The sequence below is a fragment of the Kushneria phosphatilytica genome, from assembly GCF_008247605.1.
In the GTDB taxonomy this organism is placed as follows: Bacteria; Pseudomonadota; Gammaproteobacteria; order Pseudomonadales; family Halomonadaceae; genus Kushneria; species Kushneria phosphatilytica.
Genome location: NZ_CP043420.1, coordinates 114,042 through 229,384 on the forward strand (window position 1 = coordinate 114,042; position 115,343 = coordinate 229,384).

Consider the following 115,343-nt stretch of genomic DNA (forward strand, 5'->3'; position numbering starts at 1 on the left):
CCGAAGAGACGGCATAGTGAATACGCACCTTGTGCATGTCGCTGATCAATGCTGGCGAAGCCAGGGCGTAGCCTATGCGCAACCCCGCCAGTCCGTGGGCCTTGGAAAAGGTTCGCAGCCGAACGCGGCGCGGGCGCACCCGATTGTCACGACACGCGTCCGCAAGAAAGTCGTGATAGGCCTCATCGAGCAGCAGGGTGCAGCCATCGGGCAGGGCGTCCTCGAGCGCATCGAGAGTGTCGGCATCATGCCAGTGGCCACTCGGATTATCGGGATTGGCCAGATAGACCAGTTGAGCATTGTGCTGGCGGGCGGCTTCGGCCAGGGCGCCGGGGTCAGGGGCCAATACGGGCGCATGTCCTTCCGTGGCGGGCCCGCCGAGATAGGGCACTTCGACCAGCTGGCAGCCCTGGCCCTCGGCGAAGTAGCCGAAGGTGGGATAGGTGCCGGCGCTGGTAACCACCGTGGCGCCCGGATCACAGAGTGTACGCAGCGCCAGGGCGATCAGGCTGTCGGCGCCGGCATCGATGATCATTGCCTCCATGGGAATGCCGAGACGGTCCTGCAGGCGACTGCGCAGGTCGAAGGCTTCGGCATCCCCATAGGCCCGGGCCAGATGCGCGACGCCTTCTCCCAGCGCCTCGCGCAGTGCCCGGTGGGGCATGTCCAGGCCCTCGTTGGAGCCCAGCTGATGCGGGACCCGACGGCCCAGTCGGCGCTCCAGTGCGCGCAGGCCTGGGAAGGGATTGGCGGGGCCGTTGCGATCGAGATGGCGAGCGGTCATGGCAGTCGTGTCCGAAGCTTGCGAAGTGTCAGGGTGTGGCGCCATCGGCGCGTGATGCCTTGATGGACGACAGCAGAGCGTCGGCATCGAAGGCGCCGTCGATATGCTGTTCCCAGCCGGCACTGACCGCTGTTGGTGACGTCAGACTCAGGGTCAGTCGATAGGGATAGAGCGTGCGGTCGGAGAGATGCAGTGCCGGCGAAGGCGCGGTCAGCCGGGTGCTCAGGATGCGCTGATTATCAGCCAGGCTCGGTGTGCCGTCGGCGGGTTGCCAGGCCAAGATCTGAGGGCCGTCAGCGTGCGCCAGCAGTGTTCGTATCAGTGTTTCGCGCAGCCGGTCGGCTTCGATCGGCAGGCTGGCATCGACGGTGGGCGGTGCGACGAGAATGATGCGTCGGTAAGGGGGTACGGCCCAGTCGTCAGCATCGAGTACCTGTCGGGCGGCGGACTGCCCCAGACTGACGACCGGTGAGCGCGATTCGAGGGGGGCGCTGTTGCCGAACAGGGCACAGCCGGTGAGCCAGCAGGAGAGCAGCAGCAGGGCAAGCCAGCGAATCGGAGTCATGATGGGATCTCACAACGGACGGAGGCATTTTCATCGTTGCGCTGTGTTTCGAGAAAGTCGAGCAGTGTTGCGAAAAGTGGCTGACGGATCGATTCATGCTCATTGACCAGATGGTGACGCGCGAGAGCATCGCGCCAGATGCGGGCATCCGGGAACCGTCTGGTCAGCACTTCAAGATTCCAGGGCCAGTCAACGGTGGCGTCCTGTTCACCCTGCAGGATCAGTACCGGTAGCGAACGGGGCGGCAGCATGCAAAAACGAGTCATCCAGCGGCGCATGGCGCGTACCCAGACCATGGGCAGGCGCTCGGCCTGCAATGGGTCCCGGTGGCGCAGGAAATCAACGAACTCGGGGTCAGTCGAGTTGGGTCGACGATTGCGCGGAATCGAGCGTATGAAGGGGCCGGCGATATCGTGTAGCCAGCGTGCCCGGTTCCATCCTCGCGGCCGTACCAGCGGAGCCAGCAGCACCAGCGCCTGCCAGGGTGACTGGTCGCCACGGGAAAGTGCATCGGTGGCCAGGATAGCGCCGCCGGTACTCTGGCCAATACCGATCCAGGGCGCCAGCATCATGCTGCGCTGTTTTAGAGTGTCCGTCAGTGCCTGCAGGCAGTGCAGGTAGTCGCTGAAATCGTCGATGGCGGCACGCCGGCCACTGGAGAGGCCGTGCCCCGGCAGATCCCAGAGGATTACCTGCCATCCGGCCGAGAGCAGCGCCTGCAACAGATGGCGATAGAGGCCGATGTGATCGAAGTAGCCATGCACCACGACCACGGTGCCGCATGCCGGCATCGCGGGGCACCAGCGCTGCACCCAGAGTCGGTAGCCGGCGCAGTCGACATGACCGACTTCCAGCCCCAGAGCCAGTGGCAGGACTTCATCGAGTCGATAGTGGCGCAGGTAGGACGCCAGTGCCCCGTCGAGTGGTTCGGCGACAGGCGCCAGATCGCCATGCTCGAGCAGGGAAGCAAAGGGGAATTGATTAGCGGTCATGATCGGCCATGCTAGCGCTGCACCGGGACCAGCGCCAGTTCAACCATGACGCGCACGAAAACCGGCGATAGCTACCACCAGCCAGCCCAGCATCAGCGCCAGGCCGCCCAGCGGCGTGATCGGCCCCAGCCAACCCGGCGCTCCAAGCGAAAGCGCATAAAGTGAACCGGAGAACAGCAGCACGCCGATTCCCCACAGGCACAGCGCCAGCCGTTGCCCCCGCAGGGGGTGTTGAACGCGCCAGATCAGCACTGCCATGGCGGCCAGGGTATGCCAGGCCTGATAGCGTACACCGGTATGAAAGGCGTTCAGTGCCGTGGCGTTCAACCGATCGGCGAGACCATGGGCGCCGAGTGCGCCCAGAATCACGGTCAGCAGACCCGAGACTCCGACCAGTGCCCAGGCGTGACGTTGGCTCATGATGATGTACACTCCCTGCCCGGCAGCATGCCCGGTCGGCTTTGTACCGGGTACTGCATACTGAAGATTCACGACACTAGCAGGTTTCAAACACTCTAGTGCCGCCGTCCTACAACAAATGACAGGGTTCTGCTCCCGTTACCGGGCAAGGGTCGAACCCGCCGGAGTGCTGCAATGGAATGGCTTACCGCACTTGAATCGGCCATCAACGCCGTTACCGATCCGATCAGCAATTTTATCTGGTCTTTCATTCTGGTCTACCTGCTGCTGGGCGTGGGGCTGCTGTTTACCGTGATGACACGCTTCATGCAGTTCCGACTTCTCGGACACATGGCGCGTATCACCTTTACCAGCCGCGGTAGTGGCGATGGGATCAGCGCCTTTCAGGCGTTTGCGACCTCGCTGGCCGGACGAGTTGGCACCGGTAACCTGGCCGGAGTGGCACTGGCGCTGTGGGTCGGTGGCCCCGGCGCCATCTTCTGGATGTGGATCACGGCGCTGGTAGGGCTGGCAACGGCCTTTGTCGAATCCACTCTGGCGCAGGTCTACAAATCCCGTCACGAGGATGGCGCGTTTCGCGGGGGGCCGGCCTATTACATCGAGCGTGCACTTGGACAGCGCTGGCTGGGCTGTGTCTTTGCCGTCTTTCTGATCATCGCCTTCGGGCTGGCTTTCTGCGGCGCCCAGGCCAATACCATTGCACGGGCCATGGATGGTGCCTTCAGCGTGCCGACCTGGCTGACCGGCCTCATTCTGGTCGCCCTGACGGCGTTGATCATCTATGGCGGCATCCGTTCGGTCGCACGTGCCGCCGAGCGCATCGTGCCCTTCATGGCGGTGGCCTATCTGCTGGTGGCGCTCTATATCCTCGTGGTCAACATTGGTGAGGTCCCGGCACTGCTGGCCCTGATCTTCAAGAGTGCTTTCGGCTTCGGCCCTGCGGCGGGTGGTGCGGCCGGTTTCGCCATCAAGACGGCGATGGAAAATGGCGTCAAGCGCGGTCTGTTCTCCAACGAGGCGGGCATGGGGTCGGCACCCAATGTGGCGGCGGCCGCTTCGGTTCGCCATCCGGCCGCCCAGGGGCTGGTACAGTCCTTCGGTGTGGTCTGCGATACTCTGATCATCTGTACCTGCACGGCGATCGTCATCCTGCTTTCCGGGGTCTATCAGACGCTTGTCAGCGGCTCCCCCGGCGCCGAGATTCAGGGCATTCAGCTTACCCAGGATGCCATGACCGATCACCTTGGTACCTTCGGCACCTGGTTTATCGCTGTAGCGATCTGTCTGTTCGCCTTTACCTCGATTCTGGCGGATTACGCCTACTCTTCGATCAATATCGAATATCTCTTTCCCCGGCATGCCGGGATGGCCGATCAGTTGCTGAGGGTTGTGGTGCTGGCCATGGTCATGATCGGTTCCGTGGCATCGCTGGGATTCATCTGGCACTTTGCCGATCTGGCCATGGGCATGATGGCAACGGTCAACCTGCTCGCCATTGCGCTGCTGGCACCGATTGCCCTGAAGGTCCTGCGCGACTACGAGCAGCAGCGTCGCCAGGGGGTACGTGAACCGGTCTTCACACCGACTATCCTGACCCGCCCCGAACAGGTGGATCGCGAGGTCTGGCCGAGCAAAGAAGAGCGTAGCCAATAGCGTTCGCTCCGGGGCCGATACTTTTCAAACGCTGACATCAGAGTGCTGCCATGGAATTCATCCATACCATTGAAAATGCGATCCGCGTCGTGATGGAGCCGATCAGCGGCTTTATCTGGGGTTATATCCTGCTTTATCTACTGCTGGGGGCGGGGGTTCTTTTCACCATCATGACGAAATTCATGCAGTTTCGTCTGATGGGACACATGGCGCGGGTCACCTTTGGTGGTCGCGGCGCAGGTGAGGGCATCAGCGCCTTCCAGGCCTTTGCGACCTCACTGGCCTCACGGGTGGGTACCGGTAATCTGGCCGGGGTGGCGATTGCCCTCTGGGTTGGTGGCCCGGGGGCCATCTTCTGGATGTGGATGACGGCGCTGGTGGGACTGGCGACCGCCTTTGTCGAGTCCACCCTGGCGCAGGTCTACAAGGTGAAGCATGAGGATGGCGTCTTCCGGGGCGGGCCGGCCTACTATATCGAGCGTGGCCTGGGACAGCGCTGGATGAGCGTGCTGTTTGCCGTCTTTCTGCTGCTGGCCTATGGCCTGGCATTCAATGGTGCGCAGTCCAATACCATTGCTCAGGCGATGAACGGTGCCTTCAGCGTGCCCAACTGGTTGACCGGGGTGGTGCTGGTGGCCCTTACCGCGCTGATCATCTATGGCGGTATTCGTTCGGTGGCTCGCACTGCCGAGAAGATTGTACCGGTCATGGCGGTGGCCTACCTGCTGGTGGCGCTCTATATCCTGGTCGTTAATATCGGTGAAGTGCCGGCCATGCTGGCGCTGATCGTCAAGAGCGCCTTCGGGCTGGGGCCGGCAGTTGGCGGGGCAGCCGGCTATGCCATCAAGGCAGCCATGGAGAACGGCGTCAAGCGCGGCCTGTTTTCCAACGAGGCAGGCATGGGGTCGGCGCCCAATGCCGCCGCCACGGCCTCGGTGAAGCATCCTGCGGCTCAGGGCCTGGTGCAGTCCTTCGGTGTGGTATGCGATACCCTGATCATTTGCAGCTGCACTGCTGTGGTCATCCTGTTGTCGGGGGTCTATGACACGCTGATGTCCACTTCGCCCGGCCAGCATATCGAGGGCATCAAGCTGACCCAGGATGCCATGAGCGATCATCTCGGCACCTTCGGTACCTGGTTCATTGCCGTCGCCATCCTGCTGTTCGCCTTTACGTCGATCATTGGTAATTACGCTTATGGCGAGATCAACATGGGCTATCTGTTCGGCAAGCGCAGCCGTCTTGCCATTCAGGTACTGCGCCTGGCGGTACTGGCGATGGTGATGATCGGTTCGGTAGCGAAGCTGACCTTCGTCTGGGACTTTGCCGACTTCGCCATGGGCCTGATGGCGACCACCAACCTGATCGCGATCCTGTTGCTCTCACCGGTGGCCCTGCGGGCGCTGAAGGATTACGAGAAACAGCGGCGCAATGGTGTGCGCGAGCCGGTATTTGACCCCTCGGTGCTCAAGCGTCCCGAGACACTGGAACCCGGGGTCTGGGACACGCAGGCGGAACATCACTGAACGGGGATCGGCGCTGCCCCATGGGCAGCGTTATAATGAGGCGAAAGTCGACATCATGAGGAGGACGGCTCATGCAGCTTACGATCAATGGCGAAAGCCGCGCGGTCGACCGGGCAGCCACGGTGGCCGAGCTGATCGATCAGCTCGGGCTGGGGCATCGCCGTCTGGCCGTCGAGCTCAACGAAATGATCGTGCCTCGTTCGCAACATGGTGAGACGACGCTCAGTGAAGGCGATCGTGTCGAGATCGTGCACGCCATCGGTGGCGGCTGAGGCGTCAACCATCATGCATTTGCCGACACGGTGAGCTCGTTTGCGCTGGCCGTCTCGGCAATTCAACGCCCTATACCGTGGGCTCGTTTTCCAGGAGAACGCCATGAGTGCTGAAACGCGTCTCGATACGCCGCTGACGATTGCCGGGCGTACCTATGGTTCGCGGCTGCTGGTGGGGACCGGCAAGTACCGCGATTTTGATGAAACCGGACGTGCGGTTGAGGCCAGCGGGGCCGAGATCGTGACCGTCGCGGTACGTCGTTCGAACATCGGTCAGTCCCCTGATGAGCCCAGTCTGCTTGATGTCATTTCTCCCGAGCGTTACACCCTGTTGCCCAATACGGCCGGCTGTTTCAACGCACGTGATGCCGTGCGGACCTGCCAGCTGGCGCGCGAGCTGCTGGATGGGCACTCGTTGGTCAAGCTGGAAGTGCTGGGCGATGAGAGAACCCTCTATCCCAACGTTATCGAGACGGTCAGCGCCGCTCGCAGTCTGATCGATGATGGTTTCGATGTCATGGTGTACACCAGCGATGATCCCATTGTGGCGGCTGAGCTGGAGTCCATGGGCTGTTGTGCAGTGATGCCGCTTGGCTCGCTGATCGGATCCGGTCACGGTTTGCTCAATCCGCATAGCCTCTCGCTGATTGTCGAGGCTGCGAAGGTGCCGATTCTGGTGGATGCCGGTATCGGTACACCGTCGGATGCGTCGCTGGCGATGGAAATGGGCTGTGATGGTGTGCTGGTCAATTCCGCCATCGCGCATGCCCGTCAGCCGGTGATGATGGCCTCGGCGATGAGAAAAGCAGTCGAAGCGGGGCGCGAAGCCTGGCTGGCCGAGCGCATGCCGCGCAAGACCTATGCCGCTGAACCCTCTTCGCCGATGGCCGGTCGTATCAACGGCTGATTGTCTTTCAATACCCGTGCAGGTCTGCTCGCCCAAAGGTGGCCGGCCTGTCTTTATCCGGACAACACGGCATCATCATGTCCCGTAATGAGCAACAACCGATCTCCGCTGAAGCGGATCATCTCAACGACGTCGAGCAGCGTCCGAAGCGTGGTGTGCGCAGCTATGTGCTACGTGGCGGGAGAATGACCCAGGCCCAGCAGCGAGGCCTTGATGAGGTTTTCCCGCGTATGGGGCTGACTCTGGCGCAGGGGCCGATTGATCCCGTCGAAATCTTCGGTCGGCGTGCCCCGCTGGTGGTGGAGATCGGGTTCGGCATGGGCGGGTCGCTGCTGGAGCAGGCGCTGGCGCATCCACAGACCGATTTCATCGGTATCGAGGTACATCCCCCCGGTGTGGGCAAGCTGCTTGATGAAGCCGACAAGGCAGGCGTGGAGAATCTTCGCATCTATCGGGAAGATGCCATGCAGGTGCTTGATGAAGCGCTGCCGGCCGGCATGGTCGATACCCTGCAGCTGTTCTTTCCCGATCCATGGCCGAAGAAGAAGCACCACAAGCGACGCATTGTTCAGCCTGCCTTCCTGGCGCGCGTTCATCGGGTGCTGCGACCGGAAGGTCGGCTGCACATGGCGACCGATTGGGCCAATTATGCCGAGCATATGGTGGCTGTCATGCACGAAACGCCGGGCTTTGAAAATACGGCCGAGCAGGGCGATTTCGTACCGCGCCCGGCATTTCGTCCATTAACCAAGTTCGAGACGCGCGGTGAGCGGCTCGGCCATGGTGTCTGGGACCTGATTTATCGCCGGGTGTGACACTTCTGTCATGGCTGTTGGTTCGTTCAGGCAGGCCAGTAAGCCGCAGTGACTATTGGAACAGACAGTAAAAAGCCGCCCCGGTGGGGCGGCGAAAGGACCGTGACTAGCTTGATGAGGAGATGACTACAGATGGGAGGCCTGACCTCCTCCCGTTTGTAGCCATGTGGCGCATGGCAAGCACCACACCTTCAACTCTGGAGGATAGGGCTTGATGTGTCAATAATAATGAGAATAATTTTCATTGGTATTCATGACCGGAACAACTGCTTTTGGCATGCCGGGCTCACGTCCGAGCCGACAAGCAGGTATGCTGGCAAGCGATCAACGAGCCATGGGCATCGGGACTGAATGTAGCATGCGTGCTGTTCGAATCGACCGTCGTAATGAAGACCAAACCCGCCCGCCAGTACTGAATGCACTGATTCTGGTGACCCTGGTCACCATCGTCGTGGCGTGCTGGTATCTCGGCTATTACTATCTTGGCAGTGCCGGTGACAGGACTCGCTGGTTACCGCCGGCGCCCTTCTGCAACGTACTGAAAGGTTCCTGTCACACGCGTCTGGCCCAGCATGGTGCTCTGGAAACCCATGTCGCACTGCATGATCGACGGCTTGATATCACCGTGCGCACCGAAGACATGGCCGCGCAAACGGTTCAGGGGGTTCTCGGCGGGCGCAATGAATACACCAGGACATGGGATATCGAGCTGCATCAGGTGGCGTTGCACCACTATACCGGGACGATACCCGTACGCTTCTGCCAGCGCTCGTCACAAAGCTGGCGCCTGCTCATCCGGGTGATCGATCAGGAAGGGCACAGACTTGGCAGCTGGTACGATTTCGATCAGCCATGTCAATAGCCTCAAACAACCTTCAAATGAATTATCCACAAATTCAACGCGCGGCCATTTGCCGCCTGTGGGTAATTGACAGTGCTCGGAAAATTCGTTATCGCGCTTGCCGGGCATGAAATTTTTATTCTTTTATATCAGTGCGTTGCCGGAGATTTGTAAAGGCTTTTTGCTATGCTGGAACATGGCTGCCGTGCGCCTGCAACCTCTTTTCACGTCTCGCTACTGGTAGAGAATTCATGCTCCCTCACACTTGTTCCACATAATTATCCACACCCCTGTGAATCACAATGTGCAAGTGAACATGGGGTGATGGCAGCACGGAAAGGGGCAGGGAAAGGAGAAACAACAACGCCCGGGAAAGTTTCCCGGGCGTTATCGTGATTGCGCGCTGCTTCAGTTCGAGGCTGCCGAAGCCGACGCGTCGCTATCGTTGGCACTGCTGTCGTCATTGGAGCCGGTCTGCGCGGACTGGTCTGCGCTTCCCTGAGCGCTGGCAGTGCTGTCATCCGAGCTCTTGACGTCATCGCCGACTGCAATCAGATGCACCTTGAAGATGAGCGTCTGATTGGGACCGATCGGCCCGGTACCGCCCTGGCCATAGGCCAGATCGGCCGGCACGTAGATCATCCAGGTCGCGCCTTCATGCATCATCTGGAGCGCCTGCTGCCAGCCCTCGATGACCTGATTGACCTGGAAGGTGACCGGCTGACCACGCTTGTAGGAGCTGTCGAAGACCTTGCCATCGATGGTCTTGCCTTCATAGTCGACCTTGACCTGGTCATCGGCCGAGGGCTGCGGGCCGTCACCCTGGTCGACCACCTTGTACTGCAGGCCTGAGTCAGTGGTCTTTACGCCATCCTTCTCAGCGTTCTGCTTGAGAAACTTCTCGCCGGCGGCCTTGTTGTCCTGAGCCTCCTGCTTCTGTTTCTGCTGCTGCTGGGCAATCATCTTCTGCTGATACTGCTTCAGGGCCTGACTGATCTGGTCCTGGCTCAGCTTGAGTTCCTTGCCGTTGTAGCCGTCGCGAATACCCTGAGTGAAGGTATCGAGATCCAGGTCGCTCATGTCCTGACTCATGTTCTGAGCCATGGTGGCCCCGATGGCATAGCTCAGTCGGGCCTGGTCGGACTTGAACGGTCCCTTGTCGCCGTCTTTCTGCTGGTTATCGCCGTTCTCGCTACCGCTGCCGGTATTGTCGGCCTGCTGGCTGCTCTGCTGCTGATCGTTGTTCGACTGATCGGCCTGGTCGTTGTCATCCGACCCGTTGGAGCAACCGGTCAGGATCAGCAGGGCACTGAGCGTGGCGACGCTCACCAGTTTATTCATGAAGACTCCTGAGACTGAGGACTTTAAACGAATGGCTGCACGGAGAACCGCAGGATAGCCATTCGCCTGTAGTGGTTTGAGACTTTATCAGGGGGCGTCGAGTTCCGCATCCGTTGTGCATCATTGCCCGCGGGCTAACCGGTTACAGCAGCCGGGTCCCCAGGGGCACCGTAGCGTCCGGGATGCACAGGGCGACCTGTTGCTGTTCGTTGTGAAAGCCGGTGACCAAGCATTCCGACATGATCGGCCCGATCTGCCGGGGTGGCAGGTTGGTGACGGCGACCACCAGCCGGTCGACCAGCTGCTCCGGCGTATAGAGTTCAGTGATCTGCGCGCTGGATTTTTTCACCCCGAGCTTCTCACCGAAATCGATATGAAGGATCAAAGCCGGCTTGCGTGCTTCGGGGAAAGGTTCGGCACTGACGACCCGGCCTACTCTTAGCTCGACCTTCAGAAAGTCATCCCGGGTGATGGTGTCGCTCATCGATGCTTCTCCGATCGGTGATGGATCGCTGAGCTTACCCCGTCGAATGGCACAGATCATGTCGTGGCGACATCGAGTCATCCCCCGATGCTATCCGCCAGCAAAGGATGAGCGCAGCGCGAGTGATCCGAACGCCTGATTACTTCAGTGCCAGCCGATGTGCCAGCCGATGCAGGTTTCCGCTGTTCATCTGCAGGGCACGTGCCGTGGCGGCCCAGTTGTGATTGTGCGCTGCCAACGCCCGGGCAATGTGCTGGCGTTGAAAGTCATCGACCGCATCGCGCAGGGAGCGCCAGTCGGACTCGGTGTCATCAGCCCTCGGCAGGGCGCTGACAGTCGATGGCGCCGTTTCGGTTGGGGCGGATGCCGGATCCGGGTCCGGCAGCTCCAGATGTTCAGCGCGAATGCGCACGATACTCTGGCGGCGGGTTTCGGCGCTGCCGGGCACTTGCGCCCCCAGAGCGCGTAATGCAGCTCGCCCGAGGGTATGTTCGAGTTCTCGCACATTACCCGGCCAGTGCCAGTTCATCAGGGTGCGTTCGGCAGCCTCGTCGAGGCGCAGATTGGCCACTCCCAGCCGGATCCGGTTGTCCTCCAGGAAGTGACCCGCCAGCAGGGCAATATCCTCGCGGCGGTCACGCAGCGCCGGGATCTCCAGAGGGAAGACACCCAGCCGGTGGTAGAGGTCCTCGCGAAAGCGTCCGGCCGCCACTTCGGCACGCAGGTCGCGATTGGTCACCGCCACCACTCGCACATCGATTTTTACGCTCTTCTCGCTGCCCAGTGGCTGGATCTCGCCTTCCTGAAGCACTCGCAGCAGCTTGGGCTGCAGGTTCAGTGGCAGCTCGCCGATCTCGTCGAGCATCAGGGTGCCGCCATCGGCCATGGCGAAGTGTCCGCGATGGTCACGCACTGCGCCGGAAAAGGCCCCCCGGCGGTGACCGAACAGCTCGCTCTCCACCAATGCTTCGGGCAGGGTGGCGCAATTGACCCGTACCAGCGGGGCATGGCTGCGCGAGGAGAGTTCGTGCAGCCGCCGGGTGATCAACTCCTTGCCGACGCCGGTTTCACCGTGCAGCAATACGCTCATATCGGTGGGTGCTACCAGCGCCAGGCTCTCTTCGAGTCGCCGCATGGCGGGACTGAGCCATTGCGGGGTGTGGCTCGGCAGTGAGGACTCCGGTGCCAGTGCCTCATTGAGCCGCGAGCGGGTGTCACTGAGCTGCCAGGCAAGCCGCAGACAGGTGCCAAGCAGGCCGGCGGCGGCCAGCAGCTCATCATCATCGATGGTGGCGAGCCGGCCGGGTTCGAGGGCGTCAAGCGTCAACATGCCGATCAGTCGTTCGCCATCACGCAGGGCGACACCGAGGCAGTCGTGGACATGGGTCAGCGCCTCATCGAGCAGCCCATCGAAAGGATCCGGCAGTTCGCAGTCCTGCGGAAAGCGGCAAACATCGGGGTGGGCAGCAATCGCTGCCAATCGGGGATGCGCCTGCAGGGCAAAGTGGCGTCCGCGAACCTCTTCATCCAGTCCCAGCACGGCCACCGGCTGCAGACCATCGTCGACCACCATCATCAGGGTACTGGCATCGGCCGGGTAGCTGCCGACCAGCGCTGCCAGCAGCTGTGACCACTGTGTTGGCAGGGTCTCAGCTGCCTGACCGGTACTCAGACGGGCCAGCAGATCGCGCAGACTGGAGAGAAAGCGTGTCATTTCAACAATCACCTGCAAAGAGCATCGTATTGACAGTCAATCACCGTGTCATTGTGACAATAAGCAGAGCGTGACGACCACCCCCGGCTCTCGCAAGGTCCTGTTCCGACTCGCTGATGGTCTGCCAGTCGAGCCTGCCCAGTACTGTTTCATTGGGCCACGCGGCATTCATGAAGGCCGTCGAGCAGCCTCTGGCGCATTGGGCGTCTCCGCGGCCGGAACGCGCTGTTCCGGCCAGGGCGGGAGCGCCATGGCCTGCTGCGCCAGAGTGGTCAGCGCTGCTTCGAGCGAAGCAACGCTCGGGTGATAGTGAGTCGTCAGTTCGATGGCGAGCGAATGATGGGGCGCAGACGTGACGCTGTCATGAAGCTCGGCCAGCGCCTGCAGCCGGGTCAGCGCTTCCAGTTCGCTCTCCAGTTCGGCGCGCTTGAGGTGGGTGCGTAGTGTCTCCAGGCGAGGCTCATCGGTAGCTAACGACTTGAGTCGACGCCGTCGATGGCGCAGTGGCGCGGTCATCTCCCGCTGCCAGCGCCGGATGTCCGCCAGTCCGGCTTCGGTCGCAGGGCCGGGGGCCAGGCCATGATGGGCCAGCCAGCAGCGCCACAGCAGTTCGCAGACATCCAGTCCGCCCTCGTCCTGCAGGGTCAGACAGGCTGCCTCGACACCGGGGCGACCATAAAGCGTCAGTGCAAAGCGCCGAAGATCGGGCTCGAATCGGTTAGACTGGGCGGTTTCAGGCATGCTCATTATCACGTCGCGAAGCGTCGCGGCGTCCTGCCATCAATGGAGAGAGGCATGATTGCATTCCGCCAGCTCGCGCTGCAACGCGGCGGGACACCGCTGATCGAGTCCGCCGACTTTACCCTCTCCGGACCGCAGAAGGTGGGGATCGTCGGTGCCAATGGTGCCGGCAAGTCGAGCCTGTTTTCGCTGTTGCTGGGCGAGTTGACGCCCGATCAGGGCGAGGTCGATATCGATTCCGGTACTCGCATCGCCCATATGGCACAGGAGATCGAGGCACTCGATCGCGGGGTGACCGATTACGTGCTCGATGGCGATGATGAATTGCGTCGTACCGAGATTGCGCTCGCCCGGGCCCGGGCTGCCGAAGAGCACGAGCATGAAGCCCGTCTGCACGGCGAGATCGAGGCACTGGATGGGTATACGGCCCGCCCGCGCGCCGAACAGCTGCTGGTCGGGCTGGGGTTTGCCCAGTCGGATCTTGACCGACCGCTGGCAGACTTCTCCGGTGGCTGGCGGATGCGTGCCAACCTGGCGCGTACCCTGTTCATGCCATCGGATCTGATGCTGCTGGACGAGCCCACCAACCACCTCGATCTCGATGCCCTGCTGTGGCTGGAACAGTGGCTCTCCCGCTATGACGGGACCCTGATGCTGATCTCCCACGATCGCGACTTCCTCGATGCGGTCTGCGACCACATTGCTCATTTCGAGGCGCGTCGGGTTACGCTCTATCGTGGCAACTACTCCACTTTCGAGCGTACTCGGGCCGAGCGACTCGCTCAGCAACAGGCCGAATACGAGAAGCAGCAGGCAAGGCGCGCCGAGATCGAACGCTTTGTCGAACGCTTCCGGGCCAAGGCGACCAAGGCGCGCCAGGCACAGAGTCGGCTGAAGATGCTCGAACGCATGGAGGAGGTCGCGCCTCTTCGCGCCAACTCACCGTTTCAGTTCACCCTGCCGGCGGCAGAGAAAGTGTCCAATCCGTTGCTGGCGCTTGATCGTGCCGATATCGGTTATGGCGATTCGCCGCTGCTGACCGGCGTACGGCTGTCGCTGGAACCAGGCAGCCGGATCGGGTTGCTGGGACCCAACGGGGCCGGCAAGTCCACCCTGATCAAGGCGCTGACCGGCGCACTGCCGCTGCTGGCCGGCAGTCGGGTCGAGGGTGAGCACCTGGCCATCGGCTATTTCGCCCAGCATCAGCTCGACAGCCTGGACATGCAGGCCACCCCCTATACGCATGTGCAGCGGCTGTCACCGCAGGCCGGTGAGCAGGTGATTCGCAATTTCCTCGGCGGGTTCGGCTTTCGCGGCGATGATGTCTTTGCCAGCGCCGAACGCTTTTCCGGTGGCGAGAAGGCGCGCCTGGCATTGGCATTGATCGCCTGGCATCGGCCCAATCTGCTGCTGTTGGATGAACCGACCAACCACCTCGATCTGGAAATGCGCGAAGCGCTGGTAGATGCCCTGACGACCTTCGAAGGCGCCGTGGTAATTGTGTCCCACGATCGCCATCTGCTGCGCGCCAGTGTGGATGATTTCTGGTGTGTCGCCGATGGATCGGTAACGTCCTTTGATGGTGATCTCGACGATTATCGCGCCTGGCTGAAGGCGCGGGTCGATCAGGCACGCCGCCAGCCGGAAAGCGTTGAAACCACTCCTGAGAGCACCGACAGCGCTCGTGAAGGGCGTGGCGATCGCAAGGCGGCGCGTCAGGCTGCCGCCGAGCGGCGCGAGCAGCTCAAACCATTGCGCAAGCGCCGTGATCAGGCCGAAAAGGCCGTCAATGCTACCCAGCAAAAGCTGGACCGGCTCGAAGAGCAGCTGGCCGACCCGGGGTTGTACGAAGCCGAGCGCAAGGAGGAAATGACCCGGTTGTTGCGTGAACAGGGAGAGCTCAGGTCACAGCTCGATGAGCAGGAGCAGGTCTGGCTGGAGGCTGAAGAAGCGCTGGAGACCCTGGAAGCCGAATTGACGGCTTCCCAATGAAGGCTGTCTGATCGACTTCTATACTGAAGCTGCTGATTGCTCTCATGAATCGAAAGGAGTCGAGTCATGCCTTACAACAACCGTGACGATATTCCCGAAAGCGCCCGCAAGGTGCTGCCGCCACACGCGCGCACCATTTACAAGGAAGCCTTCAATGACGCCTGGGAGGAGTACAGGAATCCTTCCGATCGGCGAGGTAACAGCTCTCGCGAGGAGACCGCCCATGCCGTGGCATGGAAGGCTGTCGAGTCGAAATACAAGAAAGGGGATGATGGTAAATGGCATCCCAAGCATTGACCCGATCGCTGTCACCGGGGTGATGATCACGGTGAGAGAAAGGACTGGCAGGCTCGTCTATCCCGATACAGTGTCGGGCAGGCGAGCCGAGCCACTTCTCAGCCGAGGCGCGGTGCGGGACGGGCGCGCAGGGCAATGCCGGTGCGTGCGAGGACTTGCCCACTTTCTTCGAACAGCTGGCGTAGTGGAGGCGGAAGTGCGGCGCTGAAGGCCGTTCCTTCGTCGACCCGATGGCGTATGAAGTAGTGCAGGGTCGCCAGCAGATTCAGTTCATCATGAGAAACGAAGGGCGACTTCGGTCCCAGCAGCTCGAAGCCCTGGTGCTGATGGGTAGCGGCTCGGATCAGTGCCAGCAGTGCATTCCTGTCATCCACCGTCATGCTGATTTGCTGTGCCACAAGCACCTCGTCTGGTGTTTCGTCGTGGCCGAAGGCGCGCAACGCTTTCAACAGGCGCTGTTCGGCCCTTGAGCATTGACGCCTGAGAAGCAGAATCTCCCCTGCCATGACATGCCTCCTCCAGGGCAGGTCCCGAGCCATGTCTGCATGCTCACTGGCCAGACCCTGATAACATATTTCAGCTTGCGGAATTCTTTTTAACCAAGGTTAATTAAAGGAGTGACCTGATTGAACTGTCAAGCTGCCAATGGTGGTATGGAAAGCCGCGGATGAGGAGCCCGGGCTTATTCGGCGTAGATCATCCGGCGAGTCATGCCCCCATCGACCGGGAAGTTCTGACCGGTAATAAAGCCGGCCTCGGAGGAGGCCAGAAAGGCTACCAGTGCAGCAATGTCCCCTGGTTGACCCACTCGTCCGGCAGGATGCTGTTTACAATCAATCTCGCGGTGTTCGGGTGTATAGCGTTGACCCATCTTCTGATGCTTGCCCACCTCGATCCAGCCCGGACAGATGGCATTAACCCGAATTTCGGGGCCGAGGCTGACTGCCATGGCATGGGTCAGCGACAGCATGCCACCCTTGCTGGCGGCATAGGCTTCGCATTCGGGTTCGGACTGCAGAGCCCGGGTCGAGGCGATGTTGATGATCGACCCCTGGCTTGCGCGTAACAGCGGTATGGCACTGCGTGAGCAAAGAAAAGCGCCGGTCAGATGTGTATCGAGCCAGCTGTGCCAATCCTCGAGTGAAAGTGACTCCAGCGGGCCGCAGAAGGGATTGGCCGGCCCGGCGTTGTTGACCAGCAGCTCCAGCCTGCCATGCCAGGTCTTCAGCTGTTCAAAGGCCGAACTTACGACCTGCTCATCTCCGACGCTGCCAGTCAGTGGTAGTAATCGATCCGAATCGAATCGGCCGGCGAGCTCGGCAAGCGCTTCGTGGTCAATATCCAGCACGGCCACGCGCCAATCGCGGTCGAGGAGATATTCGCTGATGCCGCGCCCGATGCCCTGAGCACCACCAGTCACCAGTGCCGTCCGAGCGGTGGAAGAGGAATCCGTCATGAGGGCTCCGTCGATGGCTCAGGTTTCGAGCAGAAAGGTGACCGGCCCATCGTTGGTCAGCGAGATCTGCATCTCGGCACCGAAGCGGCCGGTGGCAACGTTCGACCAGCGGGCCCGGGCCTGCTCAACCAGATGGGTGAACCAGCGCTCACCGATCTCCGGCGGCGCGGCACGGGAAAAGCCGGGACGCATGCCACGTGAAGTATCCGCCACCAGGGTGAACTGTGAAACCAGTAACAGGCCACCTTCGACATCGCATACGCTTCGGTTCATGCGACCGTTATCGTCGCCGAAGATGCGGTAATTGAGCAGCTTGTGCAGCAGCTTGTCGCTGCGCTCGGCGGTATCGTCGGGCTCAATCCCGATCAGGGCCAACAGGCCCTGATCAATGGCGCCGACGGTCTCTTTGGCCACCTGAACCTCGGCGTGGGTGACGCGCTGAATCAGGGCGCGCATGGGCGTCTCCGCTATGGCTTGAGGGTGTATTACCAGGTGCGACAAAGCATGAGGTCGCAACGGGCTTCGCTCAGAAGGCGCTCCATGAGGCTGCTGGGGGCGCGCTGGCCGATACCCAGGCGGCCATGGCTGCCCAGCGCCAGCAGGTCCGGCGGTTGCTGCACCAGGCGGTTGAGCAGGACCTCGGTAGGATCGCCCTGCTCGACGACCAGTTCGATATCGGGTTCGGTATCCAGCTCGCTCATCAGGCGCTCGAGTTCTCGTTCGAGCTGCTGGCGCAGTCGGGCCCGCTCCTGTTCACGCCAGCGCCGATAGCCGCTGTCTGCCGACAGTTCGCGGGAGACCGGCATGTCCCAGGCATGCAGCAGGGTCAGGCGCACGCCCGGCAAGCGGGTCAGCACTTCCTTGAGGATGTAGCGGGAAGCCAGCGAGAAATCGATCGGCACCAGTACATCATGCCAGCGGAAGTCGGCCTTATGAGTAATGCTGAGCACCGGACAGGGCGCGCGTCGCAGCACTCTGGAAAGCGTGGTGCCATTGACCAGATCCGCCTGGCCATGCTTGCGGTGGGTGCCGAGGATGGCCAGTTGGGTGCCGCGCTCATATGCTTCACGCACGATCTCGGCGTAGGCATCTCCGGCGATGAGCTGGATCTGCAGTTCCGGTCGGGCTACACCGTGGGTCGCGCACAAGTGATCGATGGTCCCTTCGATTTCGGCTTCGATGGCGCTCCGCACGGGGGTGACGGCCGCCTCGGGCAGCCAGGGGTCAGTGACATGCAGGATGTCGAGGCGAGCGCCGCTATCGGCGGCCAGACGAATCGCCCGTGAAAAGGCGGCATGACACTCGTGGGACAGGTCGGTCGCCAGCAGCAGTGTCGGAGTCATGGCGGAGTCCTCATTGCAGCATCGCGAATAGTAACCCTGCCAGCATAGCCTGGACGGCAGGGCATTTCTTCGCTTCAGTCTCACTCCGTGAGCTGATTTACCACCAGGCGTGAAAGTGATGCAGGGGGCCCTGACCGCGACCGACGCCGAGCCGATCGGCCTGCTCCAGCGCCTGAGTCATGTATTGGCGTGCCTCGCGCACGCTCGCCAGCCAGCTCTCGTGGTGCGGACGCAGGGCGGCGATCGCCGAGGCCATGGTGCAGCCGGCACCATGCAGTGCACGGGTGGGGATGCGGCGCGCCTCGAGCCGATGCTCGCCATCCCGGTCATGAAAGAGATCATCACAACGATCCCCCGGCAGATGCCCGCCCTTGAGCAATATATTGGGGGCTCCCAGCTCGGCCAGCCTCGGCAGCATCGCACTCATGGCTTCAGGGGAGTCCGGCGTTGTGTCATCAAGCAGTACGGCGGCCTCGGGCAGGTTCGGGGTGATGACATCGCTGATCGGGATCAGCCATTCGCGAACTGCCTTGATACCATCGCTATCGACCAGAATATCGCCGCTCTTGGCGACCATCACCGGATCGAGTACCACGAACGGGGGGCGGTAGTGCTCGATGGCTTCGCAAATGGCTTGTGCGGTATCGGTATCAGCGACCATGCCGATCTTGACGCCATCGAGCGCCACATCTTCGAATACGGCAGCCAACTGGGCACGAATCATGTGCGATGGCATCGGGAGCACGTCGTGTACGCCGCAGGTGTTCTGGGCAACCACGGCAGTTACCACGCTGGTGGCATAGGCCCCCAGCGCGGAAAAGGTCTTCATGTCAGCGGATTGCCCGGCACCGCCGCTGGGGTCGGTGCCGGCAATGGTCAGCAAACGGGGGATGTGCGCACTCGCGGTCGACAAGGCTGTATCCTCGTATGGTCCAGACAAATGGGGATGCGTGTCATCCTGGCAGTCGGGCTCTGAGTATTAAATTTCGATTCAGGGAGCCTCCATGCTTGAAAAAAATCGCCAGCAGCGCGATCCTTGGGCAAGTAATATTACAGAAAAACAACGCTGTTCTACCGTGACTGGTGGTCCATTGCACTGCTTCAGGTGCTGTAACCAGAAGTTGCCGCTGATGATCAGCAAGTAAATCATCTGCGCTGATGGCGCTCGCTCTTGTATCTCGAAACGCATTTTCGGGAAGCGTCCCTCCAACCGGACAGGTATCGTTATGGTAACCGGTAGGAGGTACTGGTGGCTGCCGGTACGAATTGACTACTCTGATCCGAAAGGCATTGATCGAACAGCGAGACGGGAAGGGGTATCGCTGCGCTACCCTGACGCGGGCCGATCAGTGAACCGCTTCGCAAGATAGTCATGAGCGTTTCATGATTTTTTCAACGCTCTTCCGGTACCCTTGCCCGTGGCGGGGTAATCCGGCCAAGCCCGTGATCCGACTGTCATCCGATGAGTGAATGGCGATGGACCTGACACAACAGCTCGCCCAGCACTGGGCAACCGGCGTTTTCATTGTGGCCGCGCTCGGCCTTTGTGCCTTCATGGTCGGCGTTTCCGGCCTGCTGGGTGGCAAGGCCTGGGGGCATCGCAAGGATACTCCTTATGAGTCCGGCATCCTGCCGGCCGGCAGCGCGCATCAGCGCCTGTCGATCAAATTCTATCTGGTCGCGATGCTGTTCGTGATCTTCGATGTAGAAGCGCTCTATCTGTTCGCCTGGGCCACGGCCATTCGTCAGAGCGGCTGGGCCGGTTTTGTCGAAGTTTTCATTTTCATCGCCGTGCTGCTGGTGGGACTGATTTATATCTGTCGCATTGGTGCGCTGGACTGGGCGCCGACCGGCCGCAAGGCGAACCGACCTCGCACCTGACACATTCGAGAGGGTGTCATCGATGCAATACAAGCTGACCCGTATTGACCCCAACACGCCGGAGCAGAGCCGTTATCCGATCGGACGTGAACGCGGTGTCGAGGATCCCATGGACAAGCACGTGCATCGCAACGTGTTCATGGGCAAGCTGGCCGACATCATGAACTCCGCGGTGAACTGGGGACGCAAGAACTCGATCTGGCCGTATAACTTCGGTCTGTCGTGCTGCTACGTGGAAATGACCACGGCCTTTACCGCACCTCATGATATTGCCCGCTTCGGCTCCGAAGTGCTGCGTGCTTCCCCGCGCCAGGCCGATCTGATGGTGATCAGTGGCACCTGCTTCATCAAGATGGCGCCGATCATCCAGCAGCTCTATGACCAGATGCTCGAGCCCAAGTGGGTGATTTCGATGGGCTCCTGCTCCAACTCCGGCGGTATGTACGATATCTATTCGGTGGTGCAGGGCGTCGACAAGTTCCTGCCGGTGGATCTCTATATTCCCGGTTGTCCGCCGCGTCCCGAAGCGTTTCTGCAGGGTCTGCAACTGTTGCAGGACTCGATCCAGCACGAGCGACGCCCGCTCTCCTGGGTAATGGGCGATCAGGGCGTCTATCAGGCGGAAATGCCTTCGCAGCGTGAGCGGCATCGCGATGACCGCATTGCCGTAAAAGAATTGCGTACACCCGACGAAGTCTAGAAACAGCAGGCGGCAGGGCCTGAATGATCGGGCCCCATGCCACTCAAGCCAGGGGCCGGATCGAATTTCATGACCACTGATACTGCATTGTCGAACACCAGCCGGGCAGCCGGTGAGCACGATCCCGTCGTTGACGAGTTGCGTGCCCGGTTTGGTGCCGAAGCCTTCACCCTGCAGCCCACGCTGACCGGCATGCCGGTTATCTGGGTCGCGCGCGAGCAGCTCATCGAGGTAATGCAATTCCTGCGTTCGCTGGCTCGCCCCTACGTCATGCTGTATGACCTGCATGGCGTTGACGAGCGACTGCGGGTGCATCGCGACGGTCAGCCTCCGGCTGATTTCACGGTGTTCTATCAGCTGATGTCGTTCGAGCGGAATACCGAGCTGATGCTCAAGGTGGCGCTGCACGAGGCTGATCTGCGGGTGCCGACCGTGACCGAGCTCTTCCCCAATGCCAACTGGTATGAGCGGGAAGTATTCGACATGTTCGGTATCGACTTCCCGGGGCACCCGCACCTGACCCGGGTATTGATGCCGCCGACCTGGAACGGTCATCCGTTGCGCAAGGACTACCCCGCTCGCGCCACCGAGTTCGATCCCTACACGCTGACCATGGAAGGCCAGGACAAGGAGCAGGAGGCACTGCGCTTTGATCCGGAATCATGGGGCATGAAACGCCATTCCGAAGAAACGGATTTCATGTTCCTCAACCTTGGCCCCAACCACCCTTCGGCGCACGGGGTGTTTCGCGTGGTGCTGCAGCTCGATGGCGAGGAAGTCGTCGATTGCGTGCCGGATATCGGTTATCACCACCGCGGTGCCGAAAAAATGGCCGAGCGGCAGTCCTGGCACAGTTTCATTCCCTATACCGACCGGATCGATTATACCGGCGGGGTAATGAACAATTTCCCTTATGTGATGGCGGTCGAAAAACTGGCCGGTATTACCGTTACGCCGCGCGCCCGGATGATTCGGGTGATGATGGCGGAAATGTTCCGCATCAACTCCCACCTGCTGTTTCTCGGCACTTATCTGCAGGACCTGGGGGCAATGACCCCGGTGTTCTATACCTTTACCGATCGTCAGAAGGCGTACAACGTCATTGAGGCGATCACCGGCTTTCGCATGCACCCGGCCTGGTTTCGTATCGGCGGCGTGGCGCATGATCTACCGCGCGGCTGGGAGCGGCTGGTGCGCGAGTTTACCAACTGGATGACACCGCGGCTTGATGAGTACGAGCGGGCCATGATGGATAACTCACTGGTGCGTGAGCGTACTGTCGACGTGGCGCCTTTCAGCACGCAGAACGCCTTCGACTGGGGCGTGACCGGCCCCAATCTGCGGGCTACCGGCTACCAGTATGATCTGCGCAAGGCGAAGCCCTATTCCGGGTATGAGCAGTTTGATTTCGATGTCCCGGTGGGTACCAACGGGGATGCCTTTGACCGCGGCATGATGCGCCTCGAGGAGATGCGCCAGAGTGTCCGCATCATCAAACAGTGTCTGGAGAACATGCCCGAGGGCGATTACAAGGCGGATCATCCGCTGACGACACCGCCACCGCGCGAGAAGATGCTCCAGCACATCGAGACCCTGATCACGCACTTCCTGCAGGTTTCCTGGGGGCCGGTGCTCAAGCCCAATGAGTCGTTCCAGATGATCGAGGCGACCAAGGGGCTCAACAGCTACTACCTGACCAGCGATGGCAACACCATGAGCTATCGCACCCGTATTCGTACGCCCAGCTACCCGCATCTGCAGCACATCCCGTCGGTGATGAACGGCGGTTTCGTGCCCGATCTGATCGCGCACCTGGGCAGCATCGATTTCGTCATGGCCGACGTGGACCGTTAAGCGCATGGAACCATCAACCCGGGACGCGTCAGCGTCGACACCACACAGCCTGATTGCCACCGACCAGTACCCCGGTGATTTCGTGCTTACCGATGAAGAGCGTGAAGCCATCGAGCATGAAAAGGGGCACTTCGAAAACCCGCGTGCGGCGTCGATCGAGGCACTCAAGATCGTACAGAAGCGTCGCGGCTGGGTGCCGGATGGCGCCATCTACGCGATCAGCAATGTACTGGGCATCCCCTCGAGCGATGTCGAGGGCGTGGCTACCTTTTATAGTCTGATCTTTCGCCAGCCGGTCGGCCGGCACGTGATCCTGATCTGCGACAGCAGCTCGTGCTTTCTGACCGACTACGAACAATTGCGCGACGCCTTCACCCGTGAGCTGGGGATCGGTTTCGGTCAGACCACCGAAGATAACCGCTTCACTCTACTGCCGGTCTGCTGCCTGGGCGCGTGTGATCGTGGCCCGGCACTGATGATCGACGAGGATCTTCATGGTCCGGTGGACCCGGATGACGTCGCTTCACTGCTGGAGCAATACGCATGAGCAGTCGACTGTTTCAGACCAGCCGCAATCCCGAAACGCATCCCCTGACCTTCCGGGTACGTGATGATCGCGCGCCGGTTGGGCTTGAGGAGTATCAGGACACCCAGGGCTACGAGGGCGTGCGCCACATGCTTCGCGACCTGTCGCCGGATGACCTGATCGCGCGGATGAAGGAAGCCAATCTGCGCGGCCGTGGGGGCGGTGGTTTTTCTGCCGGCATGAAATGGAGCCTGACCATGAAGGGCGAGGGGGTGCCTCGCGGCTATATCGTCTGCAATGCCGACGAAATGGAGCCCGGCACCTTCAAGGATCGGCTGTTGATGGAAGAACTGCCCCATCTGCTGATCGAGGGCATGATCATCGCCGGTTACGCCAATAACGCCCGGCTGGGTTACATCTTTTTGCGCGGCGAGTACGTGGAAGCCGCCCATCAGATCGAGCGTGCCCTGCAGGAGGCTCGTGCTGCGGGCATTCTCGGGCCGAAGGTCTGCGGTTTTGATTTCGACTTCGATATCTATCTGCATACCGGCGCCGGCCGCTATATCTGTGGCGAAGAAACTGCATTGATCAACTCGCTGGAAGGTCGGCGCGCCAACCCGCGTTCCAAGCCGCCCTTCCCGGGTCAGAGCGGCGCTTGGGGCAAACCGACGGTCGTCAACAACGTTGAGACGCTCTGTAACGCGCCGGGTATCGTGCTGCGCGGTGCCGACTGGTATCAGTCGCTCTCCGGTGAACGCAGCAACGATGGCGGCACCAAGATCTACGGTGTTTCGGGCAAGGTGAAGAATGCCGGTCTGGTCGAGCTGCCCATGGGCGCCACTGCTCGTGAGGTCATCGATATGGCGGGGGGCATGCGTGATGGGCTGGAGCTCAAGGCATGGCTGCCGGGGGGTGGCAGTACCGGCTTTCTGTTGCCCGAGCATCTGGATCTGGCGATGGATTTTGACACCATCGGCAAGGCCGGCAGCCGCATGGGCACCGGGCTGTTGGCGGTCATCGCCGACAACCAGAGCATTGTCTCGCTGACCCGCAATCTCGAGGATTTCTTCGCCCGCGAATCCTGCGGCTGGTGTACGCCCTGCCGCGATGGTTTGCCGTGGACGGCTCGTATTCTGCGCTCGCTGGAAAAGGGTGAGGGAGAAAACGGCGATATCGAAATGCTCGAATCGCTGGCCTCCGATCTCGGGCCCGGCAAGACCTTCTGTGCTCACGCGCCAGGGGCGGCAATGCCGCTGCAGACAGCGCTGAAGCACTTTCGCGCCGAGTTCGAAGCGGGTATCTCGCATCCAAAACGCGAGGCGCACGCCGAGCCCATTCCGGTGGGTTCGGTCTGAACGACGGAGCGAGAGCTCCAGGGCTTTCGACGTGATCGATGCGTCGAAGAGGATTTTCAACGACCCGTTGCGGTTCGGGTCGTGAGTGAATGAAAGGCGACGCCGCATGGCCACGATTCATGTAGACGGCAAGGATTACGAAGTCGACGGCAGTGACAACCTGCTGCACGCCTGTCTGTCACTGGGGCTCGACATTCCCTATTTCTGCTGGCACCCGGCGATGGGCAGTGTGGGCGCCTGTCGACAGTGTGCGGTCAAGCAGTACAAGGACGCCGACGATACCCGCGGCACACTGGTGATGTCCTGCATGGCGCCGGTCAAGGATGATGCCTATATCTCGATCGAAGACGATGAGGCCAAGGATTTTCGTGCCAGCGTCATCGAGTGGCTGATGACCAACCACCCGCATGACTGCCCGGTCTGCGAAGAAGGCGGCCACTGTCACCTGCAGGACATGACCGTCATGACCGGCCACGATCGGCGCCGGTATCGTTTCGCCAAGCGGACCCACCGCAACCAGAATCTCGGGCCCTTCATCGCCCACGAGATGAACCGCTGCATTACCTGCTATCGCTGTGTGCGATTCTACAAGGACTATGCCGGCGGCGAGGATCTGGGGGCGTTCGGCGCTCATGAGAACATCTATTTTGGTCGTACCACCGATGGCACCCTGGAGAACGAGTTCTCCGGCAACCTCACCGAGGTCTGCCCGACCGGGGTGTTCACCGACCAGACCCACTCCGAGCACTACACACGCAAGTGGGACATGCAGTTTGCACCCAGTATCTGCCACGGCTGCTCCAGCGGGTGCAACATCAGCCCCGGTGAGCGCTACGGCGAGGTGCGGCGGATCGAGAATCGCTATAACGGCGAGGTCAACCACTACTTCCTGTGTGACCGTGGGCGCTTTGGCTACGGTTATGTCAATCGCCCCGATCGCCCGCGTCAGCCGGTCATGCGGGTTGAGCATAACGGGGAGCGTCGTGATGAGCTGCTCGATGTCGGCGGTGCGCTGGATCATGCTGCCGAGCGCCTGAAGAAGGCTCAGCGTGTGATCGGGATTGGCTCGCCTCGTGCCAGCCTGGAGAGCAACCACGTATTGCGTGAGCTGGTTGGGGCGGAGAATTTCTCTACCGGTATTGCCCAGCAGGAGTACGAGAACCTGCAACTGATGCTGGAGATCCAGCGGGAGGGTGCATTACCCACGCCGACGATGCGCGATATCGAGGATCACGATGCAGTGATCGTCCTCGGCGAGGACCTGATGCAGACTGCTGCGCGAGTGGCGCTGGCAGTACGCCAGTCGGCCAATAGCCGGGCGCAGGAGCTGGCTTCCGAGATCGGTATTCCGGCGTGGAACGCCAACGCGGTCAATACCCTGGCGCAGGGACGCAAGTATCCGGTGTTTCTCGCCACCCTGACCGAAACCCGAATGGATGATCTGGCACGCGATCGCTTTCATGGCAGTGCAGAGGAGATCGCAAGGCTGGGATTCGCCGTAGCGCATGCCATCGATAACAGCGCGCCTGCCGTGGAAGGTCTCGACGAGGCCACACAGACCCTGGCCAGCACCATCGCCGAAGCGCTGATGACGGCCGAGCGGCCATTGATCATCTCCGGTGGTTCGCTGGGATCACGCGAAGTGATCCAGGCAGCGGCCAATCTGGCAAGAGCACTGCGCCAGCGCGATAGCAAGGGCTCCATTACCCTGGTCAGCGGCGAAGCCAACAGCACCGGCCTGGCCATGCTCGGTGGGCACTCGCTGGACTGGGCGCTCGACTCGATCGGCGAAGGCGATGCGGTAGTGGTGCTGGAGAACGACCTCTACGCTCGCGCCGATGACGAACGGGTCGATAGGGCGCTGGATAATGCAGAGTGCGTGCTCTGCGCCGATCACCAAAGTACGCCCACCTGGCTGCGAGCCGATATCGGCCTGCCGTCAGCGACCTTCGCCGAGGGTGACGGTACCCTGGTCAGTCATGAAGGGCGGGCTCAGCGCTTCTTCCAGGTGTACGACCCGAGCTACTACCGACCCAATGACCTGACTCATGAGAGCTGGCGCTGGCTGCATGCGTTGCATACCACCATGGAATCGCGTCGGGTCGATTGGACGCAGCTCGATGAAGTCACCGAGGACTGTGCTGCCCATCATCCGCAACTGGCCGGCATCCGTGATGCGGCGCCGAGCGCTTCGTTCCGTATCAAGGGACAGAAGCTGGCACGTGAGCCGCATCGCTACAGCGGGCGTACTGCGATGCGCGCCAACATCAGTGTCAGTGAGCCGCGGGCGCCACAGGACGTTGATAGCGCCTTTACCTTTTCGATGGAAGGTTACAACGGTTACGCCGAACCACGTTCACAGGTAGCCTTCGCCTGGGCGCCGGGCTGGAATTCGCCACAGGCCTGGAACAAGTTCCAGGATGAGGTGGGGGGGCATCTGACTGGCAGTGACCCTGGTAATCGGCTGTTTGATCACCAGCCGGCCAATCGTCTGAGCTACTTCGAGGCGGTACCCGGACGGTTCGAGGCGCGTGAAGGTGCCTGGCGCGTGGCACGGCTGCCACATCTGTTCGGCAGTGACGAAATGAGTGCTCGTGCCGAGCCGATTCAGCAGCGCATGAGTGAGCCCTATGTCGCGCTTTCCGAAGCTGATGCACAAAGGCTGGGTGTGGCTGTCGGCACCGAACTGAGCCTATCCATCGGTCATCACCGCCTGACATTGCCCCTGCGCATCAGCAGTGAGCTGCGCGAGGGCATACTGGGACTGCCGGCGCTGCCGAACATGCCGGTGGCGGTCAATCACGAGTGGGCCCACCTGGGTGAGGAGACCAAGGCATGAGCTGGCTGACGCCCGACGTCATCGTTCCGATCGTTCTGGCGATTCTCAAGGCGATCGTCATCCTGCTCTGTGCGGTGCTCGGCGGTGCTATTCTGACCGTGGTCGAGCGTCGTCTGCTCGGCCTCTGGCAGGACCGCTACGGACCCAACCGAGTCGGCCCGTTCGGTTCGATGCAGCTGATTGCGGATATGCTCAAGATCTTCTTCAAGGAAGACTGGGTGCCGTATTTTGCCGATCGCAAGCTGTTCTCGCTGGCGCCGGTGATTGCCTTCAGCTCGCTTCTGCTGTCCTTCATGATCATTCCGGTGACCCCGACCTGGGGTGTGGCGGACCTGAACATCGGCATCCTGTTCTTCTTCGCCATGGCGGGGATCAACGTCTATGCCGTGCTGTTCGCGGGCTATGCCAGCGCCAACAAGTATGCCCTGCTCGGTGCCATGCGTGCCTCGGCCCAGACGCTTTCCTATGAGGTTTTCATGGGGCTGTCGGTCATGGGGTGTGTGGCGCTGGCCGGCTCTTTCGAGATGCGCGACATCGTCAATGCCCAGGAAGGCTTCTGGTTCTTCATTCCGCAGTTCTTTGGTTTCTGTACCTTCCTGGTCGCCGGTGTTGCCGTTACCCACCGCCATCCCTTCGACCAACCCGAGGCCGAGCAGGAATTGGCGGATGGCTATCACATCGAGTACTCCAGCATGAAGTTCGGGCTGTTCTTCATCGGTGAATATGTCGGTGTGGTACTGATTTCAGCGCTGATTACCACCCTGTTCTTTGGTGGCTGGCACGGCCCCTGGTTGCCCGGCATTGTCTGGTTCCTGCTCAAGACCGGGTTTTTCGTAATGCTGTTCGTGCTGGTGCGCGCCTCGATTCCGCGGCCACGCTACGACCGCGTGATGCAGTTCGGATGGAAGTTCTGCCTGCCGCTGACCCTGATCAATCTGTTGGTGACCGGTGCGCTGATCCTGCTCAACGCGCCGGCGTCATCCTGAACGAGGTAAGCCGATATGTCCGATACGTTTCTCGGCGAGGTATTCAAGGGAGTGCGCAAGGTGGTGGTCGGCACGGCGACCAACGTGCGCACCATTGGCATGGTCTTCATGCACTCGTTTCACAAGCGCGAGACCATCAACTATCCCGAAGAGAAGCCATACTTGCCGCCCCGCTACCGTGGTCGCATCGTGCTGACCCGCGATCCCGACGGCGAAGAGCGCTGCGTCGCGTGCAACCTTTGTGCCGTGGCCTGTCCGGTAGCCTGCATCTCGCTGCAGAAGGGTGAGAAGGAAGATGGCCGCTGGTATCCGGAGTTCTTCCGCATCAACTTCTCGCGCTGCATCTTCTGTGGCATGTGCGAAGAGGCTTGTCCGACCTCGGCGATCCAGCTCACGCCCGATTACGAGATGTGCGAGTACGATCGCCAGGAACTGGTGTACGAAAAGCGTGATCTGCTGATCTCCGGACCGGGCAAGGATCACAACTACAATTTCTATCGGGTCGCGGGCATGTCGATCGCAGGCAAGCCCAAGGGGGCGGCGCAGAACGAAGCGCAGCCCGTCGACGTCAAGACACTGTTGCCCTGACTGGCCGGACAAGGAGTTTCCGTGGAAATCGCGTTCTATCTGTCCGCTCTGGTGGCCATACTGTCGACCTTTCGCGTCATCACCCATACCGATGCGGTGCATGCGCTGCTTTATCTGATCGTGTCGCTACTGGCGATCGCCATGGTGTTTTTTGCACTGGGCGCACCCTTTGCCGCTGCGCTCGAAATCATCGTTTATGCCGGCGCCATCATGGTGCTCTTCGTGTTCGTGATCATGATGCTCAACGTCGGGCAGGAGTCGATCGATCGCGAGCGACGCTGGCTGAGGCCCGGTATCTGGACTGGGCCCTCGATTCTGGCCGCCATTCTGCTGGTTGTGCTCGCCATCGCGCTGTGGGGCAACAGCTCACTGGGTGGTATCAGTGGCGATACGTTGCAGGCGACCGACGTTGGCATTCGCCTGTTCGGGCCCTATCTGCTGATGGTGGAACTGGCCTCCTTCCTGCTGCTGGCAGCGCTGGTGGCGGCGGTCCACATCGGTCGTGACGAAGAGCGGCAGATCGAGCCGGATCGCACCATGAACGAGCCGGCCCAGCGCGGCCCGGATAATGACTGAATGAGGGGGCAACCATGAATGGACTACCGGTCGAGCATGGCATGGCGCTGGCCGCCATCCTGTTCGTGCTCGGGCTAGTGGGACTGCTGGTGCGGCGTAACACCCTGTTTATCCTGATGAGTCTGGAAATCATGATGAACGCCGCCGGCCTGGCTTTCATCGTGGCCGGCCAGCACTGGGGGCAGCCCGATGGTCAGATCATGTTCATCATGATCATTACCCTGGCCGCGGCCGAGGCCAGTATCGGGTTGGGTCTGCTGATCCAGCTCCAGCGGCGTTTCCGGACGCTCGATGTCGATGCAGCCAGTGAGATGAACGGATGAATCTGTTACCCCTTGTCGCCCTGTTTCCGCTGATCGGCGCCGTGGTGCTCTCATTCAGGCCACGCATGCCCGATCGTCTTGCGGCTGTTTTTGGTGTTGGCTCAGTGGGCCTGGCCGCAGCAGTTACCGCCATCCTCGACATGGTCTGGCTGTCCGGTTCGCGCGAAGGTGTGGCCCAGCAGCTCTGGCAATGGGTCTCGGTCGGTGATTTCCGGATGGGCTTTACGCTCTATCTCGATGGCCTGTCGCTGACGATGCTCAACGTCATTACCGGTGTCGGTTTTCTGATTCACCTGTTCGCTTCCTGGTACATGCGCGAAGATCTCGAGGGCGGTCCAGGCTATGGCCGCTTCTTCGCTTACATGAACCTGTTCGTGTTCAGCATGATCCTGCTGGTACTGGGCAACAATCTGCTGTTGCTCTATCTCGGCTGGGAAGGTGTCGGGCTGTGTAGCTATCTGTTGATCGGTTACTACTACAAGACCGAGGCCAATGCCTGGGCAGCCTTCAAGGCGTTCATCGTTACCCGGGTAGGGGATGTGTTCCTCGCCATTGGCATGTTCATCCTGTTCGTCACCTTTCATACCCTGGATATCCAGACGCTGCTTGAGCGCGCTCCCCAGGTATGGGCGGAAGGTGATCTGATGGTTGAGCTGGCAGCATTGATGCTGCTCGGTGGTGCGGTCGGCAAGTCGGCTCAGTTACCGTTGCAGACCTGGCTGGCTGATGCCATGGCGGGTCCGACGCCGGTGTCGGCGCTGATCCACGCAGCCACGATGGTGACTGCCGGGGTTTATCTGATCGCCCGGACCCATACCATTTTTGAACTGGCGCCCTTCGTGCTCGAGCTGGTGGGCGTTATCGGCATGCTGACGCTGCTGCTGGCCGGCTTTACCGCACTGGCTCAGACCGACATCAAGCGCGTACTGGCGTACTCCACCATGAGCCAGATCGGCTACATGTTTCTGGCACTGGGTGTACAGGCCTGGGATGCAGCGATCTTCCATCTGATGATTCACGCCTTCTTCAAGGCGCTGCTGTTCCTGGCCTCCGGGTCGGTCATCATTGCCTGCCACCATGAGCAGAATATCTTCAAAATGGGTGGCCTGTGGCGCACTCTCAAGCTCCCCTATGCCTGTTTTCTGGTCGGCGGGGCAGCACTGTCGGCGTTGCCGCTCATTACCGCGGGCTTCTACTCCAAGGACGAGATCCTGTGGCTGGCCTTTGATCACGGTCATATCTGGCTGTGGCTGGGTGGACTGATCGGCGCCTTCCTGACCTCGATCTATACCTTCCGGATGATTTTCATCGCCTTCCATGGTGAGGAGAAAACGCATCCGCATGCCGGTCATGGCATCGCGCATCATCTGCCGCTGATCGTGTTGCTGGTGCTGTCGACCTTTGTGGGCGCCATGATCTCCCAGCCGCTGGAGAATGTGCTGCCTGAAGTGGAAGGCAGCTACGGTCATGGGGTTCAGCTGACGCTCGAGGTGCTCTCCAGTCTCGTCGCCGTGGTTGGGGTCGGTATTGCCGCTGCCTTCTTCCTGGGACGGCGTCAGGCGATTGCCGCGCTGGCCGATTCGCCCAAGGGCCGTCAGACCTGGCGCTTTCTCCATAGCGCTTTCGCTTTCGACTGGCTCTACGACAAGCTGTTCGTTCGCCCCTGGTTGCTGCTGGCACGGCTCCACCGGCGCGACTGGATCAATGCGCTGGTGGACTTCTGGCCCGGTCTGGCGCTGGCTCTCAATGGCCTGCTGTCGACCACCCAGAGCGGTCGGCTGCGCTGGTACGCCGGTGTATTCATTGCCGGCGGGACACTCATGCTCGCGACCCTGATGTTGGGCTAACGAAAGGAACCGTGAACGCCATGATCCTGCCCTGGTTACTCTTTCTACCGTTCATCGGCGGCCTGCTGTGCTGGCAGGCCGAGCGCGCCGGTGTAGCGCCGCGGCCCATCCGCTGGATCGCACTGCTGACCATGGTCGCGGTGCTGGTCCTGTCCCTCTGGCTATGGGTCACCGGCGATTATCATCTGAGCACTACTGTTGGCAACGAGCCCGATTGGCAGTTGCAGTTCCGCCTGCCGTGGATCGAGCGCTTCGGTATCACCTTCCATCTGGCACTGGACGGCCTGTCACTGATCATGGTGGCACTGACCGGCTTCCTCGGCGTACTGGCCGTACTGTGCTCATGGCAGGAAATCGATACCCGCATCGGCTTTTTTCACCTCAACCTGCTGTGGATCATCGGCGGTGTGGTCGGGGTCTTCCTTGCCATCGACCTGTTTCTGTTCTTCTTCTTCTGGGAGATGATGCTGGTGCCGATGTACTTCCTGATCGCGTTGTGGGGACACAGCTCGGAAGGGAAATCACCGGTCTATGCAGCCATCAAGTTCTTCATCTATACCCAGGCATCGGGGCTATTGATGCTGGTGTCGATTCTGGGGCTGGTGTTCGTGCACTACAGTCAGACCGGCACCTTTACCTTTGACTATTCGGTGCTGCGTGAGGCGCCGATCTCCGGCACCTTCTCCTGGGTGCTGATGCTCGGTTTCTTCATTGCCTTTGCTGTCAAGCTGCCGGTGGTGCCGCTGCATGGCTGGCTGCCGGATGCCCACGCTCAGGCGCCTACTGCAGGCAGTGTCGACCTGGCCGGCATTCTGCTGAAAACGGCGGCCTATGGCATGTTGCGCTTTGCACTGCCGCTGTTCCCGGAAACCTCTCAGGCGTTTGCGCCGGTGGCCATGACACTGGGCCTGATCGGTATCTTCTATGGCGCTGTCCTGGCCTTTGCCCAGAGCGACATGAAGCGACTGATTGCCTGCTCCAGCATTTCCCACATGGGCTTTGTGCTGATCGGTATCTACTCCGGTACGGTACTGGCGCTGCAGGGTGTGATCGTGCAGATGGTCGCTCATGCCTTTTCCGCTGCCGGGCTGTTCATTCTCAGCGGCCAGATTTATGAGCGCCTCAAGACGCGTGACATGCGTGAGCTGGGCGGACTGTTTGGCCGAATGGGTTCGTTGCCCGGTTTCGCGCTGGCCTTTGTGGTGGCCTCACTGGGTATGCCCGGTACCGGCAACTTCATCGGCGAATTCCTGATCCTGTTTGGCGCCTTCAGTGTGGTGCCCTGGGTCGTGGTTATTGCCAGTGTTGGTCTGGTGCTTGCTGCGGTCTATTCGCTCTACCTCATGCACCGGGTCTACTGGGGACCGCCGAAATCGGAAACTTCACTGGGCGGCCTTGATACCCGCGAGTATCTGATGATGCTGCTGGTACTGGCTCTGACCGTACTGCTGGGCTTCTATCCGCAGCTGGTGCTCGATGTATCGCATGGTGCGATGAACGAGGTCCACCACTGGTTTATCGCCTCCACCTCTTCGCCGCTATCTTCGTAAGCTGAGCCGCCATGAATCTGACTACGTCACATCTGATCGCGCTGTTGCCGCTGCTGATCGTCTCCGCCACGATCATTGTCGTCATGCTCGGCGTCGCCTGGCAGCGGCATCACTTTCTCAGCGCCACCCTGACGGTCGTCGGGCTCAACGCGGCGCTGGTATCGCTTCTGGCCACGCTGACGGTGACGCCGATTCAGGTCACGCCGCTGCTGGCCTTTGACAACTATTCGGTGCTGTTCATGGCGCTGGCGCTGATTGCAGCGCTGGCCTGTACCACGCTGGCGCACGCTTACCTGGAAGGTTTTGACGACCGCCGCGAAGAGTACTATATGCTGCTGCTGTGCTCGGTGCTGGGGGCGATGACCCTGGTGGCCAGTCGTCATCTGACGGCGCTGTTCATCGGCCTCGAGCTGATGTCGGTACCGCTCTATGGTATGGCGGCCTATGCCTACCGCAATCGGGTGTCGCTGGAAGCCGGCCTCAAGTACATGGTGCTGTCGGCGGCAGCTTCGGCTTTCCTACTGTTCGGTATGGCCCTGTTGTATGCCGAGGCCGGCACGCTCGAGTTCGCCGGTCTGGGGCAGTCGCTCAACCAGGGCGGCCATGATCTGTGGCTGCTGACGGGCATCGGCATGATGGTGATTGCGCTTGGCTTCAAGCTCTCACTGGTGCCGTTCCATCTCTGGACCCCGGATGTCTATGAGGGTGCTCCGGCCCCGATGTCGGCCTTTCTCGCCACGGTCAGCAAGCTGGCCGTATTCGCTCTGCTGATTCGGCTGTTCGAGACGGCCCCGGTGACCGACAACGGCGTGTTGCACGTCATCATTGCCGTCATCGCCTTTGCTTCGATGATTGTCGGTAATCTGTTGGCGCTGCGTCAGAACAATATCAAGCGTCTGCTGGGCTACTCCTCGATTGCACACCTGGGCTATCTGCTGACCGCGCTCGTCGCCAGCAACGAACTGGCGGTCGAAACCGTTGGGGTTTACATGGTCACCTATGTGCTGACCACCCTGGGGGCCTTTGGCGTGGTCGCACTTGTCTCCAGCCCTTACGGTGGCGCCGATGCGGCCGACATGTCGCATTACCGGGGCCTGTTCTGGCGTCGTCCCTATCTGGCTGCGGTCATGACGGTGATGATGCTGTCGCTGGCGGGCATTCCGCTGACAGCCGGCTTCATTGGCAAATTCTACGCCATCGCCGTGGGTGTGCAGTCCGGTCTCTGGTGGCTGGTCGCCGGTATCGTGGTAGGCAGTGCGATCGGGCTCTACTACTACCTGCGCGTCATGGTCGGGCTCTATCTCCATGAAGGCGATGAAACACGCCGGGATGCGACCGATGACTGGGGACAGCGCTCCGGTGGTGTGGTGGTACTGTTACTGGCGATTGCGGTACTGGTGCTGGGCATTTATCCGCAACCGATGATTGCGCTGATTGATGCAGCGACCATGACCATCGGTTGAGCACTGCTCGCCCGCTCTCGCACAGGCCGCCCCGTTGGTAACAACGGGGCGGTTTTTCATATCCGAAAACCGGAGTGCGTGCGATTAGAGCCCGCTGCTCTGACGGCGGGTATGCCCCTGTGAGGTAATACTGATGGCCTTGGCACAGGAGGAGGGCAACTGAACGTCAACAGCCAGTGGCAGGTGATCGGAAAACATGGGCGCCAGTGCCTGAGGGTTATGCGGCGTCAGCGATGAAGAGAGCAGGATGTGATCAAGCGCTCGCGTGGGCTGCCAGGCGGGATAGCTCGGAATGGTCGGTGTATGGCGCAGGTCAAGTGCCCGACAGAAGCGCTTGTGGGCATGAAGCTGCTCGAGTGTGCAGTTGAGATCACCCATGACGACAACATGGTGCAGTGGGTCGACCAGCTCGCTCAGATAATCGAGCTGCATGTTGCGTGCGCGCATCCCGAGTGCCAGATGAGCGACGAAGATATGCAGTGCATCCGAGCCTTCACCAAAGCGAACATGCAGGGCACCACGACCGGGTGGGCCCGGCAGACGATGGTTGGTGATATGACCCGGAGGGAGCCGGCTCAGCAGGCCATTGCTGTGCTGAGCCAGTCGCCCGAGGTTGCGATTGAGTTGCTGATAGTGTGTCGGGAAACCGGCCTGCTCGGCCAGATATTCAACCTGATTGACATTACCCGAGCGAAAACTGCCTCCATCGGCTTCCTGCAGGGCCACCAGATCAAACCCCTTCAGGGTATCGCCGATCATGGTCAGCCTTGAGCCGCGGCGGCGGTGCGGCAGCAGATGCTGCCAGCTGCGGGTCAGATAGTGATGATAGGCCTGAGTATGAATCCCTACCTGAAGATTAAAGGTCAACAGGCGGATCATGCCCGGATTGTCGCTGGTCTGGCCGGTCATCCGGTCTCCCGTTTCGTACGCCTTCAGTTGGAGGACTGATCGCTCTGATGGCTGCGTTGTTCGCGAACCTTGCTGATCAGGCGGTCTGTCACGTCGAGCATGTTATCGATGCCCTGAGCGCTTTGTGGGGTCACTGTGTACTTGCCGGCCACCACAATGGTAGGCGTTCCCATCACCTGCCAGGATTTGACCTTTGACATGGCCTGATTGAGCTGGCTTTTGACACCGAAGGAATTCAGGGTATCGAGGACTTTCTGTCGATCAACGCCATAATTCGAGTAGAAATCGGCAATGGCGTCATCGCTGGTCATTCGTTTGCCCTGCTTGTGGATGGCATCGAAGAAAGCCAGATGGGTCTTGTCGAGAATGCCCAGGTCCTTTGCAGTGTAGTAGGCCGCGGCATGTTTGGCCCAGGTCTTGCCCAGTGGCGCCGGTACCCGATTGAAAGCGACATCATCAGGCAGTTGCCTTACCCATTTTTCCATCGGGCGTTCGAGATCGTAGCAGTGCGGGCAGCCATACCAGAAGACTTCGGTGACCGCGATCTTCCCATCCGGTGCTTCGGTCTGGGTTGGCTCGTCGAGCGTGGTATAGCCCGGGTCATTCGAGTCGGCGGCCATGGCCAGTCCCGAGAACAGCAGACCGGCCAGCAGGGCCAGGGGTTGCCAGCGTGACACTTTCAGCATTGCAGAATGCTCCTTGCTGCAGTCGAACATTGTAAGAAAAGGTGATCGTTTGAGTCCCTTTAGCGGGCTCCGGTTCCCTGATGGGTCGGTTCTTCGATCCTACCGCTCACGGCCAGCGCTGGCGAGCCTGCTCCGCTGTCAGTAACAGGCATGCTAGAATGGCGCGCTGATATCAATCCCTCGCCTTGCCCTGCTGGAGCTGTCATGCCGGATGACTCTCGTCTCAACTTTCATGTGACGCGCTTTATGACCAGCGCTCCCACGCTGGCCAACTGTCCGGCTGATGAGGGGCGTGAAGTCGCCTTTGCAGGCCGTTCCAATGCCGGCAAATCGAGTGCGCTCAATACCCTGACCGGCCAGAACTCACTGGCGCGAACGTCGCGCACCCCCGGACGCACCCAGCTGATCAACTTTTTCTCGGTGGGTAGCGGCAGTGAGCAGCGGCTGGTCGATCTGCCGGGCTATGGGTATGCAAAAGTGCCCGAGTCAGTTCGTCGCGAATGGCAGGCGCATCTGGCTGACTATCTACGTCGACGCCGCTCGCTCGCCGGTACCGTACTGGTCATGGATGTGCGTCATCCGTTGACTGAATTCGATCAGATGATGCTGGGTTGGGCGGATGAAAACGATATGCCGATCCATATCCTGCTGACCAAGGCCGACAAGCTGGGTCGGGGCGCTGCAGCCTCAGCCATGACCCGGGTACGCAATGCGCTGACCGAATGGGAGGATCTGGTGTCGGTACAGCTTTTTTCGGCCCACAAGCGTCAGGGTATCGATACCCTGAGCGACCAGCTCACTCACTGGCTGACACTTCCCGCAGAAGCGGACGAGATCTAAAAGCTGTAGGTGCGGGTATAGGACGGATAGTTCAGTAGTGCCGGCTGGCTCTGCTCGGGAAATTGCCACCGTTGTCCGGGAGCGTCGTCATCACCCGCCATACCACCGTTTCCCTGCCGGGGCAGGGCACCGGGAATATCGCTGTTGAGATGCCGAGTGGGATCATGGCGGGTCGCATAGCCGGCCGACTCGTGACGAGCGACGCTATCATGCGCTTCATCGTTGAGCGTCATCAGCGGCTGCTGACTGGAAGACTCCGGGTAACGTAACTGCATGTCGGTCATGACATCGGACACGATGCCACCTCCTTCGGGGCCCGGGCGGGCAATCACGATGGCGAGCGCACACAACACGATGGTCAGCGTCAAAAGGTCAAAGGGGCGCATTACGGCTCTTCCGGCGTTTCGGCAGCAATGGAATGATTCCCATCCCCGATTGTAACAACGTCGAAAGGTTTCGGCGAAGTTTCATTTTGCGGGCATGCAATCTTCAGTTTCGTTCAGGGCGAACCGGGCGCCAGAATATCATGCGTGTTCTGCAAGCCATCCCAACAGGGCGGGCAGTTCGCGTACATGGGCAAGTCGATAAACGCCTGCGGGGCAGTCGTGTCCTTCATTTTTGACATCGATCCAGGCGACCGGCATGCCGAGGTGATGCGCCGGCAGAACGTCATCACGCCATGAATCGCCAACATGCATGGCCTGACGCGGTGCGCCGATGCCCAGATGTGCCAGCGCGGCGAGAAAACAGCGCGCATCAGGCTTGGGTGCCAGCCATTCCCCGGCCGGGATGATGAGATCGAAATGCTCGGCCAGGCCCAGCCGGCGAATATCGGCATTGCCATTGGTAATGGCCGCCATCTTCAGCCCGCGTTGTCGAAACTCGGTGAGCATATCGGGGACTTCGACATGAATGTCGACCTCATGACGCAGACGCAGCATCTCTTCCATGGTGGCGTCGGTCCAGTACCGCGCTGATTCGCTCGACAAGCCGAAATCACTCAGCATGGCATAAAGCGATTCACGTCGAATCCAGGTAAAGTCTCCGCGGCGCAGTGGGTAGCGTCGGGCAAGCTCGGCACGTCGACGCTGATACTCCTCGAGTGGAAAGCATTCGGCATGACCGATATGAGCGTCCAGCCACTCATAGTGGTTCTGCTCGACCCGCGCCATCACTGTTCGGTTATCCCAGAAGGTGTCGTCGAGATCGAAGGTGAGCGCCTCAATCATGTTCGTTCTCTTCGCGACGGCGTCGTGCACGTGGATGGGCGCTGTCATAGGTCGCTGCCAGATGCTGCCAGTCAAGGCGAGTATAAACCTGGGTCGTGGAAAGGTGCACATGGCCGAGCAGCTCCTGGACGGCGCGCAGGTCCTGACTCGATTCCAGCAGGTGGCTGGCGAAACTGTGACGCAAGCGGTGTGGATGCAGGTGTTCGGGCAGGCCCCGCTGACGCGCCAGCTGCGCCATGCGCAGCTGAATGGCGCGGTGGCCCGGACGAGTGCCCCGCTGGCTGACAAACAGCGCCGGCTCCTGCGGCTGTGCCAGACTGGCGCGCACCTTCAGCCATTCGTCGAGGGCCTGGCGGGCACGTTGACCCACAGGCAACTGACGCGGTTTATCACCCTTGCCACGGACCCGCAGTCGTTGGCCATTGAGATCGACGAGATCGATGCTCACCAGCTCGGCCAGGCGCAGCCCACAGGAGTAACACAGCTCCAGCATGGCCTGGTCGCGCCAGGCCAGTGGTGAACCGTCATGCGGTGTGTCGAGAAAGTGGGTGAGCAGATCGACATCTACCGGGCGTGGTAAATGACGGGGTGTTCTGGGTGTTTCCAGCAGCCGTGCCGGGTTGTTGTCGAGCCATCCGAGCTGTACCAGTTCATCGCAGAAACGGCGCAACGCTGCCTGGCGACGTGCCAGCGAACGTGCCCCCAGGCCGCGTGAGCGTTCGCTGCCCATGAAGCGACGCATCAGCGCCGGGTTCACCTCGACCCAGTGCTCCGGTGGGTGCTGCTGCCGTTCGAGGAAAAGGGCAAAGGCCTCGAGATCCTGCTGATAGGCCGCGATTGTCGCCGGGCTATGGGAGCGCTTCAGGCCGGCCAGGTAGTCCCCGGCGATCGTTCGCCATGCCGTGGAGAGCTGATGGGTCATGCCGCCTCCCGCAGCAATAACCGGGTCATGACCTCGCCCAGATAGCCGGTCAGATGACGAAGCGGGCCGCGTTGCAGGCGATCGGCATGCGTGTCCGCCAGAATCAGGTAAGCGTAGCGCTCGCCCAGTGCCAAACGAATGGGCTGGGCGGCACCACCGTGCCCGGGTGAACGGATAGCGGGCAACCAGGATTGCCAGGCCGTCTCGCTCAGGGCGATGGGAGACGCGTCAGCACGGGCCAGGGCGGTTTCGAAGTGCGTGCGTCGCGTCTCATCAAGCAGGTGCAGAGGGGGCTGCAGCGGCGCTGCGGGCGCTGCGGGCAGCCATAACGCCATGGCGGCAATACCGAAACGTTCGCTGAGCTGAATGGCCAGGGTCTGCGCCAGGGCATCCAGACCATCTGCTTCGAGCAGGGCCAGCATCAGCTCGTGGCAGTCGCGTTCGCGCTGCTGCAGCTGCTGATGGTCGCGTTGCAGGTGCGCCAGTTGCTGTTCGTTGCGTTCGCAGCGGCGTCGCAGTGTCAGCATCTGACGTTCGATCAGTGAAATCGTGCCCGGAGCGTGCGGGTGCGGAAGACGCAGACGTTCGAGCAGTGCCTCCCGGTGATAAAAGAAATCGGGATGGGCGCTCAGCCAGCGTGCAACCTGTTCGGCATCGAATGCCTCGAATTCGGCCTTGTCACTCATGGACACTCCCGTTATTTGCTGGCTGAAAAGCGCCTAGAGTTCGATTCGACCCTCAAAGACCCGTTCGGCCGGCCCGGTCATGATTACCGCGGCTGGCGCCCCGTTGTGTTCGCCCGCCCACTCGATGGTCAGTGCTCCGCCGGGCAGCGTGATATCGACCGGCGTATCGAGCAGACCGCGCCTGATACCGCTGACAACCGCGGCGCAAGCGCCGGTGCCACAGGCCAGGGTTTCGCCAACTCCGCGCTCGAAAACACGCAACCTGGCCCGATGGCGATCAGTGACCTCCAGAAAACCGACGTTGACCCGGTGCGGAAAGCGCGGATGCGCCTCGATGGCAGGCCCCATTGTGGCCACGGGGGCGGTATCGACATTCTCGACATCGATCACGGCATGGGGATTACCCATCGACAGGGCATCCAGAGTGATCGGCTGACCGTTGAGTTCGAACTCGTAGGCCGTGGCGACCTGTGTGGCCTTCAGCGGAATGCGCTCGGGCTCGAAGCGCGGTTGGCCCATGTCGACCCGTACCCGGCCATCATCAGCCAGTGTCAGCGTGAGAGGACCGGCGGCGGTTTCCACCCGTATCTCGCGCTTGCGGGTCAGCTGCTGATCCACCACGAAACGCGCGAAGCAGCGCGCGCCGTTGCCGCAGTTCTCGACCTCACCGCCATCGGCGTTGTAGATGCGATACCGGAAGTCCATCTCCGGGCCACGGGGTGGCTCGACCGTAAGCAGCTGATCGAAACCGATACCGAAGCGGCGATCCGCCCAGCGCTGGATCAGCTCCGGGGTCAGACGGGCCCGCTGGGTGATCAGGTCGATTACCATGAAATCGTTGCCCAGCCCGTGCATCTTGGTGAAGCGCAACATCATGCCGGCGTGGCTCCCGGTAGCAGCGATTCACCTGCCCAGAGCGCATCGAGCCGCTCACGCTGGCGCACTACGTGGATCTCGCTGCCGTCGATCATTACTTCCGGCGGGCGAGGACGGGTGTTGTAATTCGAAGCCATCACGAAGCCGTAGGCGCCAGCCGAATGCACGGCCAGCAGATCGCCGGCGGCAATCGCCAGTGGTCGGTCATGACCGAGATAGTCACCCGATTCGCAGACCGGCCCGACGATCTCCCAGCGGTGAGTCTCGACATCATGTCGCTCGCAGACTGCGGTGATGCGCTGCCAGGCCTGATAGAGCGATGGGCGGATGAGATCGTTCATGGCGCCATCGACGATGGCAAAGCTGCGGTGCTCGCCGGGCTTGAGATACATGACGCGGGTTAGCATAAGCCCGGCATTGGCGGCGATCGAACGGCCAGGCTCGAGAATCAGTTCGAGGGGGCGCTCACCGATCCGCTGGCGCAGGGCCGCAATATATTCGCCCGGCGATGGCGGCGTTTCGCCCTGATAATCGACGCCCAGACCCCCACCGAGATCGAGGTGACGAATGACGATTCCCGCTGCGGCAAGACGATCATGAAGTTCGAGCAGGCGATCGAGCGCATCCATGAAAGGGGAGAGTTCGGTCAGCTGCGAACCGATGTGGCAGTCGATGCCGATCGGTTCGACGCCGGCCAGTTCCCGGGCGTAGTGATAAACCCGCTCGGCATCGGCAATGGCGATACCGAACTTGTTCTCCTTGAGCCCGGTAGAAATGTAGGGGTGGGTGCCGGCATCGACATCCGGGTTGACCCGAAGGGAGACCCGAGCCGTGCGTCCCATCGATCGAGCCGTCCGGGCGAGCTGTTCAAGCTCGGCCTCGGATTCGACATTGAAGCACTTGATATCGACGGCCAGGGCCCGGCGCATTTCATCTTCACGCTTGCCCACGCCGGAAAAAACGATGCGGCCAGGGTCGCCCCCGACGGCCAGCACACGTTCGAGTTCGCCCACCGAGACGATGTCAAAGCCTGCGCCGAGCGACGCCAGCAGTCCCAGTACAGCGAGGTTCGAGTTCGCCTTGAGGGCATAGCAGACCAGATGTGGTCCGCCGGCCAGCGCCTGGGCATAGGCCCGGTAGTGTTCGGTAAAGGCGGCCTTCGAGTAGACGTAACAGGGCGTGCCGACCTGTGCAGCGACACGAGTCAGCGGCGCATCCTCGGCATACAGCTCGCCCTGGCGGTAAACGAAGTGCGGTGATGTCATTGGGGCGTACCTCCCGGTCCGCCGACCGGATTGGTAGTAGTACCAACGCCGCTGCCGATATTGGGTACGCTCGATTGTTCACCGGTATCCCGGGCGCCGGGCGACTGGGTATCAGGCATGGTCGGCGTCTGCGAGTGACTGTCATCGATGGCACCGCCAGGGGGCGTGCCGCTCTTCTCATCCGGCGCGTGCTGTGGCTGATCCGACGGTTTGTTGTTGCCGTCTGATTCCGACTCGTAGGCGTGCTGTGGGTCGTACTTCTCCTGCGCCTGCTGGTTGGAGGGCAGATAGAGTGGACCCTTCTGGCCACAGCCGGCCAGCACCAGGGGCAGGGCGAGGGCGCCCAGGACAAGACGAAGGTACATCATTGAGCGTCCTCTGCAGAGACATGCCAGTGTGCGTGGGCCGGCAGCGCCCTGATGCTGTCGCGGGCGCGCTGGGCGCTGGCGCGTACCTGATCCGGTGCGGTGCCGCCGATATGATTGCGCGCAGCGACCGACCCTTCCAGGGTCAGCACCTCGAAGACGTCCTCGCCAATGGTATCGGAAAAGCGGCGCAGCTCTTCAAGGCTCATTTCGGCCAGATCGCGCCCCTGCTCGATACCAAAGGCCACAGCATGGCCGACCACTTCGTGGGCATCGCGGAAGGCCAGACCACGCCGTACCAGATAGTCCGCCAGATCCGTGGCGGTGGAAAAGCCGCGACGCGCGGCTTCGCGCATATGGTCGTGGCGCGCCTCGATGGCCGGTATCATGTCGGCAAAGGCGCGCAGGCAACCGCGCACGGTATCGACAGTATCAAACAGCGGTTCCTTGTCTTCCTGATTGTCCTTGTTGTAGGCCAGCGGCTGCGACTTCATCAGTGTCAGCAGGCTCATCAGATGGCCATAGACCCGCCCGGTCTTGCCACGGACCAGCTCGGGGACATCAGGGTTCTTCTTCTGCGGCATGATTGATGAGCCGGTGCAGAAGCGGTCAGGCAGCTCAATGAAATTGAACTGGGCACTCGTCCATAACACCAGTTCTTCACTCATGCGCGACAGATGCATCAGTAGAAGACTGGCGAAGGCGGTGAACTCGATGGCGAAGTCACGATCGCTGACCGCATCCAGGGAGTTCTCGGCCGGACGAGCAAAGCCGAGCAGTTCGGCGGTGACATGACGATCAATGGGATAACTGGTGCCCGCCAGCGCGGCAGCCCCCAGCGGCAGTATGTTGACCCGGGCACGGCAGTCCAGCAGCCGTTGCTGATCACGGGCGATCATCTCCTGCCAGGCGAGCAGGTGGTGACCGAAGGTCACCGGCTGGGCGCTCTGCAGGTGGGTAAAGCCGGGCATGATGGTTTCGGCTTCGCGATCGGCCAGTTCGATCAACCCCTGACGCAGCCGGGTCAGCTCGGCCGCAATGGTGTCGATTTCATCTCTCAGATAGAGCCGGATATCGGTGGCGATCTGATCGTTGCGCGAACGCCCGGTATGCAGCTTCTTGCCGACCGGACCGATGCGCTCGGTCAGACGCGCTTCGATATTCATGTGAATGTCTTCCAGCTCGACCGACCACTCGATCTCACCGCGCTCGATATCGGCTTCGATGGCGTGCAATCCATCGATGATGGCATCGCGCTCTTCCGGCTTGAGTACGCCAACCTGCGCCAGCATGGTGGCGTGGGCGATCGAGCCGCGAATGTCGTGGTGATAAAGCCTCTGATCAAAACCGATCGAGGCCGTGAATTCGGCGACGAATGCGTCGGTGGGCTCGCTGAAGCGTCCGCCCCAGGATTGATTGGTGTGCTGCGTCATCGGGCCTGGTCGTCCTGACATCGGATCGGAGCGGGCATGGCACCGCGCCATGCCTGTCGGGAATTCGAGTGTATCAGACTCCACTGGCGGAAGGTCGAGGTGGGTAGCGGTTTTGCCCGGCGTGGCACTGCTTTATCATGCCGGTCATACTGAAGGTAGGTGTAATGCCCGTCAGTGGGTAGTTGCATGACCCCGTTTTGACCCGGCTGGAGATCTCGTGAGCCAACGTACCCGGTTGAGAATCGCGACGCGCAAGAGTCCGCTGGCGCTGTGGCAGGCAGAGCATGTCAGGGCACGTCTGGAAGCGCTCTATCCCGAGTTGACCGTTGAAGTGGTAGGGCTTTCCACCCGTGGCGATAAAATCCTCGATACACCACTGGCCAAGGTCGGTGGCAAGGGATTGTTCGTCAAGGAGCTGGAAGAAGCGATGCTGGCTGATATCGCCGATATCGCCGTGCACTCGATGAAGGATGTACCCATGAGCTTCCCCGAGGGGCTGGGGCTGGAAGTCATCCTGGACCGCGGTGCGCCCACCGATGCCTTCGTCTCCAATCATCATGAGCGGGTTGAAGCGTTGCCGGAAGGGGCCACCGTGGGCACTTCGAGCCTGCGTCGGGCACTACAGCTGCGGGCCCATCGGCCCGATCTGGTCGTGGTCAATCTGCGTGGCAGCGTGCAGACCCGGCTGGGCAAACTCGATGATGGTCAGTTCGATGCCATCATTCTGGCGACTTCCGGACTCGAACGTCTCGGTATGAGCGAGCGTATAACTCAGCGCATTCCGGTAGAGATCATGCTGCCCGCCTGCGGGCAGGGCGCACTCGGCATCGAGTGCCGGACCGATGATGATGAAGTACGGGCGCTGGTGGCGCCCCTGGCCGATCATGACACGACCCTGCAGGTGCTGGCCGAGCGAGCCATGAATACCCGGCTCGAGGGCGGTTGCCAGGTGCCGATCGGCGGTCATGCCGTGCTCGAGGATAATCAACAGACGCTATGGCTACGGGCGCTGGTCGGTGAGCCGGATGGCTCCGAGGTCATCCGGGCCGAGGCGCGAGGGCCGGCAGAAGATCCACAGGCGCTGGGTGTTCGGGTGGCCGAAGACCTGCTCTCCCGGGGGGCCGGACGTATTCTCGAGGCGGTCTATGCCGACGAGCGACCTCCGCGCTGAGCCGTTGTCGTCCGAGTGCCCGGTGCTGATTGCACGCCCGGGGGCTCGGGCGCAGGCGCTGATCGAGGCACTTGAACAGCGCGCCTTCACAGTGCGTTCGCTGGATATCATGCAGCTTGAAGCCTGCTCGCCGACCCCTGCCGAGCGCTCGCTGCTGTACGATCTCGACCAGTTTGCCGTGGTGATCTGCACCAGTCCGTTTGCCGCGGAGTGCCTGAGTGAGGCGATAGAGCACCGTTGGCCGCAACTGCCGATCGGACCACGGTTCCTGGCGACCGGTGCCAGTACGGCTGAAGTGCTGGGAGAGCGGCTGGGCATCGAGGCAGGAGCGCCGCCCCGCGGCAGTGGTAGCGCCAGTGAGGCACTGCTGGCCATGCCGGAGTTGCAGACGCTGACCCATCAGCGAGTGCTGCTGGCCGCCGGCGAGGGCGGTCGAACCGTTATCGAACGGACCCTGGCGGATCGGGGCGCCCGGGTGGAGCGTCTGGCACTCTATCGGCGCACTCTGCATCCGCCGCGCGATGAGGCACGACGCTGTCTTGCCGCAGGAAGGTTTCAGGCGCTGCTGGTGACCAGCGCCGAGCAGCTGGAGCATCTGCAGAAGTGGTGCACTGATGCGAGTCGTTCCAGACCGTTGATCGTCTCCAGTGAACGTTTGGCTACACTGGCGCATACATACCGATTCAGCTGTGTCAGCATTGCCGGAGATGCGACACCGGCGACCCTTGCTGCCGCGGTGGCCGGCGCCCAGGGCGGGACGCCCGCCTCTCATCATGACGAAAGGGCTAGCGATACATGAGCAGTCAAGAACACGATAACGACGGGAACAAGGCGCCGACCGGGCGCAATGACCAGGGTGCCGCGGGTTCGGAAAGCACCGACTCGACAGGCCGAACCGCCGGTAGCGCTGCCTCGCGCCACCCGGGCGCCGCGCCGGAAGAGACCACTGCGGCCGGTGCTGCTTCACGGCACCAGGGCAGTGACAGCGGGGCGCCGGGCAGCACGACAACGCAGACGACCTCGTCGGCCGACAAGGGGACGACGACGGCTGCCGGACAGACATCAGGCACAGCGCCAAAAGAAAGTGGGGCGACCGGGCACCGTACAGCGGCCGGTGGCTCGGGCTCGGGAGGCAAGGGCTCAGGCTCGGGTAAATCGGGCAATGGGGGCCGACCGGTAATGATCGGGCTGCTGGTCGTCATCCTGCTATTGCTGGTTGGCGCGATCATCTGGGGTGTGTCGTCTCTCAATGAGCAGCGCCAGACCATCAGCCAGTTGCAGAATCGGATGGACTCGCTGGCACAGACCGCTCAGCAGTCACAGCAGCAGCTCGACGGGCGTCAGCAGCGCATTGGTCAGCTTCAGGATCGTCTGTCTGAAACCGACAATACCCTGCAGCGGGTGCTCAAGGAGCTTTCCAGCCGGCAACAGCAGCAACAGGACAGCCGGCAGTGGGTCTATGCCGAGATCGAGTATCTGTTGCGCATGGCCAATCAGCGGCTGCAGCTGGAGCGTGACGTCAGTGGGGCAAAATCACTGCTGTCGGCCGCCGATGACCGACTGCGCGAGATTGATAACCCTGCCCTGACACCGGTGCGACGCGCACTCAGCAGTGAGCTGTCGTCACTGAATGGGGTGCCCGATATTGATCGTACCGGACTGTTTCTAAGCTTTGGTGCCCTGCAGGACCGCCTGGCCGAAATGCCGCTCTCGCAGGAAGTGAAAGCGCTCTCGGCCGAGCCTGCCGATGAGTCGACCTTCAGCGGTGACTGGCGCAGTCAGCTCACTCGTCTGGGCAGTCAGCTCAAGGATCTGGTTACGGTGCGACGTCATGATGAGCCGTTGCAGGCGCTGATCACACCTGATCAGGAAGGATATCTGCGCGAGAATATTCGCCTGCTGCTGGAACAGGCGCAGCTTGGTCTGCTCAAGCAGAACGAAAAAGTCTATCGGCAGAGCATCTCGCGCGCCGAAGAGCTGATCCGGTCCTACTTCAAGACCGATGACAGCACTACGCAGAGTGTACTTGAGCAGCTTGATCAGCTGGCCGGACGCAATATCCGACCGGAGCTGCCGGATATCAGCGGCTCGCTCAATGCCCTGCGCCAGTTCCGCGAACAGCGCACGGACCGTGAACAGCAAGGAGGCAGTGCGCAGGGGGATGCGGCATGAGAAAGCTGATCCTGTTCATCGTCATCGGCCTGGCAGGCGGCGCCCTGCTGGGTCAGCTGATGCTGTCGGTCCCGGGTTACTGGTTGATTCGGGTCGGCGATACGTCGGTACAGACCTCGTTCTGGTTCGGTCTGCTGCTGCTGTTCGCGCTGTTCCTGGTCTTCCACTTCGTTCTGCGTGCCCTGTGGCGCCTGCGTCGGCCGATTAGTCGCATGCGGCGCTGGAATGCACAGAATCGCAACAGCCAGGCGATGCGCCGCACAGTGCAGGGCCTGGTGGCACTGGCAGAAGGACGCTGGAAACGGGCAGAGAAGGCCCTGACCCGGGCAGCTCGCGATTCTTCCACACCGCTGGTCAACTATCTCTCTGCCGCACTGGCGGCTCATTATCAGGGGCGCTACGAACAGTCCGAAGCGCTGCTGCGCCAGGCGCATGGCAGTACCGAAAATGCCGACAGTGCCGTCAGCCTGGTCCAGGCTCAGCTGATGCTCGATCGACAGCAGCATGAGCAGGCGTTGGCCACCCTGACACGGCTGGAACAGCAACTGCCCGAGCATCCCCAGGTGCTCAAACTGCTCAAGCAGGCCTATCTTGGCGTTGGCGACTGGGAAGGCATTCGTCGCCTGTTGCCGAGACTCGAACGGCATCGGCTGGTAGGAGAGGATGAGCGCGCCGATCTTGAACGTCGCACCTATCGAGCACTGATGCGTCAGGCGAGCCAGAGCGACAATGAACTTGAGCGCGTGCGCACGCTGTGGAGTGATCTGCCCGATCACCTGACCGGTGATGTCGAGCTGATCCTGATCTATGTCGGCGCGCTGCAGCGTGCCGGTGACAGCGCTCAGGCCGAACGGCTGTTGCGTCAGTCGCTGAAATCGCACTGGGATACCCGGCTGATTCACCACTACGGGACGCTCGAGGTCGATCCCAATCGTCAACTGGTGACCGCCGAGAAGTGGCTGCAGGAGCGGCCCAATGATCCGGAACTGCTGATGACACTGGGTCGTCTGTCACTGCGCAACGCCTACTGGGGCAAGGCCCAGGAGTACTTCGAGGCCAGTCATCGCCAGCGCCCCAGCGGTGAGGTCTGCGCCGAACTGGCGCGGCTCTATGCCAATCTCGGTGAGCACAGTAAAAGTCAGTTCTACTATCGCAAGAGTGTGGAACTGCTGGATCGCTCGCTACCGGCACTCCCGCAACCCAGCGAACATACCCGCTGACAGGACGCCGGCCCCGCGCCGGCGTCGTTCTTTGGCATGGTTCTCGCGCCTGGCGGCGCATCGGATAACGGAAGGATGGCATGACACGTTTGGGACGCGGCGCGCTCAGCGCCTTGTGGCTCGCCCTTGGTGTTGTCCTGGCGACACCCGCGCTGGCCGATGACACCCACGACGTGCTGCGCAGCACGCTGGATAATGGCCTGAAGGTGGTCGTGGTACACAGCGACCTGGCGCCGGTCGTGACCACTCAGATGAACTATCGGGTGGGCTCCAGCGAAGCGCCCGAGGGCTTTCCCGGCATGGCGCATGCCACCGAACACATGATGTTTCGTGGCAGCCCCGGGCTGTCGAAGGATCAGCTCTCGGCCATTTCGGCCAGCATGGGCGGTAGCATGAATGCCTTTACCGCTCAGGACATGACCCAGTATCACTTTACCGTGCCCAGCAACGATCTCGATGTTGCGCTGCACATCGAGGCGGCGCGCATGCAGGGCCTGGATCTGGATGCCGAGGACTGGCAGCAGGAGCGCGGGGCGATCGAGCAGGAGGTGTCGGGCGATCTCTCCAATCCTTCCTTTCGTTTCTATACCCAGCTGGTGGACGAGCTCTTCCGGGGCACGCCCTACGCCCATACGCCTCTGGGTACCCGCGAGTCGTTCGACAACACCACGGTGGCGCAGCTGCGGGCGTTCTATCACAGCTGGTATGTGCCCAATAATGCCGTGCTGGTGATCGCCGGCGATGTCGATCCCGAGCAGACATTGTCGAAAGTGAAATCGCTGTTCGGCGATATTCCACGCAAACCGCTGCCCGAACGCCCCGAATTCGGATTCTCGCCGGTCAAGGGCCGATCGCTCGAGCTTTCGACCAACAATCCCTACGGCGCGATCTATATGGCCTGGCGACTGCCGGGATTGCGCAGTGACGAGTTCGCCACGGCGAAGATCATGCTGGATGCGCTTGGCTCGCAGCGTGGTGCCCTGGCAGCAATGGGGTTCAATGGTACTGCGCTGGCCGGTGGCATGGGCGGCCGGCTGATGCCGCATGCCGGGCTGGCCATGGCTTATGGCGCCTTTTCGGCCGGTGGTGATCCGGCACCGATCCGCCAGCGCATGCGCGACATCATTCGGCAGTTTGCCAGCGATGGGATTGATCCTGCGCTGGTCGAAGCGGCCAAGCGCCAGGCGATTGCGGCCATCGAATCGCGACGCAACTCGATCTCCGGACTGGCCGGGGCCTGGTCGCAGGCGCTGGTCGAGCAGGGCGTCGACTCACCGGAAAAACTGATTGCACGCATTCAGGCGGTAACGCCTGAGCAGGTGGATACACTTGCCCGTCGCGTGCTCAACCCCGATCAGGCCATCGTGGCCACCCTGACGCCGAAGCAATCCGGCGAACCCGTGGCAAAGCAGGGATACGGACAACCCGAGCAGTTTGGCACCCCGCCTGATGAAGCCGTAGAGCTGCCGCAGTGGGCCAGCCAGGCTTTTGCGAAGCTGGATATTCCGGTCTCCACGCTTGACCCTACCGACATGCATCTGTCCAACGGCATCCGGCTGATCGTGCAGCCCGAGCACGCCAGCCAGCGGCTGACCCTGATCGGCGGTATCGATACCAATGCTGACCTTCAGGCAGGCGCCGGCAAGGCTGGGGTCGCCGAGCTGCTCGATGGCCTCTATCAGTACGGCAGCGCAAAGCATGACCGGCTTGAGCTGCAGCGTCGCCTGGATGCCATCGGCGCCGATGAGAGTGCCGGTTCGAGCTTTTCGCTGTCGGTCGCGAAACAGCATTTCGAGCAGGGCGTGAAGCTGCTGGCCGAGCATGAGCAACATCCGAACTTCTCAAAGCGGGCGTTCTCGATTCTCAAGCAGCAGAATGCCTCGTCGCTGCCGGGGTATCTCAATAGCCCGGACTTTCTCAATGGGCAGGCGATGCAGCAGGCATTGTTGCCGAAGAACGATCCGGCGTTGCGCCACATGACGCCCGAGTCGATTCGCGGGCTGACGCTTGAAAACGTGCGCGACTATTTCCACAAGGCGTATCGTCCCGACATGACCACCATCGTGGTGGTCGGTGATATCACACCCGAGCACGCCCGCAAGGTAATCGAGCAGCACTTTGGCAATTGGCAGGCCAGCGGAGCCAAACCCGAAACCGAATATCCTGCCGTACCGCTCAACAAGGCATCGCGTTTTCATACCCCGGACAGTTCGGCCCGGCAGGCCAGCGTTAGCCTGGCGGAAATGGTCGACGTCACTCGTGACAGCCCGGCTCGATTCGCGCTCTATCTGGGCAATCAGATTCTCAGCGGCGATTTCTCCTCGCGTCTGCATCGTGCCCTGCGTGAACAGCGCGGTCTGGTGTATGGGGTCGGCTCAAGCTTTGGCCTGCAGGCCCGGCGCGGCAGCTTCGAGGTGAACTACGGCAGCGATCCGGACAAGGTCGAACAGGCACGTTCGCTGATTCTGCAGAATCTGAAACGGATGCAGAACGCGCCGGTCTCCGCCGATGAGTTGCATCGCGCCAAGGGTACCCTGCTGCGGCAGATGCCGCTGAACGAATCGAGCTACGGCGCGATCGGTGGTCAGCTGTTGTCGCTGTCGCTCAACGGCAAGCCGCTCGATGCCAGTACCCGGGCTGCGAAACACTACCTCGAGCTGACGCCGCAGGCGATACAGCAGGCCTGGCGAGAATATATTCGCCCGGATGACCTGGTCACCGGCGTGCGTGGGCCATCTTCGGGTCAATAGCCGGTGACAGCCGCTATTGTCCCCGGTCGTGAGGAGGCTGCATGAATCGGCAGGAACCCGCCATCTTCGATGGCCACAACGATCTGCTGGGGCGCATCCACACGGGCGCCGTCACCGAACAACAGGTACTGGAAGGCTATCGGGGCGGCCATATCGATCTGCCACGCGCTCGCGCGGGTGGTTTTGGCGGTGGCCTGTTTGCCGTGTTTGTGCCGAGTCCGCAGAGTGATCTTGGGCGTGACATGGCGGGGCACGAGGGCGGTTATGACGTGCCACTGCCGCCGGCACTGAGCGAGTCCGAGGCGCTGACTTCGGCGCTGGCGCAGATCGCCTCCTTTCGTCGGCTGGCCGCGTTGGGTGCGATCACGCCCTGCACCACGGCAGGTGAGATTCGCACGGCGCTGGCAGGCGATAACATGGCGGCGGTGCTGCACATGGAAGGGGCCGAGGCCATCGATCCCGACTTTAATGCGCTGGAGGTCTTTCACGCGGCCGGACTGCGCTCGCTCGGTCCGGTGTGGAGCCGGCCGACCCGTTTCGGCCATGGCGTGCCTTTCCGATTCCCCTCTACCGGCGATATCGGCCCCGGACTGACCGACGCCGGGCGACAGTTGGTGCGCGAGTGCAATCGGCTCGGCATCATGCTGGATCTTTCTCACCTCAATGAAGCCGGCTTCAACGATGTCGCGGCGCTATCCGATGCGCCGCTGGTAGCCAGCCACTCCAATGCCCACGCCATCTGCCCCCACGCTCGCAATCTGACCGATCGTCAGCTCGACATGATGGCCGAGCGCGATGGCCTGGTGGGCATCAATTTCGCCACGGCCTTTCTGCGACCGGATGGTCGCATGCAGGGCGATTGTGCGCTGGATGTCCTGCTGCGTCATCTCGATCATCTGCTTGAGCGGTTGGGTGAGCACGGGGTGGGCTTCGGCTCCGATTTTGATGGCGCCGTGGTACCCCGTGCGATCGGCGATTGCAGCGGTCTGCCCCGGCTGCGAGATGCGTTGCGCCAGCACGGCCTCGATAAGGCCCTGATCACCCGACTCTGTCACGACAATTGGCTGCGGGTACTGGAGCGCACCTGGGGCGAGTGAGGCGCCAGGCACCGAATGCCCGCCCGGCAGGACGGGCAAGGCCGCCAATACCGTTCAGAACGAGTAGGTCAGCGTGGTCGTGGCGTTGAGGGGTTCCCCATAGACGCCGTAGCCATCGAAATAGCTGTAGTATTTTTTATCGAACAGGTTGTGCACGTTGAGCTGCAATGAGAGTTCAGACGTGAACTGATAGCGGCCGAATACGTTCACCAGCGTATAACTGCCCTGCTCGAAATTCCGGGTCGTGCCACTGGGACCGTCGACATCGTCTTTGAAGGTGTGACTCTGCCAGTTGATGCCGCCGCCTACCGTCAGCTGCTGCCATCGCGGTATGCGATAGCTGGCGAAGAGATTGGCCTGGGTGCGGGGTCGATCCGTATTGAACGAGCCATCGTCATCGGTGGCCGTGTAGTGAGTAAAACCGGCGGTCAGATCGAGGTGATCGGTGACCGCGCCACTCAGCTCGGCGTCGAAGCCTTCGCTGACTACGCCATTGGCGGCGGCGTAATAGTTGCGTCCATTGTTGGGCAGTTGCCCGGCCACGACTCCGACATTGTCCTGCTCGATGCGGAAGACCGAGAACGAGGCATTCAGCAGGCCATCGAACCATGCAGCCTTGAGGCCGGTTTCGTAGTTTTTGCCCACCACCGGCTTGAGAAAGCTGCCACCGGCGTCCCGATAGTCCTGCGGCTGGAAAATCTCGGTATAGCTGACAAAGGCTGACCAGGTGTCGTTGAGGTCATACACCAGACCGCCATAGGGCGTAATATCGTCCTGGTGCTGGTTTTCATTACCGCTGGCACTGGCCCAGCTGCGTCCCTGCCAGTCGGTATACCGTGCCCCGATGATCAGTGTCAGCGGCTCCGCCAGCGAAAGACGCGCTGCACCGTATACGGCCTTCTGTCTCACACTGGTGCTTTCCGAGGGTGCGAAACCGGGCCAGTCCTGTTCGGGCGTCGAGCCGTTCCAGTGGTCGAGATCACTGACAGGAAAACCTGCCGTGTAGCTGTTGTCATAGTCGTTGGATTGTTCGCTATAACTCCCCCCGATGACGAGCTCATGCTCGCGACCGAGCAGTTCGAAAGGGCCATTGGCATAGGTGTCGACGGAATCCATCGTGCGTTCGCCGGTGTTCCATCCGGTGTAATAGTAAACGCCCTCACCCGTGTTTCGATCGGGGAAGCCGGAGGGATAGGCGAGTCTGGCATCCATATCCGTCTCGGCGTGCGTCGCTGTGCCGCGCAGCGCCCAGCCGTTGCCGAACTGATGCTCGAGTTCGGTAAATACCTTTCTGGATTCGAAATCGTAGTAGGACCAGTCCGGCGCCACACTGAAACCACGGGTGTAATCGGTTTTGCTGCCATTGCTGTACCAGAGCGGCAGTCCCCCCCAGGTGGGCGACGAGGCATGAGTATCCTGATAGTCGTATCCTACCGAGAGGGTGGTGTCAGCAGTGACATCTGCGTCGATGACCGCGTAGCCGAATTTCCTGCGATCGGAGTAGCGGTCAAGCCAGGAATCTCCGGAGTCGTAGCCGCCGATGAAACGGGCGCGTACATTACCCGACCGGGTGAGCGGCGTGGTGACATCCACGACACCGCGCTGCTGATCCCAACTGCCGTAGGCGCCACTGACTGAGCCTGTGAGTTTGCGGCTGTCAGCATGCTTGCGCACGAAGTTGACCGAGGCGCCCGGATTGCCGGCTCCCGTCAACAGACCGTTGGCGCCACGAACAACTTCGACACGGTCGTAGATAGCCGTATTGAGCGCGCCCTCTCCGAAATACCAGGCGCTACTGGTATTGAGCGTAGGGATGCCATCGTACTGATAGGTGTTGATGCGAAAGCCGCGGGAATAGAACGAGACACGATTGCTGTCGATGTGACTGGCGGAAATGCCGGTTGTGTTGGAGAGCACATCGTCAATGTCCTCAAGATCCTGATCCCTGATGCGCTGCTCGGTAACAATGCTGATGGTCTGGGGGATTTCCTTTGGGCTCAACTCGAAGTGCGTACCAGCCGTGGTGGTGTCCCGGGTGTATCCCACGTTGCCGTACAGGTTGCTGGCGGTGACGGTCACCGGCGCCAGTGTGACCGGCGTTTCGTTCTCGGCGAGTGCCTGGGTCGATGTCAATGAAGCGAGAGCGGCGACGCTGGCGGGAGCCAAAAGGGAAGAGTGGAAGACAAGCGGCGACCCTGCCAGCGGTAGTCGATAGCGAATGCCGCTGCCGGCACGACCCCGTGAGATGTTCATGATGAGCCCTTGAGCTGATTATCAGAAATATTTCTTATCAACAGGGATTTTGTGTAAATGATTATTCTTTGTCAAAGTTTATGATAATCATTTTCATTAATGGCAAAGACAAGCCATTTCATCATGGGATGATTGACCTGCCGGAGCGGTGGAAAGCGCCCGGATGAATACGGTCTTGGCTCAGGTGACGGGGCCCGGGTATGGCGACTCCGGTGGTGTATCCATGCGCCCACGCATGGCGCGTGCCCGATCGGCCCCGGGATGAAGCGTGCTAGTGCTTCAGTAGTGCAGTCAGTACTCGACCATCCAGCGTGGCACTGTCGGGGAGGGCGAGCCAATGCGCCAGAGTGGCGCCTGCGTCGCTCATGCGCGGGAATCCCTCATTATGCGCCAGCCCGTAGCGCCCGCTGCTGTCGATGCCGGGACCATGCAGCACGGCCAGCCCGTGATTGGAGGCAAAATCGGTGCGCGCGCTGGGTATCTGCGGGCCATGATTGGCGCCGGGGCTCTGCACCGGGGCAAGGGTATCGCCGTGCTGGTTGGTACCCCAGACGAATCCCGGGCTGTAGGCAAAGAGGACATCGCCGGCATGTTCACCCCAGTAGCCCAGTACCTGGGCATCGCATTTTTTCAGCGCCACGGCGATCACGTTCTGCTCACCGTCGGGGGTGACGCAGTACCAGCTGGTGAGGGCGCGCAGAATACGGGTCTGCACTTGATCGAAATCGGCCGGCGCGACCACGCCTTCGGGGTCGCGTCCGGCCAGATTGACGAAAATCTCCAGTCCGCCGCGCTCATCCTTGAGCAATGCTCGGCTTTGATGGCGGATTGGCTGACCGTAATCATCGAGCGTGCAGAGATCGAATGCCTCAAGCCGACGGTAAATATCGCAGAGATAGCGGTTGGGCACGTCGCCATGATCAGACGCCAGCACGATCAGGGTATCGTCACGGCGCTGTTGCAATAGGCGTCCTACGCCCTCGTCGAGCACCCGATAGGCATGGCGGATCACGTCCAGATAGCGTTCGCGCTGCTCGGGGCGATAGAACGGCGAGGCGGGATCGCACTGGGCGAGACAGGTATGGTGAGTTTCGTCGTTGAGCCGGAATACCGTGGCGAACAGGTTGAAGTTGTGCTCGTTGAGCAGGGTCATGGCCGCGTTGGTGAGCCAGTCGAGCTGATAGCGTCCCTCCTCGAAGCTGGTCTCGAACCAGCGCTCGTCGGGCGAAGCCGTGACCGTCCACTTCGAGATGAAGGGGCCATGCCGATCGATCAGGGCACGTGCCAGCTCGGGCTGGCTGCTGTGCTCGGCCGGTATGGTAATCTGGGACTGCAGCAGCTCGACATGGTGATGGATCGGGTCGAAGGCCAGCAGTTTGAAACGTACTCGTCCCGAGTATTCATCGTCACCGATCGACAACCACTCGCTCCACTCGCCACTGCTCAGAGTGATGGGTCGATCGTGGCAGTGCAGGGTCAGGCCCTCATCATCGGCTTGCATACGCAGTGACCGGGTGGTGCCATCGTTGAGCTGAAGGGTGGCGGTGAAGCCTTCGTCATGCACTTCGATCGCCCGACGATTGTGCTTTTGGTGATGGGCGAGCGTGGCACCGGAAGGTGGCCAACCCAGCGACTCCGAGGGCTGCGCTGTCACCGGTAGATCGTCCGTGGTGTGCAGGGCGGCAGCCGCCATTTCCATGGGGGCAGGGCCGGCACCGCTCCAGAAGGGCGCCAGGCAGAAATCCTGCGCGCCACTCGGCTGGAGACTTTCGGGAAAGTGCACCAGGGCACTTCTGTACCCCTGCTCGCTCATCAGCTCCAGCAGATGCCGAGTACCGACAGGCGGCATGCGCTGGCCGATCCAGCTGGTACCCGGGGCCTGGCCGGTCAGCATGGTCACGAAGTTGGTATCACCCCAGGTCGAGATCCAGGGCATCAGTCGGGTCGCTCCGCCCTCGTCGAGCAGGCGCCGGATGTTGGGCAGCACGCCTTCATCGCAGAAGCGCTCGAGTAGTTCCGGGATCAGCCCGTCCACGCCCAGTACCACGACTTTTCTCTGTGAATCCTGCATGTTTGTCATCCTGATGAAATGGGGCGATCAGTCGTCGAGCCGGTAGTGGTCGATGACACTGCGATCGATGTCGATTCCCAGCCCCGGGCGCTCGAGCACCTCAACACAGCCGTTGGCATTGAGTGCGAATTCTCCATTGATCAGCTCGCGTCGGAAGGGATGACTCGACTGATCGTATTCGAGCATCGGCGCCTCCGGTGTCAGGGAGAGCGGCTGGGGCGGCAGGGTGGCGATGAACTGTACGGCAGCGGCCAGACCGATACCGGTGCCCCATACGTGTGGCATGACCGGGACGTGCCAGGCCTGTGCCAGCGTGGCGATGCGGCGACACTCGGTGATGCCGCCCGCGGCGCCGATATCGGGCTGAATCACATCAAGCGCGCCCTCGCTGATGAAGTCGCGATAGCCGATGCGGGAGTATTCGTTCTCGCCGGCAGCAATCCAGGTGCGTGACACGCCCTTGAGTTCGCGGTAACCGTGTCGGTTCTCCGGACTCAACGGCTCCTCGAAGAGATGCACCCGGGTCTCTTCAAGCTCCATCAGGATTCGGCGTGCGGCGGGCACGCTATAGGCGCAGTTGGCATCCATCATCAGGGCGATATCGTCCCCCACGGCTTCGCGTACGGCGCGCATGTCACGCAGGTCGGCCTCGATACCAAAGCCGGTCTTGAGCTTCATGGCCCGATAGCCATTGGCCTGATGACGCAGCGCCTCTTCGACCACTTCTTCGGGGTAACGGCCCCCTTCACGGCGATAGAACCCGGTGGCATAGGGTCTGATTTCGCGACGAAAGGCGCCGCCCAGCAGACGATGAATCGGCTGGCCGAGTGCCTTGCCGGCGAGGTCCCAGAGCGCGATATCGATTGCCGCAATGCCGAACAGGGCGATGCCCTTCTGACCATAGGGGCGGGTATGGTTGTACATCTCTTCCCAGAGCACTTCGCGCTCGAAGATCGAGCGCCCGATGATCAGCGGCTTCAGGGCGTGCTCGACCATGGCGCGCGCCACCTGCGGTGGCTGCAGGCCGTGGTTGACGCACTCGCCCCAGCCGGTGAGACCTTCGTCGGTGACAATCTCGACCAGCATGGCGGTGCGGCGCTGTACCCAGCCCTGGGAGAAAGCGAACGGTTGCTCGAGTGGGGCGGCGAGCACATGGGTTTTCAGCTCGGTGATGATCATTTCCGGCTCCTGGGTGATAGCGAAAGCGCAGGGTGGGTCAGTCGAAACGGATGCGTTCGATCCGGCCGACGATGAAGAGATAACTGAAGACGGCTGTCAGGGCGTGGGCGATCACGAAAATCAGCGCACCATTGAAGGAGCCGGTGTCGTTGACGATGTAGCCGATCGCGATCGGCGTCACGATGCCCGAACAGTTACCGAACATGTTGAACAGACCGCCGCTCAGGCCGCTGGCCTCTTTCGGCGCGACATCGGACATGATCGCCCAGCCCAGGCCGCCAAACCCCTTGCCGAAGAAGGCCAGCGCCATGATGGCCACGATCAGCCAGTCGATATCGATGTAGTTGCAGATCAGCATGCTGGTCGACAGCGTCATGCCCAGCACGATGGGTGTCTTGCGGGCTGCCGTCAGCGAATGTCCACGGCGCAGCATCATGTCGGAAAAGACGCCGCTGAGAATGCCGCCGGCAAAGCCGCACACGGCCGGAATCGAGGCCACGAAACCGGCCTCGAGGATATTCATGCCGCGGGCATCGACGAGATAGACCGGAAACCAGGTGAGGAAGAACCAGGTCAGCGCATTGAAGCAGTACTGGCTGATATAGATGCCGACCAGCATGCGCGAGGAGAGCAGGCGCCGCAGGGTGCGCCCGGTATGACCACGCTGACTGGTCTGCGTCCGGCTGTCGTGATCCATGTCGACCAGCGCACCGCCCTCGGCGATATAGGCCACTTCGGCCTCATTGGCGCGTTGATGATCGCGCGGGGCGTGCACCACGACCAGCCAGATAAAGAAACACACCACGCCCAGCGCGCCCATGACGAAGAAGGTGGCCTCCCAGCCGAAATGGTAGGTCAGTGCCCCCATGATCGGTGCGAACAGCACGGTGGCGAAATACTGTGCGGAATTGAAGATGGTGGCGGCCCGGCCGCGCTCCTGCAGCGGAAACCAGCTGGCGACAATGCGACTGTTGCCCGGAAAGGAGGGAGACTCCGCCAGCCCCACCAGAAAGCGCAGGACGAACAGCACGATCACGGCAGCCCCGGCGGTAAAGGCGCCTGCGGTGCCCTGAAAGAAGGTAAAGGTCGACCACAGCAGAATGCCGGCGGCATAAACCCGACGGGAGCCGAAGCGATCCAGCAGCCAGCCGCCGGGGAGCTGGGCAATGACATAGGCCCATGAGAAGGCGGAGAAGATATACCCCATGGTGACGCTGTTGATCCCCAGGTCGTCGCGCAGTGCCGGTCCGACAATCGAAATCGCGGAGCGGTCGGCGTAATTGATCAGGGTAATGCCGAACAGCATGGCAAGAATCAGATAGCGCACATGGGTCTGGCGTGGCTGGTCGGTCGTGGCGCTGGCACGGCTGCGGAACATCTCACTCATGAGTCGCCTCTTTCGTAGCGCTGCAAAATAAGGTTGCGTGGCTCGAGGCGAAAGGTGTTTCTCGAAATGCGTTTGATGAAACGCTGCACCCGTCGCCATGGGACACGGTTTCGATATCTATATTTCGTAGCGCTACGATAGCGATGCGATTATTACGATCCCATCCCACCTTGGTCGCAGGTGACAGCAGGTCCGGTAGTTCCTCATGCGCCGGCAAGGTTGCGCTGTCTTCAGCCAGCAGAGAAGATGACTCACCCGTCCGGAACTGCTTCGCAGCTCGGCATCATCGCTTGCAGAGGAAGTCGAACAGCCTTGGCCACACCCAGACAGCGACGAGGTTCCCAGCGTGTCACCATGGGTGATGTGGCACGTATTGCAGGTGTCTCACCCAGCACCGTATCTCTCTATCTGCGCCGGCCCGATGAGGTCTCCGAACAGCGCGGCCAGCGTATTCAGGCGGCTGTGGAGCGGCTGGGTTATCTGCCCAACACCATGGCCGGTGGGCTGGCGTCGTCGCGCTCACGCATCATCGGCGTGCTGGTGCCCACCATCAGCAACTCCTTCTTTGCGGCGACGCTCGATACGCTGGAGAAACGGCTGCGGGAGGCGGGTTATCAACTGCTGATCGGCAACACCGAATTTGACGAGGCACGCGAGGAAGAGCTGGTCCGCTCGATGATGAGCTGGTCACCCGCGGGCCTGGTGATGACCGGCTTCCGCCATGGCCGTCGCACGGTATCGATGCTGCTCGACAGCGATATACCGCTGGTGGAGATGTGGGACTACGGGCAACCGGCGCTGGATATGGTGGCAGGCTTTTCGCACTACGCGACCGGTCAGCTGATCGCCCGTCATCTGCTCGAGCGCGGCTATCGCGATACCGCTTTCATCAGCCCCAGTTTCAGCCGTGATGTACGCGCCGGTGAGCGTTATCGGGGATTTCAGGAAGGTATGGAACAGGGTGGCGCTCGGGTGACCATGCGCGAACTGGGTGGCGCGACCGATACCGCGGAAGCCGGGGCGCTGCTGAGCGAACTGATGGCCGAGCGGCCATCGATCAGTGCCGTCTTCTGCGCCAATGACATGGTGGCGCTGGGGGTGATGTTCGAGTGTCAGCGTCGTGGCTGGGAGATTCCGGGACGGCTGGCGGTCGCCGGGTTCGGCAATCTGGAGTTTACGCCCAATACTGTCCCACCGCTGACGACTGTCGAGCCGCCCAAATATGAGATCGGCCGGCAGGTCGCCGAACTGCTGCTCGCCCGACTCGGCAAGTCGGATGCGCCAGGGGCGCGCCAGGTGGATCTCGGCGTGCGCCTGATCACCCGCGAAAGTACCTGAGCAGATTCAGCGCTGTCGCCACAGTTCGCGCGCCACGCAATGCAGCCGGGCGTGGCGGTCGGCCAGTGCCGCCAGATCGCGATCATAGCCGCCGCCGATGACCGCAGCCACGGGGATATCTGCCATCAGGCACTGCTTGAGCACGAACCTGTCGCGACGTGTCACGCCGGCATGGCTGAGCTCGAAGTGCCCCAGTCGGTCGCCGGCATGCACATCGGCGCCGGCGTCATACAGCACCAGTTCGGGCTGCAGTCGTTCGAGCAGGGCTGGCACGTGCCGTTCGAGCATGGTCAGATAATCCTCATCGCCGGTCCCTCGCGGCAGCGCCATATCCAGATCGCTCTCACGCTTGGTGAAGGGAAAGTTGTGTTCGCCATGGATGGAGAAGGTGAACACCCGCGGCTCATGGCGAAAGGCCCAGGCGGTGCCATCGCCCTGATGAACGTCGCAGTCGATGATCAATACCTGCCGAATGCCGTGCATTTCGATCGCCTCGCGGGCTGCAATCGCCAGATCGTTGAGCAGGCAGTAGCCGCTGGCGGCGTCGGGATAGGCGTGGTGGGTGCCGCCGGCCGTGTTGCAGGCCAGCCCGGTACGCAGCGCGGCCTCCAGCGTGGCGAGCGTGCCGCCGACCTCCAGCAGGGTGCGTCGTACCAGCGCGGGCGACCAGGGGAAGCCGCTGCGCTTGCGGGCGAGCGGATCGGCATCGCCGAGATGAAAGGTCTGCAGGTACGCCGGGGTATGCACCCGCAGCAGCTGACGATCATGGGCCGGTGGCGGGGTTATCCACTCGACGGCGGGATCGTCATCGAAGCCAAGCTCGCTCAGGCGCGCGCGAAGCGCATGGAACTTGGCCATCGGGAAAGGATGGCGCGCCGGCCAGTCGAAGCTGTAGCCGGGGTGATGAATCAGCGGCAGGCGTGGCTCAGTCATGGTGCATCGATTGCTGTTCGACCCAGCGATAAACATCGCTGTAGGGATACTGCTCGAGCCGGGCAAAGCCCGTCAGCTGACGGGCCTTCAGCGGCGTGAAGATCGGCATCGACAGCCCGCAGAGAAAGCGCGTGATTCGAATCGCCCCTGGCCCGGTCGCCAGCTGCTCGCGATGACGCTCGATAAACGGCTGCGCGAAACGGCTGAAATCCGCAGACGTCAGCGCCGGCAGGGACGCCGGTGCCGACAGGCGAGCGATACGACCGAAACAGACTGAACAGTGGCCACAGCGATCCGGCGTATCGGCGCGCGTGAAATGGTCATCGCCGAAGTATTCGGCCAGACGCCTCGTCAGGCAATACTCGCTCTCCAGCAGCGTGACCACAGTGTTCAGCCGTTCGATCTCGGCGCGCTCCTTCGCCTGAAAGTGATCACTCAGTGCCGCGGCCTGCGCCTCGATATCGAACTCGGGCGTGAGTACCTCGAAGACATCGGTCAGACGCTTGCCCTCCAGTACCAGCCAGCCCTGCTGCTGAAAGTATTCCAGCGCACTGATCACCCGCGAGCGCGAGGCGTCGATGCGCTCGCGCTGTCCGGCCTGGTAGAGGCGCTCGAAATCCACCGTGCCCCAGCGTCGCGCGACCGGGATCTCCTCCACCAGCAATGTCACGAATCGCGCTCGCTCGCCCTCGAAACGGGCGACCAGATCGCTTGAGTCGATCAGATACTGCAGCCGATACTCGGCCAGATAAGCCAGCTGTGGCCTGATCAACCCGCGCATCTCCAGCTGTACCAGCAGTGTCTTGAGCGGCAGCACACGAATATTGCTCTCCCGCGAGAGCGTGTTGAGTACCACCGGCCACTGACGCATTTCGCTGTGGCCCGCCTGCCGGATCGACTCGAGCACGTAGCGGATGCCACCGGGCTCCGGGGTATCGCCGTAGACGAAATTCTCCAGCACCCCGAGGGCGTCACGATTGGCCAGAACCAGACAGCGTGAGTGTTCACCATCACGTCCGGCACGGCCGATTTCCTGGCTGTAGTTCTCGATCGATTTGGGTAGATCGAAATGCACCACGTTACGGATATCGCGCTTGTCGATGCCCATGCCGAAGGCAATGGTGGCGACAATGCAGGGCACCTCGCCACTCATGAACTGCTGCTGGAGGGTGTCGCGCGTTTCGCCGTCAAGCCCGGCGTGATAGGCCCGCGCCCGCAGGCCCTGTTGCGACAGCTGGCGGGCGAGGTTCTCGGCGGTCTGCTGCAGGGTGACATAGACAATGGTGGGCTCTTCCGCACCCGGCTGCTGGCGGGGGGCGAGCCAGTGGTACAGGGCATTCGGCCTGTCATCGCTTGCGACCGGTTCGACCAGCAGCTCGAGATTGTGACGATAAAAGCCGGTGGTGATGACATCGTCAGGCGCGATGGCAAAACGTTCCTGCATGTCCCGAATGACCGCAGGCGTCGCAGTGGCGGTCAGCAGTAGCGCCTGAGGAATACCGAATTCGCGCTGATAGTCCGGCAGGCGCAGGTAGTCGGGGCGAAAGTTGTGTCCCCACTCGGAAATACAGTGCGCCTCGTCGATCACCAGCAGCGAAATGGCCACCTGTTCGAGAAAGCGGCGGAAGCGTTCGTTGCGCAGTCGCTCCACCGATACCATCAGGATCTTCAGCTCGCCCGATCGGGCGCGACGCATGACCTCGCGCACGTCATCGCGTTCCATGGAAGAGTCTATGGTGGCGGCCGCCACGCCGTGACGCTTGAGGAACGCCAGCTGATCCTGCATCAGTGCCAGCAGCGGTGAGACCACCAGCGTCAGATGCGGCAGGTGCAGGGCTGGCAGTTGATAGCAGAGCGACTTGCCGGCGCCGGTGGCGAAGATGGCGGCCGTCGACCGACCCTCGATAACACGTTCCACCACCGCCTGCTGGCCGCCACGGAAGTCATCAAACCCGAAAACGCGTTTGAGCGTGTGGTGTATGGCGGTGCTGGCAGAGGCTGACATGACAAGTTTCCGACGAAGGTGGCAGTGGTGACACGCCAGCCTAATCCTTCGGCTGGTATCCTGTCAGGCACCGGCCTCGCCGGGATCGGCTTGTCGTGCCTCCTGCAGGCCGGGATTACCCGGTGCGAGTATCGGTGTCTCGCTGGCATGGCGCGAGGAGCGATAGCTCACCCCATGACGCACCCGGGGGGCCTCTGCATCGTTGTGCAGGGCCATGACACGTTCGATGACGGCCCGGTCGGCGACGGTCATGCGGTCGAGCATGCGCAGGTGCTGTAGCCAGTTGGGCACCAGGAAGACTTCCTGCCAAAGCTCACGGTCCTCGATGTCACGATAGAGCGACCAGCGTCTGGCCCCATTGCGTAGCCGCAGGCGCCGCAGCGGACGCACTGCCCGGGCGAATTCACGGGTACGCTCACCGGCAATCCGATACTCGATGGTGACCATCACCGAACCACGGCGCGGGTCAAACGCAAACCCGGGCTGTTCGGTAAAGGGCGCCGGTGCGCCGGTCAGCTCATCAGCGCTGAGTTCCGGCAATCGCGAGGGGAGAAACAGCAGTGCTGACAGCACCAGCGCTATCCCTGCAATCAGTATTGTGCCCTGTACGGCAAGGCCTTCCGCCAGCTGACCCCACAGCATGGAGCCCAGCGTCAGACCGGCGTAGAGCGCGGTCTGATAGAGCGCCAGTGCTCGTGCCTTGACCCAGTCCGGCACCAGTACCTGCACCGACGAGTTATAGGAGGCCACCGCCGCAATCCAGCAGCTGCCACCGATGATCAGCACCGGCAGCAGAACCCAGAGCGTATCGATACTGCCGAGCGTGACCATGACGCCGCCAAGGACCAGTGCGGCGACACTGATCAGTCGGCTGCTGCCGAGTTTTCGGCGGGCGCGAGTGACCAGAGTGCTGCCGGCAATCGCCCCCAGACCCAGTGCCCCGAGCAGATACCCATAGAGCAGGGCGCTGCCATTCGGATGCTGATGGGCCAGCAGTGGCAGTAGTGCCCAGATGGCGCTGGCCGAGAGCCCGAAGATGAACGAGCGCAGCATGATCAGGCGGGTCACGCTGGAATACTGGGTGAAATGCAGCGCAGCCTTGATGCCTTCCAGAATGCGCTCGGGTGGCAGGGTCTTCTCGGGTACGGCTCGATGCCAGCGCCATAGTGTCCACAGCAGACCGATGCCGCACAGGCAGTTGAGCAGGAAGATCCAGGCCGGCTGCACCAGCGCCAGCAGTGCCCCACCCAGTGCCGGGCCGACAGCGCGGGCCGCATTGAAGTTGACGCTGTTGAGCAGTACGGCGTTGCTGACCAGATTACGCGGCACCTGCTCGCTGACCGCTGCCTGCCACGCCGGTGCGGTGATGGCCGCACCAATCGAGACACAGAGAATGGCCACCAGCAGCAGGTTCGGGTTCAGCCAATCGAGAAAGGCCAGTGTGGTCAGCCCCAACCCACCGAGAATCTCGATCGACATGCCGAACAGCATGATGCGCCGACGATCATGGTTGTCCGCGACCACGCCGCTGATGATCGCCAGCAGCACCAGCGGCAGGGCTGTGGCGACCTGGATCATCGCCACCTGCAGTGCACTGCCATGAGCAGCGGTCACCACCCAGGCGGCCGCGACCGATTGCGCCCAGACCCCCAGATTGGCGAACAGATTGGCAATCCAGATGGCACGAAAGGCGGGGATGGTCAGGGGTGTGAAAGTGCCGACATCGGCCGGGCGGGGTGGGGGTATATCCGATTTGACGGTCAGATCGCTCTGACGGGAAACGGGCTGCAGCATGAGATCATCCGAAGGCCAGAAGAATCGGCGGGTTCCACTACCACTACAGGGCCTGCCCCATGAAAGCAAGATGCCGGTGACAGCAGGGTCCTGTCTTATGCATGAAGTATCGCGCTCGCCGTCCGGCGTGGCGACAATCCGTCCCTTCTGACGCTGCGCGTTCCATGGCAGGCTAGGCCCAGCCACCACTTCGGGAGTCAGTACATGCAGGTTACGGTCTTCAGCGCCCAGCCCTTTGATCGTCGCTTTCTTGATAATGCCATGGCAGGGACGGGGTTCGAGCCGGTGTACCAGCCGGTGGCGCTGTCACTGCAGACCGTCGCGCTGGCCGAATGCGCCCGGGCGGTCTGCGTATTCGTCAACGATGTGCTGGATGCCCCGGTGCTGACAGAGCTCCATGGCCTGGGGGTGCGGATCGTGGTCCTGCGTTGCGCCGGCTACAACAATGTCGACCTCGAGGCTGCACAGCGTCTTGGCATTGCCGTGGCGCGGGTGCCGGCCTATTCCCCACAGGCGGTGGCCGAGCATACCCTGGCGCTGATCATGACGCTCAATCGCCATACCCACCGCGCCTTCAATCGGGTACGCGAGGGCAACTTCAATCTCGATGGCCTGCTCGGCGTCACGCTGCACGGTCGCACTGTCGGAGTGGTCGGGACCGGTCGCATCGGGCTGGCCACAGCGCGCATTCTGCACGGCCTGGGCTGCCGGGTGCTCGGCTTCGATCCGAACCCGGCGCCGGAGTTCGCGATGATCGGCGAGGCAGTCGACTTCGATACCCTGTTGGCCCGCGCCGATATTGTGTCGCTGCACTGTCCGCTCGCGGAGGCGACGCATCATCTGATCAACGCTGACGCACTGTCACGCATGAAGCCTGGCGCGATGCTGGTGAATACGTCACGCGGGGGGCTGATCGATACCCGCGCGGTGATCGAGGCACTGCGCACACGCCAGCTGGGGGCGCTGGCGATCGATGTCTACGAGCAGGAGAGCGAGCTGTTCTTTCGCGACCACTCTCAGGAGATCATTAACGATGACATGTTCGCCCGGCTGGCCATGTTCCCCAACGTGCTGATTACCGGCCATCAGGGCTTTTTCACCGAGGAGGCGCTGGACGAAATCGCCCACACGACGCGCGATAATCTGCTGGCGCTGGCAGCGGGGCACACCTGTCACAATGCCCTCATCCAGCCCGAAGTCTGAAGACGCCGGCGTCAGGCTTCATCACGGCGCTGGCGCCGAATCAGCAGCCCTCTTGCGGTCAGCGCGAGCGCTGAAACGATGAGGGCGAAGGCGATGCCTGCGGCGGTCAGTCCGGTCAGCGCCGACGTCACCCCCAGCCCGACTACCGGTAACGAGATGGCGATATAGATGACCACGAAATAGGTCGAGGTGACCTCGCTCTTGCGTTGCTGCGGTGAGTGGGCCACCACTTCTCCCAGGCCGGCACGCAGCGTGATCCCCTGCCCCAGCCCGGAGACGATGGCCCCCAGCAGCATCAGCCAGAGTGATGCCAGCCCGATACTGCCCCCCACCAGCAGCACGCCCAGTGCCAGCACCAGACAACCACCGGTCAGTCGCGCAGATTCCGGAATTCGGCTCAGCAGCGCCTGGCCGATGGCCGAGGCGATGAAGAGCGTGATTACCACCACGCCAATCATGGCGAGATTGTCGATGTTCAGGATCTGCTGCACGAAAGAGGGCGCGGCTGCGGTGAACAACCCCAGCACAGCGGTACCGGCAAAGCCGGCAATACCGGCAGGGATAAACACGCCGCGTACCTCTTCGGGTACCGACAATCGCTGGCGGTGCAGACGCACCTGTTCGGGCGGCGTAATGGTCTCCGGCGCCCGGGCGACCCCCAGCATGGCGAGCAGTGACAGCAGCAGATGCAGCAGATAAGGCAGTGCCAGCGGCCAGCCGACGTATTGAGCAAGCACGCCCCCCACCAGCGGTCCCAGCCCCAGTCCCATGACATTGGTCGCCGTCGCCACCAGCGTGGCATTACGCTGCCACTGGGGTGGCGCCTGCTCGATGATGGCGACCGTGGCGGTGCCGGTGAAGATGCCGGCCGAGAGCCCCGAGAACAGCCGAGCGATCAGCAGTGGCGTCAGGCTCGTGCTGAACAGGAAGATGACATCACTGATCAGGGCCAGTACCAGCCCGCCCAGCAACAACCGTTTGCGTCCCAGCTGATCCGACCAGCTGCCAAAGCCGATCAGTGCAGCGATCACCCCCACGGCATAGGCGGCAAAGATCACCGTGATCATGATCTGCGAAAACCCCATCCGGGTCTGGTAGATCGGGTAGAGCGGGGTGGGCAGACTGGTCCCCATCATGATCACCAGAAACGAGAAGGTGACCAGACAGAAGGAGAGGCGGCCGGGCCGGTCGGACATGGAAACCTCGGAGAGCGATGAACAGTGCGCCCAGCCTGGTAGATTGTGAGCGGCTTCACCTGTCGAAATCGGTTTCGTTCCGGAAAGAAGCGCGAAACCCTGACCAAAGTATCAGGGTTCCGGTAAAGGGAGGGTGGATCAGGTGGCCTGACCATGCCGGCCACCGATCGAGTGCTCAGGTGAGATCAGGCCTGTTCGGTAATACTGGCGGGTTTTGGTCGACTCAGCAGACTGACTGACGCCATGACCACCACGGCGACCGGCATCGCCACCAGCACACTGTTCCAGCCCATCGGCTTGCCCAGTGCGATCTCCCAGATCAGGGTCATGGCGCCGCCCGCGATCAGCCCACCCAGCGCCCCGGATGGCGTGGCCCGTGGCCACAGCAGCGCTGCCAGGAAAACGGGCGTGATCGCTGCGCCATACATGCTGTAGGCGTACATCTGCATGGCCAGCACACTGGGAAAGAAGGCGCCCAGCGCGTAAGCCAGTACGCCCAGAGCGACCACGGCCAGCCGATTGAGCAGCAGCCCGCGCTGATCGTGCACTTCGACCTTCATCAATCCGCCGAGAATGTCCTGGGTGAGGTTGGCAGCCGAAGAGAGCAGGTAGGAGTTACCGGTGGTCAGCAGCAGCGCCACCATCGAGGCCAGTAACAGGGCCCCGACCACATCCGGCAGGCCGCGCTGAGCGAGCACCATGAGCGCAGTCGAAGGCGTGATATCGGGGAACAGCACGTGGGTGGCGCAGACCAGCAGCGTGATCAGCGTGGTACAGACGACTGAGGCGATGACCAGCCCCATGGCCGCACGCCGGGCGGTTGCCGGATCACGTGCCGCAGCAAACCGCTGAAAGAGGTTCTGATCGCCGAGAATCAGCAGAAACAGCGGCAGGAAGTAGCTCAGGATCTGAAACCCGGAGAGACCACCGAACCAGCTGTGCTGCTCGGCGGGCAGGGCGGCAAACATCTCCCCGAGCCCGCCGGTCTGGAACAGCACCAGTGGCAGTGCAATCAGCATGCTGACGAAGATGATCGCGCTGAGATAATCGGTGTAAGCCACTGACACCAGACCGCCCATGGTCGCCAGCCCGATCATGATCAGGGCGGCGACGATCACACCCACCCAGACCGGCAGCCCGAAGGCCAGATTGAGCGCGTGACCGGCGCCGGTGAACTGATACGACACGATACCGACATAGGCCAGCAGGATGATCAGCGAGGCGATGGTGCGGGCCGCCCGGCCGAATCGCAGCTCAATCAGTCCGGGGATGGTGGTCGCCCGTGAGCGACGCATCCGGGCTGCCAGCAGAAAGTAGACGATCAGGGCGGCCACCGGGGTGCCGGCGAAGAAGAAGACCGCCGCGCCCGGGCCGTGTTGAAAGATGAAACTGGCGCCGCCCACGATGGATCCCGAGCCGACGAAGGTCGCCAGCAGGGTCGCGGTGAGCACCAGCGTCGACAGCGAACGACCGGCGACGATGAAATCACTGTCGTCGTGTACCCGGCGCCGCGAGAAATACACCCCGACGCCGATCATCAGCAGGATATAGAGAATCAGGAACAGAGCGTGCATGGTAGCCGTTCTCCCTGTTGTGGTTGTTGTGATGATTCCTGTTGTTATAAGGATCTGTTACCGCGACCCGCGCGCTACTGCGCCTGCAGGGTGTCCTGTACCACATGGCCGCCCTGCAGGATCAGGGAGAAGTGGCGACCCTGGCCGGTCAGCAGACTGATATCCTCCAGCGGATTGCCGTCGACCACGATCAGATCAGCGTGTGCCCCGGGCGCAATACAGCCGATCTCGCCCTCCATGCGCAGCAACCGGGCAGCATCCAGAGTGGCGCTGCGGATGACCTCATGGACCGGTAACACGCGTGAGCGGATGACGAATTCCTCGGACTGATGACGGTGCATGGCACCGAGCAGATCAGTGCCATAGGCCATGGTGAGTCCGGCCTCACGCATGATCTTCAGGCTGTCGAGACCGGCCAGTCGGACATCATCGATCTTGGCAATCGAGGCTGGTTTGAGGCCGTAGTCGGCGCCCTCACGCTTGAGCATCTCGTAGGTCACCAGCGTGGGACAGGCGAAAGCGCCACGCTCAGCCGCCAGGCGGGCGGTCTCGAGTGTGATCAGGTTGCAGTGTTCGAGTGAGTGCACGCCGGCTTCCACCGCGCGGTGAATTGCCTGATCGGTATAGAGGTGTGCCGAGACGTAGGTCTGGGCGTTGCTCGCCTCCTCCACGATCGCTTCGAGTTCGGCCTGCGAGAAACTCAGGAAATCGATCGGATCGCTGGGTGAGGAGACACCGCCGTTGGCCATCACCTTGATGAACTGGGCGCCGCCCTTGATCTCCTGACGGGCAGCCTTGCGTACGGCGTCCACGCCGTCACAGAGCCGGCCCATCGAACCCAGTCGTCGCGTCTGATACTGATCGTCGCGCTCGTCATAGAAGCCACGATAATCATTGTGTCCGCCGGTCTGGGAGAGCGCCTTGCCACAGATCACCAGTCGTGGGCCGGCGAAGTGGCCCTCCTCCAGCGCGGTTTTCAGACCATGGTCGGCGCCGCCCACATCGCGCACGGTCGTAAAACCGCGTTTCAGCATGTCACGCATGATCGGGGTGGCACGGGCCGTGACCAGCGAGTCGGGCAGCAGAGCATTGGCGCCGAGATCGGCGGTAGTGGCAATGACGTGGACATGGCAGTCGATCAGCCCGGGCATCAGGGTACGGCCTTCGAGATCGATCGACCGGGCCCCGGGGGCCGTGATGGGCTCGGATGAGACCTGGCGGATACGCCCATCCTCGATCAGCACGTGCATCGGTGCGCTAGCGGTGGGGCTGCTGCCATCGACCAGCCGGGCATTGTTCAGCAGCAGGGAGTCCGTAGTGGCAGAATCGTTCATGGCACCCTCTTTGTCTCTTGTGGATCACCGGGCCGGCGCCGGCCGTTCGATGTCGGATTGTTGATCGTGAGGCGAATCCCGATCGTGACCAGGGCGGGGGCACGTGCAAAGCGCAAAAAACGCATATGTCCATGCGTGTGACGCATCCTGCTCATGCGTCTATTGCATCTGTTCCGCCCCCTGATCGGCGGTCGGCGTTTGCGCCAGCAGCCAGCGGCGAAAGACCCGCATGGCGCGATTCTCACGACGATCGACCGGGGTGAGCAGATGAAAACCTCCGCCGTGGCTGGCGGTATGATCGCTGGCCGGTACCAGGGCACCGCTTTCCAGTCGGCTATCGATGATGTGGCGCCAGCCCAGCACCACGCCCTGACCGAGCACGGCCATTTCTACCAGCGGTGGATAAAGGTTGAAGGCGAGCGTGCGTGTCCGTGAGAGATCGCTGATGTCGTGCTGACGAAACCAGTCTGCCCACGACATCCACGGGCTTTGGGCATCCTCCAGCACCAGCAGGGTCTGTTCGGTCAATTCCAGAGGCGTCAGCCGGCGCCCGTTCAGTAGTGCCGGGGCGCAGACCGGCAGTACCTCTTCGGGCAGCAGCTGCCGGGCGTGGAAGCCCGGCGGGGGGTACCGGCGCAAATAGTAGAGTCCGAAGTCGAACTCGAAGCCTGAGAGAGTATTGACGCCGTCGCGTACGATCAGGTTGAGATGAATCTCCGGATGCTCGGCATGAAAACGGCTCAGTCGCGGGGTCAGCCAGAACTGGGCGATGCCCGAGGAGCAGGCGAGTGTGAGTTCATTCTCGCCGGCATGTTTCATCACCTCACCGGTTGCGCGGGCGCACGTCTGCAGCAGATCGCGCACTTGCGGTGCATAGCGTTCGCCGGCCCGGGTCAGCTTCAGGTGGCGCGGTTCGCGTACGAACAGGGTACGGCCGAGATAGGCCTCGAGCGCCAGAATCTGGCGGCTGAGCGCACTCTGGGAGAGATTGAGCTCTCGCGCGGCGCGAGTGAAGCTGCCGTGGCGCACTGCCGCCTCGAAGGCGACCAGCGTGTGCATCGGCGGCAGGGGATGAATGCGCATGTTCCGCTCCGTCGGATGGCCGCGTCAGAGTCGAAGGTACCTGGAAACCGTTGGTAACTGCAGGAACCCTGCCTGCGTGGCATTGTCCGATTCATCATTCACACCGCGGCACTATGCGCAACCGGAGGTTCGATGAAAAAACGGATTGGGGCAGTTGCAACCGCACTTGCCACGCTGGGGACCACGCCAGCGATGGCTTTCACGCTCAACGATGTCGGCAGTGCCATGCAGGCGCTCAACCAGTCGTCGAACCAGCAGCAGACGGCGCCCGCCTCCACGGCCGGCGCGAACGGTAGCGGCCTGTCGCAGCAGGTGCTCAATGCCTTCGGCAGCCGTCAGGCCGATCAGTCACTTTCGAGCGGGCAGCAGGCCACGATCGCCGGGACGACCTCGGGCAATCTGCAGCAGGCATCCGATCTGATTTCGACCCTGACCGGCCAACTGGGGGTGACCCGCCAGCAGGCGATCGGTGGCTCGGCGGCACTACTGGCGTCGGCGAAGAATCAGCTCAGCAGCGATCAGTTCAATCAGCTGAGCAATCAGGCGCCGGGCATTGATGGCCTGCTCTCCAGCGCCCGCGCCGCGTCTTCGGCTTCCGGCGGTTCGGGATCGGTGCTCTCGACGCTCTCCGGGCTGACTGGTGGCTCGAACGCTGCCAGCGGCAACGGTTCACTGACCAGTGCCGCCTTCAACGCGCTGGGGATCAGCTCCTCGGTAGCGAGTCAGTTTGCTCCGACCCTGCTGCAGTATTTCAGTGGCCAGGGCGTCGGCAGTGGACTGCTGAGCCAGCTGGCCGGCATCTGGAACACCACTCTGCCGACCAGCGGTCAATAACGCTGTCAGCGTCGACCGGCAGAGGTGTGCCAGGGTAGTCTGAGGGCTTCTCCGAGTCTTCCGGATGGCTTTCATGACTGCGACTGCGACCTCTGCCGTGCCCGCTACTGGCGCGACTACCGACACCCTGCTCTGGCAGTGGCAGGGGCGGAATATCGAGCTCGGTCTCACCCGCCAGGGCAGCGGCCCGGCCCTCCTGATGCTGCCGGCGCTCTCCACCATCTCGACTCGCCAGGAGTTTGCGGCGCTGCAGGAGATGCTGGCCGATCGCTTCACCACACTGGCTGTGGACTGGCCGGGCTTTGGTGATCGGCCCCGCCCCTTCATCGATTGGAGCGCCGAGACGTTGCTGGCGTTCGTGGATCATTTGCTCACGGCCACCGATATACGCCCGGCCGGGGTGGTCGCGGCAGGCCATGCCGGGGGGCTGATGATGCGCTATCTGGGTGATCACCCCGGGTCGGTCGAGCGTCTGATCCTGGTCGCGCCGACCTGGCGCGGGCCGCTGCCGACGATGACCCGGGGCGATTACAAGCCATGGTTTGCGCGGGTGCGGCGCTGGTTCGATCAACCCTTTGGGCGCACCCTCTATTGGCTCAATACCCGCGAGTGGTGCATCCACAGGATGGCCGATGAGCACGTCTACGCAACGCCGCGCTACCTGAATGCCGAGCGCATGGCCATCAAGCGACGGGTTCCGGCCTCGCCAGGGGCCCGCCACGCCTCGATTCGCTTCGTCACCGGGGCGCTGGATGCCTTTCGTACGCGCGATACCGCACTGGCGGCGATGCGTCGTGTTTCAGCACGCACCCTGATGCTCACCACGCCTCACATGCCGCGCCGTTCGAGCGAAAACATGGAGGCCCTGGCGACGCTGGAAAACGTCGAGACCCGCCGCCTGCCACACGGCAAGCTCCTGGTGCACGAGGAGTATCCCGCTGATGTCGCTGAGGTGATCCGCAGCTGGTGGTAACCGGACAGGCATGTCATGACACCGGAAAGAGCATCGAGCGCGTACAGCGCTCGGGCCCGGCTCAGCCCATGCGCCGACTGATCTCATCCCACAGGGTGCTATAGGCCTTGCCAGCGTTGGTTCGGGCGGCGAATCGGGCAATCGGCGCCTGCTTCAGCCCCATCTGCTCAACCGCGCTGGCATAGGGGATATGGGTGGAAAGCTGGGCGGGCCACTGTTCGCGCAGCGAGCCCATGACCTCGTTGTGCAGCTTCTTGCGCCGATCAACCAGCGTGAAGAAGGGCCAGATCGGCGTTTCGTGATCCTGCTTGTCGAGATGCTGACGCAGCTGATCAAGGGTGCGCAGCGATAGCGTGGTCGGCACGATCGGCACCAGCAGCGCATTGACGCTGGAAAAGATCTGCTCGGAGAGCGTCGAAATGCTCGGCGGGCAGTCGAGGATGATCAGGTCGTACTCATCGAACACCGGCTTGAGGATCTTGCGCAGGCGGCTGTTCTTGCGACCCTCCAGCAGTTGGTCCAGCTCGCGCGAGTCGAAGGCGGCCGGCAGCAGGTCGAGACCCTCGATCTCGGTATTGCGAATGGCCTTCTCGAGTGCGGCCTTGCCCTTGACCAGCTTGTCGACGCCACCGCCACGCACCTTGGCCTTCTCGCGCAGATAGTAGGTCGTGGCGGCCTGGGGATCGAGATCCCAGAGCAGCACCCGGCGCCCGCTCAGACTCGCCTCGGCAGCCAGATTGACGGCCGAGGCCGTCTTGCCCACGCCGCCCTTGATACTGTAAAGCGCCAGCATCTGCATCAACGATCTCCCGCAGTGGTTGTCGGTTCGTGAGGCAGGGTGTGCGTCTACCGTGACGAATCGATGACAGCACGTTGCGAATGATCAGATTAGAGCGGGTGGGGCCGGCGGACAATGCGGCGAATGTGCAGCAGGAACCACTTGTGCGGCGTGGCCATGTTCACGTGTTGTCTTTTGGCCTGAGAGTTATCAAAAAACGCCGGCCTCGCAAGGCCGGCAATTAATATAAGGTAATCATTTTAATGGTGAAGCTCGATATCCAGCCCATCAAGTAGAGCGACTGCTTCCGGAAGCGAGAATCTGGCGTTTTTTATATCGTTCTCAAGGATATTGATACTGTAATGGGTGGCATCAATAAAATTGGCGCCGCGAAGACGGGTTCTGTTGAAAATAGTGTCTTCAAGGTCACTGCCCGAGAAGTCTATCTGTTCACAATTGGCTTCGCTGAAATCGACCCTGTGAATGCGGCAGCTGATCATTGTTGTTTCTGCCAGATAAAGTCCAAAGAACGAACTGTCATCCAACACGCACTCTTCAAAAGAAAGAACGCCCGGGATCTGAATCGACGGGCAACGCATGCGGGGCCAATCAATACCCATCATTTTGCAAAGGTTGAATGCCACGCCCTGTAAAAGCGTGCAGGGAAACTGGGTCACGCTCAGGTTGGAATTGTCAAAAGAACAATCCGTGAATCTGCAATTTCTGAATGTTGCATGAGAAAAATCGCAGTTTTTAAAGGAACAGTTATCGAAGCGGCTGGCTTCAAGGGTTTGATCATCCACTTTTTCGCCTTCGAAGGCGATATCGTCGTAATCCCTGTTGCTGGCCATCATGATCGCTTACCTGTTCCTGTTGAATGCATGCCGATTGCAGGCGTTATTGCTGGACCTCATCAGGTTACATGTTTATCGGGTCATGCCAGTGACCTTTCAGACAGGCTTCGGCCCTCTTCGGTTCGATAGGCGCTCTGGCGCTCACCTCTCCTTTGATGGTTTCGGTGGTCCGTGCCGCCAAATACGACCTGCGCTACCAACCCGACTACAGCGACCCCGAAATCAGCATCGAAGAGTTTCCGCGTCACGATCCCTGGACAGAAAAAGGCGACTGGGAACAGCCCGGTTCCTGAAAAAAGTGATTCTCTTGCATAACGGCCACTGCCCGGCTTATCCCGGTCAGTGGCCGTTTTTGGCAGGGCCTGCCCACTGTGCTTATCCGCTGCGCTTCGCCCTTGGTTGTATTGTGGCTCAAACAGGGGTGCGCAATATTCGGCAGAAGCCTGAACAAAGTCTTACAAATGCTCGGGCCTTCGAATTCATAAAGAAACGTATTCGGTTGCGGATCGGATCAGATCACGGGGAATGCACGCCATGATTGCAAGACGTCTTATCGGTGGAATCGGTTGTACGCTGTTGCCGCTCGCGATGGCCATGCCATCGTCGTCGTGGGCTGCAGATCAGCAGAGCGACAAGCAGGTTGAAGTGCTCAACTGGTGGACCTCGGGCAGTGAGGCCAAGGCGCTGGGCGTGCTCAAGAGTGATCTGGCCGAGCAGGGGATAGGCTGGAAGAACATGCCGGTCGCCGGCGGCGCGGGCACCAACGCCATGGCGGTACTGCGTTCGCGTATCACTTCCGGCAACCCCCCAACGGCTGCTCAGGTACTGGGTTTCGATGCGCGCGACTGGGCCCAGCGTGGTGCGCTGAGTTATCTGGATGAGGTCGCCCAGTCGGAGAAATGGGGCGAGGTCTTCCCCGCCGCAATCAAGAATTTCGCTCAGTACGAAGGCCACTGGATCGGTGCGCCCTTCGAGATCCACTCCACCAACTGGGTGTGGGCCAACAAGTCTCTGATGGACAAGCTGGGCATCGAGCAGCCCAAAACCTGGGATGACTTCATCGCTTCGATGAAAAAGGCGAAGGACGCCGGCTATCTCGGCCTGGCGTACGGCGGTCAGCCGTGGCAGGACGCCACCGTCTTCGAGAACGTGGTACTGGCGACCGGCGGTGCGGATTTCTATCGCAAGGCGTTTATCGATCTGGATGAGTCGGCGCTGAAGTCGGACACCATGGTCAAGGCGTTTGATCGCATGCGCGAGCTGCTGAAATACAAGGATGACAACTCTCCGGGACGGGACTGGAACCTGGCCACGGCGATGGTCATCAACGGCAAGGCGCTCTATCAGATCATGGGCGACTGGGCGAAGGGCGAATTCCTCAACGGCAATCTCAAGCCGGAGCAGGACTTCATGTGTTTCCGTACCCCCGGCACCCAGGATGCGGTCACCTTCAACAGCGATCTGATGATCATGTTCAAGACCGACGACAAGCAGCAGATCGAGCTGCAAAAGACCATGGCACGCGCCATCGGTTCGCCCGAGTTCCAGATCGCCTTCAGCCAGGTCAAGGGCTCGGTGCCGGCGCGCATGGACCTCTCGGCTGACAAGCTCGATGCCTGTGCCGAGAAGGGCTACAAGCAGGTCAAGGCGGCGGCCGATAACAATACCCTGATGGGCAGCATGGCCCATGGCTACGCCGCTCAGGCCTCGGTCAAGAACGCGGTATTCGACATCGTGTCTTCCTTCGTCAACAGCAGCATGCCCAGCCAGACGGCTGCCGAGCAGCTGGCAATGGCAGTGCAGGGCGCAAAGTCCTGATGCGCTCGGGCCCCGGTAATACCGGGGCCTTACTGTTTACTCGGAGGTTATCGTAATGCCGAATTCGCCCTCCCGTCAGGGTGGCGGGGCGCGAGCTCATCTGCAGCGCTGGCTGCCGAAGCTGGTGCTGTCGCCCTCATTCGTGCTGGTCCTGTTCTTTGTCTACGGTTTTATCCTGTGGACGACCTATATCTCCTTCAGCAACTCCGGCATGCTGCCCGATTACAGCTGGGCCGGGTTGCGCCAGTGGTCCCGACTGTGGAACTCCTGGACCTGGGGGATCGCACTGCACAATATCTGGGTCTTCGGGCTGCTTTATATCGTGTCCTGCATCACGCTCGGTCTGCTGCTGGCGATCCTGCTGGATCAACGCATTCGTGCCGAGGGTGCGCTGCGCACCATATATCTCTATCCGATGGCGCTCTCCTTCATCGTGACCGGCACCGCCTGGCAGTGGTTTCTCAATCCGGGACTGGGGCTGGAAAAAACGATGCATGAGCTGGGCTGGACGAGTTTCAGCTTCAACTGGCTGATCAACTCGGAGATGGCGATCTATACCATCGTGATTGCGGCGGTGTGGCAGGCGACCGGTTTCATCATGGCGATGTTCCTGGCCGGGTTGCGGGGTATCGATGGCGAGATGATCAAGGCCGCGCAGATCGATGGCGCCCCGACCTGGAAGATCTACCTGCGTATCATCATTCCGCAGCTGCGTCCGGTCTTTCTCAGTGCCGTGGTGGTACTGGCGCACCTGGCGATCAAGAGCTTTGACCTGATCGTGGCGATGACCGGTGGTGGCCCCGGCAACTCGACAGCGGTGCCGGCGACCTTCATGTATTCCTATGCCTTCTCGCGCAACGAGATGGGCATCGCCGCGGCCAGTGCGGTGTTCATGCTGGCGGTGATCGCGGCGCTGATCATTCCCTATCTGTATTCCGAGCTGAGAGAGTCCCGTTCATGAGTGCCGCACCTCCCACAGCGCGTGCCGGGACCCTCTCGCGCGCGATTCTCTACGCGATCCTGGCGGTTTTCGCGATCATCTATCTGATGCCGCTGTATGTGATGCTGACCACCTCGTTCAAGACGCTGGACGAGATTCACCAGGGCAACATGCTGGCGCTGCCCAGCAACTGGACCATCCAGCCCTGGCTCGAAGCCTGGGGCAGCGCCTGTATCGGGCTCGAGTGCAACGGCGTACATGGCTACTTCTTCAACAGCATCAGGATTGTGGTACCGGCGGTGCTGATCTCCGGATTGCTGGGGGCGTTCAATGGTTACGTGCTGACCAAATGGCGCTTCCGCGGCCACAAGATCGTTTTCGGTCTGATCCTGTTCAGCTGCTTTATCCCGTTTCAGATCATCCTGCTGCCAATGGCGCGGGTCCTGGGCATTCTGCATGTCGCCAACAGCACCACCGGACTGGTGCTGGTGCACATCGTCTACGGGATCGGCTTTACCACGCTGTTCTTTCGCAACTACTACGAGACCTTTCCCAACGAACTGATCCGTGCGGCGCAGCTCGATGGTGCCGGATTCTTCACCATCTTCTTCCGCATTCTGCTGCCGGCGTCCACGCCGATCATCGTGGTCACCATCATCTGGCAGTTTACCAACGTCTGGAACGACTTCCTGTTCGGGGTTTCCTTTGCATCGGGTGACAGCGCGCCGATCACGGTGGCGCTCAACAATCTGGTCAACAGTTCCACCGGCGTGAAGGCCTACAACGTCAACATGGCGGCTGCCATGGTGGCGGCGGTACCCACGCTGATTGTCTACATCCTGGCGGGCAAGTATTTCCTCCGGGGCCTGATGTCGGGTTCGGTCAAGGGCTGAGAATTACATGAGTTTTCTGCATATCAACAACATCCGAAAGCACTTTGGCGAGACGACCGTACTCAAGGGGATCGATATCGCCATCGAGCAAGGGGATTTTCTGGTACTGGTGGGGCCGTCGGGCTGCGGCAAGTCGACCCTGCTCAACATGATCGCCGGCCTCGATTCGATCAGTGACGGTGAGCTGCTGCTCAACGGTGAGCGCATCAACGAGGTGCATCCCGCGCAGCGCGATATCGCCATGGTATTCCAGTCCTATGCGCTCTATCCCAGCATGACAGTCGCCGGCAATATCGGCTTCGGTCTCGAGATGCGCAAGGTCCCGAAGGCGGAGCGACGCGAGGCGATCGAGCGGGTAGCGAAGATGCTGCAGATCGAGAATCTGCTGGAGCGCAAGCCGGGGCAGCTCTCCGGTGGTCAGCGCCAGCGTGTAGCGATGGGACGGGCGCTGGTGCGCGAGCCACAGCTGTTTCTGTTCGATGAGCCGCTCTCCAACCTGGATGCCAAGCTGCGCGTCGATATGCGCACCGAGATCAAGCAGCTCCATCAGCGTCTCGGTGCCACCATCGTTTATGTGACGCACGATCAGATCGAAGCGATGACGCTGGCGACACGCATCGCGGTCATGCGTGCCGGTGAGCTGCAGCAGCTGGGTACCCCTCATCAGGTATACGACGACCCCAACAATCTGTTCGTGGCCGGTTTCATGGGTTCACCGTCGATGAACCTGCTCAATGCCCGAATGGTGATGGATAACGGTAAGCTGGTGGCACGAATCCCGGTGGAAGATACCAGCCTGGATCTGCCGGTGGTGCGCGATCACGAAGCATTGCTCGAGTGGCAGGACCGAGAGGTGATCATCGGCTTGCGACCCGAGGCGATTACCGATCCGGCCAGCGCCAATCAGCAGGATGGCGTCATCCATGAAGCCTCGCTGACAGTCAGTCTGGTCGAGCCGACCGGGGCTGATGTCTATGCTGTAACCCACCTGGGGGGGCGTGATATCAACGCCCGCATGCGCCCGGGTACGGCGCTCTCGCCGGGTGAACAGACCCGCTTTGCCTTCGATGTGTCACGCATGGTGGCGTTCGATCCACAGAGTGAAGCGCGTATTCGCTGACGCATGAACGGTCGCCGCGCCGAGCTTCAGATCATCGAAAGATCAGTAGTCTGAAATATCGGCGCGGCCCTCGGACCGGCCATACGCTCTTCAATGCCTTTTGAGCCAGAATCTGGTTGCCCGGAAAATCCGCCATGGTTTTCCGGGCATTCATACGTCGGCCGCCCGATCACGTCAGCGTCGATGGACAGGCGGTTGACCCGACAGATAAGCAATCATGTTGTCTTCAAGACGCTGGCGTGCTTCGCTTTGACAGTCGATCTTATCCAGCGCTGGCTGAAACCGTTTGGCTACCCTTGCCCAGCCGAGCTCGCCGGGCAGGGGATTGTCGATATATTGACGAATAACTCTGGCAAATCTGGCAGGTGCTTCGAATGTCATCCGGTAGGAGTTGTCCTGTTCTCCTATGATGAGCCCCGAGAGGGTTTTTGTCTGAATCCGTTTCATGACCACCTTGGTAATGTTTGTGGTCGTTTCACCGCAAGCGCCATGACGCCATATTCTGGCCTTGGCATAGCCGGCAATCAGAGGGGTAAAGCGTGGTTCCGGCCCTGCGGGATCATAGCGCCCGATTCTCGATACCTTTTCTTCGGCATGTAGAGAGAGCATGTCCTCAATGGCCAGGGTCTCCAGCATTTCAAACGCGCCATTCGCCATTAATCCGAGTCGGTAGCTGATGGCATTATCGGTTGGGCCGAAGGTCTCATCCCGTTGAGCCGCTCTCGCCTGTGCCAGCATCGTATTGTTCTCTCTCGTTGATCTGACGCCATCACAATCGATAAAAGCCTTGTCATGCTCAAAGAGGGCAGTGGTGAAGTCACAGCGCATTTGAGCGTACTGTTTTTGCGTTTCATGAGTGAGATTGAAATGGGAAAGAACCGTCGGATTGATACGTTTCGGTTGAAGATGTGCCGGAAAGGATGGGTCGACAGGGCGTAGCTCAAGCGTCTCCGGTTTGGCTCCGAAGCGGTGATTCCAGGCGTCGTATCGCACCTTGTCAAACAGCAGACTGGCCCTTTTGCAATCCATGCTGGCTATGGCCTCGACATTCCTGCTTTTGCCCTCACCAGTGAGGCGCTGCTGTATACGATGTTGCATCGCCTGGCAATCGCTGTCGTCCAGTTCGAAGTAGGCATTGAAGAGATCGTCCGGATGCGGATTCAGGTGACCGTTGGCGATGGCTTCGGAGATGCCATCTTCCGGAATGCCCAAAGCATCTGCCAGGGCGATCAGTTGTGGCAGGGCCGGGCGCTTCTGATCGAAACGTCCGGACTCACGGGAGAGAACCTCTTTTACCCGGGCAGCATCCCTGACAGTGACTTCGGCACCACTGGCGGTCCGTGCAGGGGGTACAAGCCGAACCATGGATTGCTCCCCGTCAGGATGTTCGAGCAATACCCTGACCGTGTTACCGCGACTGAAACCACGATGGATCAGGCTGAGATGGCCGGCTGGATCTGCTGCTGCCTGATCGACCATCAGGATCAGGTCCTTTTGCCGTACGCCGGCGCCATGGGCCGAGCTGCCGGGGGTGACACCCGTCACCAGGGAGGTTGGACCGAATCCCCGGCGCCCCGGGCCCTTGGCAAGGCTCAGGCCCGTTCGCTCATCCCGAAGAATCTCGCTCTCTGCTGGCGGGGAGGAAGCCAGCATCAGCCTGGGCTTTGCCCGTGAGTTCTGCCTGAGCGTCAGACGCCCCTTTCGCCAGTCAGGGCCCCCGGGAACATTTGACCAACGAAAATCCCACCGGTTGGCGCGCACCTGTTTCAGGGAGATGTAGCCTCCCTTGCAACGACCGTAAAGGATCTGCTCCTGGAGCTGTATCTGGCCGTGTTTCTCGCGCAGCACGGAAGCCGTCCCACCACACTGCCAGGCGGGATAATCGATATATATTCGGTCATTTCGACCCCGAATGCGTACCGGGTATGTCGTGCGCGAGGTCATGCCCTGCTTCGTAGTTCCGGTAAACTCGAAGTCTACGGGGGCATCCTCGGGCAGGGGCGAGGAGGAAACGGTTTGCGTTTTATTCTGCGCAGCCGTCGATTCGGTGGATGGCCGTGCTGGTGGGGGGCGAGGGGCCCCTTGAGGCGTATCTGCGAGAAAGTCATCAGATCGCATTGAGAAATGCTCGTCGTTCGAAGAGAGCATCCGGGTCAGTGAATCGACAGGCGGCTGCTGCGCCAACAGGAAAACGGCAAAGAGCATCTCGTGGATCATGAGTCTTCTCCCGATGATGAACGCCCTACACTGTTAATAGCACACTGGCTCGACGGCCGACTTTTCCTCTAACGAATCAGCTCTTCTGCAGCATTTTCCGCATAGTGTGGAACGCAAGCGGTATATGCTCATGAAGCCTTGCTGGAGCTGCGCTTTTTCTCCCGATCCTCAGTTTACTTAAAGTGTTTGGCGACCCGGCCGAGATTATCCCTGTTACGTTAAATTACATCCCGTCTCGGACATGCGTGTCCCGGAACACTGCCGTGGATGTGAATCGGTACATGGATGGCCGAGATCCGATCTATGAGTCCATTGCATTATCTGGTGATTGCACTGCTGATCCTGATGCCTGCATCTTCACAGGCGCAGGGAGTGGCCGATGGCGATCGTTTGACCTTCAGCGGATTTGGCACCCTTGGACTGATTCACAATAGCAGCGACGAAGCAGCGTTCGTTCGCGATCTGGGGCAGCCGAAGGGGGCGCAAGAGGGTTGGAGTGCTCGTACCGATTCGCTGCTGGGTGCCCAGGCCGCTCTAAAACTGAATGACAGATTTGATGTAACGCTACAGGGCATCAGTCGTTATCACTACAGTGGCGATTTCAGCCCGCAACTGACCTGGGCCTTTGTTCGCTATACACCTTCTCCTGCCTGGCAGTGGCGGGCCGGTCGACTGGGCTGGGATACCTATATGCTGTCCGATTCCCAGTATGTGGGTTATACCTATTCCTGGATTCGCCCGCCGGTCGATCATTACGGCATCCTGCAGCTGGCTTGCATTGATGGCGTTGATGTTACCTTCCGTCATCCACTTGGGGGCGGGTTGGCATGGGTCAAGCTGTTCGCCGGCCGCTCTGATAGCCATCTTGTGCTGTCAGAGGCACTCTCCGCCGAAATGGAGGTCAGCCATCTTTATGGCGGCCATCTCAACTACGCCATAGGCCCGTGGCAGTTTCGAGCGAGCTATGCGCAGGCGGATAACGCATCGGATTTTTCCGTGGATCGTGACGCTGCCGCCAAAACGCCGAGCACGCTGCTGCTCAACACCCTGCTTGAACAGGCCTTCACTTATGACTCCATCCAGCTCTACTCGTTGGGAGCGACCTATGAGCAGAACAGTTGGCAGCTGCAGGCAATGCAAAACCGGAGTGTAACCGATCAGGATGGGCGGATTGATTCCGGTTTCATCTCTGCCGGTTATCGAGTGGGCCAGGCAACACCCTATGTCATGTACTCCCGAATTCAGACCAGCTTTCCCGACATCCCCGCAGGCGAAAGCTTCAGGCAGCAGACCTGGTCGCTTGGGCTGCGCTATGACGTGGCTACCAACCTGGCCCTGAAGACTCAGCTTGATCGCATTCATGTGCTTGAGCCGGGGCTGCTGTGGCGGAATACCGATGCCGACTGGGAAGGTGAGCGGATCACATTGGTCAGTCTTGGCCTGGATTTTATCTTCTAGCGTCACGCTGATAGCCCGATCCTCTGCTTGCACTGGTACTGCGGCTGATCAGGACGAGTAGCCTTCCGAAAGGCATCTTGAGCAATGGCTTCGGTTTTACTGTTTCCTGAATGGGTGCCGAGGGTCTGATGACAGGCTTGCACGGCGTGCCAGTACCTCGCTCATCCGACTGATACTTTCCCAGGTTTACTTAAAGATAAACGCGGTTTGGCCGAAACTAGCACTGTTACGTTAATTTACATGCCGGCTTCGGACATTCGCATTTGTCAGAACTGCAGCGGCGTGGATCGGTACACGGACGGCCGAGGCGCGATCGATGATGACATTGCGATATCTGCTGGTGATTCTGCTGATACTGCTTCCCGTCTCGGCAGGAGCGCACACGCTGCCCGTCAATGACCGCTTTACCTTCAGCGGCTTCGGTACCCTGGGGTTGATTCACAATAACCTGGCAGAGGCCGATGCCGTACGCGATACCAGCCAGCCGAAAGGCGCCGATGAAGGTTGGAGTGGCAGGATTGATACAAGGTTGGGGCTACAGGCCGGCCTGAAGTTCACCAACCAACTGGACGCTGTCGTTCAGGGGATGAGCCAGTATCACGACACCGGGGATTTCAGCCCCGAACTGATGCAGGCCTTTCTGCGTTATTCACCCGATCCGGCCCTTCAGATGCGTTTTGGGCGACTGGGCTGGGATGTCGACCTGGTCTCCGACTCGCGTTATGTCGGCTATGCCTATCCCTGGGTGCGGCCCCCTGTCGATCATTTCGGGATATTGCAGCTGACGCACATCGATGGCGCCGATGTCACCTACAAGCGGCCCTTCGGCAGCGATCTGGTCTGGCTCAAGCTGTTTGCCGGTCAGACGGACAGTCGCTTTTACATGTCGGACGATCTGAAGGCAGATTTCGATGCCGATCGTGTTTACGGCAGCCACATCAATTATGAAACCGGCGCGTGGCATTTTCGCCTGGGATATACCCGGGTTGAATCCGACGTCACCTTTGGTGGCTTTTATACAACACTCATTGAGCAGAACCATGGCATGGATGCCGACCTGTTTCTCAATCACCTGATCGGTTTCGATCGTTTGCAACTTTATTCGATCGGCGCCATCTACAATCCGGGTGCGCTCCAGCTGCAAGCCATCTGGAATCGCAATGTACTGGCGAGTGGCGATACATGGATCGATTCGGGATTTGTCTCGGCGGCCTGGCGCTTCGGCAGCCTCACGCCCTATGTCATTCACTCCCGTGTCGATACGCACGATGAACGGGAAGATCCCATCGGCTCCAACGTGAAACAGCGCACCTGGTCGCTGGGGTTGCGCTACGACGTTGCCACCAATGTGGCACTCAAGACCCAGATTGATCGCGTACATACATTATCGCCCGGCCTGCTCTGGCGTGATGTTGATGATGACTGGAACGGCGGTTGGGCCACCATGGTCAGCCTCGGGCTGGACTTCGTTTTCTAGGAGTATGGCCATGACCCGATTTCGTTATCTCATCGCTGCATCCCTGTTGCTGACTGGTGGGCTGGCCCAGGCCGATATCGCCGTGGTAGCCAATGCCCACAGTGGAGTGAGTCAGCTGAGTCGCAGTGATGCCATCAATATCTTCATGGGTCGTTATCGCAAGCTGCCCGGAGGAGCGCTGGCGCTGCCGATCGACCTGGCGCCTCTCAAGGCGCGCTTCTATCAGGTATTGGTCAACAAGGATCTGGCCGAAATCAATTCCTATTGGGCACGTCTGGTCTTCTCCGGCCAGGGGACGCCGCCGCAGCAGGCCGATACGACAACCGAAGTAACGGCGCTGGTGCTTCATAACCCCAGTGCGCTCGGCTATGTCGATATCGATCACGTCACTCCCGAGCTGCATGTCGTGCTCGTGTTGCACGAGTAACTCCCATGGGACGCCTTTTTGAGCTTTTTCGTACCCGCCTGGCGTTGCGTGCAGCGGCCATCATCCTGGTGATGGTGGCGTTGCTGGGCATTGGATTTCTGCAGCTGGCAATTCATGTTCGCGCCGATAGCGAACAGCAAACCCAGGCGAAGCGGCTGGAGCAATTGCTCTCTACCGTGGAGCGCACCACCCAGATCGCCTGTTTTCTGGGCGATCGACAGCTGGCGGGTGAGGTGGCTGATGGCCTGCTGAGCAATCGGATTGTCAGCGAGGTGCGTATCGTGCGCCAAAATGGTGATGTGCTTGCGGACAGTCGCTCCGCTGTTGCGTCTCGGGAGGGGGCGCCGGTCAGCCGAATCGTGCACTCTCCCTTCGAACCTGACAAGACGATGTGTCATATCGCTCTGATACCCGATCAGGAGCGCATCGATGCCGTGGTCGCCGAAGCCTCACGCTTTCTGGCAGTTGCACTGCTGATACAGCTGGCGGGTGTCGGTATCTGTGTGGTGATGGTGGTGGTGTATTTTGTCACCCGTCCGATCACCGGTATCTCGCATCGCCTGAGCGAACTGGAAGCGGAGACCGGTCATAAACTGCAGGCGCCGCGTGGCAATCGTCATGATGAAATCGGCCAACTGGTGGCCAGTGTCAACGCCATGATTGATCATCTGGTTACCAGTCTGAGCGAAGAGCGGCGCCTGCGGATGGAGCGTGAAGTTGAAGAGCGGCGCTATCGCACCATCTTCGACAATGTCGAGGCGGGTATTTTCGAGCTCGATGGCGAGGGACGGGTCATGGTCGCGAATCCTGCCTTTCGACGCCTGTTTCAGCTTTCCGAGGAGTTCGATCCACGTCAGCGCCGGGTGGCACTGGCCGAACTGGCCGGCAAGGGAGGTCCGACAGCAGAAGAGCTGAGCCGATACAGAGAGCCCGGGCGAACACGTGAGTGGGAGATCGCGCTTGATGGTGGGGCCATCAAACGCTGGGTCAGTGTTCTGCTGAGTCGTTTGGAAGAAGGTCGGCTACAGGGTGTGGCGCACGACATTACAGAGCGCAAACTGGCGACCGACGCGGCTGAGCAACTGGCCATGACCGATCCACTGACAGGGTTGGGTAATCGGCTGGGGCTGGAGCGGCGGCTGGCCGTGATAACCCGTCACCATCGACTTTATCCCGAGCGCGCTCATGCGCTGGTACTGCTCGACTTCGATCACTTCAAGCATGTCAACGATACCTGGGGGCACCAGGCCGGTGACCGAGTGCTCAGGCATGTGGCCGATCTGTTGTCCGGGCTGGTTAGCCAGCGGGACTATCTGGCCCGGCTGGGGGGTGACGAGTTCGTCATGGTGCTCGATGGCTACGGCCAGCGTGAACCGGTAGCGGCGCTGTTGGTACGATTTCTGGAAGAACTGGGCGACCCCATTGTCCTGAATGAAACCACCCGGATTCGGATGGGGGCCAGTATCGGAGTGGCAATGCTGGGACCGGACACGGTGGATGCCCAGGAAGCCATGCGTTTTGCCGACCAGGCGATGTACCGCGCCAAGCGTGCCGGTCGCAACACCTGGCGGTTCCATCAGACAGCCTCCGAGCTGCACTCCTGATGCTCGGAGGCCGCAAGGGTCAGCTACTGGCGGCTGCCGCTTGTGGAGATTGCGGGGATCGACGGCGGCGCTGGAGCAGAATGATCAGCCCCAGCACCAGCAATGCCGGGATCCACAGCCACTCCTTGGCGAAACGGTCGGCAGGCAGGCGCACTGCAGTAATGGTCTGATCGAGATCAAAACCGAGCTCCTTTGCCTGGCTGCCCCAGGTGACCATATCCACCAGGGTGTTGCCTTCTTCCTCGCGCAACATCAGCCCCAGATTTTCGAGCCGGGCCTGACCGGTGTCGCCTTCGACGGCGGGCACTTCCACCACGAAATGCGTCGGCTCGCCATAATCATCGGTGCCATCCACTGCCACCCGCAGATGCTGGCCGTCTTCCAGTTGCCCATAAGCCTCGGCCAGCTGGGCCGGCGGCATATTGTCATATGGCGGTACGATCATGTCCTGCCAGAACCCCGGGCGGAACAGGGTGAAGGCCACCAGCAGCAGCAGGAGGGTTTCGTACCAGCGGTTGCGGGTGATGAACCAGCCCTGGGTGGCGGCAGCGAAAATCAGCATCGCCACCGTCGCGACCACGAAGATCAGTATGCCGTGCCAGAGATCAACATTGATCAGCAACAGATCGGTGTTGAAGATGAACAAAAACGGCAGTGCGGCGGTACGCAGGCTGTACCAGAAGGCCTGGGCACCGGTTCGGATCGGGTCTGCCCCCGAGATGGCGGCGGCCGCGAACGAGGCCAGACCCACCGGTGGTGTGACGTCCGCCATGATGCCGAAATAGAAGACAAACAGATGCACGGCGATCAGCGGCACCAGCAGCCCCTGCTGCTGGCCGAGCTGCACGATCACCGGGGCCAGCAGCGCCGAGACAACAATGTAGTTGGCAGTAGTCGGCAGGCCCATGCCGAGGATCAGGCTGAGCACGGCCGTGAGCATCAGCATCAGCAGCAGGCTGCCCATGGAGAGCTGCTCGACCAGATCAGCGAGTACCAGCCCTACGCCGGTCTGGGAGACCGCACCGACGATAATGCCGGCAGTAGCGGTGGCGATGCCGATGCCGACCATGTTGCGGGCGCCATCGGTCAGGCCGCCCCACAGGTCGTGGAAGCCCTCGGCAATATCGGCGCGCAGGTTGAGGCGGCCGCGGAAGAGGGCATCCAGCGGGCGCTGGGTGACCATGATCACCATCATCAGCACCGTCGCCCAGAAAGCCGACAGGCCGGGTGAGAGTCGCTCGACCATCAGACACCAGACCAGTACCACCACCGGCAGCAGAAAGTGCAGGCCGACCATCACGGTCGGTTTGGTACGCGGCAGGACGGTAATGTCACTGTCCGGCGTGTCATGTTCCAGCTCGGGATAGTTCGCGCCAAGACGCAGCAGCGCCACATAGGCTATGGCCAGGATCACGGCGACGACCCAGGGCGTGGCTTCACCGAGCACCGGTTTGAGCCAGCCCAGGCCGTAATAGACCGCGGCACACAATGCCATCAGACCGACCAGTCCGGTCAGAAAACCGGTGATCTTCACCAGCCAGGGGCGTACCGGGTTGCTGCTTTCGAGCCCCTGCATACCGGCCTTCATGGCCTCCAGGTGCACGATATAAAGCAGGGCGATGTAAGAGATGACTGCCGGCAGGAAGGCGTGTTTGATGACTTCGACGTAGGGAATGCCGACATATTCCACCATCAGGAAGGCGGCAGCCCCCATGACCGGTGGCATGATCTGACCGTTGACCGAGGCAGCCACTTCCACGGCGCCGGCCTTGGTAGAAGGAAAGCCCACCCGCTTCATCAGCGGAATGGTGAACGTACCGGTGGTGACGGTGTTGGCAATCGAGGAGCCCGAAATCAGCCCGGTCAGACCGGAAGCGACGACTGCGGCCTTGGCGGGGCCGCCACGATAATGCCCCAGCAGCGAGAAGGCGACCTTGATGAAGTAATTGCCGGCCCCGGCTTTCTCCAGCAGCGCACCGAACAGCACGAACAGGAAGACAAAGCTGGTGGAGACACCAAGCGCGATGCCAAAGACGCCCTGGGTGGTCAGCCACTGATGATTGACCAGTGCCTCGAAGCTGACGCCGCGATGCGCCAGCATGCCGGGCATGTACGGCCCGGCCAGCGAGTAACCGAGAAAGACCAGTGCCACGATGGTCAGTGGTGGTCCCAGAGAACGTCGGGTGCCTTCCAGTAGCAGCAGCAGGCCGATGATACCGACCACGACATCCTGGGTAATGGGATTGCCCGGACGATTGGCCAGCTGATCGTAGAAGACATAGATATAAAGCGCGCAAAAGGCCCCGATCAGTGCCATCGCCCAGTCGGTCAGTGGAATCCGATCGGAAGGGGAGCGGTTGAGCGCCGGATAGGAAAGAAAGGCCAGAAACAGGGCAAATGCCAGGTGGACCGAACGGGCTTCGGTAGCGCTGAATACGCCGAAGCCAAGCTGATAAGGCAGCGGTGAAGTGATCCACAGCTGAAACAGCGACCAGGCCAGCGCCACGCACAACAACAGGCGAGCGCTGAAGCCATGCAGCTGGCGACCACCGGTATCGGCGGTTGCCGCCATCTCCTGAGCGCTGGGGCGTGACTCGTCATCGCGAGACGCAGAGTTGTTCATGTTCGAACCCTCGGGCGATGGGCAGGGCCATCATGACGACGTAACGCCCCCGAGAGCATCGGAGGCGTCATGAAGAACAGGCAGGGTGAACCGGCCCGGAGCCGGTCACCGTGGGCATTACTGTGATTGCTGCTCGTCGAGCCAGCCCTGCTCCTGGAAGTAGCGCCTGGCGCCTTCATGTAGCGGTGCGGTCAGGCCTTCGCTGATCATGGTCTTCGGCTCCAGATTGCCAAAGGCCGGATGCAGCTTCTTGAAGCGATCGAAGTTCTCGAATACGGCGCTGGTGGCGGCATAGACCAGATCAGGGCTGACTTTCTCGGAACTGATCAGGGTGGCGCCAACACCGAAGGTCTTCACGTCATCCGGATTGCCCTTGTACATGCCACCGGGCACGGTATAGAAGCTGTAATACGGGTTGTCTTCAACCAGCTTCTGGATGGCCGGGCCGTCCAGCGGAATGATGCGGGCATCGGTGGTGGTCGCCGCCTCCTGGATCGAGCCGTTGGGGTGGCCGGCGACGAAGATCATTGCATCGATATTGTTGTCGGCCAGTGCAGAGGCCTGCTCGGCGCTATCGAGTTCGGAGGCCAGCGCGAAGTCATCAGTGGTCCAGCCCTTGGCCTTCATAATGACTTCCATGGTGGCGCGGTTGCCGGAACCGGGATTCCCGATATTGACCCGCTTGCCCTTCAGATCATCCAGCGACTTGATGCCGGAGTCGGCACGGGCAACCAGGGTAGCCGGCTCGCCATGCAGGGCGAAGACACTGCGCAGATCCTTGTGTGCCTTGCCTTCGAACTGGCCCTCGCCACGATAGGCATTGTACTGCACGTCGGACTGGGCCACGCCGAGATCCAGATCGCCGTTTTCGATGCCGTTGACGTTGGCGACCGAGGCGCCGGTGGAGGGAGCATTACACTTGTAGCCGCTGTCGCCCTGGTTGACGAAGCGACAGATGGACTGGCCGACCACGTAGTAGACGCCGGTCTGGCCGCCGGTGCCAATGGTCATGAACTGGTTGTCGGCCGCCTGGGCGCTACCTGTCGAGGCGGCAAGTGTCCCCAGCGTCATGACGGTCGCCGATAACAGCGCAGTGAGTGTCTGTCGTTTGATCATGGGTGAGATCCTTGTTGTCCCTTGTAATCGAGTCCTGCTCAACCGTGCCGACAAGTTACTGGCCCGGCGTGAATGCTGCAAAACGACACTGGTCTAATCTTAAGCCTGACGAAAGTTTCATGGCCAATTCGATGACTAGACCAGATCCCTGGGGATACGCTCATCCCAGCTCTGGGCGTGAAGTCGGGTTTCGCCTTCCCACGCGTCGAGTGTTGCCCGAATTCTGAAATGCGTCGGATCGGACGTCATCAGGGTGCGAGTCACGGTCCTGACGCTCCAGTCGCCGCGACGGAAATGGCGCTCCCACTCGGTCCACCCCTCGACACTGTCATAATCGCCATAGGCGTAGCCGTAGCGCTCGGTGACCCGGGCGGCGATCTCCATGCCGGTATCGTCGAAGCGGTACCGCCCTTCATCGTTGACGATTTCAAGCGTCGTGCGGTCATTGGCGAGATCGCGAATCACCTGCCAGGCCTCATGCCCCGACTGCAGTACCGTGGTGGGCAGGGATTCGGCAGCTTCAGGCAGTTCGAAGGCCGGCAGGCTGTTTTCTTCTTCCGGCCGGGGCTCGCGAAAGGGCAGATGCAGCCGGCAACTGGCCGGATGGAGCGTCAGTCTGACCGGTTTGGGCGCCGGCCAGGCGAGCGGCCAGTAGCTGGTCGAGATGGACAGCCGGATGCAGTGGCCCACCGGAAACTGCTGGGCAATATGCTTGAGCGGCACACGGACCCGGTAACGCTCGCCCGGCACCAGTGGCTCGGGGTGCTCATCACTCTCGCGGTGGGTGAGATTGAGCAGGCCGTAGGAGACGCGGGTGGCCTTGTCATCATGATTGATATCGATCAGACGCACCGCCACCATCGCGACCGGCTCATCGGCGGAGAGCTCCAGCTCGACTGCCGGCTGACCACAGATCTCGATCGCCCGGCTCAGTGCTGCCGTCTGGAAGACCAGCGATCCGCCATCCTCCTCGCGCTGGTCATGGGGCAGGTCAGGCGGGGCGTTATAGGAGCACCACTTGCCGGCATAGAGTCCGACCGATAGCGATGAGCGGATGGTCAGCGGAATCGAGTCGTCATCCTCACTGGCGCGCCGACCGCTGGTATTGGCATCAACCGACTCGGGGATCAGATCGTGTCCGCTGGTCAGCCGGAATATCTGTGGCACGATATTGGACGAGGGCCAGCTCGGCTCCGCAATCCAGCGCCCGGGACGGGTGTCATAACGGGTCGAGGGCGGCACCGACTCCTGCATCCAGACCCGCAGCATGGGTTCTTCCATGATGCCGGTGTCGATACCCTTGAGCCAGTAATCCCACCAGCGCAACGACTCCTGTAGAAAGCCAATGGCCGGCCCCGGGACACCCAGGTGCGGGTATTTGTGCGCCCAGGGGCCCACCAGTCCCTTGCGCGGCACGTCGAGACCTTCCAGCAAGCGGAAGACGGCATTGCAGTAGCCATCCGCCCAGCCACTGACGGCATAGACCGGACAGCGGATGCGCGAAAAATCCTCACAGACCGAACCATGTTTCCAGTAGGCGTCGCGACGCTGATGGGCGAGCCATTTCGAGAGCCACAGCCCGCTGCCTTCCAGGCGTTGCTGCCACATGTCGCGCCAGCGATCGCCTACCAGTGCCGGATCCGGTGGGCAGGCGTTGCCATCGAACATGGTCGAGGCCCAGGAGAGATTGTCGGCCAGCAGACATCCCCCCATGTGATGCACATCGTCGGCGTAACGGTCATCGGTGGAACACAGCGTGATTACCGCCTTGAGCTCGGGCGGTTGCAGGGCGGCAATCTGCAGACCGTTGAAGCCGCCCCATGAGATACCGACCATGCCGACATCGCCGGTGCACCAGGGTTGATTGCCCAGCCAGCGCAGGATTTCCACACCATCATCAAGCTCTTCCTGCAGATATTCATCACGCAGTACGCCATCCGATTCACCGGTCCCACGAATATCCACGCGGACCCCGGCATAGCCGTGACCGGCCCACCAGCGATGTGTACCGGCATCGCGCTGGGCGGTCAGATCGCGCTTGCGATAGGGCAGGTATTCCAGAATGGCCGGGACGGGGGCCGTCTCGGCATCTTCCGGTCGCCAGATACGCACTGCCAGACGACAGCCGTCAGCCAGCTCGATCCAGCTTTCTTCTTCCACAATCCGACATGGCAGATCGCGCACGATGCGCATCAGCAGTACTCCCCAGACCGGCGCGGTGCGGCGCTGTTTGCAGGTTCAGCCGATGATATCGGTGAACTCGAATGTCAGTCGCTCGGCAAGTTGCGCATAGTTGTTTTCCAGCGCTTCGGCGGTATCGGCCCCCATCCAGACATAGGCCAGCGCGAAGCTGTAACTGTCCTGCTCGGGCAGCGCTGACAGCCGCTGACCGGCCTCGACCTGCAAGGCAATGTAAGTCCCGGGAAAGTCCTGTTGCAGCGTCTCGATTTCGCGCTCGCTGGGCACCCGGGTCACCGTCGCATCGACAAAGAATACCCGGTAGAAGAACTTGGCGGCCACTGCGAAATCGCCTTCACGATGCGGCATGTCCGGCCTTTGGCCAAGTGCCAGGTCGACCGTGACCTGCTGGTGGCTGACCCCGTCGACCTTGGCAAACAGATCACAGTGCGACTGGGAGATTCGGGTATTGATCTCCAGCAGCCAGACACGGTTTTGCACTTCATCCCAGAAGAACTCGATGTTGAAGGCAGCATTGTCGTAGCCGATGTGCGCCATGACCGTCTGCGTCAGATCAAGCATGCGTGCCTGGATGGCCTCCGGGAGGAGGGAGGGATAGCGATAGTAAAAGAAGCTCAGTACCTGGGGATAACGGATGGAGTCGACGATGCCATAGGACACTACTTCTCCCTCGAAGACGTAGCCTTCCACGGTGCACTGCCAGCCGCCGATGATCTCTTCGGCCATACAGTAGCCGCCATCCACGGCACGCACTTCCTCGGGCAGGCTGGCCTGCTCGAGCACGTAGTTGAATGGCTCGGAGATCAGGCCGATATCCTCGCGCAGCCGGGTGGTTGCCAGTTGAAAATCCTCCGGACTGTCGATGCGAAAGCCCAGGCGCGAGCCCGAGGACTTGATCGGTTTGACGAAGAAGGGGAAGTAGAGTCCTGCCTCACCGATCTTCGATAGCGCTTGTTCATCGAACGGATCGAAGGCCGTGAAGCGAGGAATGTAATTGCCGATGACTTCGCGTTGCGTCAACCGGCTCCAGTATTTGTGCTCGCACCGCAGCAGGCTCTCCAGACTCGTGGTGCGGGTGCCGAAGCGGTTGCAGAGAATCGGCAGCATGGTGGACACCGGGAAGTCCATGTAGCCGATGATGGCATCGATCGGTTCGCCGAACGCTTTCAGGGTGTCATCGGCGCGACGCACCATGTCCTCGATCGGAAAGACTTCGGTGTCATAGACCTCGGCGGGATCGATCACGCCGTGAAAGCGATATTCCGACGCGCCGCGCAGTTGTTGCAGGCGCTGGCGATTGAACTCGTTAAGACCGACCACAAAGATGTTGCGCTGTGTCATGAAAGGCCTCCGACTCACAGGCTGAGTGGATGACCTCCGGTCGGCCGACAAGCTGCCGGACCTCGGGTCGCAGGGCGCACTGCATGTTTCGAGCATAGACGCCAAATGGATGTCGGGGGCCGACATGACACCGGACTTTGGTGGCGGGAGGCGGATTTGCCTGAAACTACGGTATCGCGCAATGTGGGCCTGAAGAACCGACAATGACAGGAACAGGGGACAAGTGATGACCGGTCAGGCCAGAGGAGAACGCAATCCGGTGCAGGATGGCGCTACGATCATGGAGGCCTGTGAAGTGCTGGCCGGTATTTCGGCTGATACGGAGCGGCTGGTGCGGCGCTACCTGTCTCCCGAGCATGCGCGCGCCAACGCAATGATTGCCTCCTGGATGGCCGCGGTCGGAATGCGTACCTGGCAGGACAGCGTTGGCAACCAGTGGGGGCGCTATGAGGGTGAAGATCCCGAAGCACCGGCACTGGTGCTCGGGTCGCATCTGGACGCCGGTGGCGACAATGATCGTTTCGATGGCGTACTGGGGATACTGCTCGGTATCGCAGTGGTCACTCGGTTGAATGCCCAGGGCAAGCGGCCTGCACGCCCGATCGAAGTGGTCGCCTTCGGGGACGGCCTCGGGAAGCGCTTCGGTAACGCCCTGTTTACCAGTCGGGCCATGGCTGGTGAGAAAATGCCCGACCCATGGCAGTCCATCGATAATGACGGTATTACGCTTGCTCAGGCGCTACATGATTTCGGCCTCGATCCTGCCAGGGTATCAGAGGCTGCCCGTGATCCCGCGTCCCTGGCCGGCTACCTGGAGGTTCATACCGAACAGGGGCCGGTACTGGAAGCCGAGCGACAGTCACTGGGTGTGGGTACCGGAATAATGGGAGAGCGCTGTTTCGCAATCACCCTTTGCGGGCAGGCCGGTCATGCTGGTACCACGCCGTTCGAGCTGCGCCGTGATGCCCTCACAGGTGCTGCCGAAGCCATTCTGGCTATCGAGACACTGGCACGGGCGGCGGGGGTCGTGGCCACTGTCGGGCATCTGGCCACCCACCCCGGTGTGAGCGATACCATTGTCGGCCAGATCCATATGAGTCTCGATATTCGCGCCGAACACGATGAGGATCGTGATCGTACCCTGGAAGCCATCCGGACCACCTGTGACAGTATCGGTGAGACACGTGGTCTGGCCTGGCAGTGGGAAGAGTTACGTCACATCCCTGCGAAGCGTTGTGCCCCTCGGCTGCTTGACGCCCTGACCGCCGCTGTATCTTCTGAGCAACACTCTGCGTTCCAGCTTTCCGGAGGCATTGACTGCGATGCGCGGGCGGTCGCGGCAGTGACCGATATCGGCCTGCTGTTCGTGCGTTGCCGTGGTTTTATAGGAGAACGTGTCAGCGAGTCGGTGCATGTGGAGGATATTGATGCCGCACTGAACGCTCTGAGCGAAACCGTGGCGCGTCTTGATCGGGAAACTGCCACGCCTGTCTGAGACCGGCCCCATGGCCGACGTACCCTGCGTCGGCCGTTATCGTTTGTGCTGGTTGTGCCTTCCATTATCCGCTACGCCTGGATGGCATCCCGTTGCTGCTGGGCCTGAAAGCTCATTCGGTAGTTTTACAACATGGCTTTCAACCAAGGTCGAGTATCTCGTGGAGTGTCAGACTGTACGATGTTATCGCTAACACGCTTACGCCCACCCTGTGGGAACGGTTCCGGAGAGCACAATGGAAGGATGGACCCAGACAATGTCGGCCGGTCCGCTGCTGGGCATAGCGGCGGCGGCCATTGCAGTACTGCTGGTGATGGTAATCAAATTCAGGGTGCACGCATTTCTGACCCTGATTCTGGTCAGTCTGCTGACCGCCTTTGCAACCGGCATTCCGGCTGATCAGATTGTCCCCACGATGGTGGACAAGTTTGGCGGTACGCTGGGCTCGGTCGCACTGCTGGTCGGTCTGGGCGCCATGCTCGGCAAGCTGGTCGAATATTCCGGTGGTGCCGGGGTGCTGGCCGATCGCATGATTTCGATCTTCGGCGAAAAACGGGCGCCGTTCGCGCTGGGCGTTGCCTCGCTGTTCATGGGTTTCCCGATCTTCTTTGATGCCGGGCTGATCGTCATGCTGCCGGTCATCTTCGCCGTGGCCAAACGGCTGGGCGGGCCCGTACTGCTCTATGCCATTCCTGCGGCGGCGGCCTTCTCGGTCATGCACGTTTTCGTGCCGCCTCACCCAGGTCCGGTCACTGCCTCCGAACTCTATAACGCCAACCTCGGCCTGCTGTTACTGGTGGGCGTCATCATTGCTTTCCCGATGTGGCTGATCTCCGGTTACTTCTGGGGCCGGGTGACCGCCAAACAGCACCCTTTCAAGCTCTCCGACGCGCTGTTCGGCGAAGTGGATGACAATGAAGTCACCAATCCGCCGACGGTCGGTACGGTACTGGCCATGCTGCTGCTGCCGATGGTGTTGATCTTCATGAACACCGGGCTCGACTTTCTGCGCTCGCTGGGCATGGTCGACAGCAGTCAGGGCTGGTATCACGTGCTCTCCGCGCTGGGCAAAACGCCGATCGCGCTGCTGATCTCGACGCTGGTGGCGATGTGGGTGCTGGGGACTCGCCGGGGTGAGAGCGGCAACGCACTGCAGAAACTGCTCGACTCCGCGCTGGGTCCGATCTGTTCGGTGGTCCTGATTACCGGTGCAGGCGGCATGTTCGGTGGTGTACTGCAGGCATCAGGCATTGGTGATGCCCTCTCCGATTCACTCAATAACATTGGTCTGCCGGTGATCGTGGCGGCCTACCTGGTCGCTGTCATTATCCGACTCGCTCAGGGCTCGGCCACGGTGGCGCTGGTCACTGCAGCGGGCCTGATGGCGCCAGCGGTCTCCGGCGGCGATTTCTCCTCTCTGCAGGTGGTGGCGATTACCCTGGCCACGGCTGCCGGTTCGGTTTTTGCCGGTCACGTCAACGACTCCGGCTTCTGGCTGGTAGGCCGACTGCTGGGGATGGACGTCAAGACCACCCTGCAGACCTGGACCGTACAGCAGGCGATCGAGTCGGTGGTCGGCTTTGTCTTCGCCTGTATCGTTTTCGTGATTTTCTGAGCAGGAGGCTGGCATGGCGAGCAATCCTTTCGATATCAGCGGTCGCCTGGCACTGGTGACCGGTTCCTCGCGCGGATTGGGCAATGCCCTGGCGCGCGGGTTGGCGGAGCAGGGCGCGAAAGTGATCATTCACGGCCGCTCACGCGACACCGTTGATGCCGCCGCCCGCGACATCGCGAACGCCACCGGCGCTGAGGTCAGCGGCGTCACCTTTGATGTCACCGACGCCGAGGAGGTTCGTTCACAGCTGACGGCCCTCATCGAGCAGCACGGCGTGCCGGATATTCTGGTCAACAACGCCGGTCTGCAGCGGCGCGCGCCCTTTACCGAGTTCGATCCCGAAGACTGGGATGCCGTACTGGCCACCAACCTCTCCAGTGCCTTTTATGTATCGCGAGCCATTACCCCGGCCATGGCCGAGCGGGGCTCGGGCAAGGTCGTCAATATCGGCTCGGTACAGTCGAAACTGGCCCGCCAGACCATTGCGCCCTACGGTGCCTCCAAGGGCGGGGTGGTCATGCTCACTCAGGGCATGGCCGCTGATCTGGCGCGCTACAATATCCAGGTCAACTGCATCTCGCCGGGTTATTTCAGGACCGATATGAATACGGCACTGTGGCAGGATGACGACTTCAATGCCTGGATCGAGAAACGCACCCCGGCCGCGCGCTGGGGCGAGGTCGAAGAGTTGGTCGGTACGCTGCTCTATCTCTGCTCGAACGCCTCCAGCTTTGTGTCCGGGCAGAACATTCTGGTCGACGGTGGCATGACCTCCGTGGTTTGAACCTCTCTGAGGTACGTTCCTGACGAAAGGACGGTGAAATGAAAGCCCTGTTCATTCACGGCAAGCAGGATCTGCGGGAAAGCAATGTTGAGACGCCCGAGCCGGGCGAGGGTCAGGTGCGGCTGCGCATGGCCTTCGGCGGCATCTGTGGCTCCGATCTGCATTACTATCACGAAGGCGCCAACGGCGCCTTCGTGGTACGTGAGCCGCTGATTCCCGGGCACGAGATGTCCGGCGTGGTGGATCACGATCCCTCCGGGCGGCTGGCACCCGGCACGCCGGTCACCCTGCATCCGGCAACCTTTGGTGACTCGCAGCCGGGCATCGAGGCAATGCCGCACCTGTGGCCCAACGGTGCCTATCTCGGCTCCGCTTCGACCTGGCCGCACACCCAGGGCGGCATGAGCGAATATCTGATTGTTGATGCCGGCATGATTCGCCAACTCCCCGAAGGACTATCGCTGAAGCGGGCGGCACTGGCCGAGCCGTTGGCGGTCGGCCTGCACGGCATCAACATTGCCGGCGGTGTCGAAGGCAAACGAGTGCTGGTCTGTGGCTCCGGTCCGATCGGGCTGCTGGCAGCGGCAGCTGCGCTGGCAAAGGGCGCAGCCGAAGTGACTGCGACCGACGTGCTCGAAGGGCCGCTCGAGCGGGCGCGCGAGCTGGGGGTTACACGCACGCTGCAGATCGGCGTGGATGAACTGCCCGCGGAAGCCTTTGATGTGGTGCTGGAGTGCTCCGGGGTGCCGGCGTCCATCGATGGCGCCATTACCGCTGTGCGCCGCGCTGGAGTGATCGCCCAGATCGGCATGATGGGCGCTGGTCCTCAACCGGTATCGCTGGCGGCGCTGATCTCGAAGGAGGTGCAGCTGCGTGGCTGTTTCCGCTTCAATCAGGAGATCGATGAGGCGATCGAGCTGCTGGCAACCGATGAGCGCTTCGATCGGGTAATTACCCATGTATTGCCGGCGACCGATGCCGAGGCGGCCTTTGCCGCGGCAAAGGATTCGCAGGCTTCCGGCAAGGTGCTGGTCGAGTTGTGGCCGGCCGAAGGTCAGCGCTGACACTGAGTCTGGAGAGCAGGCCATGAAGATCGTCATCACCGACTGTGACCATGCCGATGTCGAGATCGAACGTGATGTTATCGACCGGTCCGGCGGCACGTGTGAGCTCTATCAGGACGTCTCGCCGGAAGGCATCATTGCCAACGCCCACGGTGCCGATGGTCTGCTGGTTCAGTATGGCCGGATTACCGGGGAGGTACTCGATGCGCTGCCGAGCGTACGAGTACTTTCCCGCTACGGCGTGGGCGTCGATACTCTTGATGTTCAGGCGGCGACAGAGCGGGGTGTGGCGGTCTGCAATGTGCCGGATTACGGCACGGAAGCGGTTTCCGATCACGCCATTGCGCTGGCACTGACCGTGGCGCGTGATACGGCCGGCATGGATCGGCGCATGCGCGACGGCCAGCCGGATCTTGCCGCTTCATGGCCGATTCATGGGTTTGCCGGGCGTCGCTTCGGTGTGGTCGGCGCTGGCGCCATCGGCAGCGCCACGGCGCGCAAGGCGGCCGGGCTGGGATTTGATGTTGTGGTATTCGACAGTCGTTACCCTCCCGGGAGCACTACTGCCGAAGGCTGGCCCGTCATCAGCCTCGATGAGCTGTTGGTCTCATCTCATGTAGTTTCAATACATGTGCCGCTTACCGAGCAGACTCATCACCTGATCGATGCCGAGGCGCTGTCTCGCATGCGCTCCGATGCCGTGCTCATCAATACCGCCCGCGGCGGCGTGGTGGATACTGCTGCGCTGGTAACGGCACTGCAGTCCCGGCAAGTGCTGGGCGCCGGGCTCGATGTGCTGGAGGAGGAGCCGCTACCGGCGGATCACCCGCTGATGGCGTGTTCACGGGTAGTCCTTACGCCCCATGCGGGCTTCTATACCGAGGAGTCCTATGCCGAGCTCAAGCGACGCACGGTGCAGAACGCCGTCGATGTCATCCAGGGGCGCCGGCCCGGCAATCTGCTCAATCCCGAAGTGCTGCATTCATTCGGGCAATGACTCGACTCATCTGCCGCTGTCATCTCTACCACTTTCATCGAAGTGGTCCATTGCTGTGACGACAGGGCTGGAATAGCGCTGATAAGCTGAAGTGGAACTGAACGAAGGGCGCGGGCCGTCCACGTTCGGCGCCGACGACATTCAGCCGCCGACGCCAGGAGGAGCGGCATGACTCCGAGACATTCGAATCGAACCCTGATGGGTCTGCTGACGGTCGCTGCATTGACCCTGCCCAATACGGCGACTGCTGATGGTGTTACGCCATCGCTGAGTGTGCAGGATCAGAGTGAGAGCTTTGGACATGTCACCGTACGCAATATCGACATTCCCGAAGATGGTTTCGTCATCATTCATGACGCTTCTGCCAGTCACGGCAGCGGTCACGGGCCGGTGGTGGGCCGAGCCTTCCTGCAGGCCGGCCATCATGCCCGGGTCAGCGTTGGGCTGAGTGACAGCGTCCAGCAGGGCGAACAGCTTACGGCGATGCTGCACCGGGATACGGGGGATCGGTACAGCTTCGAGCGGGGCAGCGACCATCCGCGTCTGGATCCGCCCGTGATGCTGAAGGGACATCAGGTGACCCGCAGTTTTACCGTCACCGATGTGCTGGGCAGTGCGAGCGGCTGATACCGCCTGCGTTTTTGGATTTCATGTTACTGTCTCATGGACCCCGGGCCTTGCCCCCGGGGTTTTTTATCGCAGGTTACCGCGGTGCGATAGACGAATCACGAGGTACAGTGTGCCGAGACCTGCCGGTGCATGACGCCTGGAGACTCCTGCATGGTTGCCGTCTGGGCCATCCTGCCGATTTTCGGCCTGATCGTTCTGGGATATCTGCTGGGATGGCGCGGCTGGCTCTCGCCGGAAGGCATGGGTGGGCTGTCGACGATCACCTTCCGGCTGTTCATGCCCTGTCTGCTGTTTACCGGGATTGCCCGGGCGCCGCTGGGGGATGCGCTTTCGCCGCTTCTGATCGCGCTCTACTTCCTGCCTGCGCTGATCATCTTCACCCTTGTCAATACGCTCATTGACCGCCGACGCCATCAGGCCAGCGCGCTGGGTCTGGCCGGCAGCTACTCCAACAACGTGCTGGTCGGACTGCCACTGGTGGCGGCACTGTTCGGCGACCAGGGGCTGGTCTATCTCTACGCCATCCTGGCCGCGCACAGCCTGATCCTGTTTACCGCGCAATCGGTGCATGTGGCACTGGCCAATGCCGAAGGGCGCCGCCCCGGCCTCGGTTCGATCCTGGCGACGCTGAAGAATCCGCTGGTGATTGCGTTGCTACTCGGCATGGTGATGAATGCACTGGGGCTCGGCCTGCCGGAGACGGTGTGGCAGATGCTGGACTGGCTGTCGCGGGCGGCGCTGCCCTGTGCCCTGCTGGTGCTGGGGATTGGCCTGACACGCTACCGGCTGCGTTCGAATCGGCTGGTGTGGAGTATCTGTGCGCTCAAGCTGATCGGTTTTCCGTTGCTGGTAGCGCTGGCGACGACGCTGGCGGGGGTCGGGGCCGTCGAGCAGCAGGTGCTGGTACTGCTGGCAGCGGGCCCGATCGGCGTCAATGCGCTGGCCTTTGCCACCACCGCCGAGGATCAGCGTACCGTGGGGGGCCTGGTCTTTCTCTCTACCCTGCTGGCGGCCCTGACCCTGCCGCTCTGGATGGCGGTGATGGCTTGAATAATACTTTTTAGCGGAGTGTATTAATTAAAAAGTCTCCATGGAATTATTATTCCTCAGACTCTAAAGAATGGCTTTTCCTGAACCGATAGTGCAGCAACGCGGTGACTCGAACGGGGGCGGTCACGCGCACTGACAAGAGACCGGGGGAAGGCAGAGATGGGATTACTGAACAGGAGTGTGGGCACCCGCCTGGTAGTAACACTGACATTCATGGCAGCACTGTTGCTGCTGGTGGGCGGGATGGGCGTGACGGCGCTGGGCAAGTCCAATGAGTCGCTGGGCGATGTCTACCGGCGCAATGTACTGCCCATGGAGGCTATCAGTGAGGTCATGAGCAGTGTCCTCAATCTGCGCGGTCAGCTGCTGACGCCGGCCCTGATTCGCAACGAAGAGGAGATGACCCGGGCACGTGACAACCTGGCCGAATACCGCGAGCACTTTGAACACGGCTGGCCGATCTACATGGCTTCGGTCCCCGCGAGCGGTCAGGAGCGTGAGCTGGCTGACAAGGTGGCCCGGGAGCACCAGGCATTCTCGGAGAAGCTGGAGCACTATTTTGCGCTGTTGGCCTCCAGGGATTTCGAGCGAGCGGTCGACTACAACAATTCGATTCTGCGAGACGAGTTCCAGGCATTGCGCGAGGATCTTACCCAACTGTTCGGGATTCAGACCGGTTCCGTACTGACTGCCTATCAGCATGGTCAGCAGGCCTATCAACATCAGCGCCTGCTCGTCTCCGGCATCATCCTGGTGGCGCTGGTCGCGCTGACACTGGTTGGCTGGCGACTGACCCGAGGTATTCTGCTGCCGCTGCGCCGCGCCCGAAGCTTTACCGCAGAGATCGCGCAGGGGCGTCTGGACATTCGCATTGAACATGGGTATCGCGATGAATTCGGCCAGGTGCTCGATGCACTGGCTGATATGCGCCATCGGCTTGCCGATATCGTCCTCCAGGCAAGGCTCAGCGCCGAAACCGTGGGTAATGCCTCGTCTCAGCTCTCCAGCGGCAACGATGAGCTCTCCCAGCGGACCCAGGAACAGGCCGCCAGTCTTGAGGAAACCGCCTCCTCGATGGAAGAAATGACCGCCACGGTGCGCCAGAATGCCGATAACGCTGGCGAGGCCGATCAGACAGCGGGGCAGGCATGTAATCAGGCGATGGCCGGTGGTGAGGTGATCAATCAGGCGGTCAGTGCCATGGAAGAGATCAGTGCTTCCAGTCGTCAGATCAGCGAGATTGTATCGCTGATCGACGATATCGCCTTCCAGACCAATTTGCTGGCACTCAATGCGGCGGTCGAGGCCGCTCGCGCCGGGGAACAGGGTCGGGGCTTCGCAGTGGTCGCCGGTGAGGTGCGAACCCTGGCAACCCGGTCGGCGGAAGCCGCCCGTGAGATCAAGACACTGGTCAATACCAGCGTCGAACGAGTGGAGAAGGGCAATGCACTGGTAACGCGCTCGGGGGAGACGCTGCGAGACATCGTGACCAGCGTGCAGCGTACCACCGAGCTGGTCTCCGCGATTGCCATGGCTGGTCGTGAACAGTCCGCTGGCATCGAACAGGTCAACATGGCGGTCTCGCAGATGGATGAAATTACCCAGCGCAACGCTGCCATGGTCGAAGAGGCCTCCAGTGCCAGCCGGCTGCTGCAGGAGCAGGCCGAGACGCTGCTGGAGAAACTGTCCTTCTTCCAGCTGGATACACGGCAGGGGCGTGCAGAACACGAACAGCCGCGTCATGAAGACCGCAGTGCTCATCACCTGATGACGACCGCCGTGCGCCAGTCGACCCGTTCTTCCGGTACGGCGACCCGGCATACCGATCGCAGACCTGCGCCGGCTCTGGCGACTGCCTCGACCGAGGGGGAGTGGGAGAGTTTCTGACGTTATCGCTGTTTTCCTTCAAGCCGCCTCCGGGCGGCTTTTTTCATGGGTGCTCAGCAGGCAAGCAATGCTCAAGTTCTCTGCACGGGCGGCCGTTAACCGCCATTAAGCGGAACTTCAACCAGTCGCCGGTGGGCTGGTCAACAATAAACGCAGGGAGATGAACCAATGCGGTTCTGGAACAGAAGTGTGGGCACCCGATTGGTGCTGACCCTGGCCTTGCTGGCCGCGCTGCTGCTGGCGGTCGGCGGGCTGGGCATCATGGCGCTGTATCAATCGAACAGTTCGATGGGGCGTGTCTATCAACGCAATGTCATTCCCATGCGAGCCCTTTCCGCAGTACTCGGTGACACCCTGGAACTGCGTGGCAAGCTGCTGACACCGGCCCTGTTTCACTCCGACGAGACCATGGCGGCGAACAGGCAGGCACTGGCGCACTATCAGCAGAGCTCTGCTCGGCAGTGGCAGCACTATCTGGCAACCAGTCAGCGTAGTGCACAGGAACAGGCGCTGATCGATCAGGTCGAGCAGGGACGCGCCGAACTCGATAAACAACTGAAGACCTATCGCCAGCAGCTCGAGTTCAATCAGCGAGGCGATGCGATCGACTTTTACAACGATACCCTGCGTGGGCAGTTCGATACCCTGCGCCAGGATCTTTCCGGTCTGCTGGATCTGCAACAGCAGCAGACCGAGAGCGCCTGGGGGCAGAGTCAATCACGCTTCGGGCAGCTGGTCTGGCTGATTGGCGCCATGGTGATCGGTGCCCTGGCCGCACTGGCACTGGTCGGCTGGCGACTGACCCGCGGCATTCTGCATCCCCTGCATCGGGCGCAGCGGTTCACTGAAGAGATCGCTCAGGGGCATCTTGATACACGTATCGAGCATCAATATCGCGATGAATTCGGCCGGGTGCTCGATGCTCTGGTCAGCATGCGCGATCAGCTTGCCGATATCGTTCGCCAGGCACGGCGCAATGCCGAAAGTGTGGGGGCAACTTCTGCACAGCTGGCCAGCGGTAACGATGAACTCTCCCGCAGAACCCAGGAGCAGGCGGCCAGCCTCGAACAGACGGCGGCCTCGATGGAAGAGATTACCGCCACGGTACGCCAGAATGCCGATAATGCCGGTCAGGCCGATCAGCTGGCCGGTAGTGCCCGTGATCAGGCGGTCGCCGGTGGTGACGTGGTCAACGAGGCCATCAGTGCGATGGGTGAGATCAACGAATCCAGCCATCAGATCAGCGAGATCGTGTCACTGATCGACAATATCGCTTTCCAGACCAATCTGCTGGCGCTCAATGCCGCGGTCGAGGCCGCCCGGGCGGGTGAGCAGGGGCGGGGATTTGCCGTGGTCGCCGGAGAAGTGCGCTCGCTGGCGACCCGCTCTGCTGAAGCCGCTCGCGAGATCAAGGCGCTGGTCCATACCAGTGTCGAGCGGGTGGAAAACGGTAGTGTGCTGGTCAAGCGCTCCGGCGAGACGCTGGCCGGCATCGTGACCAGTGTGCGGCGGACAACCGATCTGGTGTCCGAAATCGCCATGGCCAGCCGCGAGCAGACCAGCGGTATCGATCAGGTCAACACCGCCATCAGCCAGCTCGATGAAATCACTCAACGTAACGCCGCCATGGTGGAAAAGGCCACGGGCGCCAGTCGTACGCTACAGGAACAGGCCGAAGCGCTGCTCGAACGCATGGCCTTTTTCCAGCTGGCACATGACGCCGAACCGGCTCATGCCCCAAAGGGCAAGTCTCACCACTTCACTGCGATGAGTAGCGACAAACAGCCTGGCCCTCACGTTGAAAAGGCCACCCCGCAACCTGCTGAATCGTCAGCGGCGGCCTCAACAGGGGCCTCCTCAGTGACGAAGACACAGGCGCGTCCCCGCGCCGCCGAAGCTGAACTCAGCGATGACTGGGAAAGCTTCTGAAGTGCGCCTCTGATATGTCGCTGATAGGACCGCCTCCCGGGGCGGTCTTTTTTATCCCTGAATCGCCTGATTCAAGTTTGTTCGAAGTGGGGCGATAACGCCTTCGAACGGCCGGGCCCCGTCAGGCATCGGCGCAGGTGTGAGGGCAGCGGTCAGCCGATGCCGGGCAGGGGGAAAGTATCATGCTGGGATTGAAACGAAGCGTCAGGGCCAGGTTGGCGGCGACCCTGGGGTTCTGTGCATTGCTATTGGCCGCCGTAGGCGGATTGGGCGTTCATGCCCTGAATGAAGCGGATAGCGAAGTCGAGCACATCTACGAAGGCAATGTTGAACCAATGCAGGCGCTGGCGGATGTGCGAAGCCATCTGCTGGCATTACAGTCCCAACTGCTACGTGCCACGCTCGAACGCAGCCCAACCGCCACGACCGAAGCCGGACAGCAGCTCGATGCCTTCCTTGAGACCTTCGAGCAGGACTGGCCGCGCTACCTGCATGGTCAGCCGACCGGTCAGGAGCGGGTGCTGGCGGATCGTGTCATCGAGGAGCGCCAGACACTGGAAGGCAGCCTGGAGCGCTATCGTGAACTGCTGAACGAGGGACGTTTTGATCAGGCGCTGACACTGGGCAATGAACGTCTACAGCCCGGTTTTACCACCCTGAGCGCCGACCTGACCGAATTGATGAATGCGCAGGCGGCCAAGACCCTGAGTGCCTATCAGGCCGGTCAGGCGGCGCATGATGCACAGCGCTGGGTGATTCTGTCACTGCTGGGGGTTGCCCTGCTGGCACTGGGTCTGGCGGGCTGGCGGCTGACGCGAGGTATTATCCGTCCGTTGAATCGAGCCTGTGATTTCTCGGCCGAGATTGCCCGCGGCCATCTGGATGCCCGGATCGAGCACCGTTATCAGGATGAGTTCGGGCGCATGCTCAACGCCCTGGCCGGCATGCGCGATCGGCTGGTGGAGATCGTTAGTCAGGCACGGCGCAATGCTGAAACCGTCAGCGCTACTTCTGCCCAGCTGGCCAGCAGCAGCGATGAACTCTCCCAGCGTACTCAGGAGCAGGCCGCCAGCCTCGAAGAGACCGCCGCCTCCATGGAAGAGATGACCGCTACCGTGCGCCAGAACGCCGACAATGCCGAGCAGGCCGATCAGTTGGCCAGTGGCGTGCGCGCTCAGGCGGTCGCCGGCGGGGAAGTGGCCGGTCGGGCAGTCTCGGCCATGGAAGACATTCATCGCTCCAGCCAGCAGATTGCCGAGTTCATTACCATGATCGACGGCATCGCCTTCCAGACCAACCTGCTGGCACTCAACGCGGCAGTCGAAGCGGCCCGCGCTGGCGAGCAGGGGCGTGGATTTGCGGTAGTGGCGGGGGAGGTGCGCAACCTCGCCAGTCGCAGCGCCGAGGCCGCGCGCGAGGTCAAATCGCTGGTCGAAACCAGTGTGCACTCCGTGGAAAACGGCAGCCAGCTGGTGCGACAGTCCGGCGAAGCGCTGGCCGAGATCGTTACCAGCGTACGGCGCACCACCGATATCGTCTCTGAAATGGCGCTCGCCAATCGCGAACAGTCCACCGGGATCGATCAGGTCAACCTGGCGGTCAGCCAGATGGATGAGATCACCCAGCGTAATGCCACCATGGTCGAGCAGGCGGCAGAGGCCAGTCGGCTCTTGCAGGAGCAGGCCGAAGCGCTGCTCGAACGCATGGCCTTCTTCCGCCTGGAGCATGCCGGCAGCGAACTGACCCCGGCGACCGCCATGGGCCGCACGAAGCGGCTGGCCGCTGTGAAGGCCGCCAATAACGAACACTCACCCCGAATTCGCAGCACTCACCCGGCCAAGGGTACGTCATCACAGCAGCACCTCCATCGGCCACAGGCATCGAGCTCTCGCACATCCACCACCGAGGATGAGTGGGAAAGCTTCTGACACCTGTAACAGGCCTCAAAAGCGAGGAGCGCTCGACCTCGAGCGCTCCCTGAAGCTGCCTGCTCGGCAGTAAAGCCGCGCCCAACCCCACGCGTTTCGGCCCTTCGTTGCTGAGCTGCCTGCACGGCAGCGAACCGGGCGATGGCGGCGGAGCGGCGGGTTTCGGCTTTCTGAGCTGCCTGCACGGCAGCGAACTCCATGCAGGCAGTTAGTGAAGCGGCCATCGGGCCGCTTCAGTCATCGTCCTCGGGTTCGAGGGTGAACTGGCTATAACGTACCGCGGCCTGGAGCCTTTCAAGACGGTTGACGCCGGGCTCTTCGATAAAGGCGCTGGCGGCTTCCAGTAACCGGCGATGGGCAATGCGCTCGGCACGAGAGCGTGTGAAGGCGGCCAGCAGGGTGGCCAGCCTGCCATGATGATGAGGCTGGGCTGATCTGAAAGAAGGTAGCATGATCGATCCTCTCCCGATGAAGCCGGGCCGCTCGGACCCGGCTGTGATGATGGGGGGCGGTGTGCTTACCAGAGCTTGATGTTCATGCCCGCGCCGTAGGCGTTGTTGCCGCGTGAATCGTGCGACCAGTTGGCATTGACGAACAGACGATCGTTGAGCGGCGCACCGAGGGCGAGAGAGGCAGCGTTTTCTCCCTTGTAGGAGCCTCCGGCAATGCTCAGCTGACCGCCTGCATCGGCGCCCAGGTAGAACTGATGCGAAGCGGCTGCGATGGCTGCGGCCACGCCAGCCTCAAGGTCGTCCACGTCGCCACGAATGTCGGCAATATCCGCCCGGTTCTGCTGGATGTCTGCGGTATTGCGATTGATCGCTTCCGAGTGCTGCGCAAGGCTGGCACTGGTCTGGCGCTGATAGTCGCGAAGCTCGACCGCATTGCGATTGATGACGTTAGCGTGCTGGTTCAGTGCTTCGTCCTGACGATCATTGGTGCTGGCATTGGCCTGGATGGCGCTATCCTGCTGTTCGTTGAGCTGTGCATTGGCCAGAATGCCCTGCCGGTTGGTTTCGATGTTTTTGGTATTGGTCTGACCGGTTGCCGTATTGCGGTCGGCCTGCGCCGAGACGCTATCAATGCGTTGCCCGTTGCGGCTGATATCACTGTCCTGGCGCACATTGGTCTGCGTGTTGGCGGTAATGTCGCTGTCCTGGCGTACATTGGTCTGCGTGTTGGCAGCAATATTTCCGCTGTTGGTATCGGTACGCTGGCCGAGGTCGCTCATGGCGTCGTCTTGGGCCTGGTCGTGCGCCTTGATGCCGCCGATCTGGGCGAATGTGTTGTCGATGGCGCTGTCCTGGCGCTGGTTGTGCGCGTCCATGTCATCAAGGCGGCCGCGGTTCTGACGAATAACGCCTTCCTGGCGATCATTCCAGGCAGCCTGCTCATCGATTCTGCGCTGATTGCCTTCGCCCAGTCCGGTATTGCGATCAGCGTGTGCCGAGACCTCGCTGATGGCGTTGCGGTTGTCTTCGATCTGTTGACTATTGTTGGCAATATCCTGCTGCATGTCCTCGACGATGCAGCCGCAATTGTCATAAGGGCTGGCATAAGCCGAAGTGAATGACGTCATCAGAGCAGCGGATACGGCAGAGGCGATCAGCGTCTTTTTCATGATGAATCTTCCCTGATTGGTTCCCTGAAGCGGCCCTCTCCGGTAATCGGGTAGTGACCGTTTTCTGTCAGCTTTCCGGGGTGATTCAGCGAGATGCGAATCAATGTTTCCGGAAGAAACTGTTTGTAATTCTGGCGGGAAGAGACGGTGATGATTGTGCCATTGGAAGTGCGACGTACTGCTGATATCAGCAATGTCATCGGCTGATAGAGAGATGTCTGTCTGTTTAAACCCCCTTGAAGAATTAGATTTCTGATGCTGCTGATATCAAGTATTTAATTTTTCAAAGCACCATGAACCATAAGACATGATTTTTATGGTGTGTCCGATTTCGATGGAGTTTTCCCATTGTGAACAGTGCGCTTGCTCGCGATGATAAAAGAATGATGGTCGCACTGATGATGGTTCGGACCGTCATTGGGAAAAGCGCTGGATGGGCCTCGCCGAAGGTGAATATTCGAAATTCTGATGGTGTGTGGTGATGATCCAGATGGCACAATTATTGGCAGGATCATGAGAAAAGAATGAATTCGGCCCCATGGAACAGGTTTACAATATGCAGCTTTTGGGGGTGAATATTTAACCGCGTGAGAAGCTGTGGCACTGCAAAAGCAGTGGGAGTAGTGGAAGTTTGTGCCGATAAGGATTCGTTACGTTAACGTGAAATGATGGTGGCTATAGAGGATTTTCTGCTTTCCGGTATCGCTGTGATGACAGCCAAAAGGGCGGTTTTGGCAGGTATCAGACGAATAAATAACGTTGGATAAACAGATCTGCATATTAGTTTGCGCCGCTTTGTGTCACTTTTTGTTACATCGCCGGCAGCGAAGGTACAGACCGAGCCGGTAGAACAGGCAAGGGGCGCAAACATGACTGAGGTAACGGCAACCTATCCGCATTCTCGCAGTCAGGGCCGGGGACGATCACGTCTTTTCCATGCACTTCGTCATGCCGTGACCAGCAGGCTGTCTGATCGGCAGTACGTGGCCATGGTGTATCGGCGTGAGTTCGGTTACTGGCCGAATCTGAAGGCGCCGCGCACCTTCAATGAAAAGATATGCCGCCGGCGCATTGACCCCGATCCGATCTTTACGCCGCTGAGCGACAAGGTGCTGGCGCGCGACTACGTTCGCTCCATCGTGGGCGAGCAGTACCTGATCCCGTGTCATGGGGTTTGCAAACAGCTGAACAATGAGTTGTATCACGCCCTGCCAGAGCAGTTCGTGATGAAGGCCAATCACGGTTCGGGCTTCAATCTGCTGGTACGCGACAAGCATGACTATCCGCTGCATATGTTGAATGCGCTGGGTGCCCAGTGGCTGGCCAATGATTTTGCTGCCAGTAGTCGAGAGCGCCATTACAGGGGCATCGACCCGCAGCTGATGTTCGAAAAGTTGCTGCTGGATGAACGGGGCAGGGCACCAAAGGACTACAAGTTCTACTGCTTTCGCAAACCGGGTGAAGCGCCTCGGGTGTTCATTGAAGTCGATCACGATCGGTTCGAACATCTGGCGTTCGATTATTACACCAGCGACTGGCAGCTGGTCGATATCGTTGAAGAGCAGTTTACCACCGGTGTGCCGTTGCCTCGGCCGGCCAGGCTCAACGAGGCATTGAACGTTGCGCTGAAACTGTCGGAAGGATTCGGTTTCGCTCGGGTCGATCTGTATCTGACCGAGCACCGTGTCTACTTCGGCGAGATCACGTTCACGCCGACCGGTGGACTGAAGCACTTCCGCTCGCATGAACAGGATCTTGCCTGGGGGCAGCTGTTCGAGGAGTGCCGTTATCAGACACCCGCGCTGGTCGAGCGCGATCGGCAATACGCCAGCTGAGCCGCCCTCATTGGAAAATACCGGCGTTCTTCCCGAGTGAACTGCCGGTGTTTTACCAGCCCACGAACATCAGCCACCAGGCCAGACCCACCAGCCCGAGTGCCAGGCCCACGCCAGCCAGCATGCCTGACCGTCGTCCCGGGTGCGTTGTGTACTCGCCCGCGATACGCCAGGCCAGCCGAAGCGACCAGAACATGGCCAGCGCCAGCAGCAGGGCGCGGAACTCGTTGATCCAGTAAAGTTGCAGACCATCACCTCTCAGCAGCGTCACGGTCGTGGCGGAAAGTCCGAGGAAGACGCCAATGCCGCCTACCGGGATCAGGGCGTGTGAAAGGTGCCAGAGCCTCTGCCATGACCAGCGTCCGAGACAGGCGTTACCCAGTGCCAGTGCCAGGCTGATGGCCGAGCCCAGCAGTATGCTCGTCGTCAGGATATAACTGATCAGCACTGCGCCATCGAGCAGATTGAAAACGTCGTTATGGGCCGGGTAGTTGGTCAGTAGCCACCAGGGGGCGGTGGTCTCGAGCGGCCACAGCCAGCCGTGATTGACCAGCCAGAGTGCCACGGCCTGCTTGAGGGCCACGAACCATGGGCTGACGGTCCAGTGGAAGGCGCCAATGGCCACGCCCAGCAACCCATGAATCAGCAGAATAAACTCCCACCGGGTCGCTCGCTGCGCGCTCTCTTCGATGACTTCCACACCTGGCATGCGGGTCGACAGGAAGATGGCCTCCTTGTAGCCACTGCACCGGGCGCACATGTGACATGGGCTGGTGCTCTGCATCTGCTTGAGGGGCACCAGCGGAGGGCAGTGTGGTGCGTGGTGGCGTACCTCGCTGCCACGGTGCTCATGATTGAAGCGCTCCCAGGCACTGCGATCAGTCAGGAAAGCCAGTGGCGAGAGTTTGGAGAGCAGTGAGAACACGCCATTGACCGGGCACAGATGGCGACACCAGACGCGTGTGCCGCGCTTGCCGTAGATCAGCCCCACCAGCACCGCAGCGACGGTAGAACCGCCCAGCACTACCAGTGCGCCGGTCGGATACTGGTAGACACTGGCCATCTGGCCGTAGAGGGTCGTGCCGAGAAAGGCCACGAAGGGCCAGCCCGGCCAGCGCATCCAGCGTGGAATGGGGCGGCCCAGGCCGATATGCGTGGCTGCCTCGGTCAGGGTGCCCTCCGGGCAGAAAACCCCACACCAGACCCGCCCCAGCAGCACCATGCTGATCAGCACGAAGGGCCACCAGAGCCCCCAGAAGATGAACTCGGCCAGCACTGTCAGATTGGTCAGGATATGGGCCTGATCGTCAGGCAGCGGTAGCAGGGCCGGCACCAGCAGCAGGAATCCGTAAAGACCGACCACACTCCATTGAATGGTCTGGATGACACCGCGATGATCGCGCATCCAGTGGCCAAGGGCTGCCACACGGGGAGCGGCGGGGCGCGAATGGGTATGGCAGCCTGACATTACGGTGCCTGCATGCCGTTTGATGTGTCATGCCTGACAGTCATTGGAATGCGGCGGCGCTGCCAGCGTAGCAGGGTCGCTATCACGCCCCAGTAGAGTACCCAGCCGACCACAGCGGTCAGTGGCGGCATGGCACGATAACCGGCGAAGGTCGCCAGTAATCCGCCGAGGCCCTCGCTGTCGTTGAGTAGTGCACTGCTGTCCCAGAGAGGGTCGGGGCCGGCCGGCAGCACGCCGAGATCGATCAGACGCTCAATGCCACCGACCAGCAGCGAGGCGGCCAGTAGCAGTAACAGCACTTCGGTGACCGCAAAGAAGCGGCGCCAGGAGAACAGGCGATTTCCCAGCTGCATGATCTGAAAGGTCAGCACGGCAAGCCCGAAGCCGGAGGCGGCGGCGATCAGGAAGGGCGTCATCGCGCCGCTGTACCACTGCGCCATGCCCATGCCGTACAGGAATACCACGGTTTCCGAGCCCTCACGGGCGACCGCAATGGCCACCAGCGTGGCAATACCCCAGTAATGGGCATTACCCACCGAGTGGGCCAGGCCGCTTTCCAGCTCGGTTTTAAGGGTTCGCGCATGCGTTCGCATCCAGAACACCATCTGAACGATCAGGATGCAGGCCGTGAGGACCATGACGGTCTGGAAGATGCCTTGTGCCGAACCGCTCAGCCAGCTGGCGGCGCTCATCAGTGCCATGCCGATGAGGCCGGCCAGCCCCAGCCCGGCCAGTACGCCCAGCCACATGTAACGCAACCCCACCCGTGCACCGGATTGACTCAGCCAGGCATGCACGATACCGATGATAAGGATGGCTTCGACACTTTCTCGCCAGACAATGAGGAGAACCTGATTGAACATGAGTGGATTCCTGCTGCAGTGAACGCCGGCGCCTGGCGGCTCATTCGGGGGTGGCCGCTTCAGCGATCAGCGAGCCACGGGCATCGGGATGAAAGTCGTCGAAGAAGTCGTAGCTGCCCGGCTTCAGAGGGTGTATGACGACAAACGATGTGACCGACGGTCCCAGTACTTTTTCCTTGCGCAATGAAGTGCTCTCGAATTCGGCGGGGGTATTGCCGGTATTCTTCAGAGTGATTTTGAATCGTTCGCCCGCCTTGACGTGCAGGGTCCGGGGAGAGAGCGTGCCGTTGTGCAGGGTCAGCGTGTATTCGGTCAGCTCGCTGGCGTAGGCAGTGCTGGCCAGACTCAGACTCGTCAGCAGGGCCAGCAGTCGGAGCATGTGTTTCATGGGAACTCCCTCGTCACGGATCGCCTGCCCCGATACGGCGGGACAGGCATTGCTGCAAGTGTCAGTAACCGCCTTTCTTGCCCACCCCGGCGTAGACGAAATCGTAATCCACAGTGAACGGCTTGTACCACGGCCCTACGCCGGTCTCCTTGTCGATATGACGCATCATCTGCGGATGATGCACGGTCAGGGTCAAATGATATTTGCCCGGACCTGCCAGGCGGACATTGTCGCCGTAGTGCGGGCCGTCATTGGCCACCATGGCGTCCATGGTGCCGCTGATGCTCTGGTCGCTGCCCTGCTTGCGGAGGGTGTAATCGACCTGCAGATAGGGCATCCAGTCACCGGGGGCGAAGCCGTTGGGGTTGTTTTCCAGTGAGTGAATATCGGCTTCCAGATGAATGTCGGCCTGGGCGGCGGGGGTCTGTCCTGCCGGCTCCATGCTGACCGGCTGCAGATAAACCGCAGCGACTTCCATGCCATGCTCATGCTTCGGTTTGCCGATCGGATATTCGAGGGCGTAGGCAGATGTGGAGAGGAAGGCGAGAGTGGGGAGTGTCCAGAGCCAGCGAAAGGGTGTCATCGTGCTGTTTCCCGAGAGATGATGAAGAGTGGGTTTGTTCATGAATGATAATCAATCTCATCGCATGATACTCACTTGCGGCCGGCAGGCAAGTGGCACTCGGTCGCATCACCCTCATTTCAGGGAAGGGCACCGTTTCGAAACGCTGATTCAGCTCGGCTGCAGAGCGTAGTGCTCGGGCTGGACAAGCCCTTCCAGACGGCCCAGCTGAGGAAAATCCACTCGGCTCAGAACATCGTTCATGGTCATCCGGTTGCGAGCGATATTCAGTACCACTCTGATCCGCTCGGGCTGACCCTGCTGGTCCAGCTCCATCACCCAGGCGAGAAAGCCCCGCGAGAATCTGATCAGGCTACCGATGGGGTAGAAGCCGTGCCGTTGGATGTAGCGGGTGACCCACCACTTGTCGAAGCGGTCGGGACGATTATAGAGGAAGCGGTAGGCTTCTATGGCGGTATAGGACTGGCGGTCGCCGCGGGGGCGCCGCATGGCATCGAGGGCATCGATCACGCTGGCCATGCGGGTGACCGGGGTCAGTGCTTCAGCGGTCAGACCATGCGGATAGCCGCTGCCATCGAGGCGTTCATTGATGCAGCCGACAATCTCGTGACACAGGGTGGCATCGAGCCACGCCACCGGGGCGAGGGCCTCGATCATGATATCGACATGGCGACGCAGATAGTGCTTCTGCTCTTCTGTCAGCTGGCCTTCCAGACTGGTCAGCTCCTCGCTGATCAACATCGCCTTGCCCATGTCGTGCAGCAGGGCGGCCATCACCGCTTCCCGGACCCGGTCGGCATGCTCGGTTTCCGCCAGCATCAGATCGGCGAGATGGCCGGCAACGGTCAGCGAGTGCTGAATCCATTGCGGCTCTTCATCCATGCAGCAGAGGGCGTACAGGAACACCGGGCGATTCTTCTTCAGCAGTCTCA

Annotated in this window: 99 protein-coding genes (2 of these 99 cut by a window edge); 51 read left to right on the top strand and 48 right to left on the bottom strand. The window is 61.1% G+C overall.

The features are described 5' to 3' along the window. The 4 genes in view from FY550_RS00530 to FY550_RS00545 are tightly spaced (at most 39 nt apart) and all read right to left on the bottom strand, a layout consistent with a single transcriptional unit that may run on beyond the window. Positions 1-784, bottom strand: partial view of an aminotransferase class I/II-fold pyridoxal phosphate-dependent enzyme gene (locus FY550_RS00530; protein WP_070980556.1) — the 5' portion only. The gene continues 320 nt to the left of window position 1, outside the view; only the first 784 of its 1,104 coding nucleotides appear in the window; its start codon is at positions 782-784; its stop codon lies beyond the left edge, outside the window. A gap of 28 nt (positions 785-812) precedes the next feature. Continuing rightward, positions 813-1,349 carry a hypothetical protein gene (locus tag FY550_RS00535; protein WP_070980558.1) on the bottom strand — a complete coding sequence of 179 codons (537 nt, stop codon included), beginning with the start codon at positions 1,347-1,349 and terminating at the stop codon, positions 813-815. Beyond that, complete coding sequence (locus FY550_RS00540) at positions 1,346-2,341, bottom strand: alpha/beta hydrolase (protein WP_070980560.1); 996 nt, start codon at positions 2,339-2,341, stop codon at positions 1,346-1,348. Before FY550_RS00540 ends, FY550_RS00535 begins: the two co-directional genes overlap by 4 nt. Positions 2,342-2,380: 39 nt before the next feature. Beyond that, the gene (locus FY550_RS00545; protein WP_070980563.1) at positions 2,381-2,761 is read right to left on the bottom strand and encodes a DUF423 domain-containing protein; all 381 of its coding nucleotides are present in this window, start codon (positions 2,759-2,761) and stop codon (positions 2,381-2,383) included. A 174-nt stretch (positions 2,762-2,935) separates the two neighbouring features. On the opposite strand from FY550_RS00545, the gene FY550_RS00550 reads away from it, so the two are divergent. From FY550_RS00550 to FY550_RS00575, 6 genes are all read left to right on the top strand, one after another. Then, the gene (locus FY550_RS00550) at positions 2,936-4,414 is read left to right on the top strand and encodes an alanine/glycine:cation symporter family protein (protein ID WP_070980565.1); all 1,479 of its coding nucleotides are present in this window, start codon (positions 2,936-2,938) and stop codon (positions 4,412-4,414) included. 50 nt (positions 4,415-4,464) lie between these two features. Continuing rightward, positions 4,465-5,940 carry an alanine/glycine:cation symporter family protein gene (locus tag FY550_RS00555; protein WP_070980567.1) on the top strand — a complete coding sequence of 492 codons (1,476 nt, stop codon included), beginning with the start codon at positions 4,465-4,467 and terminating at the stop codon, positions 5,938-5,940. 71 nt (positions 5,941-6,011) lie between these two features. Continuing rightward, on the top strand, positions 6,012-6,212 hold the full coding sequence (gene thiS / locus FY550_RS00560) for a sulfur carrier protein ThiS (protein ID WP_070980570.1): 201 nt from the start codon (positions 6,012-6,014) through the stop codon (positions 6,210-6,212). A 103-nt stretch (positions 6,213-6,315) separates the two neighbouring features. Then, a complete protein-coding gene (locus tag FY550_RS00565; RefSeq protein ID WP_070980572.1) occupies positions 6,316-7,119 on the top strand; it encodes a thiazole synthase in 804 nt (267 codons plus the stop codon). A 185-nt stretch (positions 7,120-7,304) separates the two neighbouring features. Continuing rightward, entirely contained in the window at positions 7,305-7,934 is a 630-nt protein-coding gene (trmB, locus tag FY550_RS00570; protein WP_233350305.1) for a tRNA (guanosine(46)-N7)-methyltransferase TrmB, read from the top strand. 358 nt (positions 7,935-8,292) lie between these two features. Beyond that, the gene (locus FY550_RS00575) at positions 8,293-8,796 is read left to right on the top strand and encodes a hypothetical protein (protein ID WP_139148743.1); all 504 of its coding nucleotides are present in this window, start codon (positions 8,293-8,295) and stop codon (positions 8,794-8,796) included. A gap of 387 nt (positions 8,797-9,183) precedes the next feature. On the opposite strand, the gene FY550_RS00580 is transcribed toward FY550_RS00575, so the two are convergent. The 4 genes from FY550_RS00580 to FY550_RS00595 all read right to left on the bottom strand — a co-directional run bounded on the left by FY550_RS00580 (position 9,184) and on the right by FY550_RS00595 (position 13,055). After that, positions 9,184-10,116 carry an FKBP-type peptidyl-prolyl cis-trans isomerase N-terminal domain-containing protein gene (locus FY550_RS00580; RefSeq protein WP_070980577.1) on the bottom strand — a complete coding sequence of 311 codons (933 nt, stop codon included), beginning with the start codon at positions 10,114-10,116 and terminating at the stop codon, positions 9,184-9,186. A gap of 142 nt (positions 10,117-10,258) precedes the next feature. Then, positions 10,259-10,600 carry a tRNA-binding protein gene (locus FY550_RS00585; RefSeq protein ID WP_070980930.1) on the bottom strand — a complete coding sequence of 114 codons (342 nt, stop codon included), beginning with the start codon at positions 10,598-10,600 and terminating at the stop codon, positions 10,259-10,261. A gap of 139 nt (positions 10,601-10,739) precedes the next feature. Further along, positions 10,740-12,314, bottom strand: coding sequence for a nitric oxide reductase transcriptional regulator NorR (gene norR / locus FY550_RS00590; protein ID WP_070980580.1), 1,575 nt, complete (start codon positions 12,312-12,314; stop codon positions 10,740-10,742). A 168-nt stretch (positions 12,315-12,482) separates the two neighbouring features. Then, complete coding sequence (locus FY550_RS00595; protein ID WP_168169349.1) at positions 12,483-13,055, bottom strand: TIGR02444 family protein; 573 nt, start codon at positions 13,053-13,055, stop codon at positions 12,483-12,485. Positions 13,056-13,109: 54 nt separating this feature from the next. Here FY550_RS00595 and FY550_RS00600 point away from each other — a divergent pair, with 54 nt between their 5' ends. Together FY550_RS00600 and FY550_RS00605 are read left to right on the top strand one after the other, a co-directional pair. Then, on the top strand, positions 13,110-15,047 hold the full coding sequence (locus tag FY550_RS00600; RefSeq protein ID WP_149054282.1) for an ABC-F family ATP-binding cassette domain-containing protein: 1,938 nt from the start codon (positions 13,110-13,112) through the stop codon (positions 15,045-15,047). 66 nt (positions 15,048-15,113) lie between these two features. Continuing rightward, positions 15,114-15,344, top strand: coding sequence for a ChaB family protein (locus FY550_RS00605; RefSeq protein ID WP_070980586.1), 231 nt, complete (start codon positions 15,114-15,116; stop codon positions 15,342-15,344). 98 nt (positions 15,345-15,442) lie between these two features. On the opposite strand, the gene FY550_RS00610 is transcribed toward FY550_RS00605, so the two are convergent. The 5 genes from FY550_RS00610 to thiD all read right to left on the bottom strand — a co-directional run bounded on the left by FY550_RS00610 (position 15,443) and on the right by thiD (position 19,056). Beyond that, positions 15,443-15,850 (bottom strand): hypothetical protein, encoded by a 408-nt coding sequence (locus FY550_RS00610; RefSeq protein ID WP_070980588.1) that lies wholly within the window; start codon positions 15,848-15,850, stop codon positions 15,443-15,445. A gap of 176 nt (positions 15,851-16,026) precedes the next feature. Further along, positions 16,027-16,800, bottom strand: a complete 774-nt coding sequence (locus FY550_RS00615; protein WP_070980591.1) for an SDR family oxidoreductase — start codon at positions 16,798-16,800, stop codon at positions 16,027-16,029. An 18-nt stretch (positions 16,801-16,818) separates the two neighbouring features. Beyond that, positions 16,819-17,256, bottom strand: a complete 438-nt coding sequence (dtd, locus tag FY550_RS00620; protein ID WP_070980594.1) for a D-aminoacyl-tRNA deacylase — start codon at positions 17,254-17,256, stop codon at positions 16,819-16,821. A gap of 29 nt (positions 17,257-17,285) precedes the next feature. Next, positions 17,286-18,143 (bottom strand): universal stress protein, encoded by an 858-nt coding sequence (locus FY550_RS00625; RefSeq protein WP_149054283.1) that lies wholly within the window; start codon positions 18,141-18,143, stop codon positions 17,286-17,288. A 97-nt stretch (positions 18,144-18,240) separates the two neighbouring features. Further along, positions 18,241-19,056: a bifunctional hydroxymethylpyrimidine kinase/phosphomethylpyrimidine kinase gene (gene thiD / locus FY550_RS00630; RefSeq protein ID WP_070980598.1), complete on the bottom strand. Its 816-nt coding sequence runs from the start codon at positions 19,054-19,056 to the stop codon at positions 18,241-18,243. Positions 19,057-19,619: 563 nt separating this feature from the next. Here thiD and FY550_RS00635 point away from each other — a divergent pair. The 13 genes from FY550_RS00635 (at position 19,620) to nuoN (ending at position 34,631) form a co-directional block, all read left to right on the top strand. Continuing rightward, on the top strand, positions 19,620-20,024 hold the full coding sequence (locus FY550_RS00635) for an NADH-quinone oxidoreductase subunit A (protein WP_070980601.1): 405 nt from the start codon (positions 19,620-19,622) through the stop codon (positions 20,022-20,024). A 22-nt stretch (positions 20,025-20,046) separates the two neighbouring features. Then, positions 20,047-20,724 (top strand): NuoB/complex I 20 kDa subunit family protein, encoded by a 678-nt coding sequence (locus FY550_RS00640; RefSeq protein ID WP_070980603.1) that lies wholly within the window; start codon positions 20,047-20,049, stop codon positions 20,722-20,724. 69 nt (positions 20,725-20,793) lie between these two features. Beyond that, positions 20,794-22,578 (top strand): NADH-quinone oxidoreductase subunit C/D, encoded by a 1,785-nt coding sequence (gene nuoC, locus FY550_RS00645; protein WP_070980932.1) that lies wholly within the window; start codon positions 20,794-20,796, stop codon positions 22,576-22,578. Positions 22,579-22,582: 4 nt separating this feature from the next. Further along, on the top strand, positions 22,583-23,125 hold the full coding sequence (gene nuoE / locus FY550_RS00650) for an NADH-quinone oxidoreductase subunit NuoE (protein ID WP_084388227.1): 543 nt from the start codon (positions 22,583-22,585) through the stop codon (positions 23,123-23,125). Beyond that, positions 23,122-24,459: an NADH-quinone oxidoreductase subunit NuoF gene (nuoF, locus tag FY550_RS00655; RefSeq protein WP_149054284.1), complete on the top strand. Its 1,338-nt coding sequence runs from the start codon at positions 23,122-23,124 to the stop codon at positions 24,457-24,459. The genes nuoE and nuoF overlap by 4 nt, the downstream gene beginning before the upstream one ends. Positions 24,460-24,565: 106 nt before the next feature. Beyond that, positions 24,566-27,298: an NADH-quinone oxidoreductase subunit NuoG gene (nuoG, locus tag FY550_RS00660; protein WP_070980605.1), complete on the top strand. Its 2,733-nt coding sequence runs from the start codon at positions 24,566-24,568 to the stop codon at positions 27,296-27,298. Then, on the top strand, positions 27,295-28,284 hold the full coding sequence (nuoH, locus tag FY550_RS00665; RefSeq protein ID WP_149054285.1) for an NADH-quinone oxidoreductase subunit NuoH: 990 nt from the start codon (positions 27,295-27,297) through the stop codon (positions 28,282-28,284). Before nuoG ends, nuoH begins: the two co-directional genes overlap by 4 nt. Before the next feature lie 15 nt (positions 28,285-28,299). Continuing rightward, positions 28,300-28,872 (top strand): NADH-quinone oxidoreductase subunit NuoI, encoded by a 573-nt coding sequence (nuoI, locus tag FY550_RS00670; RefSeq protein ID WP_070980607.1) that lies wholly within the window; start codon positions 28,300-28,302, stop codon positions 28,870-28,872. A gap of 21 nt (positions 28,873-28,893) precedes the next feature. Beyond that, complete coding sequence (gene nuoJ, locus FY550_RS00675; protein WP_070980609.1) at positions 28,894-29,448, top strand: NADH-quinone oxidoreductase subunit J; 555 nt, start codon at positions 28,894-28,896, stop codon at positions 29,446-29,448. Positions 29,449-29,462: 14 nt separating this feature from the next. Continuing rightward, positions 29,463-29,771 (top strand): NADH-quinone oxidoreductase subunit NuoK, encoded by a 309-nt coding sequence (nuoK, locus tag FY550_RS00680; protein WP_070980611.1) that lies wholly within the window; start codon positions 29,463-29,465, stop codon positions 29,769-29,771. Then, entirely contained in the window at positions 29,768-31,618 is a 1,851-nt protein-coding gene (nuoL, locus tag FY550_RS00685; RefSeq protein WP_149054286.1) for an NADH-quinone oxidoreductase subunit L, read from the top strand. The genes nuoK and nuoL overlap by 4 nt, the downstream gene beginning before the upstream one ends. Positions 31,619-31,638: 20 nt before the next feature. Next, positions 31,639-33,168, top strand: a complete 1,530-nt coding sequence (gene nuoM / locus FY550_RS00690) for an NADH-quinone oxidoreductase subunit M (RefSeq protein ID WP_070980614.1) — start codon at positions 31,639-31,641, stop codon at positions 33,166-33,168. Between the two features lie 11 nt (positions 33,169-33,179). Continuing rightward, positions 33,180-34,631 (top strand): NADH-quinone oxidoreductase subunit NuoN, encoded by a 1,452-nt coding sequence (gene nuoN / locus FY550_RS00695; protein ID WP_070980616.1) that lies wholly within the window; start codon positions 33,180-33,182, stop codon positions 34,629-34,631. 84 nt (positions 34,632-34,715) lie between these two features. On the opposite strand, the gene FY550_RS00700 is transcribed toward nuoN, so the two are convergent. Continuing rightward, positions 34,716-35,540 (bottom strand): endonuclease/exonuclease/phosphatase family protein, encoded by an 825-nt coding sequence (locus FY550_RS00700; RefSeq protein WP_070980619.1) that lies wholly within the window; start codon positions 35,538-35,540, stop codon positions 34,716-34,718. A gap of 23 nt (positions 35,541-35,563) precedes the next feature. Next, on the bottom strand, positions 35,564-36,226 hold the full coding sequence (locus FY550_RS00705) for a thiol:disulfide interchange protein DsbA/DsbL (RefSeq protein WP_070980621.1): 663 nt from the start codon (positions 36,224-36,226) through the stop codon (positions 35,564-35,566). Positions 36,227-36,430: 204 nt separating this feature from the next. On the opposite strand from FY550_RS00705, the gene yihA reads away from it, so the two are divergent. Beyond that, entirely contained in the window at positions 36,431-37,066 is a 636-nt protein-coding gene (yihA, locus tag FY550_RS00710; protein ID WP_070980623.1) for a ribosome biogenesis GTP-binding protein YihA/YsxC, read from the top strand. On the opposite strand, the gene FY550_RS00715 is transcribed toward yihA, so the two are convergent. The 8 genes from FY550_RS00715 to argH all read right to left on the bottom strand — a co-directional run bounded on the left by FY550_RS00715 (position 37,063) and on the right by argH (position 43,842). Further along, complete coding sequence (locus tag FY550_RS00715) at positions 37,063-37,452, bottom strand: hypothetical protein (RefSeq protein ID WP_070980627.1); 390 nt, start codon at positions 37,450-37,452, stop codon at positions 37,063-37,065. The two genes, yihA and FY550_RS00715, sit on opposite strands and share 4 nt — an antisense overlap. 138 nt (positions 37,453-37,590) lie before the next feature. Next, positions 37,591-38,295, bottom strand: coding sequence for an HAD family hydrolase (locus FY550_RS00720; RefSeq protein WP_070980629.1), 705 nt, complete (start codon positions 38,293-38,295; stop codon positions 37,591-37,593). After that, positions 38,288-39,217: a tyrosine recombinase XerC gene (locus tag FY550_RS00725; RefSeq protein ID WP_070980631.1), complete on the bottom strand. Its 930-nt coding sequence runs from the start codon at positions 39,215-39,217 to the stop codon at positions 38,288-38,290. The genes FY550_RS00720 and FY550_RS00725 overlap by 8 nt, the downstream gene beginning before the upstream one ends. After that, positions 39,214-39,903 (bottom strand): DUF484 family protein, encoded by a 690-nt coding sequence (locus tag FY550_RS00730; RefSeq protein ID WP_070980633.1) that lies wholly within the window; start codon positions 39,901-39,903, stop codon positions 39,214-39,216. Before FY550_RS00730 ends, FY550_RS00725 begins: the two co-directional genes overlap by 4 nt. A 33-nt stretch (positions 39,904-39,936) precedes the next feature. Next, positions 39,937-40,779, bottom strand: coding sequence for a diaminopimelate epimerase (gene dapF, locus FY550_RS00735; RefSeq protein WP_070980636.1), 843 nt, complete (start codon positions 40,777-40,779; stop codon positions 39,937-39,939). Further along, a complete protein-coding gene (lysA, locus tag FY550_RS00740; RefSeq protein ID WP_070980638.1) occupies positions 40,776-42,044 on the bottom strand; it encodes a diaminopimelate decarboxylase in 1,269 nt (422 codons plus the stop codon). The genes dapF and lysA overlap by 4 nt, the downstream gene beginning before the upstream one ends. After that, on the bottom strand, positions 42,041-42,412 hold the full coding sequence (gene lptM / locus FY550_RS00745; protein WP_233350241.1) for an LPS translocon maturation chaperone LptM: 372 nt from the start codon (positions 42,410-42,412) through the stop codon (positions 42,041-42,043). Before lptM ends, lysA begins: the two co-directional genes overlap by 4 nt. Further along, the gene (argH, locus tag FY550_RS00750) at positions 42,409-43,842 is read right to left on the bottom strand and encodes an argininosuccinate lyase (RefSeq protein ID WP_070980644.1); all 1,434 of its coding nucleotides are present in this window, start codon (positions 43,840-43,842) and stop codon (positions 42,409-42,411) included. Before argH ends, lptM begins: the two co-directional genes overlap by 4 nt. A gap of 217 nt (positions 43,843-44,059) precedes the next feature. Between argH and hemC the strand changes: the two genes are divergently transcribed. From hemC to FY550_RS00780, 6 genes are all read left to right on the top strand, one after another. Continuing rightward, positions 44,060-45,013 (top strand): hydroxymethylbilane synthase, encoded by a 954-nt coding sequence (hemC, locus tag FY550_RS00755; RefSeq protein WP_070980651.1) that lies wholly within the window; start codon positions 44,060-44,062, stop codon positions 45,011-45,013. 22 nt (positions 45,014-45,035) lie between these two features. Further along, positions 45,036-45,812, top strand: coding sequence for a uroporphyrinogen-III synthase (locus FY550_RS00760; RefSeq protein WP_233350242.1), 777 nt, complete (start codon positions 45,036-45,038; stop codon positions 45,810-45,812). Further along, entirely contained in the window at positions 45,809-47,185 is a 1,377-nt protein-coding gene (locus FY550_RS00765; RefSeq protein ID WP_233350243.1) for a uroporphyrinogen-III C-methyltransferase, read from the top strand. Before FY550_RS00760 ends, FY550_RS00765 begins: the two co-directional genes overlap by 4 nt. Further along, positions 47,182-48,405 carry a heme biosynthesis protein HemY gene (locus FY550_RS00770; protein ID WP_070980656.1) on the top strand — a complete coding sequence of 408 codons (1,224 nt, stop codon included), beginning with the start codon at positions 47,182-47,184 and terminating at the stop codon, positions 48,403-48,405. The genes FY550_RS00765 and FY550_RS00770 overlap by 4 nt, the downstream gene beginning before the upstream one ends. Before the next feature lie 80 nt (positions 48,406-48,485). Continuing rightward, complete coding sequence (locus tag FY550_RS00775; RefSeq protein ID WP_070980659.1) at positions 48,486-51,155, top strand: M16 family metallopeptidase; 2,670 nt, start codon at positions 48,486-48,488, stop codon at positions 51,153-51,155. Between the two features lie 41 nt (positions 51,156-51,196). Further along, a complete protein-coding gene (locus FY550_RS00780) occupies positions 51,197-52,252 on the top strand; it encodes a dipeptidase (RefSeq protein ID WP_070980661.1) in 1,056 nt (351 codons plus the stop codon). A 54-nt stretch (positions 52,253-52,306) separates the two neighbouring features. Here the strand turns inward: FY550_RS00780 and fhuE are convergent, their stop codons facing one another. The 4 genes from fhuE to FY550_RS00800 form a co-directional block, all read right to left on the bottom strand. Then, on the bottom strand, positions 52,307-54,505 hold the full coding sequence (fhuE, locus tag FY550_RS00785) for a ferric-rhodotorulic acid/ferric-coprogen receptor FhuE (protein ID WP_084388228.1): 2,199 nt from the start codon (positions 54,503-54,505) through the stop codon (positions 52,307-52,309). 271 nt (positions 54,506-54,776) lie between these two features. Continuing rightward, the gene (locus FY550_RS00790; protein ID WP_070980663.1) at positions 54,777-56,576 is read right to left on the bottom strand and encodes an alkaline phosphatase family protein; all 1,800 of its coding nucleotides are present in this window, start codon (positions 56,574-56,576) and stop codon (positions 54,777-54,779) included. Positions 56,577-56,603: 27 nt separating this feature from the next. Next, a complete protein-coding gene (locus tag FY550_RS00795) occupies positions 56,604-57,755 on the bottom strand; it encodes a mandelate racemase/muconate lactonizing enzyme family protein (protein ID WP_070980665.1) in 1,152 nt (383 codons plus the stop codon). Between the two features lie 37 nt (positions 57,756-57,792). Continuing rightward, on the bottom strand, positions 57,793-59,142 hold the full coding sequence (locus tag FY550_RS00800; protein ID WP_276205000.1) for an MFS transporter: 1,350 nt from the start codon (positions 59,140-59,142) through the stop codon (positions 57,793-57,795). A 312-nt stretch (positions 59,143-59,454) separates the two neighbouring features. On the opposite strand from FY550_RS00800, the gene FY550_RS00805 reads away from it, so the two are divergent. Further along, complete coding sequence (locus tag FY550_RS00805; protein WP_168201472.1) at positions 59,455-60,480, top strand: LacI family DNA-binding transcriptional regulator; 1,026 nt, start codon at positions 59,455-59,457, stop codon at positions 60,478-60,480. Between the two features lie 6 nt (positions 60,481-60,486). Here the strand turns inward: FY550_RS00805 and FY550_RS00810 are convergent, their stop codons facing one another. From FY550_RS00810 to FY550_RS00820, 3 genes are all read right to left on the bottom strand, one after another. Beyond that, positions 60,487-61,413, bottom strand: coding sequence for a histone deacetylase family protein (locus FY550_RS00810; RefSeq protein WP_070980667.1), 927 nt, complete (start codon positions 61,411-61,413; stop codon positions 60,487-60,489). After that, positions 61,406-63,418 carry a RecQ family ATP-dependent DNA helicase gene (locus tag FY550_RS00815; protein WP_199287827.1) on the bottom strand — a complete coding sequence of 671 codons (2,013 nt, stop codon included), beginning with the start codon at positions 63,416-63,418 and terminating at the stop codon, positions 61,406-61,408. The genes FY550_RS00810 and FY550_RS00815 overlap by 8 nt, the downstream gene beginning before the upstream one ends. Before the next feature lie 63 nt (positions 63,419-63,481). Further along, the gene (locus FY550_RS00820) at positions 63,482-65,212 is read right to left on the bottom strand and encodes an MFS transporter (RefSeq protein ID WP_149054288.1); all 1,731 of its coding nucleotides are present in this window, start codon (positions 65,210-65,212) and stop codon (positions 63,482-63,484) included. A gap of 204 nt (positions 65,213-65,416) precedes the next feature. On the opposite strand from FY550_RS00820, the gene FY550_RS00825 reads away from it, so the two are divergent. Next, on the top strand, positions 65,417-66,415 hold the full coding sequence (locus FY550_RS00825) for a 2-hydroxyacid dehydrogenase (RefSeq protein WP_070980674.1): 999 nt from the start codon (positions 65,417-65,419) through the stop codon (positions 66,413-66,415). 11 nt (positions 66,416-66,426) lie between these two features. On the opposite strand, the gene FY550_RS00830 is transcribed toward FY550_RS00825, so the two are convergent. The 4 genes from FY550_RS00830 to FY550_RS00845 all read right to left on the bottom strand — a co-directional run bounded on the left by FY550_RS00830 (position 66,427) and on the right by FY550_RS00845 (position 71,602). Then, positions 66,427-67,611 (bottom strand): MFS transporter, encoded by a 1,185-nt coding sequence (locus tag FY550_RS00830; RefSeq protein WP_070980676.1) that lies wholly within the window; start codon positions 67,609-67,611, stop codon positions 66,427-66,429. A gap of 185 nt (positions 67,612-67,796) precedes the next feature. After that, on the bottom strand, positions 67,797-69,185 hold the full coding sequence (locus FY550_RS00835) for a sodium:solute symporter family protein (RefSeq protein ID WP_070980679.1): 1,389 nt from the start codon (positions 69,183-69,185) through the stop codon (positions 67,797-67,799). Between the two features lie 74 nt (positions 69,186-69,259). After that, a complete protein-coding gene (locus tag FY550_RS00840) occupies positions 69,260-70,519 on the bottom strand; it encodes a metal-dependent hydrolase family protein (RefSeq protein WP_070980681.1) in 1,260 nt (419 codons plus the stop codon). A 159-nt stretch (positions 70,520-70,678) separates the two neighbouring features. After that, complete coding sequence (locus FY550_RS00845; protein WP_070980684.1) at positions 70,679-71,602, bottom strand: LysR substrate-binding domain-containing protein; 924 nt, start codon at positions 71,600-71,602, stop codon at positions 70,679-70,681. Between the two features lie 132 nt (positions 71,603-71,734). Between FY550_RS00845 and FY550_RS00850 the strand changes: the two genes are divergently transcribed. Continuing rightward, positions 71,735-72,436 (top strand): DUF2780 domain-containing protein, encoded by a 702-nt coding sequence (locus FY550_RS00850; RefSeq protein ID WP_070980686.1) that lies wholly within the window; start codon positions 71,735-71,737, stop codon positions 72,434-72,436. A gap of 73 nt (positions 72,437-72,509) precedes the next feature. Next, a complete protein-coding gene (locus tag FY550_RS00855) occupies positions 72,510-73,409 on the top strand; it encodes an alpha/beta fold hydrolase (protein WP_168201473.1) in 900 nt (299 codons plus the stop codon). Between the two features lie 61 nt (positions 73,410-73,470). Here FY550_RS00855 and FY550_RS00860 read toward each other — a convergent pair whose 3' ends face one another. Then, positions 73,471-74,208 (bottom strand): ParA family protein, encoded by a 738-nt coding sequence (locus FY550_RS00860; RefSeq protein ID WP_070980689.1) that lies wholly within the window; start codon positions 74,206-74,208, stop codon positions 73,471-73,473. Positions 74,209-74,447: 239 nt separating this feature from the next. Continuing rightward, the gene (locus tag FY550_RS00865) at positions 74,448-75,041 is read right to left on the bottom strand and encodes a pentapeptide repeat-containing protein (RefSeq protein WP_070980691.1); all 594 of its coding nucleotides are present in this window, start codon (positions 75,039-75,041) and stop codon (positions 74,448-74,450) included. Positions 75,042-75,575: 534 nt separating this feature from the next. Here FY550_RS00865 and FY550_RS00870 point away from each other — a divergent pair. The 4 genes from FY550_RS00870 to FY550_RS00885 are packed head-to-tail and all read left to right on the top strand — an operon-like array spanning position 75,576 to position 79,812. Further along, positions 75,576-76,859, top strand: a complete 1,284-nt coding sequence (locus FY550_RS00870) for an ABC transporter substrate-binding protein (RefSeq protein WP_070980693.1) — start codon at positions 75,576-75,578, stop codon at positions 76,857-76,859. Positions 76,860-76,914: 55 nt separating this feature from the next. Next, positions 76,915-77,820 carry a carbohydrate ABC transporter permease gene (locus tag FY550_RS00875; protein WP_070980696.1) on the top strand — a complete coding sequence of 302 codons (906 nt, stop codon included), beginning with the start codon at positions 76,915-76,917 and terminating at the stop codon, positions 77,818-77,820. After that, positions 77,817-78,692, top strand: coding sequence for a carbohydrate ABC transporter permease (locus tag FY550_RS00880; protein ID WP_149054290.1), 876 nt, complete (start codon positions 77,817-77,819; stop codon positions 78,690-78,692). Before FY550_RS00875 ends, FY550_RS00880 begins: the two co-directional genes overlap by 4 nt. Before the next feature lie 7 nt (positions 78,693-78,699). Next, positions 78,700-79,812, top strand: a complete 1,113-nt coding sequence (locus FY550_RS00885) for an ABC transporter ATP-binding protein (protein ID WP_149054291.1) — start codon at positions 78,700-78,702, stop codon at positions 79,810-79,812. Between the two features lie 174 nt (positions 79,813-79,986). Here FY550_RS00885 and FY550_RS00890 read toward each other — a convergent pair whose 3' ends face one another. Then, positions 79,987-82,029, bottom strand: a complete 2,043-nt coding sequence (locus tag FY550_RS00890) for a PDZ domain-containing protein (protein WP_070980698.1) — start codon at positions 82,027-82,029, stop codon at positions 79,987-79,989. A gap of 303 nt (positions 82,030-82,332) precedes the next feature. On the opposite strand from FY550_RS00890, the gene FY550_RS00895 reads away from it, so the two are divergent. The 4 genes from FY550_RS00895 (at position 82,333) to FY550_RS00910 (ending at position 86,995) form a co-directional block, all read left to right on the top strand. Next, positions 82,333-83,487, top strand: coding sequence for a porin (locus FY550_RS00895; RefSeq protein WP_168169354.1), 1,155 nt, complete (start codon positions 82,333-82,335; stop codon positions 83,485-83,487). A 316-nt stretch (positions 83,488-83,803) separates the two neighbouring features. After that, positions 83,804-84,964, top strand: a complete 1,161-nt coding sequence (locus tag FY550_RS00900; protein ID WP_149054292.1) for a porin — start codon at positions 83,804-83,806, stop codon at positions 84,962-84,964. A gap of 10 nt (positions 84,965-84,974) precedes the next feature. Beyond that, positions 84,975-85,391, top strand: coding sequence for a type 2 periplasmic-binding domain-containing protein (locus FY550_RS00905; RefSeq protein WP_070980705.1), 417 nt, complete (start codon positions 84,975-84,977; stop codon positions 85,389-85,391). Between the two features lie 5 nt (positions 85,392-85,396). Next, positions 85,397-86,995 (top strand): diguanylate cyclase domain-containing protein, encoded by a 1,599-nt coding sequence (locus FY550_RS00910; protein WP_149054293.1) that lies wholly within the window; start codon positions 85,397-85,399, stop codon positions 86,993-86,995. Between the two features lie 19 nt (positions 86,996-87,014). Here the strand turns inward: FY550_RS00910 and FY550_RS00915 are convergent, their stop codons facing one another. The 4 genes from FY550_RS00915 to FY550_RS00930 form a co-directional block, all read right to left on the bottom strand. Next, on the bottom strand, positions 87,015-89,618 hold the full coding sequence (locus tag FY550_RS00915) for a TRAP transporter permease (RefSeq protein WP_070980712.1): 2,604 nt from the start codon (positions 89,616-89,618) through the stop codon (positions 87,015-87,017). 117 nt (positions 89,619-89,735) lie between these two features. Beyond that, positions 89,736-90,731, bottom strand: coding sequence for a TAXI family TRAP transporter solute-binding subunit (locus tag FY550_RS00920; protein WP_070980943.1), 996 nt, complete (start codon positions 90,729-90,731; stop codon positions 89,736-89,738). A gap of 138 nt (positions 90,732-90,869) precedes the next feature. Next, complete coding sequence (locus tag FY550_RS00925; RefSeq protein WP_149054294.1) at positions 90,870-92,927, bottom strand: CocE/NonD family hydrolase; 2,058 nt, start codon at positions 92,925-92,927, stop codon at positions 90,870-90,872. A 45-nt stretch (positions 92,928-92,972) separates the two neighbouring features. Continuing rightward, on the bottom strand, positions 92,973-94,274 hold the full coding sequence (locus tag FY550_RS00930) for an ATP-grasp domain-containing protein (protein ID WP_070980721.1): 1,302 nt from the start codon (positions 94,272-94,274) through the stop codon (positions 92,973-92,975). Positions 94,275-94,500: 226 nt separating this feature from the next. Here FY550_RS00930 and FY550_RS00935 point away from each other — a divergent pair, with 226 nt between their 5' ends. The 10 genes from FY550_RS00935 (at position 94,501) to FY550_RS00980 (ending at position 107,653) form a co-directional block, all read left to right on the top strand. Further along, positions 94,501-95,769 (top strand): Zn-dependent hydrolase, encoded by a 1,269-nt coding sequence (locus tag FY550_RS00935; RefSeq protein WP_070980723.1) that lies wholly within the window; start codon positions 94,501-94,503, stop codon positions 95,767-95,769. A 235-nt stretch (positions 95,770-96,004) separates the two neighbouring features. Further along, on the top strand, positions 96,005-97,384 hold the full coding sequence (locus FY550_RS00940; RefSeq protein ID WP_070980726.1) for a GntP family permease: 1,380 nt from the start codon (positions 96,005-96,007) through the stop codon (positions 97,382-97,384). 13 nt (positions 97,385-97,397) lie between these two features. Beyond that, positions 97,398-98,168, top strand: a complete 771-nt coding sequence (locus FY550_RS00945; protein ID WP_070980728.1) for a glucose 1-dehydrogenase — start codon at positions 97,398-97,400, stop codon at positions 98,166-98,168. Positions 98,169-98,206: 38 nt separating this feature from the next. Further along, positions 98,207-99,232, top strand: a complete 1,026-nt coding sequence (locus FY550_RS00950; RefSeq protein ID WP_070980731.1) for an L-idonate 5-dehydrogenase — start codon at positions 98,207-98,209, stop codon at positions 99,230-99,232. Between the two features lie 22 nt (positions 99,233-99,254). Further along, a complete protein-coding gene (locus FY550_RS00955) occupies positions 99,255-100,229 on the top strand; it encodes a C-terminal binding protein (protein ID WP_070980733.1) in 975 nt (324 codons plus the stop codon). A gap of 168 nt (positions 100,230-100,397) precedes the next feature. Continuing rightward, positions 100,398-100,856 carry a DUF7282 domain-containing protein gene (locus FY550_RS00960; RefSeq protein WP_070980735.1) on the top strand — a complete coding sequence of 153 codons (459 nt, stop codon included), beginning with the start codon at positions 100,398-100,400 and terminating at the stop codon, positions 100,854-100,856. Positions 100,857-101,009: 153 nt separating this feature from the next. Then, entirely contained in the window at positions 101,010-101,909 is a 900-nt protein-coding gene (locus FY550_RS00965) for an AEC family transporter (protein WP_070980737.1), read from the top strand. Positions 101,910-102,068: 159 nt separating this feature from the next. Next, on the top strand, positions 102,069-103,796 hold the full coding sequence (locus FY550_RS00970; protein ID WP_149054295.1) for a methyl-accepting chemotaxis protein: 1,728 nt from the start codon (positions 102,069-102,071) through the stop codon (positions 103,794-103,796). 168 nt (positions 103,797-103,964) lie between these two features. Then, positions 103,965-105,725: a methyl-accepting chemotaxis protein gene (locus tag FY550_RS00975; protein WP_070980745.1), complete on the top strand. Its 1,761-nt coding sequence runs from the start codon at positions 103,965-103,967 to the stop codon at positions 105,723-105,725. A gap of 182 nt (positions 105,726-105,907) precedes the next feature. Beyond that, positions 105,908-107,653, top strand: coding sequence for a methyl-accepting chemotaxis protein (locus tag FY550_RS00980; RefSeq protein ID WP_070980746.1), 1,746 nt, complete (start codon positions 105,908-105,910; stop codon positions 107,651-107,653). Positions 107,654-107,886: 233 nt separating this feature from the next. Here FY550_RS00980 and FY550_RS00985 read toward each other — a convergent pair whose 3' ends face one another. After that, positions 107,887-108,105: a hypothetical protein gene (locus tag FY550_RS00985; RefSeq protein ID WP_070980749.1), complete on the bottom strand. Its 219-nt coding sequence runs from the start codon at positions 108,103-108,105 to the stop codon at positions 107,887-107,889. Between the two features lie 65 nt (positions 108,106-108,170). Then, the gene (locus FY550_RS00990) at positions 108,171-109,274 is read right to left on the bottom strand and encodes a YadA-like family protein (protein ID WP_070980751.1); all 1,104 of its coding nucleotides are present in this window, start codon (positions 109,272-109,274) and stop codon (positions 108,171-108,173) included. Between the two features lie 869 nt (positions 109,275-110,143). Here FY550_RS00990 and FY550_RS00995 point away from each other — a divergent pair. Next, positions 110,144-111,109 carry an ATP-grasp fold amidoligase family protein gene (locus FY550_RS00995; protein ID WP_070980753.1) on the top strand — a complete coding sequence of 322 codons (966 nt, stop codon included), beginning with the start codon at positions 110,144-110,146 and terminating at the stop codon, positions 111,107-111,109. A gap of 52 nt (positions 111,110-111,161) precedes the next feature. On the opposite strand, the gene FY550_RS01000 is transcribed toward FY550_RS00995, so the two are convergent. The 5 genes from FY550_RS01000 to FY550_RS01020 form a co-directional block, all read right to left on the bottom strand. Next, positions 111,162-112,514 carry a 4Fe-4S binding protein gene (locus FY550_RS01000; protein ID WP_070980946.1) on the bottom strand — a complete coding sequence of 451 codons (1,353 nt, stop codon included), beginning with the start codon at positions 112,512-112,514 and terminating at the stop codon, positions 111,162-111,164. 62 nt (positions 112,515-112,576) lie between these two features. Beyond that, complete coding sequence (locus FY550_RS01005) at positions 112,577-113,440, bottom strand: FTR1 family iron permease (RefSeq protein ID WP_070980756.1); 864 nt, start codon at positions 113,438-113,440, stop codon at positions 112,577-112,579. 40 nt (positions 113,441-113,480) lie between these two features. Then, a complete protein-coding gene (locus FY550_RS01010) occupies positions 113,481-113,828 on the bottom strand; it encodes a cupredoxin domain-containing protein (protein WP_070980759.1) in 348 nt (115 codons plus the stop codon). Positions 113,829-113,889: 61 nt separating this feature from the next. Next, on the bottom strand, positions 113,890-114,411 hold the full coding sequence (locus FY550_RS01015) for an iron transporter (RefSeq protein WP_149054296.1): 522 nt from the start codon (positions 114,409-114,411) through the stop codon (positions 113,890-113,892). 150 nt (positions 114,412-114,561) lie between these two features. Beyond that, on the bottom strand, positions 114,562-115,343 hold the 3' portion of the coding sequence (locus FY550_RS01020) for an HD domain-containing phosphohydrolase (protein WP_149054297.1). Its footprint extends 949 nt past the window's final position; 782 of the gene's 1,731 nt are visible here — the last part of the coding sequence; the start codon falls outside the window, past its right edge; the stop codon is at positions 114,562-114,564.

What these genes read in the sequence shown, in the direction of transcription:
- FY550_RS00535 (WP_070980558.1), bottom strand. Translation starts at nt 1,349, where the DNA reads ATGACTCCGATTCGCTGGCTTGCCCTGCTGCTGCTCTCCTGCTGGCTC.
- FY550_RS00540 (WP_070980560.1), bottom strand. Translation starts at nt 2,341, where the DNA reads ATGACCGCTAATCAATTCCCCTTTGCTTCCCTGCTCGAGCATGGCGAT.
- FY550_RS00545 (WP_070980563.1), bottom strand. Translation starts at nt 2,761, where the DNA reads ATGAGCCAACGTCACGCCTGGGCACTGGTCGGAGTCTCGGGTCTGCTG.
- FY550_RS00550 (WP_070980565.1), top strand. Translation starts at nt 2,936, where the DNA reads ATGGAATGGCTTACCGCACTTGAATCGGCCATCAACGCCGTTACCGAT.
- FY550_RS00555 (WP_070980567.1), top strand. Translation starts at nt 4,465, where the DNA reads ATGGAATTCATCCATACCATTGAAAATGCGATCCGCGTCGTGATGGAG.
- thiS (WP_070980570.1), top strand. Translation starts at nt 6,012, where the DNA reads ATGCAGCTTACGATCAATGGCGAAAGCCGCGCGGTCGACCGGGCAGCC.
- FY550_RS00565 (WP_070980572.1), top strand. Translation starts at nt 6,316, where the DNA reads ATGAGTGCTGAAACGCGTCTCGATACGCCGCTGACGATTGCCGGGCGT.
- trmB (WP_233350305.1), top strand. Translation starts at nt 7,305, where the DNA reads ATGACCCAGGCCCAGCAGCGAGGCCTTGATGAGGTTTTCCCGCGTATG.
- FY550_RS00575 (WP_139148743.1), top strand. Translation starts at nt 8,293, where the DNA reads ATGCGTGCTGTTCGAATCGACCGTCGTAATGAAGACCAAACCCGCCCG.
- FY550_RS00580 (WP_070980577.1), bottom strand. Translation starts at nt 10,116, where the DNA reads ATGAATAAACTGGTGAGCGTCGCCACGCTCAGTGCCCTGCTGATCCTG.
- FY550_RS00585 (WP_070980930.1), bottom strand. Translation starts at nt 10,600, where the DNA reads ATGAGCGACACCATCACCCGGGATGACTTTCTGAAGGTCGAGCTAAGA.
- norR (WP_070980580.1), bottom strand. Translation starts at nt 12,314, where the DNA reads ATGACACGCTTTCTCTCCAGTCTGCGCGATCTGCTGGCCCGTCTGAGT.
- FY550_RS00595 (WP_168169349.1), bottom strand. Translation starts at nt 13,055, where the DNA reads ATGCCTGAAACCGCCCAGTCTAACCGATTCGAGCCCGATCTTCGGCGC.
- FY550_RS00600 (WP_149054282.1), top strand. Translation starts at nt 13,110, where the DNA reads ATGATTGCATTCCGCCAGCTCGCGCTGCAACGCGGCGGGACACCGCTG.
- FY550_RS00605 (WP_070980586.1), top strand. Translation starts at nt 15,114, where the DNA reads ATGCCTTACAACAACCGTGACGATATTCCCGAAAGCGCCCGCAAGGTG.
- FY550_RS00610 (WP_070980588.1), bottom strand. Translation starts at nt 15,850, where the DNA reads ATGGCAGGGGAGATTCTGCTTCTCAGGCGTCAATGCTCAAGGGCCGAA.
- FY550_RS00615 (WP_070980591.1), bottom strand. Translation starts at nt 16,800, where the DNA reads ATGACGGATTCCTCTTCCACCGCTCGGACGGCACTGGTGACTGGTGGT.
- dtd (WP_070980594.1), bottom strand. Translation starts at nt 17,256, where the DNA reads ATGCGCGCCCTGATTCAGCGCGTCACCCACGCCGAGGTTCAGGTGGCC.
- FY550_RS00625 (WP_149054283.1), bottom strand. Translation starts at nt 18,143, where the DNA reads ATGACTCCGACACTGCTGCTGGCGACCGACCTGTCCCACGAGTGTCAT.
- FY550_RS00635 (WP_070980601.1), top strand. Translation starts at nt 19,620, where the DNA reads ATGGACCTGACACAACAGCTCGCCCAGCACTGGGCAACCGGCGTTTTC.
- FY550_RS00640 (WP_070980603.1), top strand. Translation starts at nt 20,047, where the DNA reads ATGCAATACAAGCTGACCCGTATTGACCCCAACACGCCGGAGCAGAGC.
- nuoC (WP_070980932.1), top strand. Translation starts at nt 20,794, where the DNA reads ATGACCACTGATACTGCATTGTCGAACACCAGCCGGGCAGCCGGTGAG.
- nuoE (WP_084388227.1), top strand. Translation starts at nt 22,583, where the DNA reads ATGGAACCATCAACCCGGGACGCGTCAGCGTCGACACCACACAGCCTG.
- nuoF (WP_149054284.1), top strand. Translation starts at nt 23,122, where the DNA reads ATGAGCAGTCGACTGTTTCAGACCAGCCGCAATCCCGAAACGCATCCC.
- nuoG (WP_070980605.1), top strand. Translation starts at nt 24,566, where the DNA reads ATGGCCACGATTCATGTAGACGGCAAGGATTACGAAGTCGACGGCAGT.
- nuoH (WP_149054285.1), top strand. Translation starts at nt 27,295, where the DNA reads ATGAGCTGGCTGACGCCCGACGTCATCGTTCCGATCGTTCTGGCGATT.
- nuoI (WP_070980607.1), top strand. Translation starts at nt 28,300, where the DNA reads ATGTCCGATACGTTTCTCGGCGAGGTATTCAAGGGAGTGCGCAAGGTG.
- nuoK (WP_070980611.1), top strand. Translation starts at nt 29,463, where the DNA reads ATGAATGGACTACCGGTCGAGCATGGCATGGCGCTGGCCGCCATCCTG.
- nuoL (WP_149054286.1), top strand. Translation starts at nt 29,768, where the DNA reads ATGAATCTGTTACCCCTTGTCGCCCTGTTTCCGCTGATCGGCGCCGTG.
- nuoM (WP_070980614.1), top strand. Translation starts at nt 31,639, where the DNA reads ATGATCCTGCCCTGGTTACTCTTTCTACCGTTCATCGGCGGCCTGCTG.
- nuoN (WP_070980616.1), top strand. Translation starts at nt 33,180, where the DNA reads ATGAATCTGACTACGTCACATCTGATCGCGCTGTTGCCGCTGCTGATC.
- FY550_RS00700 (WP_070980619.1), bottom strand. Translation starts at nt 35,540, where the DNA reads ATGACCGGCCAGACCAGCGACAATCCGGGCATGATCCGCCTGTTGACC.
- FY550_RS00705 (WP_070980621.1), bottom strand. Translation starts at nt 36,226, where the DNA reads ATGCTGAAAGTGTCACGCTGGCAACCCCTGGCCCTGCTGGCCGGTCTG.
- yihA (WP_070980623.1), top strand. Translation starts at nt 36,431, where the DNA reads ATGCCGGATGACTCTCGTCTCAACTTTCATGTGACGCGCTTTATGACC.
- FY550_RS00715 (WP_070980627.1), bottom strand. Translation starts at nt 37,452, where the DNA reads ATGCGCCCCTTTGACCTTTTGACGCTGACCATCGTGTTGTGTGCGCTC.
- FY550_RS00720 (WP_070980629.1), bottom strand. Translation starts at nt 38,295, where the DNA reads ATGATTGAGGCGCTCACCTTCGATCTCGACGACACCTTCTGGGATAAC.
- FY550_RS00725 (WP_070980631.1), bottom strand. Translation starts at nt 39,217, where the DNA reads ATGACCCATCAGCTCTCCACGGCATGGCGAACGATCGCCGGGGACTAC.
- FY550_RS00730 (WP_070980633.1), bottom strand. Translation starts at nt 39,903, where the DNA reads ATGAGTGACAAGGCCGAATTCGAGGCATTCGATGCCGAACAGGTTGCA.
- dapF (WP_070980636.1), bottom strand. Translation starts at nt 40,779, where the DNA reads ATGATGTTGCGCTTCACCAAGATGCACGGGCTGGGCAACGATTTCATG.
- lysA (WP_070980638.1), bottom strand. Translation starts at nt 42,044, where the DNA reads ATGACATCACCGCACTTCGTTTACCGCCAGGGCGAGCTGTATGCCGAG.
- lptM (WP_233350241.1), bottom strand. Translation starts at nt 42,412, where the DNA reads ATGATGTACCTTCGTCTTGTCCTGGGCGCCCTCGCCCTGCCCCTGGTG.
- argH (WP_070980644.1), bottom strand. Translation starts at nt 43,842, where the DNA reads ATGACGCAGCACACCAATCAATCCTGGGGCGGACGCTTCAGCGAGCCC.
- FY550_RS00765 (WP_233350243.1), top strand. Translation starts at nt 45,809, where the DNA reads ATGAGCAGTCAAGAACACGATAACGACGGGAACAAGGCGCCGACCGGG.
- FY550_RS00770 (WP_070980656.1), top strand. Translation starts at nt 47,182, where the DNA reads ATGAGAAAGCTGATCCTGTTCATCGTCATCGGCCTGGCAGGCGGCGCC.
- FY550_RS00775 (WP_070980659.1), top strand. Translation starts at nt 48,486, where the DNA reads ATGACACGTTTGGGACGCGGCGCGCTCAGCGCCTTGTGGCTCGCCCTT.
- FY550_RS00780 (WP_070980661.1), top strand. Translation starts at nt 51,197, where the DNA reads ATGAATCGGCAGGAACCCGCCATCTTCGATGGCCACAACGATCTGCTG.
- fhuE (WP_084388228.1), bottom strand. Translation starts at nt 54,505, where the DNA reads ATGAACATCTCACGGGGTCGTGCCGGCAGCGGCATTCGCTATCGACTA.
- FY550_RS00790 (WP_070980663.1), bottom strand. Translation starts at nt 56,576, where the DNA reads ATGCAGGATTCACAGAGAAAAGTCGTGGTACTGGGCGTGGACGGGCTG.
- FY550_RS00795 (WP_070980665.1), bottom strand. Translation starts at nt 57,755, where the DNA reads ATGATCATCACCGAGCTGAAAACCCATGTGCTCGCCGCCCCACTCGAG.
- FY550_RS00800 (WP_276205000.1), bottom strand. Translation starts at nt 59,142, where the DNA reads ATGAGTGAGATGTTCCGCAGCCGTGCCAGCGCCACGACCGACCAGCCA.
- FY550_RS00810 (WP_070980667.1), bottom strand. Translation starts at nt 61,413, where the DNA reads ATGACTGAGCCACGCCTGCCGCTGATTCATCACCCCGGCTACAGCTTC.
- FY550_RS00815 (WP_199287827.1), bottom strand. Translation starts at nt 63,418, where the DNA reads ATGTCAGCCTCTGCCAGCACCGCCATACACCACACGCTCAAACGCGTT.
- FY550_RS00820 (WP_149054288.1), bottom strand. Translation starts at nt 65,212, where the DNA reads ATGCTGCAGCCCGTTTCCCGTCAGAGCGATCTGACCGTCAAATCGGAT.
- FY550_RS00825 (WP_070980674.1), top strand. Translation starts at nt 65,417, where the DNA reads ATGCAGGTTACGGTCTTCAGCGCCCAGCCCTTTGATCGTCGCTTTCTT.
- FY550_RS00830 (WP_070980676.1), bottom strand. Translation starts at nt 67,611, where the DNA reads ATGTCCGACCGGCCCGGCCGCCTCTCCTTCTGTCTGGTCACCTTCTCG.
- FY550_RS00835 (WP_070980679.1), bottom strand. Translation starts at nt 69,185, where the DNA reads ATGCACGCTCTGTTCCTGATTCTCTATATCCTGCTGATGATCGGCGTC.
- FY550_RS00840 (WP_070980681.1), bottom strand. Translation starts at nt 70,519, where the DNA reads ATGAACGATTCTGCCACTACGGACTCCCTGCTGCTGAACAATGCCCGG.
- FY550_RS00845 (WP_070980684.1), bottom strand. Translation starts at nt 71,602, where the DNA reads ATGCGCATTCATCCCCTGCCGCCGATGCACACGCTGGTCGCCTTCGAG.
- FY550_RS00850 (WP_070980686.1), top strand. Translation starts at nt 71,735, where the DNA reads ATGAAAAAACGGATTGGGGCAGTTGCAACCGCACTTGCCACGCTGGGG.
- FY550_RS00855 (WP_168201473.1), top strand. Translation starts at nt 72,510, where the DNA reads ATGACTGCGACTGCGACCTCTGCCGTGCCCGCTACTGGCGCGACTACC.
- FY550_RS00860 (WP_070980689.1), bottom strand. Translation starts at nt 74,208, where the DNA reads ATGCAGATGCTGGCGCTTTACAGTATCAAGGGCGGCGTGGGCAAGACG.
- FY550_RS00865 (WP_070980691.1), bottom strand. Translation starts at nt 75,041, where the DNA reads ATGATGGCCAGCAACAGGGATTACGACGATATCGCCTTCGAAGGCGAA.
- FY550_RS00870 (WP_070980693.1), top strand. Translation starts at nt 75,576, where the DNA reads ATGATTGCAAGACGTCTTATCGGTGGAATCGGTTGTACGCTGTTGCCG.
- FY550_RS00875 (WP_070980696.1), top strand. Translation starts at nt 76,915, where the DNA reads ATGCCGAATTCGCCCTCCCGTCAGGGTGGCGGGGCGCGAGCTCATCTG.
- FY550_RS00880 (WP_149054290.1), top strand. Translation starts at nt 77,817, where the DNA reads ATGAGTGCCGCACCTCCCACAGCGCGTGCCGGGACCCTCTCGCGCGCG.
- FY550_RS00885 (WP_149054291.1), top strand. Translation starts at nt 78,700, where the DNA reads ATGAGTTTTCTGCATATCAACAACATCCGAAAGCACTTTGGCGAGACG.
- FY550_RS00890 (WP_070980698.1), bottom strand. Translation starts at nt 82,029, where the DNA reads ATGATCCACGAGATGCTCTTTGCCGTTTTCCTGTTGGCGCAGCAGCCG.
- FY550_RS00895 (WP_168169354.1), top strand. Translation starts at nt 82,333, where the DNA reads ATGAGTCCATTGCATTATCTGGTGATTGCACTGCTGATCCTGATGCCT.
- FY550_RS00900 (WP_149054292.1), top strand. Translation starts at nt 83,804, where the DNA reads ATGATGACATTGCGATATCTGCTGGTGATTCTGCTGATACTGCTTCCC.
- FY550_RS00905 (WP_070980705.1), top strand. Translation starts at nt 84,975, where the DNA reads ATGACCCGATTTCGTTATCTCATCGCTGCATCCCTGTTGCTGACTGGT.
- FY550_RS00910 (WP_149054293.1), top strand. Translation starts at nt 85,397, where the DNA reads ATGGGACGCCTTTTTGAGCTTTTTCGTACCCGCCTGGCGTTGCGTGCA.
- FY550_RS00915 (WP_070980712.1), bottom strand. Translation starts at nt 89,618, where the DNA reads ATGAACAACTCTGCGTCTCGCGATGACGAGTCACGCCCCAGCGCTCAG.
- FY550_RS00925 (WP_149054294.1), bottom strand. Translation starts at nt 92,927, where the DNA reads ATGCGCATCGTGCGCGATCTGCCATGTCGGATTGTGGAAGAAGAAAGC.
- FY550_RS00930 (WP_070980721.1), bottom strand. Translation starts at nt 94,274, where the DNA reads ATGACACAGCGCAACATCTTTGTGGTCGGTCTTAACGAGTTCAATCGC.
- FY550_RS00935 (WP_070980723.1), top strand. Translation starts at nt 94,501, where the DNA reads ATGACCGGTCAGGCCAGAGGAGAACGCAATCCGGTGCAGGATGGCGCT.
- FY550_RS00940 (WP_070980726.1), top strand. Translation starts at nt 96,005, where the DNA reads ATGGAAGGATGGACCCAGACAATGTCGGCCGGTCCGCTGCTGGGCATA.
- FY550_RS00945 (WP_070980728.1), top strand. Translation starts at nt 97,398, where the DNA reads ATGGCGAGCAATCCTTTCGATATCAGCGGTCGCCTGGCACTGGTGACC.
- FY550_RS00950 (WP_070980731.1), top strand. Translation starts at nt 98,207, where the DNA reads ATGAAAGCCCTGTTCATTCACGGCAAGCAGGATCTGCGGGAAAGCAAT.
- FY550_RS00955 (WP_070980733.1), top strand. Translation starts at nt 99,255, where the DNA reads ATGAAGATCGTCATCACCGACTGTGACCATGCCGATGTCGAGATCGAA.
- FY550_RS00960 (WP_070980735.1), top strand. Translation starts at nt 100,398, where the DNA reads ATGACTCCGAGACATTCGAATCGAACCCTGATGGGTCTGCTGACGGTC.
- FY550_RS00965 (WP_070980737.1), top strand. Translation starts at nt 101,010, where the DNA reads ATGGTTGCCGTCTGGGCCATCCTGCCGATTTTCGGCCTGATCGTTCTG.
- FY550_RS00970 (WP_149054295.1), top strand. Translation starts at nt 102,069, where the DNA reads ATGGGATTACTGAACAGGAGTGTGGGCACCCGCCTGGTAGTAACACTG.
- FY550_RS00975 (WP_070980745.1), top strand. Translation starts at nt 103,965, where the DNA reads ATGCGGTTCTGGAACAGAAGTGTGGGCACCCGATTGGTGCTGACCCTG.
- FY550_RS00980 (WP_070980746.1), top strand. Translation starts at nt 105,908, where the DNA reads ATGCTGGGATTGAAACGAAGCGTCAGGGCCAGGTTGGCGGCGACCCTG.
- FY550_RS00985 (WP_070980749.1), bottom strand. Translation starts at nt 108,105, where the DNA reads ATGCTACCTTCTTTCAGATCAGCCCAGCCTCATCATCATGGCAGGCTG.
- FY550_RS00990 (WP_070980751.1), bottom strand. Translation starts at nt 109,274, where the DNA reads ATGAAAAAGACGCTGATCGCCTCTGCCGTATCCGCTGCTCTGATGACG.
- FY550_RS00995 (WP_070980753.1), top strand. Translation starts at nt 110,144, where the DNA reads ATGACTGAGGTAACGGCAACCTATCCGCATTCTCGCAGTCAGGGCCGG.
- FY550_RS01000 (WP_070980946.1), bottom strand. Translation starts at nt 112,514, where the DNA reads ATGCGCGATCATCGCGGTGTCATCCAGACCATTCAATGGAGTGTGGTC.
- FY550_RS01005 (WP_070980756.1), bottom strand. Translation starts at nt 113,440, where the DNA reads ATGTTCAATCAGGTTCTCCTCATTGTCTGGCGAGAAAGTGTCGAAGCC.
- FY550_RS01010 (WP_070980759.1), bottom strand. Translation starts at nt 113,828, where the DNA reads ATGAAACACATGCTCCGACTGCTGGCCCTGCTGACGAGTCTGAGTCTG.
- FY550_RS01015 (WP_149054296.1), bottom strand. Translation starts at nt 114,411, where the DNA reads ATGACACCCTTTCGCTGGCTCTGGACACTCCCCACTCTCGCCTTCCTC.